Here is a 95619-nt window from a genome sequence, read left to right on the forward strand (position 1 = left end):
CTGGTAGTCCAGGGGCAGCTCGAGGCCGCGCATCGCGGCGACCATGCCGGTGTTGGACGCCTGTGTCACTGCGTACACGCTCTCGCAGCCGGCCTCCACGGCCATCGCCACCAGCCGGCCGAGCAGTTCGGCGCCGATGCCGCGCTGCTGCCAGTCGTCCTCGATCAGCAGCGCGACCTCGGTCTCGTCGCCGTCCCACAGCAGATGCCCGAGGCCGACGATGCGACCGGAGGTGGTCTGCGCGGCCAGCGTCCGGCCGAAACGGGGGCTGAGCAGGTGGTTCAGATAGCGGTCCGCGTCGCCGACCGGGCCGTGGTAGCGCATGCCGAGGGTACGTGGCGAGCACCGCTCGTGCATCGCCTTCGCCGCGGCCAGGTCTCCGGTGTCCGCCCGGCGGACGGTGATGTCGCTGCCCTCGGGCAGCGTCAGCACGTCCTTGCCGCGCGGGATCCGTGGACCGAGCCGGTTGTCGAGGTCCACCAGCGCCCGGGCACGGGCGAACTCGGTGGGTGTGAACGGCAGATACGGCCGCTCCACGGTGAGCACCCCGCCCTCCGGCGCCGGCAGTCGCATCACGGTGTCCTCCAGCACGCCCTCCACCGGCACCGGCTCGGGGCCGCGACCCCCGCCGACCGGTGTCCCGGGCAGCGAGCGGATCGTGCACCGGCCCAGCAACTGGCGCAGCGCCAGTGGCAGTTCGGCGGCGTCCAGCGCGGTGCGCGCGGCCAGCCCGAGCACTCGGGTGGGGGCGTCGACCAGGTCGTGGGCATCGGCCCGCTCGATCCAGGTGGACTCTCCGCCGGCCTGCGAGACCGCCCGGGTGATCCCGGCCGCCTCCAGCGTGCCCGGTGCCCGCAGCAGGAACTCGTCCACCGTGCCGTCGGCGAGCGGGTGTGTCTGGAGGCTCAGGATGTCGATGCGCCGCTCGGCCAGTGCCGTGCACAGCGACGCCAGCGAGCCCGGCTCGTCCTTCACCGTGGTCCGCATCCGCCACAGCGCACCGGTGTCGGCCACGGCGTCCGTGTCGTCGCCCGGCTGCCTGGACGGCCCGGCCGACCGCGTCTCGGCGGTCGGCCGGGCGCCGGTATCGCCGGCCGGCGGTGCGTGTCCGTGGCGCCGTGCCCACCAGGTGTGGAAACCTGCCGTGGCGGCCAGCACGAGCGCCGAGATCACCAGCAGGGCCGGGCCGTCGGGGCCGTGCCCGACGAGGTTAGCCACCCCGTCGGCCACAGCCACGGCCGTGAACAGCGCGGCGAGCTCGACGAGGTCCCGCCGCCAGTGGTGCACGGGGCGTCCGTGCTTCGTCCGGGTCACATCAGACATCTCTGGAGTCATGCAGCCACTGTGAAGGAAAGGTGTTGCGTGATCACGAACTGATTGTGACCGATGGGTAAAGCATGCTCCGTCCGTTTTGTTGCATATTCTACGGCCTGTCGGCTCCGTGCCTCTCGGCCCCAGATCGTGGCGTTGTCGTCGTCCAGTGCTCGCGTCATACGAAAACCGTAGAGGCGACCACTGACAATCGGTCCGACCTGCGAAAACGCCGGTACCGCAGCGGAGTTGACCGTGCCGCGCTCCGTGGGATGACGCCGGCGCGCGGCACGGATGAAGGGTACGGGACCGGCGGGCCGGCCGGTGTCTACTGGCCGACCCGGCCCGGCTGGAGCGTCTGCGTGAACAGCACGGTGCCGTCGTACTCGCGCAGCCGGACCGTCAGCTCACCGCTGTCGCCGTCGATGTCGACCTCGCCGAAGAACTGGTAGCCCTGGGCCGGCGACACGTTGGAGGCGGTGGGCGCCTTGACGAACACCCGGTCCGGGCCGAACGTGCCGTCCAGCGCGTTGGCCGGGAAGGCGCCGGCGTTGAGCGGGCCGGAGACGAACTCCCAGAAAGGCTCGAAGTCCTTGAACGCGGCCCGGGACGGGTCGTAGTGCTGGGCCGAGGTGTGGTGCACGTCGGCCGTCAGCCACACCGTGCCGGTGATCCGCCGGTGCTTGATGAACCGCAGCAGCTCGGCGAACTGAAGCTCGCGGCCGAGCGGAGCGCCGGGGTCGCCCTGTGCGACGGCCTCGAAGTTCGGCTTGCCCTCGACCGGGTCGGGCACGACCAGCCCCAGTGGCATGTCGTTGGCGATCACCTTCCACACCGCGCGGGACTTGGCGAGCTCCCGCTTGAGCCACTCCAGCTGCTCGCGGCCGAGGATGCCCACCGGGTCCGTGGTCTGGTTGTCCGGGGAGTTCGCGCTGCGGTAGGTGCGCATGTCGAGCACGAACACGTCGAGCAGCGGACCGTGGTGGACGACTCGGTAGATCCGGCCGTCCGGGCGCTCGCTGACGGTCGAGATCGGGAAGTACTCGGAGAACGCCTGCCGGGACCGCAGCGCCAGGTCGTCGAGCTTCGTGCCCGCCGGGTAGGGGGTGCCGCTGCCGATGACCTCGCCCGGGTACCAGTTGTTGCGGACCTCGTGGTCGTCCCACTGGATGATGTTGGGCACCTGGGCGTTGAACCGGCGCAGCGCCGAGTCCAGCAGGTTGTAGCGGAAGTTGCCCCGGTAGTCGTCCAGGGTGGTCGCGACGTGCGACTTCTCCTCGGTGGTGACGTTCCGGTAGACGCTGCCGTCGGGCAGGGTCGCGGTCGCCGCGATGGGGCCGTCGGCGTAGATGTTGTCGCCGCTGCACAGGAAGAAGTCGGGGTCGACCTTCGCCATCGCGTCGAAGATGCGGTAACCGCCGATGGACTCGTTGATGCCCCAGCCCTGTCCGGCCAGGTCGCCGGACCAGACGAACCGCACGCCCTGGCGGCGCCGGGCGGGCGCGGTACGGAAGGTGCCGGTGACCGGCTCGCCCGTGCGGCGCGGGTCGTCCGGGTCGGCGAGCAGCACCCGGTAGTGGATCTGCTCGCCGGGCGGCAGGCCGTGCAGCCGGGTGGTGCCGGTGAAGTCCGTGCCGGAGCCCAGCAGCGGACCGTGCCATCTGCGCGGGTTGCGGAACGACTCGGTGGCCGAGGTCTCCACGATCATCCGGGCCGCCAGGTCCGAACGCACCCACACCAGACCGGAGTCGGTGGTGACATCGCCCGCCTGCACGCCCCAGCTCGCCTGGGGGCGCCCGGAGCGGGCGAACGCCGGGGCTGCGCCGAGGCCGACGGGCAGGGTGAGGGCCGCCGACGCGACCAGGGAGCCGCGCAGAACGCTGCGGCGGCCGGGGAGCGGACGGTCTGACATGGCTGCGCCTCCAGGAGCGGGATCCGGCCAGTGTGCAGAGCCACACCTACTGGGACGCTGCGGCATGCGCGGAAACCCGAAGTGAACAACGAGCCCTGGGTGCAGTCGCCGATGCGGCGGCGACCGAACGGACCGTCCGCGGCAAGCACCTGCGCTCCGGGACGGATCGACGCGGGCGGGCCACGGTCCGTCCCACAGTGCGGGCGCCTCACGTGCGGCCATGGCCGGCCCCGCACCGAGGGTGCCCCCACCGACGGCCGGAACCGGCCCCCTTCAGCGAGCCCGGTTCCGCCTGCCGCCAGGCATCGCCGCCGGCCGCCCGTTCAGCGGCTGCCGTCCAGAATGACCCGCGCGACCAGGGCCGGGTCGTCGTTCATCGGGCAGTGGCCGCAGCCGGGCAGCCGTACCAGCCGGGCGTGCGGGATCAGCTGCTTGGCACGCACGCCCTGACGGCGTACGAGGAGCCGGTCCTGGGTGCCCCAGGCCACCGTGACCGGCAGACCCGGCAGGTCGTCGGTGAACCGGACGGTGCTGCCCGCCCGCAGCGTCGCGTCGAACCCGGTGGCGCCCACCAGTGCGAGCGTCTCGGCGACGACGGCTTGCGGGTCGCGGCGCGCGGGTCGCGCGTAGATGGTGCTCGTCAGCGCGGTACGGCCGGCCGCGGTGCGCGACAGTCGCTCCACCAGCGGCAGCGGGAGCCGCTGGGCGATGCCCCGCATGGCGAGCAGCACCGCGAAGGCGTACCGGCGCTCGGCCTCCGTCCAGAACCCGGCCGGAGAGAGGGCCGTGACGGACCGTACGCGCTTCTCCCGGCCGAGTTCCAGGGCGAGCAGGCCGCCCAGCGAGTTGCCCGCGATGTGGGGCCGGTCCAGCTCCAGTGCCTCGAACAGGGCGCCGAGCACGGAGTTGGTGGTGGGCAGGTCGTAGGCGAGGCCGTCCGGCAGGGCCGGGGACGTGCCGAAGCCCGGCAGGTCGACGGCGATCACGTCGCGCTCGGTGGCGAGGATGTCCACCACCGGGTCCCAGGCCTGCCGGTGATGGCCGATCCCGTGCAGCAGCACCAGCGGCTCGCCGTGTCCTACGCGCGCGTAGGACACGGTCACGTCCTTCTGGCCGTGCGGAGTGGGGACCTTGAAGGCGACGGTGGCGGACATGGGGTGCTCCTCGGCTGGGTGCTGACGGACGCCGTAGACAGTTTGTCAGCAATTACTACCGGCCGGTAGCCCCTGGTGGGAGTACGCCCTGCGCTGCGGCGGTGGTCAATCCGCCCGGCACACCTCGATGTTGAAGTCCGCCGTCCCCAACTGCCGCATCATGGTGAGCCACAGCGTCAGATACATCTCCGTCGCCCGCGCGGCCCGGATCCCGCCCAGGTCCAGCACCCGCTCGGCCGGCCATCCGAACTCCCCGAGCAACGCCGTCACCTGCTCCTTGGCCCTGGCGTCCTCACCGCACACGAACAGGTGGTGCGCACCAGGCACCCGGCCCGGATCCACCATCACCTGGCAGTTGACGGTGTTCAGCGTCTTCACCACGCGCGCGTGCGGAAAGGCCCGCTGGATCTGCTCGCCCACGCTGTCCGACTCCACCGGATCCAGCCGCGGTTGGCCGTCCTCGAAGGCCAGCGGATTGGAGACGTCCACCAGGACCTTGCCGTCGAGGTGTTCGGCGCCGGCCGCCCGCAGGGCGTCGAGCGCCACCCGGCCGCCCACCGCGTTGATGACCACCTCGGCCGAGGCGGCCGCCTCCGCGAAGGTGCCCGCGCGGGCGCGCTCCGCCGAGGCCGTGGCCCACTCCAGCGCCACCGGGTTGTCCTTGACGCGCGATCCCAGGGTCACCTCGTGCCCCAGCTCCACCAGTCTGCCGCCCAGCGTGCGGCCCACCTCGCCCGTGCCGAGCACCGCGTATCGCATCGGCCACCTCCCGTTGCCGGCCGCCGACTTCCGGCGGTCCGCGGTCATTGTGATCCGGACCGGCGCCGGACGGGCCGATTCCGGGTGGACAGCCCCGGCGCGTGTCGGATGGGATGGAGCGGTGACCACCGAGACCGCGACCGATGTCTTCGAAGAGCACCGCCCCCTCCTCATGGGCGTCGCCTATCGCATGCTCGGCCGCGTGGCCGATGCCGAGGACGTGGTCCAGGACGCCTGGCTGCGCTGGTCCCGCGCCGACCGTGCGGAGGTCCGCGAACCGCGCGCCTACCTGGTGCGCATCGCCACCCGACTGGCCATCGACCGGCTGCGCCAGGCGCAGACGCGCGGTGAGGCGTACGTCGGTCCGTGGCTGCCGGAGCCGTACCTCACCGAGTTCGGCGACGCCGCCCCGGACGCGGCGGACCACGCCGTGCTCGCCGACAGCGTCTCGCTCGCCCTGCTGGTCGTCCTGGAGTCGCTGTCGCCGCTGGAGCGGGCCGTCTTCGTACTCCGGGAGGCGTTCGGTTACCCGTACGCCGAGATCGCCGCCCTGCTCGACCGCAGCGAGGCAGCGGTACGGCAACTCGCCGGGCGGGCGCGCCGGCACGTCGACGAACGCCGGCCGCGCTACGACGTCGACCCCGGCCGGCGACGCGAGCTGACCGAACGTTTCCTCGCCGCCGCGGCCGACGGCGACCTGGACGGGCTCGTGTCCCTGCTCGCCCCGGACGTCCGCCTGGTCGGCGACAGCGGCGGCAAGGCCAAGGCGCCGCTGCGGGTCCTGCACACCGCCGACAAGGTCGGCCGCTTCCTCGTCGCCGTCGCGCAGCAGTCCGCGGCGGCCCTGTCCTACCGCTTCCTGGAGGCCAACGGCGGCCCGGCGCTGCTGGTCCTGTCCGACGGCAAGCCCGAGAGCCTGGTCCAGGTGGACGTCGCCGAGGGTCGCGTCGCGGCCGTGTACATCGTCCGCAACCCCGACAAGCTGCGGCACCTCGCCGACTGCTGAGCCACCCACCGCCGAACCGCACGCGGCCCGCGAGCCCCCGTTCCGCGACGGGGGCTTTGCCGCGATGTCACACACACCGCCGTGCACGAACGCCTTGTGAACGCTCCGCGGCAGGTCGGCTGTCCGTTGTGCAGGGGATCGAGGATTGGTCTTGACCAAGGGTGAGGGCCGCCCTATGGTCGCAGAGAAGTGCAACAACCTTTAATAAACAAGGGCGCCAAAACCGCCGGACCACGGCTCTTGCGGAGGACAGGGTGGGGACCACGCAGCTGGAATCGGTACCGGAACCGAAGTACTGGCATCTCAAGACCGTGCTGAGCGAGGCACTGGACTCGGAGTTCTCGGTCGGCGAGATCCTGCCCAACGAGCGCGACCTCGCCGCCCGCTTCGGCGTGGCCCGCGCCACGCTCCGCCAGGCCCTCGAACAGCTCGAGCTGGAAGGCCGGCTGCAGCGCCGCCGCGGTGTCGGTACGACCGTCGCGCCTCCGCGTGTGGGCGTGGCCGTCGGCACCGAGCAGCACGTCTGGCCGGGCGCCGCCTCGGACGCCTGGCAGCCCGTCGACTGTGACCAGGCGGTGCCGCCCGCCGCCGTCGCCATGGCCCTGGAGACGGGTGCGGACGAGCCCGTGCACACCGTGCGCCGCTCCCGGATGTCCCACGGCCAGCGGGTCGCCACCGAGCTCCTCTACGTCCCGACGGCCTCCGTCCCCGACCTCACCGCGATCGACGCCCCGTCCGGTCCGGCACGCGCGCGTGCGGTGCTGCGTGAGCTCCAGCACCTGACGCTCGAGGGCCAGGACCGTGCTGTGGAGCTGGGCTCCGCCCGCGCCGACGACGCCAAGGACCTCGACCGGCTCCCCGGCTCCCCGGTCCTGGTCGTCACCACCCGCTTCGTCGCCGCGGGCCGCACCACCGCCCTGTCCATCGCCACCTACCGCGCCGACACCTGCCGGCTGACCTTCGGCGACTCACCCGAGGTGGAGATACACCACGACCCGGAGCGCCAGGCTTCCTGACCTCCGGGTCCCTCCACCATGCCGGGTGCGGCCAACCCCCTGGGGGCGCGGGGAGCTGCGCGACCAGCCACAAGGGCGCCACAGCAGCAAGACCAGCCGCACCCGGTACCCGCCGCTCACCAACGGGCACCGCTCAGCGCCGCGCCGTCGCCGATCCGTCCACCGCGAACAACTGCTCCTCGACGTGGTCCAGAGCCAAGCGCAGCGCCCCCGTGGCCACGGCCGCCTCGCCCAGCAGGGACAGCGCCACCTGCGGCGGCCGCAGGCAGTAGCGGGCCAGCTCGCGGCGCAGCGGTTCCAGGACGCCGTCGAGACCGGCCGCCCACCCGCCGATCACCACCAGCTCGGGATCCAGCGCCAGCACCAGCGCGGCCACGTCGTGCACCAGCCGCTGGATGAACCGTTCCACGGCCGCCCGCGCGCGCTGGTCGCCCTCGCGGGCCAGCGCGAACACCTCGGCGACCGCCTGTTCGTCCAGCGGGTGCAGCGGCTCGTCGGTGGTGGACAACAGTGTCTCCGGAGTCGCCTCGCGGCCCAGCAGATGGAGTGCGCCGATCTCCCCGGCCGCCCCGCCGTAGCCGCGGTGCAGCCGCCCGCCGATCAGCGAACCCGCGCCCGGGCTCAGCCCGGCCAGCACGAACACCACGTCGTCCGAGTCGGTGGCCGCGCCCTTCCAGTGCTCGGCGACAGCCGCCGCGTTGGCGTCGTTCTCCACCAGCACCGGGCACTCGAAGGAGCGGCTGAGCCGCTCACCCAGGTTCAGGCCCGTCCACTGCGGCAGGGCCGTGCTCAGCCGGACCGTGCCGTCGGCCTCCACGATCCCCGGCGTGCCCACGCCCACGGCCCGCAGCGAGCTGCGCGCCACCCCGGCCCGGCCCAGCAGCTCGGCGACCGCGCCGCGCAGCCTCTCCAGCCGCTCGTCCGCCGGCGCCGTCTCGTCGACCTCCTCGGCCTGCGCGCCCAGCACGCGTCCGTCCAGGTCGGACAGCAGTGCGGCGACCCGGTGCGGCCCGATCTCCAGGCCCAGCAGATGCCCGGCCTCGGCCCGGAACCGGAACCGGCGCGCTGGTCGCCCCTGACGGCGCGCGGTGCCCACCTCGGCCGCCTTCTCTACGACGAGTCCCGCCTCGATGAGCCCTTCCACGACCCCCTCGACGGTCGGCCGGGACAGTCCGGTGACCCGGGTGATCTCGGTGAGCGTCGCGCAGTCCGTGGCACGCAGCGCGTGCAGCACCACCGCGGAATTGATCCTTCGCAGCAGCGAGGGATCGCCGCCGGTCAGCTGCCCCACCGTCCGTCCTCCCAGCTCGCGGGCGTGTTGGGCGGATCGTACTCGGCCCGGCGCGCCCCGGCGAGTGCCGGCTTCCGCACGGCCGGCCCGGCTCACTCCGGCTCGACGAACCCCGACTCGTACGCCGCGATCACCGCCTGGGTGCGGTCGCGCGCGCCGAGCTTGGCCAGCACGGCGCTCACATGCGACTTGACCGTTTCCGTGCCTACGACCAGCCGGGCGGCGATCTCCGCGTTCGACAGCCCGCGCGCCATGAGCCGCAGGACCTCCCCCTCCCGCTCCGTCAGCCGGGCCCGTTCCAGTGCGGCACGTGCCGGCCGGTCGCCGTCGCCGTACCGGGCGGCGAGGCGTCGTACGGAAGCCGGGAACAACAGCGACTCGCCCTCCGCGACCAGCCGTACCGCGTGCACGATCTCGGCCGGACGGGCCCGCTTCAGCAGGAAGCCGTCGGCGCCCGCGCGCAGCGCCTCGTACACGTACTCGTCGTCCTCGAAGGTCGTCACGACGAGGATCTTCGGCGGCTCGGCCACCGTGCGCAGCACCACGCGGGTGGCCTCGATGCCGTCCAGCAACGGCATGCGGACGTCCATGGCGACGACGTCCGGCCGCAGTTGCCGCACCAGCGGGACGACCGCGGCCCCGTCGGCGGCCTCGCCCACCACCTCGATGCCGGGCTGCGCCTCCAGCACGGCCCGCAGACCGGCGCGGACCAGGGGTTCGTCGTCGACGAGGAGTACGGTGACCGGCATCCGTCCAGACTAGATCAACTGATCGGCAGCTCCGCGAGCACCTGCCATTCGCCCTCGTCCGGACCGGTGCGGGCGCTGCCCCCGAGCAGTGCGGCGCGCTCCCGTATGCCCCGCAGGCCGCTGCCGCGGCCCTCGCCTGATAGCGGCCCCGGCAGCGGATTGCGGACCTCCAGGGCGAGCAGATCGCCGGTGACCGCGACCCGGACCCGCACCGGCACGGCTCCGGTGTGCCGCAGCACGTTGGTCAGCGCCTCCTGCAGGATCCGGTATCCCTCGCGGGACACCGGCCCGGGCACGGTCGCGACCGGGCCCGTCACCTCGGCGTCGACCTTCGCGCCGGAGGCCCGCGCCGACTCCAGGAGCCGGCCGGCGTCGGCCAGGGTGGGCCGGGCGCTCACCGGACGATCGCCCTCCCGCAGCACGCCCAGCACCCGCTCCAGGTCCTCCAGGGCTGCCCGGCCGGTCTCCTCGATGGCGTCCAGGGCGCGGTCGGTGAACTCCGGGTCGCCCGCAGACCGAGCCGCGCCGGCCTGCACCACGGCCACTGTCAGTGCGTGCCCGATCGAGTCGTGCAACTCCCGTGCGATACGGGTGCGTTCCAGCAGCTGCTCGGTGCGCTCCTCCAGCGCGGCCAGCCGCTCGGCGGCCGACGGGCCGAGCAGTCGGCGCGCGCAGACCGTGACCAGCTCGCCCAGCCCGACGACCACGCCGTACAGGGCGAGCAGCGGGAGCGGCGTCAGCAGGGCCCACCCGCGGTGCGCCGGCAGCCGGTCCAGCAGCGGCACCCCGGCCGGCGCCCGCCCCCAGGCGCAGCGGGCCAGTTCGAAACCGGTGTCGAGCAGCCACACCGTGGCGAACATGGCCGCCACGCCGAGGACCATACGCAGCTGAAGCCACAGCACCGTGCGCCACCGGTCCCGCCAAGTCGCCGACGGCGCCTCGGAGATGCCCGGCTCCGCCTCGCTGGGCGTGAGCAGCAGCCGTGCCTGCACGCCCTCGCCCCGGCGCACCGCGGGCACCAGACCGAGCGGGACGAGCACCAGCGCGGGCACCCAGGGAGTCGACATGTCGATGAAGAGCCAGACGCTGACCACCAGCATCGGCACCCACAGATGCAACAGGCGTGTGTACGTCGTCCCGCGCGACAGCGGGCGCAGGAAGCGGGGCATCCGGGCCATGACGTCATCGTCGCAGGCGGCACCGACAACGGACCTCCCCCGCTCGGGGGAGAGGCTCCGCACCGGCGGGGGAGGACCCGGAGTCCCGCCGTCGCCAGGCTGGTTGCCATGACCAGCATCGACATACGCGACCTCAGCAAGGAGTACGGCGGACGGCGGGCCGTGGACCGGCTCACCTTCAGCGTGCGCCCCGGCCGCGTCACCGGCTTCCTCGGCCCCAACGGCGCCGGCAAGTCCACCACCATGCGCCTCGTCCTCGGTCTCGACCGGCCCACCTCCGGCACGGCCACGATCGGCGGCCAGGACTACGCCGATCTGCGCGAACCCCTGTGCCGGGTGGGCGCGTTGCTCGACGCCCGGGCCGCGCACGGCTCCCGCACCGCCCGCGACCATCTGCGCGCCCTCGCCGCGAGCAACCGCATCCCGGACCGCCGGGTCGACGCCGTACTGGAGGAATCCGGGCTCGCCCGGGTCGCCCGGCGCCGGGTACGGACGTACTCCCTAGGCATGCGCCAGCGGCTCGGCATCGCGGCCGCCCTCCTCGGGGACCCCGAGGTGATCCTGCTCGACGAACCCGCCAACGGCCTCGACCCCGAAGGCATCGTGTGGATCCGCGCGCTGCTGCGCCGACTCGCCGCGGAGGGCCGTACGGTGCTGGTCTCCAGCCATCTGATGGGCGAGACCGCCGCCTTCGCCGACCACCTCGTGATCCTGGGCCGGGGGCGCCTGCTGGCCGACACTCCGGTCCGGGAGTTCATCCACGCACGCGTGCGGCCGCACGTCCGGATCCGCACCACCGAGCCCGCGGCGCTGGACGACCTGCTCGCCCGCCACGGCCTCGACGCCTCACCCGCTCCGGACGGGGCCCGCACCGTGCGGCACGCGCGTGTGGACGACATCGGGCGGCTCATGGCCGAGGCCGGCCTGCCCGTCCTGGAACTCGCCGCGCACGAGGCCACCCTGGAGGAGGCCTACCTCGATCTGACCGCGGCCGAAGCCGAGTTCACCGCACTGCCCCAGGAGGCCTGACCATGCCGTTCGCATCCGTCCTGCACGCCGAGTGGATCAAGATCCGTACGCTGCGCTCACTCGTCGGCGGCCTGGCCGCGATCCTCCTCGCCACCACCGCGTTCTCGGCGCTCGCGGCCGCGGACGCCGACGGCTCGGACTCGCTGTACTCGGTGTTCTTCGGCGTGAGCCTCGGCCAGATCGCCGCGATCGCCTTCGGCACGACGGCCGTCTCCGCCGAGTTCCGGGGCGGCGCGCTGCGGCTGACGCTGGCGGCGGTGCCCGACCGCCGGCGGTGGTTCGCCGCCAAGGCCACCGCGATCGCCCTGCCCGTGGTGGCCGTCGGCCTCCTCACCGGGCTGGTCACCCTGCTCGTCGGCAAGTCGGTCCTCGGCACCTCCGGCCCGGCCTGGAGCGAGGGCTTGCGCGGCGCCGTCGGCTGCGGACTGCACATGACGCTGATGGCGCTGTTCGCCGCCGGGCTGACTGCCGTACTGCGCAGCGGTGTCGCGACCCTGTCCGTGCTGATCCCGTTCCTGCTGGTCGTGTCCTTCGTCGTCGGCGACCTGTCCGCCGGCGTCGCCGACTTCCTGCCCGACCGGGCCGGCCAAGTCGCCCTGCACAGCGCCTGGGACGGCACCCTCGGCCCATGGAGCGGGCTCGCGGTGACCGCGCTGTGGTCGGCGGCCGCCCTGCTCGCGGGCGCGTGGACGCTGGAACGCAGGGACGCCTGACAGCCCGCCAATTGTCAGTGGTGCCCGCTTTACTGGATCACATGGACATCGCGAACCACCTCGCTGTGATCGACCGGCTGTGCGCCCGGGAGTTCCCGGCGGAGCACGGCCGGACGGACGTCGGCACGGGCGGGCCCGGATATCTGATAGCCGAGTTACAGACCAGCCGCGATTTCTACGAGGACGGCGGCGCAGAACGGGAGATGACGGAGGAGCAGTACGAGGCGGACCGGGACGCCCTCGGGGAGCGGCTCGCCGAGCGCTGGGGGCCGACGGACGTGTTCAGCCTGTCCAGCGCCTTGGAGCGGGCCGTACAGGGGGAGGACGTCGCCGAGCCGTGGGCCACGCTCGCCTCGCACGTACCCGATGTGCACCTGTGGCAGGCATCGACGGGCCGCTGGGTCGCCCTGGGCGTGTCCCAGTGGGACGACGAGCTCCCGTTCCAGCTGCTGGCGGTGGTGACGTCCGTGGACCCGCCCTGACGGCCTAGGCCGGCGCAGCCATCCGCAGCCGGGCGAACTCCTCCGCCATGGTCGCCGCCGTCCAGTGCGCGTTCAGCCCGCTGGGATTGGGCAGCACCCACACGCGGCTGTCCCCGATGGTCCGCTTCTGCGGTCCCACCTGCGCCGTGCGCTCGCCGAAGGCGGCCCGGTACGCGGTGACCCCGACCACGGCGAGCCACTGAGGCCTCAGCCGCGTCACCTTCTCGGTCAGCAGCCGCCCGCCCTCGACGTACTCCTCGGCGGTCAGCTCGTCGGCCCGCGCGGTCGCCCGCGCCACGACGTTCGTGATGCCCAGCCCATGCGACAGCAGCTCCTGCTGTTCGGCCGGTGCCAGCAGGCGCGGAGTGAAGCCGGACAGGTGCAGGACCGGCCAGAAGCGGTTCCCGGGGCGGGCGAAGTGGTGACCGGTCGCCGCCGTCATGAGCCCCGGGTTGATGCCACAGAAGAGCACCCGGAGGCCGTCCGTGACGACGTCCGGTACGAGACGGTCGCGGGCGGCCTCCAGTTGCGCCTTGGTGAGGCGGGAGGAGGGGGTCAGAGGATCGCTCCGGGGGTGTATCCGGCCGCCTCCGGGTGCTGCTTGACGATCTCCTCGATCCGGCCGACGACGACACCGACCTGGTCGGCGGCGGCGCCGGTGAAGGACAGCTTGTCGGCCATCAGGGCGGCGAGCTGATCGCGGTCGAGGGGGAGGCGGTCGTCGGCGGCGAGCTTGTCGAGCAGGTCGTTGCGCTCGGCGCCCTGCTCACGCATCGCGAGCGCGGTGGCGACGGCGTTCTCCTTGATCGCCTCGTGCGCGACCTCACGGCCGACCCCGGCGCGCACCGCGCCCATCAGCACCTTGGTGGTGGCCAGGAACGGCAGATAGCGGTCCAGCTCGCGGGCGACGACCGCCGGGAAGGCGCCGAACTCGTCCAGCACGGTCAGGAAGGTCTCCAGCAGGCCGTCCAGCGCGAAGAACGCGTCCGGCAGGGCCACCCGGCGGACCACCGAGCAGGAGACGTCGCCCTCGTTCCACTGGTCGCCCGCCAGCTCGCCGGTCATCGAGGCGTAACCGCGCAGGATGACCATGAGGCCGTTGACGCGCTCGCAGGAGCGGGTGTTCATCTTGTGCGGCATGGCGGAGGAGCCGACCTGGCCCGGCTTGAAACCCTCGGTGACCAGCTCGTGCCCGGCCATCAGCCGGATCGTCTTGGCCAGCGAGGACGGCGCCGCCGCCAGCTGCACCAGCGCGGTGACGACCTCGTAGTCCAGGGAGCGCGGGTATACCTGGCCGACCGAGGTGAACGCCTGCGAGAAGCCCAGGTGCTGCGCGATCCGGTTCTCCAGCTCGGTGAGCTTGGCCGCGTCGCCGCCGAGCAGGTCCAGCATGTCCTGCGCGGTGCCGACCGGTCCCTTGATGCCGCGCAGCGGGTAGCGAGCGAGGAGCTCCTCGACCCTGCCGTACGCCACGAGCAGCTCGTCGGCGGCCGTTGCGAAACGCTTGCCCAGCGTCGTGGCCTGCGCGGCCACGTTGTGCGAGCGGCCGGCCATGACCAGCTCGGCGTACTCGCCGGCCAGCTTGCCCAGGCGCGCCAGCACGGCCACCGTACGGTCGCGCATCAGCTCCAGGGAGAGCCGGATCTGCAGCTGCTCGACGTTCTCGGTGAGGTCGCGGGAGGTCATGCCCTTGTGCACGTGCTCGTGCCCGGCGAGGTCGTTGAACTCCTCGATCCGCGCCTTCACATCGTGCCGGGTGACCTTTTCGCGCTCGGCGATCGACGCCAGGTCGACGGTGTCGAGGACACGCTCGTAGTCGGCGATCGCCTCGTCCGGCACCTCGATGCCGAGGTCCTTCTGGGCGCGCAGCACGGCGAGCCAGAGCTGCCGCTCCAGCTTCACCTTCTGCTCGGGGGACCAGAGCGTGGCGAGCTCGGCGGAGGCGTAGCGTCCGGCGAGGACGTTCGGGATGCGGGGCTTGGCGGGCGCGGCAGAAGTCACGTGACCAGATTCTACTGGCGGTTCGTGCAGGCCAGCGCCACTGCCCCCTTCGGCGGAACCTACGAGAGCCGTGTCACTGGGTGGCGTCCGTCGGCTCGGCCGGCTCCGGCGGCCCATCGGCGTCGGCCAGTTCGGCCAGCACGTTCGCGTGGCACAGCTCCGGCGCGCACCAGCACGCCAGCGTCTTTCCCCGCAGTTCTTCGACCAGCTCCAGCAGCTCCGGCCGCTCCAGCAGATAGGCCCGGTACATCGCCATGACCTCGGCTCGGGTGCCGTCCCGCTTCTTCGTCGGGGTGTCGTACGCGAAAGGGTTGTACAGCGGGTGCCGGGGCAGATCCCAGCCGCCCATGGTCCAGCGGCGGCCGACGTAGACCACATCCGCGGGCGCCTGTTCGAGCCGGGGACCGAGTTCGTGGATCCGGCCCCGGACGTTGATCACCCGCGTGGTCATGACCGCGAGGCTACGCCTGAGCCTCGTACGGCAGCAGTTCCGGGCGCTTCGGCGGGCGGCCGTCCCCGGAGGAGCGGCCGGTGAGGCGCCGGCCTATCCAGGGGAGGAGGTGCTCACGGGCGAACCGTGCGTCCGCCACCCGGCGCGTCACCCAGTTCGGCGGCACCGTGGCCGGCATCGGCACGTGCCACTCGGTGTCCTCCGGCTCGTATCCGAGCCTCTGCCAGACCGCTTCGGCGGCCCGACGGTGCCCCTCCGCCGTCAGATGCAGCCGGTCCACGTCCCACAGCCGGGGGTCGCCCAGCGAAGGCGCACCGTACAGGTCGACCACGACCGCGCCGTGCCTGGCGGCCAGGTCCTCCACGCACGTGAACAGCTCCTCCATGCGCGGCCGGAACCGCTCCAGCACCGGGCCCTGGCGGCCGGGGCTGCGCATCAGCACCAGTTGCTTGCAGGACGGTGCGAGGCGCTCCACGGCCTCGGTCAGCAGGCCCTTCACCCGGCCCATGTCGCACTTGGGCCGCAGGGTGTCGTTGAGCCCGCCGACCAGCGTGATCACATCGGCGTTCATGGCCGCCGCCACGTCGACCTGCTCGTCGACGATCTGCCTGATCAGCTTCCCGCGCACGGCCAGGTTGGCGTACCGGAAGCCAGGCGTGCGGGCGGCCATCCGCGCGGCGAGCAGGTCGGCCCAGCCCCGGTAGGAGCCGTCGGGCAGCAGGTCCGACATGCCCTCGGTGAAGGAGTCACCGACCGCGACCAGGCTGCTGTACGGGGGAGATGCGGGATTCGTGTGCATGGCGTGAGCGATGCTATCCCGGCTCCATACCCGCCGGTCGGTCACCCCGGGAAAGCCCGGCTCACCCCGGAGACACCCGGCCTCACCCCGGAGACACCCGGCCTCACCCCGGAGACACCCGGCCTCACCCGGAAACGCCGGCCCCACCTCAGAAACGCCTGGCCTCATCTCGAGTGGACCAGACCCACCTCGGGTCGGCCTGGCCCACCTCGGGTCGGCCTGGCCCACCTCGGGTCGGCCTGGCCCACCTCGGGTCGGCCTGGCCCCACCTCGGGTCGGCGTGGCCCACCTCGGGTCGGCTTCGCCCACCTCGGGTCGGCCTGGCCCACCTCGGGTCGGCCTGGCCCACCTCGGGTCGGCCTGGCCCACCTCGGGTCGGCCTGGCCCACCTCGCGTCGGACCGGGCCTCACCCGGGTCCGAGCCAGGCCTCACGCCGGGTCGGACGAGACCTCTTCCCGGGGCCGGACCAGCCCATACGCCGGGTGGGACCAGACCCCACTCCAGGTCGGGCGAGCCTCACCCGGTGTCGGACGCAGGTGCCACCCCGGGCCGTGCCCGTCGGGGGACCCCGGCCGGTGAGCCCCACTGGATCCGTCGTCGGATCAGAGCTCGCCCCCGGGTCGGGTCAGCCTCGCCGAGCGTCGGGTCCAGGTCCCACCCCGTATCCGGACCCGACGGGCCCCGGCCGGTCAAGCTGCGCCCGGTCCGCCCGAGGCTCACGCCGGCTGGCCGAAAAGCTCGCGCAGCACGTCCTCCATGGTCACCAGGCCGGCCAGTCGGCCGTCGTCGCCGAGTACCGCCGCGAGGTGCGTGCGGCTGCCGCGCATCGCGGTGAGGACGTCGTCCAGCGGGGTCCGCTCCCGTACGCGCGCGATGGGCCGCATGTCCCGCAGCCGGAACGGCACGTCCCGTGGCGAGGCGTCCAGCGCGTCCTTGACGTGCAGATAGCCCACGATCCGGCGGCCCACGTCGACGACGGGGAACCGGGAGAAGCCCGAGTCGGCCGACAGCCGCTCCAGCTGCTCCGGGGTGACGCCCATGTGCGCGTACACCACCCGCTTCAGCGGCACCACGACATCGCGCACGGGCCGGCTGCCCAGCTCCAGGGCGTCGTGCAGCCGCTCCTGCGCGCGGTCGTCGATGAGCCCCGCCTGGCTGGCGTCCTTGACGATCTCGGCGAGTTCGGTGTCCGTGAAGGTGGCCGCGACCTCGCCCTTCGCCTCGACCCTGAGCAGCTTCAGCAGTCCGTTCGCGAAGGCGTTGACCGTGAAGATCACCGGACGCAGCGTCCGGGACAGCGTGACGAGCGGCGGGCCGAGCAGCAGCGCGCTGCGTACCGGTTCGGCGAGCGCGATGTTCTTCGGGACCATCTCGCCCAGCAGCATGTGCAGATAGGTCGCCAGGGTCAGGGCGATCACGAAGGACACGGCATGGCCCGCGCTCACGGGCACACCGACAGCGTGGAACACCGGCTCCAGCAGATGCGCGATCGCCGGCTCGGCGACGACACCCAGGACCAGCGTGCACAGCGTGATGCCGAGCTGGGCGGCGGCCAGCAGCGCGGAGACGTGCTCCAGACCCCACAGCACGCTCTTCGCGCGCCGGTCGCCCTCCTGGGCCAGCGGTTCGACCTGCGAGCGGCGCACGGAGATCAGCGCGAACTCGGCGCCGACGAAGAAGGCGTTGACGACGAGGGTCGCCAGGCCGATCAGCAGCTGTACGGCGGTCATCGCGCCCCCTCCGCGGTCTCGTGGGCCTGCTCGTCGTCCAGCGGTGCGTGCAGCAGCACCCGCGCCGCGCGGCGGCCCGTGGCGTCCACCACGTCCAGCCGCCAGCTCGCGACCTCGACCGTGTCACCGGTCACCGGTATCCGGCCCAGCAGGGTCGCGACCAGGCCGGCCAGCGTCTCGTACGGTCCTTCGGGCATCCGCAGCCCCACGCGCGCGAGCTGGTCGGTGCGGGCGTAGCCGTCGGCCGAGTACAGGGCGCGGCCCTGTTCGTCCGCGCCGGCGGGGGCGAGGTCGGGCGTCTCGTGCGGGTCGTGCTCGTCCCGCACCTCGCCGACGACCTCCTCGACGATGTCCTCCAGGGTCGCCACGCCTGCGGTGCCGCCGTACTCGTCGATGACGACGGCCATGGTGCGCTTGCCGCCGAGCCGGTCCAGCAGCCGGTCGACGGTCAGGGACTCGGGGACCATCAGCGGCTCGCGCATCACCTGGGAGACGCGGCGGTGGCGGCGCTGCTCGGCCGGCATGGCCAGGACGTCCTTGATGTGGGCGACGCCGACGACCGAGTCCAGGCCGCCCTGGTAGACGGGGAAGCGGGACAGACCGGTGGCCCGGGTCGCGTTCGCCACGTCCTCGCAGGTCGCCTGCGCGTCGAGGGCGACGACCTGGACGCGCGGGGTCATCACGTTCTCCGCCGTCAGGTCGGCCAGGTTCAGCGTCCGCACGAACAGCTCGGCGGTGTCCGGCTCCAGTGCGCCCTCCTTGGCGGAGTGCCGGGCGAGTGCCGCCAGCTCCTGCGGACCGCGTGCCGAAGCCAGCTCCTCGGCGGGTTCGATGCCGAACCGGCGCACGACATGGTTGGCGGTGTTGTTCAGGTGCGTGATGAAGGGGCGGAAGGTCGCGCTGAACCAGCGCTGCGGGTTGCCGACCCGCTTGGCCATGGCCAGCGGCGAGGAGATCGCCCAGTTCTTCGGCACCAGCTCGCCGACGACCATCAGGAACACCGTCGACAGGGCCGTGCCGAGCACCAGGGCGACCGAACTCGCCGTACCGGCGGAGAGGCCCATCGCCCGGAACGGGCCGGCGAGCAGCTTGGCGATGGAGGGCTCGGCGAGCATACCGACGACCAGGTTGGTGACCGTGATGCCGAGCTGGGCGCCGGAGAGCTGGAAGGTCAGGTTCCGTACGGCCTTCAGGGCACCGGCGGCGCCGCGCTCGCCGCGCTCGGCGGCCCGTTCCAGCTCGCCGCGCGACACCGTGGTCAGCGAGAACTCCGCCGCCACGAAGGCGCCGCAGGCCAGTGACAGCAGGATGGCCACCAGGAGGAGGAGCACTTCGGTCATCGGGTCACCCCTGTCCCATGATCGGACAGGGCAGGACGGGGCGCGCGGTGGCGCGGACCGGGGGGCTCGCCCATGGGCGGACGCTCACACCTTTCACAGAGGGCCGAGTACTCCCTCCATGGTAAAGGATGGGCAAAGGGTGCTCGGTGCTCACTCGGTGAGCGGTTTCACCCAGCGCCGCCAGTGCTCCTCGGGGCCGTAACCGGCCGCGCCCCAGGCGTGGTGCGCCGTCTCGTTGCGGACCAGCACCATCGCGTCCGCGCGCCGCCCGCCGAGCCGTGCGAACCGCTCCTCGGCGGCGGCCAGCAGCGCCGAGGCGATGCCCTGCCGGCGCCGCTCCGGGTGCACCGCGAGCCGGTACAGATGGCAGCGCCAGCCGTCGAAGCCCGCGATCACCGTGCCCACCAGCTCGCCGCCCGACTCGGCGAGGATCAGTGCCTCGGGGTCGCGGGCCACCAGCCGCTCCATCCCGTTGCGGTCGTCGCTGATGCTGGTGCCCTCGGCGGCCGTCTTCCAGAAGGCGAGCACCGCGTCGAGGTCGGCGCGGGCTGCCGGGCGCATGCGCAGATCGGTCATGCGGTCATCGGAGCATGCGGCGCGAGTCGCGCACGGGGATTTCCATCATGCGGATTCCTCCCGCAGCCGCTCCATCACCGGCGCGAACGCCTCCATGTACGGCTCCAGCACGGTCAGGTAGGAGAATCCGAACCGCTCACGCTGCGCCCGCACCCGCGCCACGACGTCCTGCAGCGGACCGGCCAGCACGATGGGCAGGGCCAGTGCCGAGTCCAGGGTCAGCTGCGACTGCCGTTCCAGCAGCGGTTTCAGCACGGGTTCCGGGTCGTCGGTGACCGCCACGAGCTGGATGAGCAGGTTCAGCTCGGCCGGTTCCGCCCGGTCCGCCGCCAGGCCCCGGTAACGCGCCACCCGCTCGTCCAGCTCCTCGGCGGTGAGCGGCTCCAGCGTCCCGGCAGCGGATCCCGGCCGGGCTCCGGTGAAGGCCGCGATGTCCGCGTGCTCGGCGGTCAGCCGCAGCATCCGGTCGCCGTTGGCGCCGATCAGCAGCGGCACCCGCGACTGGGCGGTACGGGGCTGGTACTCGTCGGAGCCCAGCAGCCGGTCCAGTTCCTCGACCGTGCGCCTCAGGTGGTCCACCCGCTCGCGCGGTGAGCCGTACGGCAGCCCCGCCGTCTCGTGCTCGGCCGGCACATACCCGGTGCCCAGCCCGAGTTCGAGGCGCCCGCCGGTGAGCGCATCCGTGGTCGCCACCTCGCGGGCCAGCAGGGCCGGGTTGCAGAACCCCGCGTTGAGCACGAACGTGCCGAGCCGGGGCCGCCGCGTCGCCTCGGCCGCCGCGACCAGTGCCGGGAACGGGGCGGGCATCCCGAGGTGATCGGGGACGAGGATCACGTCGTAGCCCAGCTCCTCGGCGCGCCGGCACTTCGCGCGCCACTCGGCGGCGGGCGCCGGCGTGAGCAGATTGACTCCGAAGCGGAACGGACGCGACATCAACTCTCCCCGTGTGCAGGTGCCTTGGGCTACGGTCGCGATTCCATCACTCGTGCGCGATCGCCGCCAGCACGTTCAACCGCGACGCGCGCAGCGCCGGCAGCAGGGCCGCCACCACTCCCACCACCGCCGAGCCGATGACGACGGCGACGATCGTGGTCCAGGGGAACGCCAGCGCCGTCAGCCCGCGCAGGGCCAGCACCTGCTGCATGCACACGCCCCACACGAGTCCCAGCGCCAGCCCGAGGACCGCGCCGAACACCGCGATCACCACCGACTCCAGCCGGATCATCCGGCGCAACTGCCGTCGTCCCAGCCCGATCGCGCGCAGCAGCCCGATCTCCCGGGTGCGCTCCACCACCGACAGGGCGAGGGTGTTGACCACACCGAGCACGGCGATGACGATCGCCAGCCCGAGGAGCGCGTACACCAGGTAGAGCAGGACGGCGATCTGGTCGTGGACGAGCTTCTTGTAGTCGCTCTGGTTGCGCACCTGGACCTGCGGGAACGACCCCAGTGCCCGCTCCAGGCGGGGGCGCAGGTCCTGCGGTGCGGTGCCGGGGGCCGCGTTCACGTAGAGCGCGGCGTCCTGGGCTCGGGGCCCGTACTTCTCCAGGGTGGCGAGACCGAAGTACAGGCCGCCCTGGGCGCCGAAGCCCTCGGCCGTCTCCTGCTTGGTGAGGGCGGCGACGGTCAGCTCGGTGTGCCGGCCGCCGGGGAACTCGACCGGGAGGACGCTGCCGACACGCACGCCGTGGTCCCTGGCGAAGTCGGCGTCCATGGCGAGGTGACCGTCCGCCAGCGCCGCCGCCGAACCGCCCCGCGCGTAGGTGAGGTGCACGACGTCGTCGAGCCGGGGGCCGTACGCGGCGGCCGACGTCGTGATCCGGCCGCCGTTCGGCAGCCCTACGGCGACCTGGGTGAGCCGCTGCTCCACGACGAGCCCGACACCGGGGGTGCGGGCCACGGTGTCCCGCACCTGCCTGGTGAAGGGAGTGAAGTTGGTGTTCTGGACGATGAAGTCGGCGCCGAGCGTCTTGTCGATCTGCCGGTCGAACGACGCGGACATCGACGCGCTCGCCACCGACATCCCGCCGACCAGGGCCAGGCCCACCATGAGCGCGGCGGCGGTGGCGCCCGTACGGCGCGGGTTGCGCAGGGCGTTGCGCTGGCTCATCAGGCCGACCGGGCCGAACAGTGCGGGGAAGGCCGCGCCCAGCACCCGGATCACCGGCCGCACCAGCAGCGGACCGGCGACCACGGTCGCGATCAGGGTCAGGGCCACGCCGACCCCGAGCAGCGAGGCCGCCTGGGCGGTCTTCGTGGCCGTCGCGCACCCGGCCAGAGCGGCCGCGCCGACCACCCCGATCACCGCGCCGACGATCGCCCGCGTCCGCAACGGCTTGCCCACACCGGCGACTTCGGCATCCGCGAGCGCCGCCATCGGCGAGACGGCCGCCGCGCGCCGCGCGGGCAGATAGGCGGCCACGAAGGTGACGCCGACACCGACGACGTACGCCGCGAAGGGCGTACCCCAGCCGATGACCATCTCCGTGGCCTTCAGGTTCATCCCGAAGGCGCTCATCAGCTTGATCAGCCCCAGCGCCAGCCCGATCCCCGCCGCGAGGCCGAGCGTGGAACCGACCAGCCCGAGCAGCAGCGCCTCCGTGAGCACCGAGCGCCGCACCTGCCGCCGGTCCGCGCCGAGCGCCCGCAACAGGCCCAGTTCACGGGTGCGCTGGGCGATCAGCATCGAGAAGGTGTTGACGATGAGGAACACGCCGACGAGGAGGGCGACACCGGCGAAGCCCAGCATCACGTACTTGATCACGTCCAGGAACGTGCCGAGGCTGGCCGCCGCCGACTTGGCCTGCTCGTTCGCGGTCTTCAGGTCGTAGGTGCCGGTGCCGATCGCCCGGCCGACGCGCTGCTTGAGTTCCGTGTCGGACACGCCCTTGGCCGCGTCCACCGCGATGCTGGTGGCCTTCGCGGGGGAACCGAGCAGTTCGCGGCCCGCCACCGCCGGGTCCAGGAACACCAGGGCCGCGCCGGGGTTGGTGGTGGTGAACGTGGCGATGCCGACGACCCGCACCCGGAACGTGCCGGGCTGTGCCTCCACGGTCAGCGTGTCGCCGACCCGTACGTGCTTCTTGCCCGCGGTGTCGGCGTCCAGCAGCGCCTCGCCCGCCCCGTGCGGTGCGTGGCCGGAGGTGAGCTTCACCGGGCTGCGGTGGGTGACGTACCAGGCCAGCGCGATGGTCGGGGCGCCGGTGGTCGGGCCGACGGACCTGTTGCGGTCGTCGACCACGACGGCGTTCTGCACCGACACCTCGGCGCGGGCCGCCGCGACCCCGTCGACCCTCGCCACGCGGTCCCGCAGCGCGGCCGGCAGCGTCTGCACCGAACCGCTCACCCTTGCCGACCTCAGGTCCAGCTGTTTCGGCTGGACCGTCACATCGGCGGCGGTGGAGGCGAACAGCCGGTCGAACGTGCGCGTGACGGTGTCGGAGAAGATCAGACTGCCCGCGACGAACGCCACGGACAGGACCACGGCCAGCGCGGACAGCGCGAGCCGCCCCTTGTGCGCGAGGAAGCTCCTCAGGGTCGCCTTGAGCACCCGCTCAGTCCTCTCGGGCGGTGCCGTCGTCGCCGTCGCCGAGCCGGCCCCGGACCACGTCGAACCGTTTCATGCGTTCCAGTACGGCCTCCGCCGTCGGCCGTTCCATGTCGTCCACGATGCGCCCGTCGGCGAGGAAGAGCACCAGATCGGAGTGGGCGGCGGCGCCGGGGTCATGGGTGACCATGACCACCGTCTGCCCCAGATCGTCCACCGCCTCGCGCAGGAAGCCCAGCACCTCGAGTCCGGCTCGCGAGTCGAGGTTGCCGGTCGGCTCGTCGGCGAAGATCAGCTCCGGCCGGGAGGCCAGCGCCCGCGCGCACGCCACCCGCTGCTGCTGACCGCCGGAGAGCTGGGCGGGCCGGTGCGTGAGCCGGTCGCGCAGGCCGAGCGTGTCGATGACCTGGTCCAGCCACAGCGGGTCGGGTTTCCGGCCCGCGATGTCCATGGGCAGGGTGATGTTCTCGGCGGCCGTCAGCGTCGGAATGAGGTTGAACGACTGGAACATGAACCCGATCCGGTCCCGCCTGAGCCGGGTCAGCTCCCGTTCCCTCAGCCCGGTGATCTCGGTGCCGCCCAGCCACACCTGGCCCGCCGACACCGTGTCGAGCCCCGCCAGACAGTGCATCAGCGTGGACTTCCCGGACCCCGAGGGCCCCATCACGGCGGTGAAACGGCCGCGCGCTATGTCCACGTCCACCGAGTCCAGGGCGATGACGGCCGTCTCGCCGGAGCCGTACGCCTTGGTCAGCCCGCGGGCGCGGGCCGCGACGGCGCCGTCCGGTGCATGCTGCGCTGCAGGTGTGGACAAGACCGCCTCCCGGTCGCCGGAACCGCCCGTCCCGGGCGAGCGTAGGCGACAAGCCGACCCGGCGCACCGGTTCCGCGCGCCCTTGCTTTGCTAGCACGGCGGCGCTAGCGTCGAGGCATGGCGAAGACCCAGCTGAACGTGCGCGTGGACGAGGGCACCGCCCGCGCGGCCCGCGAACGCGCCCTGGCCCGCGGTATCAGCGTCAACCGCTACATCGAAGAGCTGGTCAGACAGGACACCGGCGAGGCCGGCCGTACGTTCGTCGAGGCCGCCGCCGACTTCATGAAGCAGTACGAGTCCGTGTTCGCCGAGGAGTTCACCGAGACCCGCGGGACCGGCAGCGGCGTCGGGGACGGCCGCTGATCCCTTGAACGAGCTCAGCATCGACCTCGCCTGGCTCCTCATGCTCGCAGAACAGAAGACGCCCGGGGACCCCCAGGTCACCGACTGGGGCGCGCTGGTCGCCGCCGTCGCCCGGCACCGCGCCGAGATATTCGGCGTGCCCGTCTACGACAACCCGCACGCCCGTGCCGCCTCCCTGCTCCAGCTGCTGATCCACCTGCCGGCGCTGGAGCGCTCCAACGCGCTGTTCGCCTCGGCGGTCGCCTATGCCTACCTGGTCGCCAGCGGCGAGAAGGTGGCCACCTCGCCCGAGCAGGTGCGGGATCTCGCCCGGCTGGTGAAGGAGGGCGAGGCCGACGTGGACGACATCGCGCGCGAGCTGCGCCGCTGGAGCCTGTGAGGTCGGTCGTGGCGCGGGGACCCGTCACCGTGGCTGCTGCGCGAGGACTGTGATCAGCGTGCGTCCGGCTCGTCCGGCCGCCAGGCGACCCCGAGCGCGCAGTACGAGGACGGAAGTGCCGGGCCGTTCTCCGGCATCAGCACCTGCCGCTGCGGGCCGAGCGTGAACCCGGCCTCGCGCAGCGCGGCCACCGGCTGCCGGGCCAGATGGCAGCCGCCGGTCAGGGTGGGCCACAGGGTCCGGTCCAGGGCGCGCTGGGTCGTCGTCATCAGGCGGCCGCCGCCCTGGCCGTGCTCGAAGAACCGCACCTGACCGCCGGGTTTGAGCACCCGTCGTACCTCGCCCAGCGCGCGCGCCACGTCCCGCACGCTGCACAGCACCAGGGACAGTACGGCCGCGTCGAAGGCCTCGCTCTTGACCGGCAGTGCCTCCGCCGCGCCCGGCACCACGTCGACCGGGACCTGGGCGCGCAGGGCCGACTCCAGCGCCAACTGCCGGAGCAGCGGCTCCGGTTCGATCGCGACGACCTCCGCGACGGCGCCCGGATAGTGCGCGAAGTTCAGTCCGTTGCCCGCGCCGATCTCGATCACCCGCCCGGACAGCCCGGCGAGCAGCCGCTCCCGTATTCCGGCCATGCCCATCCGGGTCTCGGCGCTCACGCTGTACCGGGCGTAGAAGCGGGCGAACAGGGGGTGGTGGACGGGACTCCGCGCCACCTTGTCGGAGCCGGACAACAGCCGCATGGCGAACCTCCCGGAGGGACGGCCTAGGAACAGTGTCCCCCGTATGAGGCCACCGCATCCCCGGCGCGTGTTCCCCTGCGCGGGGACGAGGTCAGGCGGGCTGCCACAGCTCGACCCGATTGCCCTCGGGATCGGTGACCCAGCCGAATCGGCCGACACCCTCCATGTCCTGCGTCTCTTCGGCCACGTCCGCTCCCTTGGCGCGCAATTGCGCGAGCATCGCATCCAGGTCGCGGACCCGGAAGTTGAGCATGGTCTGCTGGGCGCGGGACCCGAAGTAGCCGGTCTCGGACTCGAACGTCGCGAACACCGTCGGCCCGGCTCCCTGACGCCACAGACCGTTCTCGTCGGCGTCCAGGCCCAGGCAGTCGCGATACCAAGCGCTCAGGGCAGCCGGGTCGGCAGCCCGCATGAAGTAGCCACCGATTCCAAGCACACGTTCCATGCCGCCATCTTGCCAGGACGGCGGTCGGGCGGTCGGCCGGCGGCGTGGGACGGACCGGGGTCCGGTGCTGCCCGGCAGAGGTCCCGTACACCGCCCCTGTCTACGGCGTCACCCGTACCCGGAACGCCGCCGCGTCCCATGTGCCGTCCAGGCGGGGGGCCAGCCACTGCGGTGCCGCCCTGCGGAAGTCGGGCGGCGGCAGCGCACCCGCCCCGGAGGGGATCGCGCCGAGCAGGGGGGCCGCCGCGACCTCCGGCAGGTCCGTGACGTTGCAGCGGGTGGCGAGGTCGGGGCGGTCGGGCCAGCTGCCGATCACCACACCGGCCAACTCCAGGTTCCGCCGGCGTAGTTCGAGCGCCGTCAGCTCGGTCGTGTTGAGGGTGCCCAGGCCCGCCTGGGCGACCACCAGCACCGGTGCGCCGAGCAGCGCGGCCGCGTCGGCCAGCGTGCCGCCGGCCGCGTCGAAGCGGACGAGCAGCCCGCCCGCCCCCTCGACCAGCACCAGATCGTGCTCGGCGGCCAGCTTGGCCGCCCGGTCGGCCACCTCGTGCGGGTGGACCGGCGCCATGCCCGCTCGGCGGGCCGCCGTGCCGGGTGCCAATGGCTCGGGATAGCGGGCCAGTTCGGTGGCCGTGACGGGCCCCGCGAGCCGCGCGACCTCGTCGGCGTCCCCGCGCTCGTCCGGCCCTACACCCGTCTGTGCGGCCTTCAGCACGGCCACCGAGCGCCCGGCCGCGAGCGCCGCGGCGGCGACGGCGGCGGTGGTGACGGTCTTGCCGACCTCCGTACCCGTGCCCGTGATCACCAGTACCGGCATGTCATCCCTTCCGCGCCGCGGCGCACACCGCACGCGCGATCCTCGCCACGTCCTCGTCCGAGGAGATGTACGGCGGCATCGTGTAGATCAGGTCGCGGAACGGGCGCAGCCAGACGCCCTCCCGCACGGCGGCCGCGGTCGCCGCGGCCATGTCCACCTCGTGGTCGAGCTGGACGACGCCGATCGCCCCGAGGACGCGGACGTCGCGGACGCCGGGCAACGCGCGAGCCGGCGACAGGCCCTCCCACAGGCCCGCCTCGATCCGTTTGACCTCCGCCCGCCAGTCCTGGCCCAGCAGCAGTTCGATGGACGCGCAGGCCACGGCCGCCGCCAGCGGGTTGCCCATGAACGTCGGCCCGTGCGCGAGCACCGGCACCTCGCCCCGCGAGATGCCGTCGGCGACCCGCGCGGTGCACAGCGTGGCCGCCAGCGTCAGATAGCCGCCGGTCAGCGCCTTGCCCACACACATCACATCCGGGGTGACGCCCGCGTGCTCCGCCGCGAACAGCGCGCCGGTACGGCCGAAGCCGGTCGCGATCTCGTCGAAGACGAGCAGCACGTCGTGCGCGTCGCAGGCCTCGCGCAGCACCCGGAGGTACGCGGGCGAGTGGAAGCGCATCCCGCCCGCGCCCTGCACCACCGGCTCCACGATCACCGCGGCCAGCTCGTCCGCGTGGCGGCCGATCAGTTCGCGCAGACGGTCGGCGTACGACTCCTCGTACTCGGTCGGCGGTGCGTCGGCGAACACCTGGCGCGGCAGCACGCCCGACCACAGCGCGTGCATCCCGCCCTCGGGGTCGCACACCGACATCGGGCTCCAGGTGTCGCCGTGGTAGCCGCCCCGCCAGGTCAGCAGCCGCTGCTTGCCGGGCCGGCCGAGCGAGCGCCAGTACTGCAGGCACATCTTCACCGCGACCTCGACCGACACCGAACCGGAGTCGGCCAGGAAGACGTGCTCCAGGCCCTGTGGCGACATGTCGACAAGGTGCTTCGCGAGCCGTACGGCGGGCTCGTGCGTGAGCCCGCCGAACATCACATGGCTCATCCGCCCGAGCTGGTCGTGCGCCGCCTCGTTGAGGACCGGGTGGTTGTAGCCGTGGATCGCCGACCACCAGGAGGACATGCCGTCCACCAGCTCGGCCGAGCCGTCGGCGAGCCGCAGCCGGACGCCGCTCGCCGACTCCACGACGAGCGGTTCGGCGCGTCCGGGCATCGGGCCGTACGGATGCCACACATGCCGTCGGTCCAGCTCCAGCAGCTCGGGGACGCTCAGACCGGGCAGGCCGGGCAGATCAGGCATTGGGTGCGAGGTCCGTTCCGGCGCCCCGGCGACGCACGGCCACCAGGTCGGTGCGCGGCTCCTGCGTGGCGGGCGCGGCCGCCGTACCGCACAGGTCCCCGCCCTCGTGACCGCACGCGCCCGTGCCCTCGTGCGAGCCGCAGCCCTCGTGCGAGCCGCAGACCGATCCGCAGCCGGCCGCGGCCTCGACCCGGTGCTCCGGCAGCGTCACCTCGCCGGCGCCCTCCACCTCGAACCCGGCGTCCGCGATCATCTCCAGGTCTGCCTTGCCGGCCTGGCCCTCGCTGGTCAGGTAGTCGCCGAGGAAGATGGAGTTGGCGAGGTGCAGCGCGAGGGGCTGCATCGTGCGCAGGTGGACCTCGCGGCCGCCCGCGATCCGGACCTCCACGTCCGGGCACACGAACCGGACCATGGCGAGGATCCGCAGACAGCGCTGCGGGGTGAGGTTCCACTCCTTGGCCAGCGGGGTGCCCTCGAAGGGGATGAGGAAGTTCACCGGCACCGAGTCCGGGTCCAGTTCGCGCAGCGAGAACACCACGTCGACCAGGTCCTCGTCGCTCTCGCCCATGCCCGCGATCAGACCGGAGCAGGCGGACAGGCCGGCCGCGTGCGCCTTCTGCACCGTTTCCACCCGGTCGGCGTACGTGTGCGTGGTCGTGATGTCCGCGTACGTCCCCTCGGACGTGTTGAGGTTGTGGTTGTAGGCGTCCGCGCCCGCCTCGCGCAGCCGCTCGGCCTGGCCGTCGGAGAGCAGGCCGAGGCAGGCGCACACCTCGACTTGCTCGTTCTGCTCCTTGATGGTCCGGATGGTCTCCGAGACCCGGTCCACGTCCCGGTCCGTGGGACCACGCCCGCTGGCCACCAGACAGACCCGCTTGGCGCCGCCCGCGAGGCCCGCGGCGGCCGCCTGGGAGGCCTCGTCGGGCTTGAGCCAGGTGTACTTCAGGATGCCGGCCTTCGAGCCGAGCCGCTGGGAGCAGTAGGAGCAGTCCTCCGGGCACAGGCCCGACTTGAGGTTCACCAGGTAGTTGAGTTTCACCCGTCGCCCGAACCAGTGCCGGCGCACCCTTCCGGCCGCGGCCACCACATCGAGTACGTCTTCGTCGGAGGTGGCCAGAACGGCGAGCGCTTCCTCGCGAGTCGGCAGCTCGCGCCGAAGCCCCTTGTCCACCAGCGTGTTCAGCAGGTCCATGAGGCCTGATCCTGTCCTACGGGACCGCCCCGGGCCAAGGAGAGTTTGCACAACGGAGACGGATCACCGTGTGGGTATTGCCACACCCTGGGCGGCTGCTCCTGCCGCTAGGGTCTGTCCGCTACCTACAAAAGCCCCGGAGGACCCATGGCGTTCGGCTGGATCGAGGACCAGGCGGAGGCGCGGCGCCGCGCCGGACTCGAACGGACGCTGCGTCCGCGCCCCGCCGACTCACCGCTGCTGGACCTGGCGAGCAATGACTACCTGGGCCTCGCCCACCACCCCGAGGTCACCGAGGGGGCCGCCCGGGCCGCCCGGACGTGGGGCGGCGGCTCGACCGGCTCCCGGCTCGTCACGGGCACCACCGAGCTGCACACCGAGCTGGAGCGCGAGCTGGCCGCCTTCTGCGGATTCGAGGCGGCACTGGTCTTCTCCTCCGGTTACGCAGCCAACCTGGCCGCGGTCACCGCGCTCGGCCCGCACGGCTCGCTGATCGTCTCCGACGCCGGCAACCACGCCTCCCTCATCGACGGCTGCCGGCTCGCCCGGGGTGAGCGGCAGGTCGTCGGGCACGCCGATCCCGAGGCGGTGCGCAAGGCTCTGGCCGGCCATCAGGGGCCGGCGATCGTGGTGTCCGACACCGTGTTCTCGGTGGACGGCGACCGGGCGCCGCTGGCCGAGCTGGCCGAGGCGTGCCGGGAGCGCGGCGCGGGACTGGTCGTGGACGACGCGCACGGGCTCGGGGTGTTGGGCGACGGCGGCCGGGGCGCGCCGTACGCGGCCGGTCTCGCGGGCGCCGCGGACGTGGTGGTCACGGCCACCCTGTCCAAGTCGCTGGGCAGTCAGGGCGGGGTGGTGCTCGGCCCGGCGCGGGTGATCGACCATCTGGTCAACGCGGCCCGGACCTTCATCTTCGACACGGGCCTCGCCCCGGCGGCGGCCGGCGCGGCACTCGCCGCACTGCGGCTGCTCGTCCGCGAACCGGAGCGCGCGGCACGTGCCCGTGAGGTGGCCGCGGACCTGCACGCACGGCTGACCGCCGCGGGTCTGGGCGCGGTGCGTCCGGACGCCGCGGTGGTCTCCGTGCGGGCTCCGTCCCCGGAGCAGGCGGTGCGCTGGGCGGCCGACTGCCGTACCGCGGGCCTGGCCGTGGGCTGTTTCCGTCCTCCTTCCGTGCCCGACGGCATCTCACGGCTGCGGCTGACCGCCCGCGCGGACCTGTCCGGGGCCGAGATCGAACGCGCTGTACGTGTGATCGGCGAGACGCGACCATGAGTCGGCGTGACACGGCCGTGCTTCGCGCGTGGTCGTCTTCGGTCAGAGGGTGGTGAGGAATCCGGTCCAGCTCGCGGCGGAGAAGAGCAGCGCGGGTCCGGCCGGGTTCTTGGAGTCGCGCACGGCGAGCAGTCCGGCCCCGGGGCCGGAGCGCGGCCGGGCCGTCTCCACGCAGTTGTTGGCTCCCGTGCTGTAGCTGCTGCGCAGCCAGCGCACGTCGTGCAGGTCGGTACTGGCAGGGACGTTCCGAGGCAGTGCTGACATGGTGCCTCCTTACGCGCCGTCACCTATCCCGGCGATGTAGTCCAACGTGTCCTCGGGTGAAAGGGCGTGCATCCGAAGGGTGTCGAAGGCCTCCGAGTAGGCCATGAGGTCTTCTTTCCGCTCCAGGTAGAGGCTACTCGTCAGCTGGTCAAGAACAACCACGTCCAGATCAGAAGTGCTCGGAAATGAGAAGATAACGAAAGGCCCGGTGAGGCCGACATGCGCTCCGGCGCCGAACGGCAGTACCTGGAGCCGGACTTGGGGCAGCCGGGCCGCCTCCGTCAGTCGCTCCAGCTGCCGGGCCATCACCTCGGGCCCGCCGACCTCGCGCCGCAGCACCGCCTCGTCCAGCACCGCGCTCAGCTCCAGCGGCGGGTGGGCGCGGAGCACGTCCTGCCTGGCCAACCGCACCTCCACCAGCGCGTCCAGGCCCTCCTCGTCCAGGCCCTTCACGGCCGCACGGGTCACCGCGCGGGCGTACTCGGGCGTCTGCAGCAGGCCGGGTACGACGGTGGTCTCCAGGGTGCGCATCGTGCACGCCTGCGACTCCAGGCTGATGAAGTCCCGGTACGTGGGCGGCAGCACCCCGCGATAGGCGTGCCACCAGCAGTGCCGGTCGCCCGTTCCCTCGGAACCCGCCAGCATCAGCAGCAATTCGCGCAGTTGCCCGTCCCGCACCTCGTAGGCGTCGAGAAGTAACCGCACATCGGCCGGCTTCACGCCACTGGCACCGGTCTCGATTCGGCTGACCTTCGACTGGTGCCAGCCGACCAGGCGGGCCGCCTCACCGCTCGTGAGCCCCGCACCGGTACGCAGCGTGCGCAGTTCGGCGCCCAGTTTGCGGCGGCGCACTGCCGGCCCGTTCTGCATGGGCTCCTCCTTACTCCATGCGGGCCGCCCAAATACGGTCTCGCGTCGTAGAGTTCACCGCTTTGGGCGACAGATATATGCATATCCTGGTGGATCGCTCCCCGTGACCGGTCCCGTGGTGGCAGTCTGACGAGCGAGCACCAGTCCGGGACCGTACTCGACCATCCGGCTCCGTGTCGGACTGCGGTCCCGCCGGAAAGGGACGACGTCGCCATGGCAGACCATCTGGAAGCATCCGTCACTCTGCCGAGCGATCCCGCCTCGGTCTCCGCCGCCCGCACGTATGTCGTGGGCACGCTAGTGGAGTGGGGCCTGCCGTCGGACACCGACGTGGCCGACACCGTGCGGCTCATCGTCTCCGAACTCGCCACGAATGCCGTACAGCACACCTTCGGTCAGTCACCCACCTTCACGGTCGACATCGCTTTGGACCGTGACGAACATCTGCGCATCGGCGTCACGGACAGTCATCCGCGCTTTCCGAAGAGACTGCCCGCCGCCGTCCAGCAGGACAACGGCCGCGGCATGGTCATCATCCGCTGGCTCACCGCGGAGTGCGGCGGCACCATGTGCGTCCGCCCCACCCGGGAGGGCGGCAAGACGGTCTCCATCGAACTCCCGTGGATCCTCCCGCCCGAGCCGGTCCCGGCAGCGGGCCCACAGGAACCGTAGCCCTCCGGGCGGGGCCCGGTGGGGTGGGGGGCGCTTTCCGGGCCACCTCGAGTTCTGGTCGGGAGCTTGGGGCGCGGGAGAGCTTGGGGCGACGAAGGGGCGGGTGCGAGGGGTGTCGGTGCGACGAGCCCGTGGGCGGCGAGGGGCGGGACGCCGGGTCGTCCGGGATGCTGGGCCGGGTGGGTCGTCCGGGACGGCGGGCCGGGTGGGTCGTCCGGGACGGCGGGCCGGGTGGGTCGTCCGGAACAAGGTGCTGGCGGCGGGCTGAGGGCGACTGGTCGGGGACGGCGGGCTCTGGGGTGCGGGTTGGCGGCGTCGGGGCGGGGTGATGGGGGCGGCGAGGTCAGGTGCGGGGCGAGGACGTCGCGTCGTCCGGACGACAGGCCGGGGAAGGCGCGCTGTGGAGCCCGGGTTTGCGGGGTGAGGAAGCGTCGGGGAGGTCAGGCGCGGGGACGAGGCCAGTCGGTGGGGGGCGGGGACGGCGTGCTGGGCGGCAACCGCCGCGACTCGGGCCCTTCGGTGTGAGCGAGGTGGCCGTATCCGGGGAGGCGTACCGGTGCCCGGTGTTCCGCGGTTCGCCCGGTGCGGGCGGCTGGAGCGGGCGCGAGGCGGCGCTCGGGCGGCGTTGGTGGCCGGCGTGGGTCCGTCCGCTGCGGGCCGCGGCCGTCGTGGCCGCCGGTACGGCGTGCCGACGGCTGGCCCGGGCGGTGCCCGGGCCTCTGCGGGCCGGACCGGCCAGACGCGGGTCAAGCCACCGAGGGCCGCACGAGCCGGACGCAAGGACCTCTCGCAGGACGCCGTAGCAGACCCCGAGGGTAGGGAGGTCGTGCTCCGGGCCTCCGGGCCGGGCCAGCCGTAGCCGGGCGCGTGCAGAGCGCTCCTACGCGCCCGCGCCGTGGATGGACGTCATTGCCCCTGGACGGCGTACTGGGCGCTCAAGCCCCCGGTGATCGTCCCGCCCGGCCGAAGGCGCCTCGTAGCAGTGCGCGGAAGGCGTCCGCCGCCGGTGTGGATTCGGCGGGGCGGTAGGCCACCGAGATGGTGCGGTGCAGGCGGCCTGCCTCCAGGGGACGGACTCCGACCGGGGTGGATGCCGTGCGGGCCACCATCTCGGGGACGACGGCCACGCCGAGTCCGGCGCTGACGAGGGCGCAGACCACGGCGTATCCGGGAGTCGGGACCAGCAGGGCCGGTGTGGCGCCCGCGTCGGACAGCAGGGCCTCTATGTCCCGGCGGGCCGGATGGTGCGGGGCCATGCTGATCAGCGGCTGGCCGGCCAGCTCCGCCAGGGGCAGCCGGGACGCGGTGCTGCTCAGGGCGTGCCCGGGCGCGGTCACCAGCACCAGTTCGTCCACCAGGATCGGCTCCAGACGCACCGAGGACGGCACGGGGGAGGGCTCGGCCGGGTGGTAGGTGTGGGTCAGGGCCAGGTCCACCTCGCCGGCCGCCACGGCGGTGACGCCGGTCGGCGGGTCGTAGTCCGCGACCGACAGCGTCACGTCCGGATGTGCCCTGCGGAACGCGCTCAGCGCCGGCGGCAGCAGATGCACCCCGGCGGTCGGGAAGGTGCCGAGCCGCAGCGCGCCGCCGGTGAGACCGGTCAGCCGGGCCAGTTCGTGCCGGGCCTGCTCCAACTCGTCCAGCACTCGCCGGGCCCGCGCCACCAGCACCTCGCCCGCCTCGGTCAGCCGGGCCCCGCGATGGTGCCGGACCAGCAGCGCGGTACCCGCCTCCCGCTCCAGCTTGGCCAGCTGCTGGGACAGGGCGGGCGGTGTGTAGCCGAGGCGGTCGGCGGCCCGGGTGATCGAGCCGGCCTCCGCGACGGCCACCAGCGCGGCCAGCCGGGTCGGGTCGTACATGGGTTCAGGATAAGTCGGCCTGAAGCAATGCTTAAGGCTCACCCAAATGAAAGCCGAAATACCTGCTGAAGGCTTCGCCGGGGCAGGCTGGGCGCATGGACGGACAGCTCATCGCCTTCACCGGGATCGCCGCCGGACTGGTCGCCATGCCGGGCGCCGACTTCACCGTGGTCGTACGCAACGCGCTGGTCTCGCGCCGGGCCGGCGCGGTCTGCGCACTCGGCATCGCGGGCGGACTCCTGGTGCACACCACCCTGGCGGTGGCCGGTGTCGCGGCCGTGCTGGTGGCCGTGCCGGCGCTGTTCCGGGCGCTGCAGCTGCTGGGCGGCGCCTATGTGCTGCAGCTCGGGGTGCGCACGCTGTGGTCGCTGCGGGAGGCCGTCCAGGCGCCCGAGGAGAAGGCGCCCGAGCCGGCGCACCCGCTCCGGCAGGGCTTTGTCACCAACGTCCTCAACCCGAAGGCTTCGCTGACCTTCCTCAGCCTGCTGCCGCAGTTCGTGCCCGCCGGGAGCCCCGCACTGCCCCGGACACTGCTGCTCGCGCTCATCGTGTGCGCGCTGGCGCTGGCGTGGTTCCAGGCGGTCGCGCTGCTGGTCGACCGGCTGGGCAGATGGCTGCGCCGGCCCCGGGCCGCCCGTGGGCTCCAGGCGGGCACCGGGGTGGCCCTGACGGTGCTGGGAGCGGCCCTGCTGCTGGAGCCGCTCCTGCCCTGACGGCGGGTCAGCCGACGTGCCACAGCAGGCCGGTCGACCGAACCCGCCACAGCACATCGGTCAACCGAACCCGCCACAGCAGGCCGGTCAACCCAACCCGCCACAGCACATCGGTCAGTCGACCCGCCCCAGCGGACCGGTCAACCGAACCTGCCACGGCAGACCGGTCGGCCGACGGCGCCGTAGCAGGACCGGTCGTGCGGGCCGGTTCGGCCGACCCCGCCGTGGCAGACAGGATCAGCCGACCCGGCCGTACCAGACGCTGTTGGTCCAGATCTTCTGGAGCCGCACCACGTCCCCGGTCCTCGGCGCGTGCCAGATCTTCCCGTGCCCGGCGTAGATGCCGACGTGGTAGACGTAGGAACCCGAGTGGAAGAACACCAGGTCACCGGCCTTGCGTTGGCCGGAGGAAATGTGGTGCGTCTTGTTGTACTGCTGGGCGGCGGTACGCGGCAGGGTCTTGCCCGCCTTCTTGAACGAGTAGAGCGTCAGCCCCGAGCAGTCGAACCTGCGCGGCCCGGTGGCCCCGTACTGGTACGGGGACCCCTTCTTGGAGGCCGCGACCTGCAGTGCTTTTGTCGCGAGAGCCGCGGCCGAGGCATCGGTGGCGAGACCGGGGACCGCGATCGAGCCGCCGACGGCGGCGAGGGTGAGGGCCGAGGCCGTGCCGGCCCGGGCCATGAGCGACGGGACACGATTTGGCGCAGTCATGCGCAACCCTTCGTCAGCCGCCTGTGAAGGATGACCTGTCGGATTCGGGCTGGCGAAGTTGCCCGGCCGCGTTGCCGCGGCTTCACCCCAAGGGTCGCTCGGAACCTCCGGCCGTCTGCGGTGAACAGACGAACATCCGTTCCGGTGACCCGCCTTGCTCGGGTCCTCCACTCCTGCCGATCCACTCCTGTCGACCGGTCGTCCGGGCGGCGGCAGGATTCGGCGTCCGCCCGGACCGCCCCGCCGCGGTGGCGGGGGCTTGTCGTCAGTCAGGGATCTTCACGCACACCGGTCCGAAAATCCCAATACCTGAGGGGATTTGTGGCGTTACTCACCACTCACCCGTTCGGGTGGACAGTGTCGCGATCGAGCCACCGTCAGGTCCCGGACGTAGCCCCGGACCTGGGGCTGAGCGCTTTTCCGTGAACGGCGAACCCGCGTGGAGTGCAAGTCGAAAGGCCCCGAGAACGATCCGGATATACACCGGTCGGCGGTACATCGTTCGGGCCGTTTCAAGTCCGGCCCGAGCGGCGCCTGTCGACATCCGGGTCCCGTACGGCTGGTCCGGCGTCCGGATCAGCCGACGCCGTCGGGCGGGAGCGCGACGCGCGCGGTCCGGCGGTCACCGTCCAGCACCCGCAAGGCCCGTGCCAGCGTGTCCCCGTGCAGCTCCGTCTCGCCCCGCTGCTGCATCAACGCGAGGGCGTCACGCAGCTCTGCGGCCTTGCGCACCAGGGCCTGGGCGGCGCGCAGTCCGCGGTAGGTGTCCCCGCCGTGCGCGGGGTTGACGCGGCCCAGCAGGTCGGCGGCCTCCAGGTAACGGTCGATCAGATCTCCCTCGGCGCCAGTCAGTGCGGGCAGCGGCGGCAGGTCCGGCAGCATCGGCGGCTCACCTCGCATCCGGTGCGCCGGGGGTGCTCCGCCGGCCGGGCACGACGGCGTCCACCAGGCCGTAGGCCACCGCCGCGGGGGCGTCCAGGACCAAGTCCCGCTCCAGGTCGCGGTGTACCTGCTCGGCGGTGCGCCCGGTGTGCCGTACCAGCATCTCCTCCGTCAGCGCGCGGGTCCGGGCGAACTCCTCGGCCTGGATGAGCAGGTCGCTGGGCTGGCCCTGCACCGGCTCGGACAGCTGGGGCTGGGAGAGCACCATGCGCGCGCCGGGCAGGGTGAACCGCTTGCCCGGCGTGCCGGCCGCGAGCAGCAGCGCGGCGTGGGAGGCGGCCTGGCCCAGGCAGTAGGTCGCCACGTCGCAACTGACGTACCGCATCGTGTCGTAGATCGCCGTCAGCGCGCTGAACGCGCCGCCGGGGGAGTTGACGTACAGCGTGATGTCCCGCTCCGGGGCGGCGTGTTCGAGATACATGAACTGCGCCATCACGTCGTTCGCGGCCGCGTCGTCCAGCGGGGTGCCGAGGAAGACGATCCGGTCCTCGAAGAGCTTGCCGTAGGGGTCGAGCGTGCGGACACCGCCGCCGGTGCGCTCGGTGAACTCGGGCAGGACATGACGGGCGAACGCTCGGGACATGGGGCACCCCTTCTCATCGCACGGCCTCCGACGGGCTCGGCTTCTGTAAAAAATGTACAGGACGTACGTGACGTTATGATGGGGGCATGGCCTACGAGATTCCGGTGACGCAAGCCAGGGCTGAGCTCGCCGACCTGATCAACCGCGTCGTGTACGGCGGCGAGCGCGTCGTCGTGACACGGCACGGCAGGCCGCTGGTCGCGCTGGTCTCGGCCGCCGACCTGGAGCGGCTGGACGCACTCGAGGAGCCGGCCGAGGAGCAGGTCATCAGTTCGGTCTCGGGTGTCCGTGAGGCCGGTTCCGCCGCGCGTGAACAGCGGCGGTTCGGGATCGCCGCCGAGCATCGCGGTCCCGGCGCGTCCTGAGCCGCGCCGCGTATCACTGGTCCCATCGCGCGGTCATCGGTGGATCAAGGTCTGGTTAACGTCGCTGAAACTCCAGCGTTCTAGCCTGCCGATCCACGCCATCAGGGGTTCTCCTGCCCGGACCGAGGACGATCCGGGGATTTGTCTGTGCGTTACACCTATCCCCGTCGTGATGGCTGCGGCAACCGGACCCCGCACGGTCCGGAGCAAGGACTGTGAGGTGGGACGTGCAACTGACCCCGCACGAGCAAGAGAGGCTGCTGATCCACGTGGCGGCCGACGTGGCCGAGAAGCGCAGGGCGCGCGGGCTCAGGCTCAACCACCCGGAAGCGGTCGCCCTCATCACGTCGCACATCCTCGAGGGCGCGCGTGACGGCCGTACGGTCGCCGAACTCATGTCCTCCGGTCGCAAGCTCCTCACCAGGGACGACGTCATGGACGGGGTCCCCGAGATGATCCACGACGTCCAGGCCGAGGCCACCTTCCCGGATGGCACCAAGCTCGTCACCGTCCACGACCCGATCATCTGAGGGGCCGCGATGATTCCCGGAGAGATCCTGTTCGCGGACGACCCCCTCCTCGTCAACGAGGGCCGCGAGGTCACCCGCCTCACCGTCCTCAACGCCGCCGACCGGCCGGTCCAGGTCGGCTCCCACTACCACTTCGCCGAGGCCAACCCCGGCCTGGAGTTCGACCGCGCCGCGGCCCGCGGCAAGCGGCTGAACGTCGCCGCCGGCACCGCCGTGCGCTTCGAGCCCGGCATCCCGGTCGACGTCGAGCTCGTGCCCCTCGCCGGTGCCCGGATCGTGCCGGGGCTGCGCGGGGAGACCGGAGGTGCCCTCGATGCCTGAGATCTCCCGCGGCGCCTACGCCGACCTGTTCGGGCCGACCACCGGTGACCGCATCCGGCTCGCCGACACCGACCTGCTGATCGAGATCGAGGAGGACCGCTCCGGCGGACCCGGTGCGTCCGGCGACGAGGCGGTGTTCGGCGGCGGCAAGGTCATCCGCGAGTCCATGGGCCAGTCCCGCGCCACCCGGGCCGAGGGCACCCCCGACACGGTGATCACCGGTGCCGTCGTCGTCGACCACTGGGGCGTCGTCAAGGCCGACATCGGCATCCGCGACGGCCGGATCGCCGCCATCGGCAAGGCCGGCAACCCGGACACCATGGACGGTGTCCACCCCGACCTGGTCATCGGACCCGAGACCGAGATCATCGCGGGCAACGGGCGGATCCTCACCGCCGGCGCCATCGACGCGCACGTCCACTTCATCTGTCCCCAGATCGCCGACGAGGCGCTGGCCTCCGGCATCACCACCCTGGTCGGGGGCGGCACCGGCCCTGCCGAGGGCTCCAAGGCGACCACCGTCACGCCCGGCCCCTGGCACCTCGCCCGGATGTTCGAGGCGATGGAGGCCTACCCGGTCAACGTCGGCTTCCTCGGCAAGGGCAACACCGTCTCGCACGAGGCGATGCTCTCCCAGATCCGTGGCGGCGCGGCCGGCCTGAAGCTGCACGAGGACTGGGGCTCCACCCCGGCCGTCATCGACGCCGCGCTCACCGTCGCCGACCGCACGGGTATCCAGGTCGCCATCCACACCGACACCCTGAACGAGGCCGGTTTCGTCGGCGACACCCTCGCCGCGATCGCGGGCCGGGGCCTCCACTCGTACCACACCGAGGGCGCCGGCGGCGGGCACGCGCCGGACATCATGACCGTGGTCTCGCAGCCCAACGTGCTGCCCAGCTCCACCAATCCGACCCGGCCCTACACCGTCAACACCGCCGAGGAACACCTCGACATGCTGATGGTGTGCCACCACCTCAACTCCGCCGTCCCCGAGGACCTGGCGTTCGCCGAGTCCAGGATCCGGCCGTCCACCATCGGCGCGGAGGACGTCCTGCACGACCTCGGCGCGATCTCGATCATCTCCTCGGACTCCCAGGCCATGGGCCGCGTCGGCGAGGTCATCCTGCGCACCTGGCAGACCGCCCATGTGATGAAGCGCAGGCGCGGGGCACTGCCCGGTGACGGACGCGCGGACAACCACCGCGTGCGTCGCTATGTCGCCAAGTACACGATCAACCCCGCGCTCGCCCAGGGCCTCGCCGCCGAGATCGGCTCGGTCGAGACCGGCAAGCTCGCCGACCTGGTGCTGTGGGAGCCCGCGTTCTTCGGGGTGAAGCCGCAGCTCGTGCTCAAGGGCGGGCAGATCGCCTACGCGCAGATGGGCGACGCCAACGCCTCCATCCCCACCCCGCAGCCGATCCTGCCCCGCCCGATGTACGGCGCGATCGGCCGTGCCCCGGCCGCCAACTCGGTCAACTTCGTGGCCCCGTCGGCGATCGAGGACGGGCTGCCGGAGCGGCTCGGGCTCGGCAAGCGGTTCGCGGCGATCACGTCCACGCGCGCGGTGACCAAGGCCGACATGCGTGAGAACGACGCCCGGCCCGACGTCAGGATCGACCCCGACAGCTTCGCCGTGCACATCGACGGCGAGCTGGTGGAGGCGAGCCCGGCAGCCGAACTGCCCATGGCCCAGCGCTACTTCCTCTTCTGATGGGGGCGTGATGTCACGGGCAGCGCTTCTCGTCCTGGCCGACGGCCGCTTCCCCGCCGGAGGCCACGCGCACTCCGGCGGGGCGGAGGCCGCCGTCAAGGCGGGCCGGATCACCTCCGCCGCGAACCTGGAGGACTTCTGCCGGGGCCGGCTGCACACCGCCGGGCTGGTCGCGGGCGCGCTGGCCGCCGCCGCCGTACTCGGCGTGGACCCGGGGGACTTGGACGCGGCGGCGGACGCCCGTACGCCGTCGCCCGCACTGCGGACCGCCGCGCGCAGGCTGGGGCGGCAGCTGATGCGGGCGGCCAGGGCCACCTGGCCCTGCGACGAACTCGAGGCACTGGCCCGCCAGTTCCCGAAGGGCGCGCACCAGCCGGTGGTCCTCGGTCTGGCCGCGCGGGCCGCCGGGCTGGGGCCGGACGACGCGGCGTACTGCGCGGCGTACGAGAGCGTGAGCGGGCCGGCGACGGCCACGGTACGGCTCCTGAGCCTCGACCCGTTCGACGCGACCGGTGTGCTGGCCCGGCTCGCGCCGGAGCTGGACCGCGTCGCGGTGACGGCGGTGGAGGCGGCGCGGAGGGTGCCCGACGAGGGTGTCGATGCGCTGCCCGCCGCGTCGGGGCCCTTGCTGGAGGTCGGTGCGCAATGGCATGCGGCCTGGCCCGTACGGCTGTTCGCGTCGTAGCCGTCGCCCCCGCCGCCCCTGCACTTCCCGTCCTCCAAGGGGCTCCGCCCCCTGGACCCCCGATCGGCCTGAACGGCCTCGCCCTCGAACGCCGGACAGGCTGATCGACGCCGGACCCGGCTGAAAACGGAGCCACTGCCATGCACCTCGACCACACCCACTCCGGCCCCGCCGCCCTCAGCGCGGACGCGCACCGTCCCGACGGCTCGCGCCGCGCCCTGCGCATCGGGCTCGGCGGCCCGGTCGGATCCGGGAAGACGGCCACCGTCGCCGCGCTGTGCCGGGCCCTGCGCGACGAGCTGTCGCTGGCCGTCGTCACCAACGACATCTACACCCGTGAGGACGCCGAGTTCCTGCTCCGGGAGGCCGTGCTGCCGCCCGAGCGGATCACGGCCGTGGAGACGGGCGCCTGCCCGCACACCGCCATCCGCGACGACATCTCCGCCAACCTCGAAGCCGTGGAGGACCTGGAGGAGGCGGTCGGCCCGCTGGACCTGATCCTCGTCGAGTCCGGCGGCGACAACCTCACCGCGACCTTCTCCAAGGGGCTCGTGGACGCGCAGATCTTCGTGATCGACGTGGCCGGCGGCGACGACATCCCGCGCAAGGGCGGCCCCGGTGTCACCACCGCCGACCTGCTCGTCGTCAACAAGACCGATCTCGCCCCGTACGTCGGCTCCGATCTCGCCCGGATGGCCGCCGACGCCAAGGCCCAGCGGGCCGAACTCCCCGTGGTCTTCCAGTCGTTGCGCGGCGAGCGGGGGGTCGCCGACGTGGCGGCCTGGGTGCGCGAGCGGCTCGCCGCGTGGACGGCATGACGGCCACCGGGGTCCGGGCAGACGCGCGGATCGTGGCCCGCGCCGACGGCCGCGGCGGCACCGCGCTGCCCGTACTGGACAGCGACGGCCCGCTGGCCCTGCGCCGCACCCGGGCCGCCGGCTGCGAGGCGAGGGTCATGGTCGTCGGCGCGATGAGCGGCCCGCTCGGCGGCGACCGGTTCTCGCTCACGGCGAGCGTGACGGAGGGCGCCCGGCTGCACGTCGGCTCCGCCGCCGCCACCCTCGCCCTGCCCGGGCAGGCCAAGGACGAAGCCCGTTACGACGTACGGCTCGACGTGGCCGACGACGCCGAACTGCACTGGCTCCCCGAGCAGTTGATCTCGGCCCGCGGCAGCGACCTGCATGTCACGACCCGCGCCGAACTCGCCGCCGGAGCCCGGCTCGTGCTGCGCGAGGAGCAGGTGCTCGGGCGGGCGGGGGAGGAGCCCGGGCGGCTCACCAGCCGCCTGACCGTGCGGATGGCGGGCCGTGCGGTGCTGGACCAGGAACTGACCTGCGGGCCCGGGGCGCCGGGGGGCTGGGACGGACCGGCGGGGCTGGCGGGGCACCGTGCGGTAGGTCAACTGGTCGTCGTACGACCCGAGTTCGCCCAGCATCCGGTCGAGCCCCAGCTGCTGGACGAGTGCGCCGCCCTGATGCCGCTGGCCGGTCCGGCGGCACTGGTCAGCGCCGTGGCACCGGACGCACTACGGCTGCGAAGACTCCTGGACGAGTCACTGGCAAGGCTCGACGGGCGAACGTGACCATCCGTTTATCGGATTGGTAAAGATGACAGGCACCCCCTGTTCTCAGACGGCTCACAGCCGAGAGGATCCCCGAACTGACCACTCGCAGTGATCCTGATGTAGGGGGAGGGGCCCACTTGAGGGACAACAGTCCGAAGAGCCGCCTGCTGGCGCTCGGTTCGGCCGGAGCACTCGTCACCGCCACCCTGATCGCCGGTGCCGTCACGGCGCCCGCGGCCAGCGCCGCCGGCCGGACCGGCCAGGACCGGGAGGCCCAGGGCGCCGCCATCGCCGCCGCCCGCGCCGCCAAGGCCGGCATCGACTGGCAGGACTGCCCGGCCGACTGGGGGCTGGAGAAGCCCATCCAGTGCGGCTGGGTCAGCGTGCCGCTGAACTACGCCCACCCGTACGGCAAGCAGATCAAGCTCGCCGTGGACCGTATCGGCAACACGGGCACCAAGGAGGAGCGCCAGGGCGCCCTCGTCTACAACCCGGGCGGCCCCGGCGGCTCCGGCCTGCGCTTCCCGCGCCGGGTCACCACCAAGAACGCCATCTGGGCGAACGTCGCCAAGGCCTACGACTTCGTCGGCTTCGACCCGCGCGGCGTCGGCCACTCCGCGCCCATCTCCTGCGAGGACCCGCAGGAGTTCGTGAAGGCGCCGAAGATGGACCCGGTGCCGGACACCGAGGCGGACAAGACGGCCCAGCGCAAGCTGGCCCGTGAATACGCGGACGGCTGCCTGGAGCGTACCGGCCAGGCCATGCTCCAGCAGATGACCACGCCGAACACCGCCCGCGACCTGGACGTCATCCGCGCCGCCCTGGGTGAGAAGAAGCTCAACTACCTCGGTGTCTCCTACGGCACCTACCTCGGCGCCGTCTACGGCACTCTCTTCCCGGGCCACCTGCGCCGCATGATCGTGGACAGCGTGGTCAACCCCGCCCGCGAGAACATCTGGTACCAGGCGAACCTGGGCCAGGACATCGCCTTCGAGGGCCGCTGGAAGGACTGGGAGGACTGGGTCGCCGCGAACGACGCCGCCTTCCACCTCGGCACCACCCGCGCCGCCGTCCAGGCCAAGTGGCTCGAACTGCGCGCCACCGCCAAGAAGAACCCCATCGGCGGGGTCGTCGGCCCGGCCGAGCTGATCTCCTTCTTCCAGAGCGCGCCGTACTACGACTCCTCGTGGGTGCCGGTCGCCACGGTGTTCGGCAAGTACTTCGCCGGTGACACCAAGGCGCTGGTCGACGCCGCCGCGCCCGACCTGTCGAACACGGCCGGCAACATCTCCGCCGAGAACGGCAACGCCGTCTACACGGCCGTCGAGTGCACCGACGCCAAGTGGCCCACCAGCTGGAAGAAGTGGGACCGGGACAACACCCGGCTCAACGCGGACTACCCGTTCATGACCTGGGCCAACGCCTGGATGAACCTGCCCTGCGCCACCTGGCCGGTCAAGCAGCGGACCCCGGTCGACGTGATGACCCACAAGGGCCTGCCGCAGGTGCTGATCGTGCAGTCGACCCGGGACGCGGCCACCCCGTACGAGGGCGCCGTCGAACTGCACTCGCGGTTCCAGGGCTCCCGGCTGATTACCGAGAAGGACGCGGGCTCGCACGGTGTGACCGGCCTGGTCAACCCCTGCATCAACCAGCGCGTCGACGCCTACCTGCTCGACGGCAAGCTGGACGGCGCGGACGTGACCTGCGGCCCGCACGCCACGCCCAAGCCGTGACCGGGATCGTACGGTGACGAGGGGCGGCCGGGCTCTCCGGCCGCCCCTCGCTCATGGCCGCGGGGGCGGATCCGTGGAGACGGTGAAAGACCCCGCCTCTGCGATGGACCGATGACGTCGATCAAGCAGTTCCAGGTCACCTTCGACTGCGCAGACCCTCAGCGCGTCGCTCGGCGTTCGCCATGCAGGACGTCGAGGGCAACGAGTTCTGTCTCGACTGATCCGGAACCACCTTTCGGTGTCCACGAGCAGGGACCGGTGCGGGGCGGAGGCCGACCCGCGTCAACGACATCGACGACGACCAGCTGAGGCGCTCCGTGCGGGACGGTGCTCCGCGAAACGCCGCCTGCGCGCCGGCCTGCTCGTCCGTCGGGACTCGATCCGCGCCTTCGCTCATACCGCGAACCGGGCGTCCTCGGCCGGGTAGTCGAACAGGTCCGGATACGCCCGGGCGAGGAGCGGGAAGCCCTCCCGCCAGTCCCGCCCGGCGAGCGCGTCCGTCAGCCACTCCACCGTCTCCGGCAGGCTCTCGGCGTAGGAGACCACCGGACGGTAGTCCAACTCCCGCTGGGCGGCGGACATGTCGAAGACGACCGGCAGTGCAACCGACCAAGGCGTCCTCCCCACGGAACCGTCGGGAGGACCGTCCAACAGCGCCGTCTTCGTCTCCACGCCCATCACCGCGTCGATCGCCGTCCCGATCCCGGCCACCGTCGGCGCCTCGCCGTCACAGGCGTTGAGTACCCGGGCACCGGGCCGGGCCGCCGCCAGCCGGACGAGCTCGGCGATGTTCCGGGCGCTCGACGGATGGAACCGGCTCTCGCCCCGGTACGACAGCACGCGCCTGCGTCTGCCGTCGAGATTCCGCTTGACGAAGTACAGCTCACGGGCCAGCGGACTGTACGGCCCGTGCACCGCGCCCGGCCGCAGCACGGTCACCGGCAACCGGTCGGCGGCCGCGAGGAGTTCGTGTTCCAGCGCGGCCTTGCGGGTGCCGTACGACGCCTCGCCCGGGGCCACCGTCGGCTGGGTCTCGGGGACCGGCACCGGATAGGCCGGAAAGCCCTCCGGCTCGTGCTGCGTGTCGAAGTTCCGGCCCTCGCCGTCGTCGTACACGGACACGCTGGAGATCACCACCGCCGAGCCGACACGGCCCGCGAGGGCCGTCAACTGCCGTGCGTGCGCGGCATCGTACGCGACCATGTCGACCACCAGATCGCAGCCGTCGCCGACCACCGCGGCCAGGGCCGCGTCGTCGGAGCGGTCCAGCCGGACCGTGCATACCTCCTCGCCCCACGCCCGGTCCCGGCCGCCGCCCCGCGAGGCCGCCGTCACCTCCCAGCCGTCCCGTACCAGCGCCGCCACCGCCGGACGGCCGATCTGCCCGCTCGCCCCGATCACCACAGCCCTCTTCATACGGCGAGCCTAGGCACGCCGGCGGCCCGGGCGGCGGCCCTTCTGCCGTCGGCAGAGGCGGCTCAGCCGAGCGGCGCCCGCGGGAACCTGCGCTCCCTGGTGCCCGTCTCGGCGGCCTGCCGCTCCTTGACGACGGCCGCGTACTCGTCGACGTACTCCTGCTCGGACAGCGTCAGGATGGAGTACATGATCTCGTCCGTGACGGCCCGCAGGATCGCCTTCTCCTGCTCCATACCGGCATAGCGGGAGAAGTCGAGCGGCTTGCCGAAGCGGATGGTCACCGGGCGGATGTTCGGGATGACCTTCCCCGGCGGCTGGGCCTCGAACGTGCCGATCATCGCGCACGGCACGACCGGCACCCCGGCCTTCAGCGCCATCACCGCGACGCCGACCTTGCCCTTGTACAGCCTGCCGTCGTGCGAACGGGTGCCCTCCGGATAGATCCCCAAAAGCTCGCCGCGGCGCAGCACCTTCAGACCCTCGCGGATCGCAGCCTGCCCCGCATCCTTGCCCGAGCGGTCCACCGGGATCTGCCCGGCGCTGCGGAAGAAGAACGCGGTGAGCCGGCCCTTGAGCCCCGGGCCGGTGAAGTACTCCGCCTTGGCGAGGAAGGTGATCCGGCGCCTGAGCATCGCCGGCATCAGGAAGTGGTCGGAGAAGGACAGATGGTTCCCGGCGACGATCGCGGGGCCGGAGTCCGGCACGTTCTCCAGCCCCTCGATCCGGGGCCGGAAGAACAGTCTCAGCAGGGGACCCAGCAGCACGTACTTGAGCAGGTAGTAGAACAACGGCTCGCCCCTTACCTCGTCCAGCCCACGCCGCGTGCGCCTGTCGTCATCTGTAACCGCAACCGGCCATGCCCATGCCGTTCGTCGAGCCAGTCGCCGGTGATGCGGGCGGGCACAGCCTGACGGTAGTGCGGGCAGGCGGCGATGTCCTCGTAGGCGCAGCCGAGCGCGCACTCGAGCAGATCGAGCGAGGCCTGGGCCGCTGCGATCCGCCGGCACAACGCCTCCCCCTCGCCCTCCAGTACGGCCCGTCCGGCCGCCGGATCCGCCGCCGCGGTGAGCGAGCGGATGACGTCCAGCGGCCAGTCGGCCTCCTTGGCCTGCAGGATCACGGCGACGCGGGTGACGTCCGCGGGGCCGTACCGCCGCCGTTCCGCCGCGTCGTGGGCGGGGGTGAGGAGGCCCGTGGCCTCCCAGTGCCGCACCGCTTGCGGGGCCGGGCCGAATCGCTCCGCCAGTGCGCCGATGCTCAGGGGCGGCGAACCGCCGGTTGACCTCATGCCGACATTAAGTCGCACGCCGGCCGGCATGACCAGGCCGGAAGAGCAACAGCCGTGCTCCGGCGCGGAATTCGCCGCCGTACCCGACGCCATGGCGGGGCACCCCGCCGCCGAGCGGCTGCGCCGCCACTCGTACGCCTTGCTGCGTCCGCGCCCCGGCGCGCCGGTCGTGGACGTCGGCTGCGGCACCGGAGGGGCCGTGGCGGAGCCGGCCGAGCGGGGCGCTCGGGCGGGGCGCTCGGGCGGTCGGGATCGACCCCGCCGAGCCGATGCCCACGAGCGCCCGCCGACGGGGCCGGATGCGGATCTGCGGCAGGCGGACGCCTACGCGCTGCCGCCGGCCGACGGTTCGATGCTCGCCCGGCGGGCGGGCAAGGTGTTCCACGAACTGGCCGAGCCGGCCCGGGCGTTGGGGGAGGCACGGCGGGTGCTCCGCGCGGCCGGATCGTGCTCCTCGGCCAGGACTGGGACACCGTCGTCATCGACTCCGACGACCCCGAGCTGACCCGGACCCTTGTCCAGGCCCGCGCCGGCCGGGGCACCGCGCCCCGGTCCGCACGCCACTACGCCGCCGACGACACGGCGCTGGTCATCGTGCGGCTGTGCCCCACGGTGCGGCGGGGGCATCAGGGACGGTCCGGCGCCGTGGCCGAGCCCACGCACAACGGCAGGGCCACGAAGAGCCGGTCGGAGGCGGCACGGGTGCGTTGTCCGGCGAGCCGTGACTGCGCGCGGTCCGGGGTCACCGGGCTCTCCCCGACGCCTCGGTGCCCTCCACCAGGCCGGCCGGGCAGGGTTGCGGCCGAGCGCGTCGGCCAAGCCGGCGTCCAGGAAGAGGGAGCGCTTCCCCGGGAGACAGCAGCGGCCCACCCGATGGGGGGGTGTGCACGTGCCGTGTGGGTCAGGCCGGCTGGTCCGTCGTGGACTGCTCGGCCCAGATGATCTTCCCGCCGGGGGCGAAGCGGGTTCCCCACCGCTGGCTGAACTGGGAGACCAGCAGCAGTCCGCGGCCGCCCTCGTCCGTGGCGCGCGGATGGCGCAGATGGGGCGCGGTGGCGCTGCCGTCGGAGACCTCGCAGATCACTGCGGCCCGCTCCCTGATCAGCCGGAGCCGGAAGGGGCCGTCCGCGTGCCGGATGGCGTTCGTGACCAGCTCGCTCACGACCAGTTCCGTGGTGAACGCCAACTCCTCCAGCCCCCACTCGCTCAGCTGCCGGGTGGCCTCCTTGCGGGCGTCGGCGACCACGGCCGGGTCGGCGGGCAGATCCCAGTCGGCGACCCGGCCGGCGCCGAGCAGCCTGGTGCGGGCCATCAGCAGGGCCACGTCGTCGTGCGGCCGGGCGGGAACCAGCGTGTCGACCAGGGTCCGGCAGCGGGCGTCGAGGGTGGGGGCGCGCTGTTCCAGGGCGCGGCGCAGCCGGTCGCGGTTCACGGCGACGGCCCCGGCACCGTCTCCGTCGTCACCGTGGACCAGCAGCCCGTCGGTGTGCAGGGCCAGCGTGCTGCCCTCGGCCAGCGTCAGTTCGACCGCCTCGAAGGGCGGACCGCCCGCGCCGAGCGGCGGCCCCTGCGGCAGGTCGACGAAGCTGACGGCGCCGTCGGGCAGGACGACGGCGGGCGCGGGATGGCCGGCGGCGGCCATCGTGCACAACCCGTTGACGGGGTCGTAGATCACGTACACGCAGCCCGCCCCCACCGCCTGGATACCGGCGGCCTCCGGGTCCTCGGACCGGACGCCTTCTTCCCGGGCCATCCGCCCCACCAGGTCGTCGAGGTGCGCGAGGACCTCCTCGGGCGGCAGGTCGAGCGCCGCGAGGGTGCGCACGGCGGTGCGCAGCCGCCCCATGGCCGCCGCGGCGTCGATCCCGTGCCCCGGCACCTCGCCCACGACCAGGGCCACGCGCGCACCGGACAGCGGGATGACGTCGTACCAGTCGCCGCCGAGGCCGGTCAGCTCGTCGGCTGGCCGGTAGCAGGCGGCCACCTCCACCGCGTCCTGCTCGGGCAGCCGGTGCGGCAGCAGGTTGCGCTGCAGGACCAGGGCCGCGTTCCGCTCCCGGGTGTAGCGGCGGGCGTTGTCCACGCAGACCGCCGCCCGTGACACCAGGTCCTCGGCGAGACTCATGTCGTCCTCGTCGAACGGCTCCGGTCGGCGGCGCCGGAAGAACGTGGTGACGCCCAGCGTGATGCCCCGGGCGCGGATGGGCACGATCATCACGCTGTGCACACCGAGTTCCAGGAAGGTCGCGACCCGGCCGCCCGGGATGTCGGTCGCCCACTCCTTGGCCAGCGGGTCCAGCCGTTCCTCACGCCAGGACCGGCCCGTGGTCAGACTGCGGATCGGGGGCGATCCGGCGAGGTAGGTGGCCACCGCTCCGATCTCGACGACGGCCTCCGGGACCCCGGGGTTCACCGACTGGTGCCCGGCCCGCCGCAGCGGCACCTGGTCCGTGTCGCTCGGCGGCTCGGGCTCCGCACCCCGCAGCACGGAATCCAGCAGGTCGACGCTGACGAAGTCGGCGAAGTCCTGCACGGCCACGTCGGCCAGTTCCTGCGCCGTCCGCACGATGTCCAGGGTGCGGCCGATCTGTTCGCCGGCCCGGTCGAGCAGGGCCAGTCGCTGCCGGGCTCGGTGCCGGTCGGTGATGTCGACGACCGTGTAGTACACGCCCATCGGGTGGCCCCGGTCGTCGTCGAGGCGGGTGAACGACATCATGTGCGCCGTCTCCCGGTGCGGCGCGGACCGCACCTGGCCCACATGCTCGTAACCGACCACCGGCCGGCCGGTCTCCAGCACGTGCCGCATCTGCGCCTCGATGTCGGCGGAGTCGATGCCCGGCTGGATCTCCGCGAGCCGCCGGCCCAGCCGCTCGCCCGGGGAGCCGCCGCCGTACCGCTCCAGGGCCTCGTTCGACCACACGCACCGCAGATCGGTGTCCACGATGGCCATCCCGACGGCGGCATAGGTCACCATCTGCTCCAGCACCCCACGGCTCATGTCCCAGCCGCGTGCCCCCGCCACGTCGGAGACGAGAACCAGCCAGTGCGGGGCCCCGCCGGGTTCCACCGCCGGAGTGATCCGCACCATCACCCGCTTCGGCTGCCCGCCCTTGCACCGTGCGGTCAGCAGCCCCGCCCAGCCGCCGTCCCTGCGGCAGCGCTCGGCCAGTTCGGGCACTCGCGCGGCGTCCGCGGCGGACAGCAGGCCGGTCACCCTGGTGCCCACCACCTCGGCAGCCGAGTAGGCCAGCAGGCGCTGGGCGCCCCGCGTCCAGCTCGTCACCACGCCCTGTGCGTCGAGCAGCAGGGGTGCGGCGTCGGCCACGTCGAACCGCTGCCGGGTGACGTCCTGCTCCTCGTGAGTGCCCACGGCCGACCTCTCTGTAGCTGAGAGTGGTCTACCCCCTCTTGGCTCAATCTTCACCCTTCGGGCAGACGAGCGGTGGTCGGGGGGCGGCCCGCGGCCACCCCCCGACCCACGTCAAGAACCCAGCACCTTCTCCAGTGCCGCCAACGCGGAGCGCAGCTCCTCCGCCGTGATCGTCAGCGGCGGTGCCAGCCGGATGGTGGAACCGTGGGTGTCCTTCACCAGGATCCCCTCCCGCATCAGCCGCTCGCTGATCTCGCGGCCGGTGCCGATCGCCGGGTCGATGTCGATGCCCGCCCACAGGCCACGGGAGCGAAAGCCCACCACGCCCCGGCCGGCCAGCTCCGTCAGCCCGTCCCGCAGGAGCACGCCCAGCTCGGCGGCCCGGCGCTGGAACTCACCGGTCTGCAGCAGCTCGATCACGGCCGTGCCGACCGCCGCCGCGAGCGGGTTGCCGCCGAACGTGGAGCCGTGCTCGCCCGGGTGCAGCACCCCCAGCACCTCGCGCCGGGCCACCACCGCCGACACCGGCACGATCCCGCCCCCCAGCGCCTTGCCGAGCAGGAGCACGTCCGGTACGACGTCCTCGTGCTCGACGGCGAAGGTGCGGCCGGTGCGGCCGAGGCCCGACTGGATCTCGTCGGCGATGAACAGACAGCCCTTGCGGCGGGTCAGCTCGCGCACCCCGGCGAGATAGCCGTGGTCCGGGATGACGACACCCGCCTCGCCCTGGATGGGCTCGATCAGCACGGCCGCCGTGGTCTCGTCGACGGCCTCCTCCAGTGCGGCCAGGTCGTTGTACGGCACGATCCGGAAGCCGGGCGTGAAGGGGCCGAAGCCCGCCCGGGCCGTGTCGTCCGTGGAGAAGCTGACGATGGTCGTCGTACGGCCGTGGAAGTTCTCCGCCGCGACCACGATCGTCGCCCGGTCGGCGGGCACGCCCTTCACGTCGTACGCCCACTTGCGGGCCACCTTGATGCCGCTCTCCACCGCCTCCGCGCCGGTGTTCATCGGCAGCACCATGTCCAGGCCGGTCAGCTCCGCGAGCCGCTCGGCGAACCCGGCGAGCCGGTCGTTGTGGAAGGCGCGGGAGGTCAGCGTCAGCTGGTCGAGCTGGCGGTGCGCGGCCTCGATCAGCGCGGGGTGGCGATGGCCGAAGTTCAGGGCCGAGTAGCCGGCGAGCATGTCCAGGTAGCGGCGGCCCTCGACGTCCTCCACCCAGGTGCCCTCGGCGCGGGCGACCACCACCGGCAGCGGGTGGTAGTTGTGCGCCAGGACCGGCTCCTCCGCACGGATCAGGTCGTCGGACGTACGGGTGCGCGGGGGTGCGGTCATGAGCGGATCTCCTGGGTGCAGCACTTGATGCCGCCGCCGGCCTTGTGGAACTCGGACAGGTCGACGGGGACGGGGGCGTATCCGTGGTCGGCGAGCCGCTCGGCGAGCGCCTCGGCCTGGGGGGCGATGAAGACGTTCTGTCCGTCGGAGACGGAGTTCAGGCCGAACGCCATCGCGTCGTCGCGGGTGGCCAGCACCGCGTCCGGGTACAGCCGGCGCAGCACCTCGCGGCTGCCGGCCGAGAACGCCTCGGGGTAGTAGCAGATGTTGTCGTCGTCGAGGACGAACAGCGCCGTGTCCAGGTGGTAGAAGTACGGATCCACCAGGGTCAGGCCGATCACCGGATGACCGAGGAACTCCTGTGCCTCCCGGTGCGCCTCACGGGTGGTGCGGAACCCGGTGCCGGCGAGCACGTACCGGCCCGTCCACACCAGGTCGCCCTCGCCCTCGGTCACCGACTCGGGGCGGTGGACGTCGTAGCCGGCCGTCTTGAACCAGGTGTCGTAGTGCAGCGACTCCGGGCGCCGCTCCGGCGCGTGGAACAGGGAACCGAAGACCCGGCCGCCGACCACGACCGCCGCGTTGGCGGCGAAGACCATGTCGGGCAGGCCGGGGACCGGCTCGACCGACTCGACGGTGTGCCCGTGGTCGCGGTAGGCGCGGATCAGCGTCTGCCACTGCTCCCGGGCGAGGTCCACGTCGACCGGCTTGTCGGGCTGCATCCAGGGATTGATCGCGTACTGCACGGCGAAGTGTCTGGGTTCGCAGACGAGGAAGCGCCGAGGACGCTGGGCACGGCTTTCGGACACAGAGGGTTTCCTCCGCTTTGCTATGTGTCACTTGGGGATGCACACCACGGTAGAAAGGGAGGCAGACGGCCGACAAGAAACAAGAGCTGCGTGGATGCGCAGCATCGCTGCGTTCTTCAGGGCGTACACGCAGGACTCCTGCGCATGGCTCGACTCATTCCGGTGCGGCGTGGGTCGCGCCGGCTTCCGGGCTTTCCGGGAGGAGGTGGGACAGCACCATCACGCTGATCGTCTTCCGGATGAACGGCTCGACCCGGATCCGCTCGAGCACCTCCTCGAAGTGCTCGACGTCCCGCGCCCGCACGTGCAGCAGTGCGTCGGCGCCGCCGGTGACCGTCATGGCCGCCGTGATCTCCGGATGGTTGCGCACCACCTCCGCCAGCCGTCGGGGCGGAGCCGCCCCCTCGCAGTAGACCTCGACGTAGGCCTCGGTGCGCCAGCCGAGCGCGGCGGGCTTGACCGTCGCCGTGAACCCGGTGATCACCCCGGTCTCCCGGAGCCGGTCCACGCGCCGCTTGACCGCGGTCGCGGACAACCCGATGTCCGCGCCGATCTCGGCGAAGCTGGTCCGGGCGTTCGCCATCAGGGCGGTGATGATCTTGCGGTCGAGGTCGTCGAACGAGGTGGTCCTGCTGTTCATGCGGGAACTGTAGTCAGCCCCGGGGCGGCCGGCCTCACGACTGGGTGACGACCATGGCGAGCGTCAGCAGCCCCAGCACCACCCATCCGAACCACAGCCAGCCGTTGCTGCCGAGCGCGACCGTGTAGGCGGTCACGACGACCAGCCCGCCGACCGTGAGAGCCCCCATCGCCTTGGTGGAACCGTTCGTGGAACCGGGCATCGCGACACCCTCCTCTTGGTCCGTCCATGACCATGGTGCCCCGGTTCTCGGCCGGACGGGACGGCTCCGCACCAGCTCTCGCGTGCGGCTCAGCTCTCGCGTGCGTTGAGCGAGGCCAGATAGGCGTTGTACGCCTCCAGCTCCTTGTCGCCGTCCCGGTCCGCGGCCCGGTCCTTGCGCCTGGCCTGTCGCTGCTCGGAGCCGTACCACTGGAACAGCAGCGCGATCAGCACCAGCACGGACGGGATCTCGCTGAACGCCCAGGCGATCCCGCCGGCCGCGTTCTGGTCGGACAGCGCGTCGATGCCGAGGGAGGCCGAAGGGTGCTTGAAGGTGTCCACCATCGGCTCCGTGGCCATCATCAGCGCGATACCGAAGAACGCGTGGAACGGCATGCCCGCGAACAGCTCCAGCATCCGCATCACGTACCCCGGGCGGTACGGACCCGGGTCGACGCCCATGATCGGCCAGAAGAACACCATGCCCACGGCGAAGAAGTGCACCATCATCGCGATGTGCCCGGCCCTCGACCCCATCAGGAAGTCGAACAACGGGGTGAAGTACAGGACATACAGGCTCGCGATGAACATCGGGATCGTGAACGCCGGGTGCGTGACGATCCGCATGTAGCGGCTGTGCAGCAGCGCCAGCAGCAGCTCGCGCGGGCCCTTGCGGCCCCGGCCGGCGGTCGGCAGCGCCCGCAGCGCCAGCGTGACCGGGGCGCCGAGCAGGATCAGGATCGGCGACAGCATGCTGATCACCATGTGCTGCACCATGTGCACGCTGAACATCACCATGCCGTAGTCGTTCAGCTTGGTGCACATCACCAGGGCGACGGTCAGCACACCGACGACGTACGACACCGTGCGGCCCGCGGACCAGGCGTCCCCCCGCCGCCGCAGCCGTACGACACCCCAGCCGTACAGGGCGAGCCCGGCCAGGCAGGCCACGAGGAAGAACGGATCCGCCGACCACTGGAGCCCCCGCCCCAGCGTGAACGGCGGCAGATCCATCATCATGCCGTGTCCGCTGTGATCCATCCGGCGGCTCCTGATTCGTGGGGGTTGTGCGAGTTGTCCGCCCCAAGAGTAGAACCGCCCCCGGTCACTGCCGTGACCGGGGGCGGGTTGTTCTCGGGCGAACTACAGGACGCACTCCGCCTCGTCGTACCGCTCCACCGGGACGGTCTTGAGGGTCTCGACCGCCTCCGCCAGCGACACCATCACGATGTCGGTCCCGCGCAGAGCCGTCATCCGCCCGAACTCACCCCGGTGCACGGCCTCCACCGCGTGCCAGCCGAAACGGGTCGCCAGCACCCGGTCGTACGCCGTCGGCGTGCCGCCCCGCTGCACATGACCCAGGATCACCGGACGCGCCTCCTTGCCGAGCCGCTGCTCCAGTTCGACCGACAGCTGCCGGGCGATCCCGGCGAAGCGCTCGTGGCCGTAGATGTCCTTGCCGCCCTCGTCGAAGTCCATGGTGTCGGCCTTCGGCTTGGCGCCCTCGGCCGCGACCACGATGGCGAACCGCTTGCCCGCCTCGAACCGCTCACCGACCCGCTGCGTCAACTCCTCGATGTCGAAGGGCCGTTCCGGGACGACGATGGCGTGGGCGCCGGCCGCCATGCCGGAGTGCAGCGCGATCCAGCCGGTGTGCCGGCCCATGACCTCCACGATCAGCACCCGCTGGTGGGACTCGGCGGTGGTCTTCAGCCGGTCCAGGGCCTCCGTCGCGACGGTGACGGCCGTGTCGAAACCGAAGGTGACGTCCGTGACAGCGATGTCGTTGTCGATGGTCTTGGGCACGCCCACGATCGGCAGCCCGTTGTCCGACAGCAGCCGGGCCGCCTTCAGCGTGCCCTCACCGCCGATCGGGATGATCGCGTCCAGGCCGAGTTCCGCGACATGGCCCTTGGCCCGCTCGACACCGTCCCGCAGATGCTCCGGGCGGACCCGGGAGGAGCCGAGGATGGTGCCGCCGCGCGCCAGGATGCCGCCCACGGCGTCGAGGTCGAGCTTGAGATAGTCGCACTCCAGGAGGCCCTTCCAGCCGTCCCGGAAACCGATGACCTCGTCGCCGTGGTCGGCGACGGCACGGTGCACGACGGACCGGATGACGGCGTTCAGGCCGGGGCAGTCGCCGCCGGACGTGAGGACACCAATGCGCATAGCCCGAAATACCTTCTCAACGTGGGCCGGGAAACCGGACCACGTTGTCCGGCGGATTCACGGCCACCCTACCGGCGTGAGGGGGTGGCTCCGTAGCGGGCGTCCGCCTGCTGGACGGGCCCGCACATGTGAGCGGACGGCCCGTCAGGCGGGCCCGCCACGAGGCTGCCCGCACCACGCCGGAACGTCGCCGAAGTCGCGCCCGGGCGGGCTGCTGCGCAGCGGTACCTACGCAGGCTGCTGCGCAGCCGCGATGCGCTCGTTGCGGAGTGCCTCGTACCAGCGGTCGTCGATCGGCGGCAGTGCGTTGACGTCGAGGGCCAGCTTCAGCAGCAGGTCGGCGATCTGCGGGTTGCGGGCGAGGACCGGGCCGTGCATGTACGTGCCGAAGACGGTCCCGTTGTACGCACCCTCCGTGCCGTCCCCGGTGCCGTTGCCCTTGCCGATCTTCACCTGCGCGAAGGGGCGGGCGGTGGGGCCGAGGTGGGTGACACCCTGGTGGTTCTCGAAGCCGGTCAGCTGCGGCAGGCCCAGCTGCGGGTCGATGTCGCCGAGCACGTCACCGACGCACCGCTCGCCCTCGCCGCGCACCGACACCACGTCGAGCAGGCCGAGGCCGGGCTCGCGCTGGCCGAGGTCGTTGATGAACTCGTGGCCGAGGATCTGGTAGCCGGCGCAGACGGAGAACACGATCGCGCCGTTCTGCACCGCACGGGACAGGTGCCCGTCACGGCGCAGCCGCTCGGCCGCCAGCCGCTGCGGACGGTCCTCGCCGCCGCCGATCAGGTAGATGTCGCCGGAGGTCGGGATCGGCTGGTCGCTGCGCACGTCCAGCCGGGCCACGTCCAGGCCGCGCTGCCGCGCCCGCCGCTCCACGACGAGCGCGTTGCCCTGGTCGCCGTACGTGCTCAGCAGGTCCGGGTAGATCCACACCAGCCGCAGTTGGTTGTCGCTCATGAGGTGATCGCCCTTCGAGGATCAGAAGATCAGTTGCCGACGCGGCGGCGCAGGTCCTGGAACGCGGTGTAGTTCGCGATGACCTCGATCCGGCCCGGCGGGCACATCTGCACGGCCTGGTCGAGGTCGTCGCAGACCTGGAAGTGCTGGTTCGCGACCTCCAGACGCACGGCGAGGTCCAGCTTCCGGTCGCCGATCACGAAGATCGGGTGGCCGGTCAGCCGGGTGTAGTCCACGTCCCAGAGCCAGGAGGTGTCGGTGCCGTCGGCGCCGCGGGCGTTCACGGACAGGATCACCGGGGCGGGCGGCGGGTCGATCAGGGAGAACGTCTCCAGCCAGCCGGCCGGGTTCTTGGCCAGCAGCAGCCGCAGATCGCGGTTCTGGAACTGCACGACGTCATAACGTCCTGCGACGGCCTGCACCTGGTACATCCGCTCCAGGGCAACCTGCGGCGGCACCCCGAAGACGGCGGCGACCGCCGCGGAGGAGGCGGCGTTCGCCTTGTTGGCGCGGCCGGGAAGCTGCAGATGAATGGGCCAGGCGGACCCGTGCGGATCCAGCACGTGATCCCCGGACAGCGCCCAGGTCGGCGTGGGCCGGCGGAACCCGCACTCACCGCAGAACCAGTCCTCGCCGGGGCGCTGCATCACGCCACCGCAGGACGGGCAGGACCAGGCGTCGTCCTTCCACATCTGTCCGGCCGCGACCCAGATCACGTTCGGGGACGAGGAGGCGGCCCACACCACCAGCGGGTCGTCGCAGTTGGCGACGACGACGGCCTTGGAGCCGGCCAGGCCCTCGCGCCAGTTCTCGGCGAGCATCCGGGTCTCGGCGGCACGGTCGAGCTGGTCCCGGGAGAGGTTGAGCAGGGCGATGCACTTCGGGTCGGTGTCCCGGGCCACACCGGCCAGGTACTTCTCGTCGACCTCGATGACACCGAACTTCGCGTCCGAGCCGCCCGCCAGCGCGGAGGTGATACCGGCCGGCATGTTGGCGCCCAGCGCGTTCGACACGACCGGGCCCGCGGCGCGCAGCGCCTCGGCGATCAGCCGGGTGGTCGTCGTCTTGCCGTTGGTGGCGGACACCAGGACGACGTCCAGGTTCTGCGCGAGCCGTGCGAGCAGGTCGGGGTCGAGTTTCAGCGCGACCCGGCCACCGATCACCGACCCGCTGCCGCGCCCCGCGGCGCGCGATGCCGCAGCGACCGCCTTGCCCGCGGTCACGGCCAGCTTGGCCCGCGGCGTGAGCGGGTCCGAGTTGCCTGCCATCAGTTCTCGATCCTCCTTGCGTACGCGCCGCGCCTGGGGCCCTCCGGCAGCGTGGTGTGACCTCAGCCTATCGAGATCCGTTCGCACACCCGAATCCCGGCCCACGCCTTGAGCGGCGGGCATGGGCTGAACGAACCGTACCCTTGCCGCCATGCGACACGGTTCCATTCCGGGCGCCCACGGGCGAGTCCGGCCTCTCACCCTGCTCGGCGACGTGGCTTTGCGCGAACAATGCCGGGAAGTAACCGAATTCGGCCCCGAACTGGCGGCCCTCGTGGAGGACCTGTTCGCCACGATGTACGCGGCGCAGGGGGTCGGCCTGGCGGCGAATCAGGTGGGGGTGCCGCTGCGGGTGTTCGTGTACGACTGCCCGGACGACGACGATGTCCGGCATCTTGGACATGTGGTGAACCCGCGTCTGGTGGAGGCGGACGGGGTGGTGATCCGGGGCCCGGAGGGTTGCCTGTCCCTGCCGGGCCTGGAGGCGGGCACCGAGCGCTACGACCATGCGGTGATCGAGGGCTGCACGGTGACGGGGGAGCCGGTGACCGTGCACGGCACGGGGTTCTTCGCACGGTGCTTGCAGCATGAGTACGACCACGTGGAGGGCCGGGTCTATGCGGATCACCTGACGGGTTGGCGCAAGCGCAGACTGGCGAGGCGGATCAAGCGAGCCTCATGGAACCGGGGGGCCGGTCCGGCTTGAAGGGGTGCGGGGCTGTACCGATATGCGGCTTTGCCGCGTGGCCGCGACAAGCCCCCACCGGCCCGCACCCGACAAGCGACCCTCAGAACCCCGGACCGCCCATTTTGTCCCCCGCGGCAGCAAGCCGTCCCCAGAGCAGATCAGCCAGGGACCGCACCAACTCGGCCCGGGAACAAGGCCGTTCCCCCAGCCACCAGTCACCCGCCGCATGCATCATCCCGACGATCCCGTGCCCCCACACCCGGGCCAGCTGCTGGCTCTCCGGACCGAGATCCACCCGCTCCTCGATGACCTGGGCCAACTCCTCGCCCATCCTGCGGAGCAACGGCGCCGAATGCTTGCCGACGTCGAAGCCCTGCTCCGCACCCGCGCTCCCCTCCGCCGGGTGCATCAGGAAGCGGTACACCTGGGGCCGCGCCTCGATCGCGGCGAGATACGTGTCCAGCGTCGACTCGACCCGCTCCCGCCGGTCCGCGGGAGCGTCCAGCGCGGCCCGCAGCGAATCGAGCAGCGCGTCCGTGTGCCGCTTGGCCAGAGCCGCGTACAGGCCCCCCTTGTCGCCGAAGTGGCGGTAGAGGATCGGTTTGGTGATGCCCGCCTCGGCCGCGATCGCGTTCATCGACGCCTGCGGGCCGTCGCGCAGCACCACCCGGTCGGCGGCCTCCAGCAGCTCGCGCCGTCGGCGGTCGGCGGACCGCTGCTGATCGGTCCGCTGTGTGGTGTCCATGTGCTCTCCCCACCCGTGCTGATTCGGTGACGCCTGCGCAAACTAACACTGACCGCGCCCCTGACATCGAACGGGATGCCGAGACGTCATCAGCGGTTGACTTTTCCTACCCGTCGGTAACACACTCGGGTTACCGCTAGTAACATCGCATCGCCGCCGCTGGAGGGGACATGGCCGAGTTCACCATGGAGCTGAACGACGAACAGAAGGAAGTCCGGGACTGGCTCCATGGCTTCGCCGCCGACGTGATCCGCCCCGCGGCCGCCGAGTGGGACGAGCGCGAGGAGACTCCCTGGCCGGTCATCCAGGAGGCCGCGAAGGTCGGCATCTACTCCCTCGACTTCTATGCGCAGCAGTACTTCGACCCCACCGGCCTCGGCATCCCGATGGCCATGGAGGAGCTGTTCTGGGGCGACGCGGGCATCGCCCTGTCCATTGTGGGCACCGGACTCGCCGCCGTGGGCGTTCTCGCCAACGGAACCGAGGAACAGATCGGAACCTGGATCCCGCAGATGTACGGCGACGTCCATGACGTCAAGGTGGCCGCGTTCTGCTCCTCCGAGCCCGACGCCGGCTCCGACGTCGCCTCCATGCGCACGCGTGCCGTGTACGACGAGGCCAAGGACGAGTGGGTGATCAACGGCACGAAGACCTGGGCGACCAACGGCGGCATCGCCAACGTCCACGTCGTCGTCGCCAGCGTCGACCCGGAGCTGGGCTCGAAGGGGCACGCCTCCTTCATCGTCCCGCCGGGGACGCCGGGCCTGGCCCAGGGCCAGAAGTTCAAGAAGCACGGCATCCGCGCCTCGCACACCGCCGAGGTCGTCCTCGACAACGTCCGCGTCCCCGGGTCCTGCCTCCTCGGCGGCAAGGAGAAGCTGGACGAGCGGCTGGCCCGGGCGCGGGAGAAGGCCGCGAAGGGCGGCGTGGGGGTCCCCCCGGCCGGAGGCTGGGGAAGCGTCAAGAACGCGGCGATGGCCACGTTCGAGGCGTCCCGCCCGGCGGTCGGCGCCATGGCGGTCGGCACCGCCCGGGCCGCGTACGAGGTCGCCCTCGACTACGCCATGACCCGCGAGCAGTTCGGCCGGCCGATCATCGACAACCAGGGCGTGGCCTTCCAGCTGGCGGACATGCGGACGCAGGTCGACGCCGCCCGCCTGCTGGTCTGGCGTGCGTCCTGGATGGCGGTCAACGGCAGGCCGTTCACCGCCGCCGAGGGCTCCATGTCCAAGCTGTTCGCCAGCGAGACGGCGAAGAAGGTCACCGCCCAGGCCATCCAGATCCTCGGCGGCAACGGCTACACCAGGGAGTACCCGGTGGAGCGCATGCACCGGGACAGCGCGATCTACACGATCTTCGAGGGCACGAGCGAGATCCAGCGGCTGGTGATCGCCCGCGCCCTCTCGGGCATGCCCATCCGCTAACGATGCCTGAGCGGCGTCAGCTGCTCGATGTCGTACTTGGCCCGCAGCGCCTCGATCGCCTCCTGGTCCGGCGGGCCCCCGTTCCCCAGGATCTCCAGCAACTCCTCGAAGTAGCGCTCGTGATCCGGGGGCGGAGCGGCCTGGAAGAACATCTTCACCGGGGTGTCCGTCGGATTGGCGAACGCGTGCGGGCACCCCGGTGGTACGACGATCACCGTGCCCGGCGTCGCCCGCACCACCCGGCTGCCCGAACTGGACTCCCATCTCTGCCAGTTGTCGGAAGTGCGGATGCGCGGCTCGAAGGCGAGGACGTCCAGTTCGCCCTCCAGGACGTAGAACAACTCCTCGCTGCGCGTGTGCACATGGGCGCCCACGTCGAAGCCCGGCGGGACCTCCACCTCGAAGGTGGAGGCCATCCGCGAGTGCATGCCGGTGACCTTGAACGTCACCCGCTGGGCCGGTGTGTCGACGACGCGGCCGTGACCCGGCGGTACGTACAGTCCCTCGGTCTCCGTCATCGGTCACTCACCAGGTCACCGGAAGGGCCTCGGGGCCCCGGATCAGCGCACCCTTCTTGAAGGGCACCTTCTCCGGTGCCACGGCCAGCCGCAGGCCCGGAATCCGGTCCAGCAGGGCGTCCACCATGAGTTCCTCCTCCAGCCGGGCCAGCATGTTGCCGGGGCAGAAGTGCGGGCCGAAGCCGAACGAGACGTGCGGGTTCGGGCTGCGGGAGAAGTCGATGGTCTCCGGGTCGGGGAAGACCTCCGGGTCGCGGTTGGCGGCCAGGTAGGAGTTGTACACCGCGTCGCCCGCGCGGATCCGCACCCCCCGGATCTCCACGTCCTCCAAGGCGATCCGGGACAGGCCGACCGCGTTGCGGTGCGGGATCCAGCGCAGGAGCTCGTCGATCGCCCTGGGGCGGATCTCCGGTTCCGCGCGCAGCCGCTCCACCAGGTCGGGGCGGGTCAGCAGCAGATAGAACATCTGCCCGCTGTTGTTGGTGACCGCCTCGCCGCCGATCTGGAGGAGACCGGCCAGTCCGACGGCCTCCTCCAGGGTGACCTCGCCCCGGCCCACCGCGGCGCCGAGCAGCGAGGTGACGTCCTCGGCCGTGCTGTTCTCGCGCAGCCCGATCAGGTCGGAGAAGTAGGCGGCCATCTCACGTTTGGCCTTCTCGCTGATCTCCTTGCCGTTGGAGGAGGACAGGATGAGCTGGGTCCAGGTGTGCATGGTGTGCCGGTCGGCGGCCGGGACGCCCATCAGCTCGCAGATCACCGCGATCGGGAACGGGCTGAGGATCGCCGCGGTGAGATCGGCGGGCGGGCCGTCCTGGAGGAGTTCGTCGACCAGCTCCTCCAGCATGGCGCGCGCCTTCTCCCGCACCCGCTCCACGCCCTTGGCGGTGAACGCGGCCGCCACCGAGCGGCGCAGCCGGGTGTGGTCGGGCGGGTCGAGGAAGCCGACCGCGCCGGGGTCCGGGATGAAGTGCGGGGCCAGCCGGGTGACCGGCTTCTTCATGACCTCCTCGCGGCTGAAGCGGGGGTCGTTGGTCACCATGCGCACGTCGTCCATCCGGGTGACCAGCCAGGCCCAGCCCTCGCCGTTGGGCAGTTGGATGCGGGTGACCGGTCCTTCGCGCATGAGTTCTCTCAGCACCGGGTCGAAGTCCGTCCCGGTCAGGTCGAGCGCCGGCCAGTGCCGGATCGGGGGCAGGGTCTCGGTGAGCGTCTCTTCGGTCATGCCGTACTCGAACCGTCTCTCGGTGTTCAGCTGTGCCAGCGGCCCAGCGCCATTTCCGCGGTGATGCCGGGGCCGAACCCGGCGAGGAGTCCGCGCGCCCGGTGCTGGGCGCCGCCCTCGTCGAACAGCCGGCGCAGCGCGTCCAGCACGACGCCGGAGGCGATGTTGCCGTACTCGGTGAGGGTGGCCCGGCTGAACCGGAAGGCGTGCGGGTCGACCTGGAGGAACTTGCTGAGGTCGTCGAGGATGCGCGGCCCGCCGGCGTGGACGATGTAGAAGTCCAGGTCGGACGCGTCCCAGCCGTGCATGCCCGCGAGGTCCTGCAGCGCCGGGGCCAGCGGCTCCATGGTGGCCGGCACCCGCTTGTCGAGCAGGAAGTGGAACCCCGTCGCCCGGACGTCGTACATGATCCACTCCTCGGTCTTCGGGATCAGGTACGAGCCGTTGCGTTCCAGCTCGACGCCGGTGCCGCCCTTGCCGCGGACCACGGCGGCGGCTATGCCGTCACCGAACAGGCCGTTGGAGAGCAGCGAGCCCACGCCCAGGTCGGTGGGCTGGTAGCACAGCGAGCAGAACTCGCAGGCCACGATGAGTGCGTTGGCGTCGGGGTAGGCCGTGCAGAAGTCGTGCGCGCGGTTGATCGCCGCGCCGCCGGCCGCGCAGCCCAACTGGGCGATGGGAAGCTGTCGGGTGGTCGGGTCGAAGTCCATCTCGTTGATCAGCCACGCCGTGAGCGAGGGCATCATGAAGCCCGTGCACGAGACGTAGACGATCACGTCGATGTCGCTGGTGAGGAGTTCCGCGTCGTCGAGCGCCCGCTGGATCACCGCGGGGACCCGGGACTTGGCCTCGGCCTCGTAGAGCTTGTTGCGCTCCTCGAAGCCGGGGTGCTTCAGGGTCTCCTCGATGGGCTGCACGATGTGCCGTGTCCTGACGCCCGTGTTCTCTATCAGCCGCAGCGCGAGCGGCAGTTGGGGGTGGTCCTCGTGGCGGGAGCGCGCCAGCTCCAGCGTCTCCTCCATTGTGATCACGTGTTCGGGAACCGACACCGAGGGTCTGCACAAAGTCGCCATGAGCCGTGCCTGCTTTCGCCTTCCGGAGGGCTTGCGCCCCGCCGGTCAGAGGGTCGTTCACCTCAGGAGGTGGTTCACCCACGATCACTCGACCCGGCGACGATCTCGCGCCGGACTACTCCAGACCGGGGACACCGGCGTCAGGGCCGGGTAGGAATCCGCGTGTCCACGGGAGGGAGAACACCATGACCGCAACGGCCAGGGATCTGCTGGAGACGACCACCAGGGCACTCGCCCCCGACCCGGTCGCCAACCCCTTCGTCCCCCGGGTGGAACGCGGTGAGGCACCTCCTGGGGCCCTCGCCCGTCTGGCCCTGGAACAGCAGTGGGTGATCCCCGCCGACCGCCGCTCCTTCGAACACCTGGCCGGGCACGCCGACCCCGCCTCGGCGGCCTACTTCACCACGCTCGCGACCGGCGAGGAGCTGGCGGCAGCCCATCTGGAGGGCTTCGCCCGGGCCTGCGGGGTGACCGAGGAGCGCGCCCGCACCTACGTCCCCCTGGCGGGTTGCCAGGCCTACCCCGCCTACGTCTCCTGGCTGGCCCTCAACGCCTCCCCGGCCGACGTCGTCGTCGCCCTCACCGCGAACTTCTCCGCCTGGGGCGACTACTGCGCCCGCATCGCGCGGGGCCTGCGCACGCACTACGGCTTCGGGGACGCCGCCTGCGCCTTCTTCGACTTCTTCGCCCAACCGGCCCCGGACCTGGACGAACAGGCGACGGCAGCGGTACAGGCGGCCCTGGACACGGGCGCCTTGACCGCGGACCGCGCACACACCTACGGGAGCCTGCTTCAGATGTACGAGGGGATGTTCTGGCTGACGGTGGGGCAGGCGACCTGACCTAGGGGGCCCCGCTGCTGTGTGCGATGCAGGCCACATCGATGCGATCCGCGAGCTTGGCCAGCTCAATGGTCAAAGCAGCGACCGTATCCTCGTCCAGCCCCTGTTCCCCGGCCTCGACAAGCCGCAGCCATCGCCCGCCCACGGTCCGCAGCAACTTACTCACGTCGGCCGCAGCCACCTGCAAGGTACCGCAGTCGTCGACGATCAGAGGCAGGGTCACTTCGCGGTTCACAAAAGGGGATGGTAGCCGCGCACCGCTCACGCACCCTGCCAAACCGTGGTGATGTTGCAGAACTCCCGGATTCCGTGCCCGGACAGCTCACGCCCGTATCCGGACCGCTTGACCCCGCCGAACGGGAACGCCGGATGGGAGGCGGTCATGCCGTTGACGTACACGGATCCGGCCTCCAGGTCGCGGGCGAACCGCTCGATCTCGCCCTCCTCGCGCGTCCAGACGTTCGAACTGAGCCCGAACAGCGAGTCGTTGGCGATCAGGATCGCCTCGTCCAGGTCGCCGGCCCGGTACAGCGTGGCCACCGGCCCGAACGCCTCCTCCCGGTGGATGCGCATCTCGCGGGTGACGCCGGCGAGCACGGTGGGCGGGTAGAACCAGCCCGGACCGTCGGGGCGCTCGCCGCCGCACAGCACCTCGGCCCCGGTGCGCCTGGCGTCGTCGACGAGTTCCTCCAGATCGGCCCGGCCGCGCTCGCTGGCGAGCGGCCCGATGTCCGTCTCCTCCTCCAGGGGGTCGCCGGTCCTGAGCGCCTTCATACCCGCGACGAACTTCCCGGCGAAGGCGTCGTAGACGTCGGTGTGCACGATGAACCGCTTGGCGGCGATGCACGACTGCCCGGTGTTCTGCGCCCGCGCGGTGACCGCGATCGCGGCCGCCCGGTCCAGGTCGGCGGAGGGCATCACGATGTACGGGTCGCTGCCGCCCAGCTCCAGCACCGTCTTCTTGATCATCTCGCCGGCGGTGGAGGCGACCGCCCGGCCCGCCGGCTCGCTGCCGGTCAGGGTGGCCGCCTTGATCCGTTCGTCGCGCAGGATGTCGTCCACCGCCGCCGAGCCGATCAGCAGCGTCTGGAAGCAGCCCTCCGTGAAGCCCGCCCGGTGGAAGAGGTCCTCCAGGTACAGGGCCGTCTGGGGGACGTTGGAGGCGTGCTTGAGCAGGCCCACGTTGCCGGCCATCAGCGCGGGCGCGGCGAACCGGATCACCTGCCACAGCGGGAAGTTCCACGGCATCACCGCGAGCACGGGCCCCAGCGGCCGGTACCGCACCCGGACCCGGGACGCGCCGGAGTCCTTCACGTCCGGCTCGGCGGGCTCCTCGTCGGCCAGCAGCCCCTCGGCGCGTTCGGCGTACCAGCGCATCGCCTTGGCGCACTTCGCGACCTCCGCGCGGGCCTGCTTGATCGGCTTGCCCATTTCCGTGGTCATCATCCTGGCGGCCTCCTGCTGATCCTCGTCCAGCAGGGCGGCGGCCTTGTTCAGCAAGCGGGCGCGGTCGGCGAACGTGGTCGTCCGGTAGGTGCGGAACGTGGCCTCGGCGAGCTGGAGCCGGCGTTCCAGCTCCTCCTCGCCCATGGGCTCGTACGTCTTGAGCGTCTCGCCGTTCGCCGGGTTCACCGTCGCGATGGGCATGGCTGACCTCCCTGGGAGCGGGCTTGTTTAGACCTTCGCGCGCGGTACGGCCGTGCGCAACGCGTGCTACCCCCTTCAGCCCGAGTGCTCCGCCAGCCGGTCGAGAAACTCGGTCTGCGCCGCGATGATCAGCGCACGGGCCCGGTCCAGGCCGAGCCACTCCACGCGGTCCAGCTCCGGGAACTCCCGCATACGGCCGGACCGCGGCGGCCACTCCATGGAGAAGGTGCCGGGGCTGAATCCGCTCAGGTCAGGGTCCGCCTCGACGGCCCACGCCGTGACGATCTTGCCGTTCTTCTGCGCCACCTCACCCAGCGGTACGGCCTTCCCGTCGGGCGGCGCCAGCCCCAGTTCCTCCTGGAACTCGCGCCGGGCGGCCTCCCAGGCGGGCTCTTCGGGGTCGTACTCGCCCTTGGGGACGGTCCACGCCCCGGCGTCCTTCTTCGCCCAGAGCGGACCTCCCATATGGCCGAGCAATACCTCCAGGCCCTCATCGGTGTGCCGGAACAACAGCAGTCCCGCGCTGCGCTTCGTCGCACGCACCGTCATGGCCTGACCTCCGGGTGGGCCGCCAGCAGGGCCTCCACGGTATCGGCATCCCCGGGGTGTTTGTCCTCGCGGTAGCGGACCACGCGGGCGAAGCGCAGGGTGACGCCGGCCTGGTAGCGGGTGGAGCGCTGGAGGCCGTCGTAGGCGATCTCCACGACGAGTTCGGGGCGGACCCGGACCACCCAGCCGTCGTCCTCCACGGCCAGCTCCTGCAGCCGCTCGGTCTGCCAGGCGAGCATCGCGTCGGTCATGCCCTTGAAGGTCTTGCCGAGCATGGCGAAGCCGCCGTCCGGGGTGCGGGCGCCGAGGTGGAGGTTGGAGAGCCTGCCCGTACGGCGGCCGTGACCCCACTCGGCGGCCAGCACGACCAGGTCGAGGGTGTGGACGGGCTTGACCTTCAGCCACGCGGCGCCGCGCCGGCCCGCGCTGTACGGCGCGTCCAGCGCCTTGACCACCACGCCCTCGTGGCCACGGGCCAGGGTCTCGGCGAGGAACCGTTCCGCCTCCGCGATGTCCCCCGGTCCGGAGGCGACCTTCCGGCGCACCCGCATCGGCTCCGGCACCAGCCGCGCCAGCCGCGCGTGCCGCTCGGCGAAGGGCAGGTCCAGCAGATCGGTGCCGTCGACCGACAGGACGTCGAAGAAGACGGGGGAGACCGGGGTCTCCCCGGCGGCCTTCGCGACGTCCGTACGGGAGCCGACCCGGCCCGAGGTCTCCTGGAAGGACCGGGGCCGGCCGGCCGCGTCGAAGGAGATCACCTCGCCGTCCAGGATGAACCGCTCGCCCCGCAACTGACGTGCCGCGGCGGTCACTTCGGGCAGCCGTCCGGTGATGTCGTCCAGGGTGCGGGTGTGCACCCGGACGGTGTCGCCGTCCCGGTGGACCTGCACCCGGATGCCGTCCAGCTTCTCCTCCACCGCGCAGGCGCCCAGCTTCTCCACCGCCTCGGCGACCGAGGACGCGCTGTGCGCCAGCATCGGCAGCACCGGGCGGCCCACGGTGAGCCGGAACCTCTCGAGCGCCCCGGGTCCCTCGCCGAGCAGGGCCTGGGCGACCGTCTGCAGCGACCCGGCGAGCATCACCGCCCGGCGTACGGCGGCCGGGTCGGCGCCGGTCGCCCGGGCGAGCCCCTCCACCGCGACCGCGTCCAGCGCGCCCTGCCGTACCTCGCCGGTGAGCAGAGCGCGCAGAAAGAGCTGTTCCTCCCCGGTGGCCGAGCCCATCAGCTCGCCCACCAGCCGGACCCGCTCCGCCTGCGAGCCCGGCCCGGACACTTTGCCCAGGTCGCCGAGCAGGGCGTCGACCTCCCGGACCGTGAGCGTGGGCTCGTCGGCCGGGGGTACCGGGCGGCTCAGCACCTTCCAGCCGACGCCCAGCCGGCCCTGCGGCAGCCGCCCGGCCAGGTACGGGATGACGATCGGCACGTCGTCCGCCTCCGCCTCCCGGAACAGCTCCGCGAGCAGCGCCGTCTTGCGGGACCGGGCCGCCGTTGCGGCGACCTCCCGGGACACCTGGGCCAGCCGGGTCAGCAGCATGGCATCAGAGTGCACCCGGGGCCCCGGGCCTACACCCGGACGGCAGCGTCGAGATCGGCGAACAGCAGGTCCCCGTTGATCGCCGCACCCGCCCGGTAGCCGCGGCTGGCCGCGTTGATCACCTGCTCGGCGAAGCCGCCGGCGTTGCCCGCCGCCCACAGCCCGGGCACGGTCGTCAGGCCCCGCTCGTCGACCACCGGGTAGGCGCCGAACGGGGTCTGCTGCAGCTCGGCTCCCAGCTTCAGCAACAGCTCGTTGTTCGGTACGGCGCGCGGGGCGGCGTACAGCACGGCGCGGTCGTGGACCGTGCCTCTCCCGGAGGGGGTACCCCCGGCGAGCCGGACCCCGGTGAGCCGGTCGTCGGCGACGACGAGTTCCGCGACCTTCCCGGGCACGACCGTGACCCCGGCGGCGGACAGCCGGCGCAGGTCGGCGTCCGTCAGTTCCGACTCGCTCACCTCGTGCAGGAAGAACCGCACGTCCTTCGACCACTGGGTGACCATGAGTGCCTGGTGCACGCTCAGCGCGGAGGTCGCGAGCACCCCGGTCGGCAGGTCGCGGGCCTCCCAGCCGTGGCAGTACGGGCAGTGGATCACATCCCGGCCGAACCGCTCGGCCAGGCCGGGGACATCCGGGAGCTCGTCCTTCAGGCCCGTGGCGATCACCAGCTGCCGGGCCTGGACGGTCCCTCCGCCCGCGAGTACCACGGTGAACTCCTCGTCCTCGTCCTTGTCCGCGTCCACGACCCGGTCCCGGACCAGCTCCACTCCGTACCGGGCGATCTCCTCGCGCCCGACGGCCAGGAACTCGGCCGGGGACATGCCGTCGCGGGACAGATAGCCCTGCATGTGCGCGGACGGCGCGTTGCGCGGCTCGCCCGCGTCGACGACCAGGGTGCGGCGCCGGGCGCGGCCGAGGACCAGCGCGGCGGAGAGCCCGGCGGCTCCGCCCCCCACGACCACTACTTCGTACCTGCCGTTCTCGGTGTTCTGGGTCATGACGCGACGGTCGCCCGAGGCCTGCGGGATTGACAAACATATTTGCCGTTCCTGCAATAGAGGGCATGAGCACGGACGACGTACTGGCCGAAGTGGGCCCCCGGCTGCGCCGCATCCGCAAGGACCGGGAGGTGACCCTTGCGGCGCTGTCCGAGGCCACCGGCATCTCCGTCAGCACGCTCTCCCGGCTGGAGTCCGGTCTGCGCAAGCCCAGCCTGGAACTGCTGCTGCCGATCGCCCAGGCCCATCAGGTGCCGCTGGACGAGCTGGTCGGGGCGCCGCCGGTGGGGGACCCCCGGGTGCGGTCCGAGCCGATCGTGCGGCACGGGCGCACCCACTGGCCGCTGACCCGCCAGCCCGGCGGCCTGCAGGCCTTCAAGGTGCTGGAACCGAAGCGCGAGCTCGAACCGGAGCCGCGCACCCACGAGGGCTACGAGTGGCTGTATGTGCTGTCCGGACGACTGCGGCTGGTCCTCGGCGAGCACGACGTGGTGCTGACGGCGGGGGAGGCCGCCGAGTTCGACACCCGCGTGCCGCACTGGTTCGGTTCGACGGGGGAGGGGCCGGTGGAGTTCCTCAGCCTGTTCGGGCCGCAGGGGGAGCGGATGCACGTGCGGGCGCGTCCGACGTCCCGGAAGTGACCGACACGACGCGCACCGGGGTGCGGCCGACTGTTCCCTGATCGGCAAGCGACCGCTTAGTATGCGATCGGACCCGGTCAGACGAAGCAGTCCCGTGGAGGCCCCGCATGCAGGCATGGCAAGTGCACGAGAACGGCGAGCCGAGCGAGGTGATGCGCCTGGCGGAGGTGGAGCGGCCCGTGCCCGGAGAGGGCCAGGTGCTGCTGCGCGTGCGCGCCGCCAACATCAACTTCCCGGACGCGCTGCTGTGCCGGGGCCAGTACCAGGTGCGCCCGCCGCTGCCGTTCACGCCCGGTGTGGAGATCTGCGGCGAGACCGAGGACGGCCGCCGGGTGATCGCCAACCCCGCGCTGCCGTACGGCGGTTTCGCCGAGTACGCCCTCGCCGACGCCCGCACCCTGCTGCCGGCGCCCGAGGCGCTGGACGACGCCGAGGCCGCCGCCCTGCACATCGGCTACCAGACCGGCTGGTTCGGCCTGCACCGCCGGGCCCACCTGGAGGCGGGGGAGACCCTGCTCGTGCACGCCGCCGCCGGCGGTGTCGGCAGCGCCGCCGTCCAGCTCGGCAAGGCGGCCGGGGCCAAGGTGATCGGTGTCGTCGGCGGCGCGGACAAGGCCGCCGTGGCCCGCGAGCTGGGCTGTGACGTGGTGGTCGACCGCCGCTCCGAGGACGTGATCACGGCCGTGAAGGAGGCCACCGGCGGCCGGGGCGCGGACGTGATCTACGACCCCGTGGGCGGCGAGGCCTACGCCCAGTCCGCCAAGCTCGTCGCCTTCGAGGGCCGGATCGTCGTGGTCGGCTTCGCGAGCGGCACCATCCCCAGCCCGGCCCTCAACCACGCGCTGGTGAAGAACTACGCGATCCTCGGCCTGCACTGGGGCCTGTACGCGACCAAGAACCCCAAGCTCATCCTGCGCTGCCACGAGGAACTGACCGAACTGGCCGCCCGGGGCGCGATCAGGCCGCTGGTCAGCGAGCGGGTGCCGCTGGGCGAGGCCGCCGCGGCCGTGCAGAAGGTGGCGGACGGCCGGTCCACCGGCCGGATCGCCGTGGTGATGGAGGAATCAGCATGACCGAAGCCGAAGAACTGCGCCGCCGCACACGGGAGTTGCTGGCCGCGCATCCCCCCGCGGACACCGACCGCCTCGAGTTCCTGCGCGCCCGCTTCGACGCCGGCCTCGCCTGGGTGCACTACCCCGAGGGCCTCGGCGGACTGGGCGCACCCCGCCACCTCCAGGCCGTCGTGGACGCCGAGCTGGAGGCCGCCGGCGCCCCCGACAACGACGCGCGCCGCAACGGCATCGGGCTCGGCATGGCCGCGCCGACCATCCTGAAGTACGGCACGGAGGAGCAGAAGCAGCGCTATCTGCGGCCGCTGTGGACGGGGGAGGAGGTCTGGTGCCAGCTGTTCAGCGAGCCCGGCGCCGGATCCGACCTGGCCGCGCTCGGCACCCGGGCCGTGCGGGAAGGCGACACCTGGGTCGTCAACGGCCAGAAGGTGTGGACGTCCGGCGCGCACAACGCCCGCTGGGCCATCCTCATCGCCCGCACGGACCCCAGCGTGCCCAAGCACGCCGGCATCACCTACTTCCTCTGCGACATGACCGACCCCGGTGTCGAGGTCCGGCCATTGCGCCAGATCACCGGCGAGGCGGAGTTCAACGAGGTCTTCCTCACCGACGTCCGCCTCCCCGACTCCTGCCGCCTCGGCGAGGTCGGTAACGGCTGGCGGGTCGCCCAGACCACGCTCAACAACGAACGCGTGGCCATCGGCGGCATGCGGCTGCCCCGCGAGGGCGGCATGATCGGCCCGGTCGCCAAGACCTGGCGCGAACGTCCCGGGCTGCGCACCCACGAACTGCACCAGCGCCTGCTGAAGCTGTGGGTCGAGGCCGAGGTCTCGCGCCTCACCGCCGAACGCCTGCGCCAGCAGCTCGTCGCCGGCCAGCCCGGCTACGAGGGCTCCGGCATGAAGCTCGCCTTCGCCCGCCTCAACCAGGAGATCAGCGGCCTGGAGGTCGAACTCCGGGGCGACGAGGGCCTGTTGTACGACGACTGGACCATGCGCCGCCCCGAGCTGGTCGACTTCACCGGCCGTGACGCCGGCTACCGCTATCTGCGCTCCAAGGGCAACAGCATCGAGGGCGGGACCAGCGAGGTCCTGCTGAACATCGTCGCCGAGCGGATCCTCGGCCTGCCCGCCGAGCCGCGCACCGACAAGGACGTCGCATGGAAGGACCTGGCCCGATGACAAAAGCGCCGGACCTGCTGTACTCGGAGGAGGAAGAGGCGCTGCGCGCCGCCGTCCGCGACCTCCTGACGGACCACTGCGCACCGGCGCACGTCATCGCCCGCGTCGAGTCGGACACCCCGCACGACCTCGCCCTGTGGAAGTCCCTCGCCGAGGGCATGGGCCTGGCCGGGCTCCTGGTGCCCGAGGAGCAGGGCGGCCAGGGCGCCTCCGCCCGCGAAGTCGCCGTCGTCCTGGAGGAGTTGGGGCGGGCGGTCGCACCGGTGCCGTATCTCACCAGCGCGGTGGTGGCCACCGAGGCCCTGCTGGCGTGCGGTGACGAGGAACTACTGGAGCAACTGGCCTCGGGGCGCACCATCGGCGCCCTCGCGGTCGGCCTGCACGCGGCTCCGGGCGCCGCGTTCAAGGCCGTACGACTCGACAACGGCGTCCTGCACGGGGAGCTGACCGGGGTTGCCGACGCGACCGTGGCCGACGTCCTGCTCGTCCCGGCCGACGACGGCGGCCTGTACGCCGTGACCGCGGACGCCGCGACCGTCACCCCGCAGACCGCCCTCGACCTGACCCGGCCGCTGGCGACGGTACGGCTGGACGGCGCTCCCGGCCGCCGCGTCGGCGAGGCCGAACCCGCCGTACGACGTGCCCTGCGCGCCGCCGCCGGACTGCTCGCCTCCGAGCAACTCGGTATCGCCGACTGGACGTTGACCGAGACGGTTGGCTATCTGAAGGAGCGCAAGCAGTTCAACCGGCCGGTCGGCGGATTCCAGGCGCTCAAGCACCGGCTCGCCCAGCTGTGGCTGGAGGTCGTCAACCTGCGGGCGGCCGCCCGGGCCGCGGCCGACGCGCTGGCCTCCGGCGAGGACGCGGACGTCTCGGTCGCCGTCGCCCAGGCGTACGCGGCGCCGGTCGCCGTCCACGCCACGGAGGAGGCCCTGCAGCTGCACGGCGGCATCGGGATGACCTGGGAACACCCGATCCACCTGTATCTGAAGCGGGCCAAGGCGGACTCGATCGCCTACGGCACGGCCGGCGCCCACCGGGAGGCTCTGGCCGAACTGGTCGACCTCCAGGCACCCTGACGCGACCCGTGTGAAGCCCGCCCCGCCTGGGGCGGGCTTTTCCGTGTGCGTTGCTCCGCAGAAGTGAACAACGCGCCAACTCCCCGCCAGACAAGGCCTCTTCGGTGGTGAGGCCACGCATACTCCCTTCGGTCCCATCCGGCACCTCAAGGGAGGCAGAGCATGGCCCTCACCACCCGTCGCAGAGCCCTCACCACCCTCGGCGCGGCCCTCGCCGGCGCGGTCGCGCTGCCCGCGTCGCAGGCCAGGGCGGGCACCGCACGGCGCGGTCCGCATCCGCTGTGGAACGCGCACGCCCACAACGACTACGAGCACCCCCGGCCGCTGTTCGACGCGCTCGACCACCGCTTCAACAGCGTCGAGGCCGACATCTTCCTCGTCGGCGACCAGCTCCTCATCGGGCACGACAGCTCCGAGCTGGACCCGTCCCGCACCCTGGAATCCCTCTACCTCGACCCGCTCGCCGCCCGGGTCCGGGCCGACCACGGCTCGGTGTACCGAGGTTGGCACAGGCCGCTGCAGCTCCTGATCGACATCAAGACCGAGGGCTCCTCGACGTACCTCGAACTCGACCGCCATCTGCGCCGCTACCCGCACCTGTTCACCCGGTACGCCCACGGCCGCGTGCACCCCGGACCGGTCACCGCCGTCATCTCCGGCGACCGCGCCGCCCGCATCCCCATGGAGGCACAGGAAGAGCGGCGCGCCTTCTACGACGGCCGGCTCACCGACCTCGGCACCGCCGCCCCCGCCACCTTCATCTCGCTGATCAGCGACAACTGGACACAGAACTTCACCTGGTCGGGCGAGGGTGCGTTCCCCGACGCCGAGCGACAGAAGCTGCGCAGCATCACCGCCGCCGCGCACGCGCGCGGGCAGCAGGTGCGGTTCTGGGCCACCCCGGACGCCGCGGGCCCGGCCCGCGACGCCCTGTGGACGGAACTGCTCGCCGCCGGTGTCGACTACCTGAACACCGACGACCTGGCCGGCCTGGAGAACTTCCTCGACACCCACCCCACCGCGTAACACCACACGTTTGGGGGACACGTCAGCCGCCCGGACGAACCCTCCGCTACGCCACACTTGCGGCCGGAACGCCACTCAAGGGGCGTGGCGGAGGAGGTTCCTGGTGGTCATTCCCGTCTCTGCGGTCCTGCTGCTCCTGATCCTGGCCGTGATCTTCATTCGCAACTGCTCGCTGAAGATCTCCCACGCCGTGGTCTGCTTGCTGCTCGGCTTCTTCCTGGCCGGCACGAGCATGGCGCCCACCATCCACAGCGGGCTCATGACGACCGCCGACCTGGTGAGCAGCCTGCGGCCCTGAGATCAGCCGGCGGAGAACACCCCGATGCCGTTCGCGACAGGGCGCTCGGCACCACCGCTCGGATGGTTGCGGACCGTCACGGCGCTCGCCCCGTCGTCGCGGGTGACCAGCTCCGTCGAGCCGCCGCCGTCGAGGTTGAACGCGTCGGACGCGCCCAGCGAGCGCATGGCGTCGGCCTCCTCCGCGACCGTCATACCGGTCCGGTACTCGGTGGCCCCGTCCAGCGCCAGGATCAGCAGCTGCTGTCCGTCGCCCCTGAAGCCCACGACCGTGCGCACCGCCGAGGCGGAGTCGTCCAGGCCGGACAGCGCCTCGCCGTCCCTGAGGACCGGGAAGCCGCCGATCGCGAAGGCGTACGGCACCCCGGACGAGGCCGCCACCAGGGAGTGCGTCACGGTCACCGCGTCCCCGACGGACAGCTTGCGCAGCCGCTGCGCACCCTCCTCCCGGCCCACCAGGACGGTGGTGCCCGCCGGAATCGAGCCACTGCCCGGGGTGTCGGAGGCGGACACCACCCGGCCGCCCTCCACCCTCACCTCGTAGGTGTCGGTACTGCACGGCGCCGACCGCTGGGTGTCGGTGCCGCAGACGGCACGCATCCGGGACGCGCTGCCCCACAGTGCGGTGAAGGCGCCGACGGAGTTCTCCGGGAGCGCGTACTGGTTGAGTCCCCGCAACTGGTAGGAACCCTCCGGCGTGTTCACGTTGCCGACGAGGGAGAGGCGGTCCAGCCGGGCCCGTCGGTCGGTGCCCACGCCGAAGACGTCCTGGGTGCTCGTGCCCGGCGGCAGCGCGGGGCCGAACCGCTGGCCCTGCGGCACCGCCGCCTTGAGCACCTGCCCGTCCGCGATCGCCGGTCCGACGCTCGCGCCGGTGGCCTCCACGCCCGGATGCTGGGTCTCGGTGATGTTGAAGAAGTCACCGTTGACACCCGCGACCGCCCCGGCCGAGTCCGCCATCCGGGAGACGGTGGCACGGGCCGCCACCGCGCCCGGGTACAGCATGTCCACGCGGACGTGCGGATTGGCCAGGTCGACCGTGAGCAGATGGGCGTGTGCCGGGCCCGCGGCCGCGTCGACGTCGAACTGCCGGTAGGTGACACCCGGCGCGATACGTCTGTCGGCCGGTACGGCGCCGGCCGGTGCCGCCCCCGTCAGGGCCGCACCGGCCAGCACACCCAACGCCGTGACAACCGTGAGAACCGCTCTGCCTGCTGCCGAACGCCTGCGACGTCTGATCACCGTGCCCCCTGATGCCTCGTCAGCTGTCCCTGCCGTACGTGCTGTCGTAACGGGTTCCAAGGGGCAGTGGAGCAGAGGGCGGCGACGGTCGGGCCGACTAGGCGTCGACTACGCGAGAACGAGTGAGAAAACGCACCCCCTCGGGTGCCTCCAGCGAGAAGCCGCTGCCCCGTCCGGGGACCACGTCCACGATCAGCCGGGTGTGGCTCCAGGTCTGGTACTGGCCCCGGGACATCCAGAAGGTGACGGGCTCGGCCACGCCGTCCACCGCGAGCTCCGCCAACAGCACGTCCGAGTCGCCGGTGCGGAACTCGCCGTCCGGGTAGCACATGGGCGCGCTGCCGTCGCAGCAGCCGCCCGACTGGTGGAACATCAGCGGGCCGTGGTCGGCGTGCAGCCGCCGCACCAGGTCCGCGGCCTCGGGGGTGAGTTCGACGCGCGGGGTTTCCTCATCCATGGGGTCACCGTCCTGAAGAGCCGGGGGCGCGGGGCGTCGGACCCGGCCCAGTCTCACGGATCGTCACCGCCCCGTCCAGAAGGCCTCGCAGTGCCGCGGCCGGCGTTCAGAGATGGCTGAGCACGTTCACCACCCGGCCGCCAGGATCCCGCACGAAGAACCGCCGTACTCCCCACTCCTCGTCCGTGAGGGGATGCACGATCTCCGCGCCGCGGTCCAGCATCGCCGCGTAGACCGCGTCCACGTCATCGACCCCGATGCTCAGCTCCGGGACGACCGGCGCTCTGCGGCAGCGCGGTCGACCGGACGTCGGGCACGACACGGCGTACCTGCATCTCGCGGCTCCGAAGGGTGGTGGGCTGCGGTGGACGGCGACCAGAGCAGTGGGCCGTGACCCTGAGAGGATGGGCTCATGTGCGCCTTCTTCGACCGGTCCGAGCCGCGCCTCGTGCTCGAGGGCGAACATCCGCTGTGGGACGAGGCGCTGGCGGCCGTCAACCGGGACCTGGCGGCGACCCTGCCCGATCAGCGTCCCCTGCGTCTGATCGCATACCCGGAGTGCGAGGACCTGGACGAGGTCTACGTGGCGCTGTCCAACGGCGAGGCGCACGGCAGCTCCCTGACACCCGTGCGGTCCGCCGTCGAAGCCCTGATGGCCGTCGCCGACGCCGCCCAGGACACGGTGACGGAGCGTCTGTGGCGGGCGTGGCCGGTCTGCACCGTCCATGACCTCGGCATGCACCCGCGGGACGTCGACGGCCGGCCGTCCTGGTGGTGCGCCGGTGGCGCGCGTCGGGGCGACCCGGCTCACATCCGTGCCGCGATAGGGGAGTTGGACGCGGTTCAGCGCACCCCCCGCCCCAACCGCAAGCGCCGCAAGTCCCGCTGATGTGCCCCGTGCGGGGCCGCCGTACCCGGCCTGCGATCATCCTCGGATGCGAGACATCGACGAGCTGGTACGGGTGGCCGATCCGGCCTGGCCGGAACTCCAGCAGGTGTTCGCCACGAGCGCCGTACCGCTACGGGTCCTGCCCGCCGACCCCGACGAGGGCCGCCGCTGTCTGCTGCAGCTCCAGGTCACCGCGCGCTCGGTGCTGGGGGCGCTGACCCTGCACTGCGGCGGGCTCGTCCTGGACGACGGATGGGTACGGGTGTACGGCGCGGGGTCGGCCGCGAGCGGGCTGCCGAGCCTCGGCGCGGTCAACGCCTTCCCCGCGCAGCCCGACCCCGGCTGGTACCCGGCGGACGGGCTCGTGGTCGGCCACGACGTGCTCGGCGGGGTGTTCTGCCTCAACGGCCACGACCCGGCCCGTGCCGGCCGCCCCGGCGCGCCCGGACAGATGACGTACTTCGCGCCCGACACCCTGGAGTGGGAGGCGCTGGACATGGGCCACTCCGCCTGGGTGTGGTGGCTGCTGTCCGGCCGGCTGGAGACGTTCTACGACGGTCTGCGCTGGCCGGGCTGGCGTGGGGAGGCGGCGGCCCTCGACCTCGGGCAGGGCGTCACCGTCTTCCCGTTCCTGTGGACCGAGGAGGCGCACCGGGATCTCGCCGCGACCCGTCGGCGGGCGGTGGCGATGCGGGAGGTCCTCGGAGTCGCCGCCGACTCCGCGCGGCGGCTCGGTCCGGCCGACCCCGGCTTCCTCGGCGAGGTGTGAGCCCGCGGGCCGTGTCTCACCCGGTGACGTGGATCCGGCGCATCAGCAGCGCGTACACCGCCGAGGACACGATCAGACCCGCCGGCAGGGCCAGGTCGACACCGCCCAGGGCGGCGGCCACGGGTCCGGTGTAGGCGGTGTCGACGCACACCGCGGAGGCGGCCACGCCCGCCCCGAGGGCCAGCGCCCCGGCCCGGTTGAACCCGCCCGTGTACCAGAAGGGACCGTTGCGGGACTCGTCGCCGAGGGCGAGGCCGTCGTAGCGGTTGCGGCGCAGCAGGATGTCGGTGGCGTAGACGGCCGTGCTCGGGCCGAGCAGGACCACGGTCAGTTGCAGCACGTTGCCGACGGTGTCGAGGAAGTCCGAGACGAGCAGCGCGTACAGGGTCAGGGCGACGGAGACGGTGCCGTCGACGAGGACGCTGCGGGAACGCCGGATGCGGAGGCCGACGGCCTGGAGGGCGAGACCGGCGCTGTAGGCGGTCAGCGCGTTGAGCGCGACGGTGCCGAGGACCAGCGCGAGCAGGAACAGCGGGCGGAACCAGCCGGGCAGCAGCCGCTGCAGCGAGGACTCCGGGTCGTTCATGTCGACGGCGGTCGCGGCGAACGCGCCGATGCCGCAGACCAGGACGCTGGACAGGAAGCCGCCGAACGCCGTCCAGCCGGCCACCGCCCTGGCGGACGCGGTGCTCGGCAGATAGCGGGAGAAGTCCGCGCTGGTGGTGTACGACAGCGGCCCCGAGGCGATGAGGGCGACACCGGCCAGCAGGGTCGCCCACAGGGCGGTGCCGGTCAGCGGCCGGTCCGGGACGTAGCCGAAGTCGGTGTGCCGCACCACCACGAAGCCGGCCACGCCGAAGACGGCGGTCAGGGCGAGGGTGATCGGCACATAGAGCCGGATGATCGCGGCGTGCCCCCAGACGCTGATGGCGAGGGTGATCGCCGCGATCAGCACCACGACGACGGCCTTCACCGCGGCGTTCACGGGCAGACCGGTCCGGGCGACCAGCGAGAAGGCCGCGGTCGCCGCGGCGGCCAGGTTCAGCGCGAAGTAGCAGACGGAGATCATCCAGCCGGTGACCGCGTTGTTGACCCGATTGCCGAGGACGCCGTACATGGCCCGGGTGATGACCTCGCTGGGTGCACCCGCCGCCGGTCCGGGGATCGCGAGCAGGCCGGTGAGCAGCCAGAACAGGTTGCCGACGACGATCACCGCCAGCGCCTGCCACAGGCTCAGGCCCATCAGCACCAGCGCGCCGCCGACGACCAGGCTGAGGTAGTTCACGTTGGCGGCGGCCCACACCGAGAACAGCTCGCGGGGACGCCCGCGCCGCTCGGAGTCGGGGATGTGGTCGATGCCGTGCGCCTCGATGCCGCCGGTCCGCTCGGGAGCCCCGGACATGTCGGTGTTCTTCCCGTCCGAGGCCGTGTGGTGCGTGTGTGCGTCGGGGATCGGGTCGGGGAGCGTGGACGCCATGAGGCCCTCCGGGAGCGGTGGGATCGGCGCGGGCGCTTATTGGGCGCCCGACCAGTTGCTTATTGGTCGGACACTCAATAGCATCCCTCGTATGTCGTCAAGCATTCAGCGCAAACGGATTCGCAAGGACCCGGCCGCCCGGCGGGCGGAGATCGTCGACGCGGCCGCCGCCATCGCCCTCAGCGAGGGCCTGGAATGCATCACCCTGCGCCGCATCGGCGAGGAACTCGCGGTGCGCCCGGGACTGATCAGCCACTACTTCCCCTCGGCCGAGGACCTCGTCGCCGAGGCGTTCGGCAGCGCCGCGACCGCCGAACTCGACCGTCTGCTCCCCGCCGAGCGCCCCGCGGGCAGCCCCACCGGGCACCTCGCCCGCTTCCTCGCCCGCACCTCCGGAGAGGCGTACGACGCCGTCAGCCGGCTGTGGATCAACGCCCGCCATCTCAGCCGCTACCGGCCGGTCCTGCGCGACCGGGTCGCCGAGCAGGAGGCCGCCTGGCGCGGCCGGCTCGAAGCCCTGATCCGGGACGGGGCCGCCGCCGGCGAGTTCCGCACGGACGACCCGCTCGCGGCGACGATCCACATCCTCGTCGTCCTCGACGGCCTCGGCGCCCACGCCAACACCGTGACCCCCCAGCGGCCGGCGGCGGTGCTGCGCATGCCCATGACGACCGCGGAACGGGAACTGGGGCTGCCGGCCGGTGCCCTGGACCACACCGCCTGACCCGTCCCTTCGCAGAAAAGGAGCCCCCGTGCCCGCCGATCTCGTCCTGCTCTCCGCCCGGCTGCTCGACCCCGGCACCGGCGCGCTCCTTCCGCACACCGCGCTCGCCGCGCAGGACGGGCGGATCGGGTTCCTCGGCGACGACCGGGAGGCCCGCGCCCTCGCCGGGCCCGGCACCACGGTCGTGGACCTGCGCGGAGGGCTGGTGACCGCCGGCCTCACCGACGGGCATCTGCACCCGGTGTCCGGCGCCGAACGCACCATGGGCGTGGACCTGTCCGGCTGCCGAGACCTGGACGCCGTACGGACCGCGCTGGCCGCGGCGGTACGGCGGCTGCGCCCCGGCGCCTGGCTGCGCGGCTGGGGCCTGGACCCCAACGCCTTCGGCACCGCCCCGGTCGAGGGCGCGTCCCTCGGACCCGCCCTCGACGCCGTACCCGCCCTCATCGACCTGTTCGACGCCCACTCGGCGCTCGCCAGCCAGCGCGCGCTGCACCTCGCCGGCGTCGACGGCCCGCGCCGGTTCGAGCAGGGCTCCGAGATCGTCTGCGACGCCGACGGCCGGCCCACCGGCCTGCTCCTGGAGGACGCCGCCTGTGAACTCGTCGAGGCCGTCGCCCCCCGGCCCACCGAGGCCGAGGTGCGGGCCCGGACCGCCGAGGTGCTGCGCGCCATGGCCGCCTCCGGCCTCACCGGCGGCCACGCCATGGACGCGAACGGCGACAGCCTCGCCGTCTACACCGCGCTGGAGACCGAGAACGCCCTGCCGCTGCGGCTGCGGATCGCCCCCTGGTGCCGGCCCGAGACGGACGACGACGCCGTGGCCGACCTCATCCGGCTCCAGGGCACCGGCGGTGCGCTGTGGCGGGTGGCGGGCGTGAAGCTCTTCATGGACGGCACCATCGACAACGGCACCGCCTGGCTGGAGACCCCCGACTGCCACGGCGAGTCGGCGCACGCCCACTGGCCCGACCCGCAGCGCTACACCGACGTCGTCGCCGTCCTCCACCGGGCCGGTGTGCCCACGGCCACCCACGCGATCGGCGACGCGGCGGTGCGCCATGTGCTCGACTCGGTGGAGAAGGCGCAGGCGGAGAGTCCGGGCGTCGTACGCCATCGCGTCGAACACATCGAGACGGTCCCGGACGACACCGTACGGCGGTTCGGGCCGCTCGGTGTCGCCGCCTCCATGCAGCCCACGCACTGCTGCGAGTTCACCCGCGCCGACCACACCGACAACTGGTCGCGGCGGCTCGGCGCGGAGCGTGCCGGGCGTGCCTTCCGGTGCCGTGACCTGTGGGAGGCCGGTGCCCGGGTCGTGCTCGGCTCCGACTGGCCCATCGCGCCGTACCCGCCGCTGCAGGTGATGGCCGGCGCCCGGCACCGCCGCCCCGCCGACCTCTCCCTGCCACCGCACGGCCCCGGCCAGGCCCTGACCGCCCTGCAGGCACTCCAGGCCATGACCGTCAGTCCTGCTTGGGCCGCCGGGGAGGAGGACCGGGCCGGTCGGATCGCCGTCGGCCACCGCGCCGACCTGACGGTGCTGGCCGACGATCCGCTGAAGGTGGCCGACACCGACCTGGCGGAACTGCCGGTGCTGCTCACGGTGGTCGGGGGCCGGGTCACGCACCGGGGGATGGGGGGCTGAGCGCCCCGGAGGGCGCGGGGCAGGATCTCCTGTGCGGCTACCGCCGCGTGGGCGCGACCAGCCACAACGCTGCGGCCCACGAAACACGGCACAGCGCTGAGCTGTCAGCGGCGGGCACGCCCTTCGCGGCGGGCGCGGCGGGCCTCGAACAGGAGGGGCAGCATCGACAGGACGACGACCACGGCGACCAGCGGCAGCAGATAGTCGTCGATGTGCGGGACCGACGTACCGAGGCTGTAACCGGCGAGGACGAGCAGCTGCGACCACAGCACCCCGCCCACGGTCTGCCAGAGCGTGAAGCTCCGCACGGGCACCCCGAGCACGCCGGCCACGGGGTGCAGCACCGTCCGCAGCAGCGGCACGAACCGGCCGATGACCAGCGCCTTCCCGTGGCCGTACCGGGCCAGCAGCTCCTCGGCGCGGACGGCCGCCGCCTTCACCCGCCGACTGGAGGTGCGGGCCAGCAGCGCCCGTCCGCCGTGCCGGCCGACCAGATACCCGACCTGCCCGCCGGCCACCGCCCCGACCGCCGCGCACAGGAGCACCTGCCACAACTCCAGCCGGGGTTCCTGGTGCGCACCGCCGGCGCACAGCACACCGGCCGGGAACAGCAGGGTGTCACCGGGCAGGAAGAAGCCGACGACGAGGAGACCGGACTCCGCGAAGATCACCACCAGGACGCCGATCGCACCGAAGGCGGCCAGCACCGAGGCGCTGTTCAACGGATTGACGGCTGTCACCTGGCCGCCTCCTGGCCTGCTCGCAGGGCTACTCGCTCACCAGCATCGCCCGACCGCTGCGAAAACGCCCGCTCCGTAGCCGTACCCGTGCCCGTGACCCGCTCCGTTCCCCTGCGGGCTGCGACGGGCTGCGACGGGCTGCGACGGGCTGCGACGGGCTGCGACGGGCTGCGACGGGCTGCGACGGGCTGCGACGGGCTGCGACGGGCTGGGAGGTGCGCACCGGTCTCCTGCGAGTGCCGTAACGAACCAAGGGCGCCTGCCGGGCATCGACTGGCGGGCGCCCTGGCGGGCGCCCTTCTTCCCGTCAGGGGCGCCTCTCACCCTTCGCCCCGAAGGTCTGGGCCCGGCTGTCAGAGGAAGCCGGCGAGCCCGTCGAGGAAGCGGGTCACGTCGTCGATGGTGTTGTAGGGGGCCAGGCCCGCGCGCAGGGCGGGGCCCTCGAGCTTGAGCGCGGTGAAGGGTTCGTAGGCGTAGAACGACCCGGCCGGTGCCACCACGTCGCGCGCGGCCAGATGTGCCTGGGCCTCGCGGGCGTCGCGGCCTTCGACGGACATCAGGAGCGTCGGGGTGCGGTCGGCGGCCTTCGAGTGCACGGTGATGGCGTCGCCCAGGGACTCCAGACCCTCCTGCAGCCGTGCCCGCAGCGTCAGTTCGTGCTCGTGCACGGACTCGAAGGAGCGGGTGAGGCGCTCCCTGCGCGAGGCCGCCGTGCCCGGGTCCAGCTCGGCGAGGAAGTCGACGGCGGCGGCGGCGCCCGCCAGGATCTCGTACGGCAGCGTGCCGAACTCGAAGCGTTCGGGCACCGTGTCGGGGGACGGCAGGAGCTTGTCCGGGCGCAGGGTTTCGAGGAACTCGGGTGCCGCCGCGAGCACCCCGCAGTGCGGTCCGAGGAACTTGTACGGCGAGCAGACGAACACGTCGGCCCCGAGAGCGGGCACGTCCACGAGGTGGTGCGCCGCGTAGTGCACGCCGTCCACGTACACCAAGGCGCCGACTTCATGGGCGCGGTCGGCGATCCGGCGGACGGGCGGCTTGGTGCCCAGCACGTTCGAGGCTGCCGTGACCGCGACCAGCCGGGTCCGGGGCGTCAGTGCCTGCTCGTACGAGTCGAGGTCGAGCTCCGTGGTCTCCGGGGCGATCTCGATCCAGCGGACCGTCACTCCGGCGCGCGCGGCGGCCTGGACCCAGGGGCGGACGTTGGCGTCGTGGTCGAGGCGGCTGAGGACGATCTCGTCGCCCGCGTTCCAGGTCATGGCCAGGTGGCGGGAGAAGTCGTACGTCAGCTGCGTGGCGCTGCGGCCGTGGACGATGCCGTTCGCGGGCACGTTCAGCAGATCGGCGTAGGCGGCGCGGAAGTCCGCGACGGCGCGCTCGGCGTTGAGCTCCGACGGGCTGACGGTTCCCCGGTTGGACAGGGGGCTGGTCAGCGTCGCGGCGATGGCGTCGGCAACGGGGCGGGGGGTCTGCGTTCCGCCCGGACCGTCGAAGAAGGCGAGCCCGGTGGCGAGAGAGGGGAAGTTGGCCCGCAGGGCCGTGAGGTCGATGGCCATCGTCTCTGCTTTCTGTCGGGCGGAGTGCCTGGCGTCGCGGTGCCTCTACTCTGACGTCGACCCCGAGACACGTAAAGCGATGGATCCCGAAGAGAAAGTTCATGAACCATGAAGTCTCAGCCGGATCTGAAGCTCCTGGCCACCTTCCTGGCCGTCGTACGCCGCGGCTCGATGGCCGAGGCCGCGACCGAGCTCGGTTACGTGCCCTCGGCGGTGTCCCAGCACATCGCCGCGCTCGAACGCGACATGGGCGTCGAACTGATCAACCGGCGCCCCGGCAGCCGGCTGATCCTCACCGCGGCCGGCCGCTCCCTCGCCCGGGCGACCGAGACGCTCTTCGACGCGACCGCGCGCTTCCAGGACGCCGCCCACGGCATCGCGAACCGTGAGATCGCCGAGCTGCGCGTCGGGACCTACCCCAGCGCCATGACCTACCTCCTCCCTCAGGTCCTGTCCACGCTCAGGGCTCGCCGCCCGGGTCCCCGGATCCGTCTCGTCGTCGTGGAGACGGACGAGGGGGTGCCGAGAGTGAAGTCGGGGGACATCGACCTGCTCGTCGCCTACCGCTACCTGTCCGAGGATCCGCCGGCCCCGTCCGAGGCGTTGACGATCACCCTCCTGGGGCGTGAACCGCTCGTCCTGGTCACGGGTGCCGAGCCGGGGCGCCGACGCCCGGTGGAGCTGGCCGAATGCCTGGAACGGGAATGGGTCTCGGGTCACGCCCACAACCCCGACCGGCGTCTGCTGCACCGCTGGGCCGGAGAGCTCGGGATCGCGCCGCACGTGACGTTGGAGACCGAGGACCTGCACAGCATGCTTGCCGTGATCCGGGCGGGCCTCGCGGTGGGCCTGATCCCGGCCACGCTCCTCGGAGCAGGACACGACGCCGCAGTCGAGAGGGTGGTCCTGCCATCCGGGGTCGCGCCGCTCCACCGGGAGATCCTCGCCGTCAGCAGACCCGGTGCCCGCTCCCCGCTCCCCGCTCATCGACGAACTGGTCGCGCTCCTGACCGGTGCCGTGGACAGCGCGCAGTCGTCAGGGGCGAGCACAGTCCGCTGATCACATGGGCGACGCGTCGCTCCCGCCCGGGTTGCCGGGCCGCTGTCCGTCGTCGCATGCGCCTCCGCCAACTCCTCGGCGAGGCGGTCGGCAATGAAGTCGTACCAGGTGCGGCGCTCTCCTCGGCCCTTCGGGGGATGCTGACCGTACTCGGCGGGACGAAGAACCCCTGCGCCAGGCCCGCAGCCCGACCTGTTCCCCACGCTGCCCCGCAGTGCCCCGGACCCGGTCACCGTGACCTCTGACGGCAAGGACTGGATGGTCCTGTCGCTGCGCGTCGGCGCCGCGAAGGAGGGCACCACGCCGAATCTGTGGCTGCTGTCACCGGACACCGCCGAGGACGAGCTGTCACTGGTCCGCCGACGTGTGCTGACCGGGGCGCTACTGGCGGCGCCACTGGCCGGGGTCACCGCCTGGGCCGTCGCCGCCCGGGCGGTTCTTCCGCTGCGGCGGCTGCAGCGGCGTACCAGCGGTCTCGACCCCCGGACGAACTCCACGCGTCTGGAACACACCCCGTCCCGTGTCGCCGAGGTCGACGACCTGGCGTACACGGTGCAGACCGTGCTCGCCCGCTACGACGAACAGGTCGCGCGCACCGGGGAAGCACTGGCCACCGCTCGCGCGTTCGCCGCGACCGCCTCCCACGAGCTGCGTACCCCCCTGATGAGCATGCGCACCAACCTCGACATCCTCACCGACCATCCCGACCTCGACCCCGAGGATCGGGCGGAGGTGCTCGGGGACCTCGGGCGCGAGCACGCCCGGCTGCTCGGGCTGCTGGTGATGCTGAAGGCACTCGCGCAGGGTGATCTGATCGAGGCGGACGCCTTCACGTCGCTGGATCTCGCGGAGCTCGTGGACGCGGCGGTCTCCGACCTGCGGCGCACGCACCCCGACGCCGACGTTTCCGTGCATGCCGCCGTGGGGGTGCGGGTGCACGGCTGGGAGCAGGGCCTGCGCTCGGCGGTGGACAACCTGCTTGTCAATGGCTGGACCCACGCCCGTGCCGAGGACGGCGTCGCCCGCATCGAAGTGGCCCTGCACTCGTCCAGCGATCTGCACGAGCCGGCCGCGGTGCTCACCGTGGACGACCACGGACCCGGCATCCCTCCCGAACGCCGCGAGGAAATCTTCCAGCGCTTCCGCCGGGGCCCGGACAGCCCCGGCTCCGGTCTCGGCCTGACCTTGGTCGCCCAGCAGGTCGCCCTGCACCGAGGCCGGATCACCGTGCAGGACCGTTCCGACCGCCGCCCGGGCACACGCTTCGAGGTGCGACTGTCGGCCACCACCGTCCGGGACGTGGAGCACACGCTGCCACTACTGCACCGGGACTGGCTGACCAGCACTGCCGGCGATCCTCCGGATCCCGTTCGGACGGCCCCTGATACGGCTTCGCCCGGCGGCCCGCGACGATGAGGCCGTTGAAAACATCACTGCCATGGGCACGCGGAGTTCGGTCTCCTGCCGGCAGCTCACTGCGATGGTTCCGGGGGTCGACCATCAAGAGCCGCGGCTGCTCCGAGTGAATCGCGTGCAAGGCGCCTGACCGGCAAAAGGACTGGGCAGGCGCCTTTTCCTGGCCTCTAGAAGAAGCCGAGCCTCTTCGGCGAGTACGACACCAGGAGGTTCTTCGTCTCACGGTGGTACAGAGGCACCGCACCGCTGACCAGCGCAAATAGCGCCGTCGAGACTTTGATGGGATCGCTGGCCCGGGAATGGTCCGGATCTTGATCGATGCGGCTCTTTGGGCCGGCCGACACCGCTGTCTGCGCCGAAGTCCGGAGACCTGCGGAGGGCGGCACTCCGCTCGCCGTGACGCGAGGAGTAGTGGCACTCTGGCCCTGAGTCGTGATGGTCCCGCCTGGCACAGGTTGTAAGAAGCGTCTTGTGCGGTCCAAGGGGTCTAGCTCGGGCCCGTTTCCGCGGCTCAGGTCCTTGTGGTCCAGGTACGTCGACGCTGTTGGTGAGGCGCTTGTGATAGCAGGTGAGAGGTGAGAAACCCTCGTCGGTCGGCTCCGGCGGGGGTTTCTGCGTTCGGGGGTGGGCCTGATGCGTAGTGTCCGACGCGCTCTTGCCGTGTTCCGGCTCGCCGTGCTCGAGGTCTTTGCGTGACTGCGATTGGTCTGGTTCGCCGGTGACATGACGTCATGTCCTGTGGGCAACCACTGAAGCAGCGCAGGCACGCAACACGCGGAGGCACGGCGACATCAGTGGGCGTGATGCAGGGTGCGCGCGGCCCCGCCGAGTAGTTGTCGGCGGTTCGGCGCCGTGCGTCCATGTGCGGTTGCGGTCGCACATGTGCAGCACTGCTGGGTAACGGCTCGGGCCACCCACCGGTTGTCGCCGGGCAGCCCCGCGACGACAACCGGGCCGGCGGGTCGTACCGGCCTCGTGCGGCCTCGCGGCTCATTGCCGAACCGTTGGCCCCTACGGGACGTGGTTCGCGCGTCCGGCCCGCCACCAGCCGGGTGCCACATCCTTCGGTGTTCCAACCCGCGGACGACAATTCACCTGCCGTCGATTTCGGAATCGTTCACCAGCCGAGCGCGTCGTCGTCCGCCCGCGCATCCCAGCTTGGCGCGACCGGGCGCGCGTCGTGGCAGGTGAAGCCGAGTCGGGTCAGCGCCCGGCGCATCTCCGCCACCGTGAAGTCACGGCGGTTCTGCCTGGTGATCACTTCCCCGACCTGCATCACGGGGTAGACGCGGCGGTCGATGGTGACAGACACGCCGGTGACGGGTTCGGGCGGGACGCCGGTCATGGACTGTTCGACCTCGATCTTGGTTAGGTCGAAGGGGTACCGGGCGATGACACAGCGCATGGCTGCCTCCACGAAGTGGGGGAGAATGCCGGGGACGGTGACCGGGTGACGGCGGTCGGGCGGGGTCGGTACGACGGTCAGGGCGTGAGAGCGAGCACGCCCAGGGCGTAGCCGTGTTCGTCGATCACGGGGGACACGTCCAGCGTCCGGATCCGCATGGCGGCCTCCGCCTCACCGAGTATCGATGTGGACGAGGTGAACGGCCCGCGGTCGAGTGCGATGTCCCGCAGCCGCGTCCGGTCGCTGTACCACGAGCCGCCGCGGTGTGCGGCGAGCTGGGCCCGTGTGACCAGTCCCGCGCACCGACCGTCCTCGTCCCGGAGGAGCAGATGCGGGACACGCGCACCGATGAGGACGGACAGGGCCACGTCGACCGCCATGTGGTCGTCGACCTGCGGCCCGGGAGCATGCATGGCGTCGCGGGCGGTCAGACCGGTGCCGTCGGTGCTGTCGAGCTGCTGTGTTCGGGGCGGAAACGTCGTCAAGGGCTTCTCCTCTTCGTTGGGGCGGGCAGGACGGGCGACGGCTCGTCCCGACCGCAGGGAGCGCTTCCCCGGGCTTGAGCTATGGGTTGTTCCTCGGTGCAGGCCGACGGCCCCGGGCGGCGGCCGGGCCGCTTCCGCCACGGCCGGCCCCCTGGCCGCTCCTCCCACGGCCGGCGGCCCGGCTCCTGTGATGCCAGCCGACGGCTCCCTTGCCCTCGGGTCGTCCTTCGACCGGTGCGGCGAGGACGACGGGCACGCCGGAGGGGGTCCGGGCGCCGGTGATGCGGTGCAGCTCGGCCTCGCCAGGGCGGATCCGTGCGGTGCGCGGAGCGATTCCGGCGTCACCCATCAGACGGTCCACCGCTCGCCGCTGGTGCGGCAGCACGAGGGTGACGACGGTGCCGGACTCGCCGGCGCGTGCGGTACGGCCGCCGCGGTGGAGGTAGTCCTTGTGGTCGCCGGGAGGGTCTACGTTCACGACGAGGTCGAGGCCCGTGACGTGGATTCCGCGGGCAGCGACGTTGGTGGCCACCAGGACCGTGACGTGGCCGTCCTTGAACTGAGCGAGCGTCCGGTTGCGCTGTGACTGGGACTTGCCGCCGTGCAGGGCCGAGGCTCGTACCCCGACGGACAGCAGGTGCTTGGTGAGCCGGTCCACTGCGTGCTTGGTGTCCAGGAACATCAGCACGCGTCCGTCGCGGGCGGCGATCTCGGTCGCGGCGGTGTCCTTGTCCGCGTCGCGCACGTGCAGCAGGTGGTGCTCCATTGTGGTGACGGCTCCCGCGGACGGGTCGACCGAGTGCACCACGGGGTCGTGGAGGTAGCGGCGTACCAGGAGGTCGATGTTGCGGTCCAGCGTGGCCGAGAACAGCAACCGCTGGCCGCTCGCGGGGACTTGGTCGAGCAGCGCGGTCACCTGCGGCATGAAACCCATGTCGGCCATCTGGTCGGCCTCGTCCAGCACGGTGACGGCGACCTGGTCCAGCCGGCAGGCCCGCCGCTCTATGAGGTCCTTGAGGCGGCCGGGCGTCGCGACGACGACCTCGGCGCCGTCGCGCAGCGCACTTGCCTGGCGGCCTATCGACATGCCGCCCACCACGGTGGCGAGTCGCAGCCGTAGGGCGCGGGCGTAGGGGGTGAGCGCGTCGGTGACCTGCTGGGCCAGTTCCCGGGTGGGGACGAGGACGAGGGCGAGCGGCTGCCGGGGCTGGGCCCGCTGTCCGTCCAGACGGGCCAGTACCGGCAGGCCGAAGGCGAGCGTCTTGCCCGAGCCCGTACGGCCCCGGCCTAGGACGTGCCGGCCGGCCAGTGCGTTCGGCAGTGTGGCCGCCTGGATCGGGAAGGGCACGGCCACGCCCTCGGCGCCGAGCGCGGCCAACAGCCGTGCGGGCATGTCCAGTTCGGTGAACGTCTCGACCGCCGGCAGCGGCTCGGTGAGGGTGACCGGCAGGGCGAACTCCTGTCGGCGCGGGGCGGAGCGTGCGCCCTGGCCAGTATTTCGTCCGGTACCTGGACGGGGACCCTGGCGGCCCGTCCCCTGCGTACGGAAGCGGCTGCCGGAAGCGGTGCCGGTGTGACGGGGGGTGCGGTTCATGAAAGAACCTTCCTCGATGCGGCGTATCGAGGAATTCCGTCCAGCGGCGATAACCGCACGAGGATTCGCAAGAATGAGCCGAAGAAAAAAGAGCCGGGCCTCGTGGCGCTGGAGCGGGGACGGCCGGCGGTCCGGAAAATCCGGAAAACGGGAAAATCAATGAGCTGGGGCCCGTACCCCAAGAGCACGGGCCCCAGCCACATGATGCGCGAACCACTGGCTCGCGACGATTCGCGTCTGCGTCAGGCGGGAACGATGTTCTCAGCCTGCGGGCCCTTCTGGCCCTGCGTGACGTCGAAGCTAACCTTCTGGCCTTCCTGAAGCTCGCGGAAGCCTCCGTTGCTGATGATGTTCGAGTAGTGGGCGAACACGTCAGCGCCGCCGCCGTCCTGCTCGATGAAGCCGAAGCCCTTTTCCGCGTTGAACCACTTCACGGTGCCAGATGCCATATTGAATCTCCCTTGGGGGGCAGTGCCAGACTCCGCACTTTGCGGAGCCGAGTCGCCGCGATGATCACCCCTCCGGAAAGATCCCGGAAAGCTCTGCAAAGAAAAAATCTCTGGCAACCAAAACTGCAACTGCTCTCACGTTAACACAGGCCGGATGGAGACGGTCATGCGTTTTCGGGAGCGTCCGGTAATTATTCTCCCGTGTCGGGGTGTATTTCTGTAGTGACGGGACTAGGTAGTCTGCGCCGTGCTCGTCCAGCTTCCGGCGTATTTCCCGGTTCAGACGCAGGGCGTCGTCGAGCTGGTCCTCAAGGGAGACGATGCGGAACGCGGTGCGGTCACGCGGGTCGTCGGGGCGGATCCGCTGCGCCGGGGTCGGCCGTTCGCCCCTCCCAGGCGTCCTGCGCGCTGGCGTACGCGGGGAAACGGTTGAGGAGACCGGTGCAGCGGAAGACCAGGTCCGTCGTGTGGTTGCCGTAGACGATGCGCAGCCAGCCGCTCCGGCCGCGGCAGTCGTACCAGGCATCGCACAGTGGCGTCAGGATGCTGCAGTCGGTGAAGGTTGCCTCGCTCAGGTCCACGATGAGGAGGAGCCGTCCGGGCCGGGCCGCGCGGGCTTCGGCCAGGGCGCGGGCCAGGGGCGCTACCGTCTGCCTGTTCAGTTCGCCGTGTGCGCGGACGATGCGGCATTCCTCGAAGAGTGCGGGCGCTCCACCTTGCGTGGTCAACGGCTCGCGCAGGGATGGGGGCAAGGCGGGATGGCCGTGCCGGCCGTAGGCGCCCCAGGGCCGACGTGCCTCATTCCGTCTCCCCTGTCGTGCCCCCGGGGCGATCGGTCTCGGCGAGGGCCAGCATGCGCGCGGCGGTCAGCGGGTTCTCGGGGTCGGCCGCGGCGGCCAGCAGCCGGGCGGCGGTTCCGGCCGGCTCATGCGGCGGGACGACCAGGAGCACCCAGCGTCCCACGGAGCCGCAGTCCAGGGAGATGACGTGCGTCTCGCCTCCGGGGCCGGCCGGCTCGACGGCGATCACCCGGCCGGGCGCCATGACGGTGCGCGGGGTGTCGGGCCAGTCGGCGGGGTCCATGGTGACCCGTACCGTCGTGTCCGGGTCCGGCTCCAACGAGCTGACGAGCGAGGGAAGTTCGAGCTCCAGCGCATCGCAGTGCGGCCACCAGGCCCCGTCCAGTGGGCCGTGGCTGACGTCCGGGTTGAGGGCCAGGCGAGGCGTGGGCATGCGGTACGTGTGCGCGTCGGCCGAGGACGCGCCTTCGGCCGGTGTTCCGCCGGGTTCCATCGTGCGGTCCCGTTTTGGGAGCCGTCGGACGACTGCCCGTTTCGTCACTCGCCGGGAACGGCACCGCCGGTCGCGCTGCGCGAAAAGCTCTCGGTGCGGTCAGGTTACCTCTGGACGAGGAGAAGAGGGCGGGTCAGTCGTCGGCTGTGCCTCCTCTGGCTTCACCCGGTCCTCCTGTTCCTCCTCTTCCTCCTCCAGTTCCTCCATCAGACGGATGCCCTGGTGCGTCAGCGAGACGGTGGCGGGGGTGTGGTGTGATGTCCAGTCCACGCTGATCAGGCCCTCGTCGGTCAGATAGGCGCAGGCGGCGGAGAGGTCCTCGTCGGGCAGGGCCAGCTCGGCGCGCAGTGCCGATCCATTGACCTCGGGGCGGTTGCGCTCGACGGCACCGTACAGGGATCGCAGGACCGCCTTCCGGTTGTTCTTGCGTTCGCGGAGTTTCGTCATGACTGTCGTTCTCCGGTTTGACGGCCGCGCGGGGACGGAGGCGACGGCGGATCCTCGGGCCGCTCGGATCCGGGTCACACCTCGTCGGCGTGTGTCTGTGTCTGCTCTGTCGAGGTGCTGGTCGTGAGCCAGGACTGTGCGGGGTCCGCCGCTTGAGCGGTGTCGAGGGTGATGTGGAGCCGGGTCCCTCCTGCGCGGTCCGCGGGATAGCTGCGCTGCTCGGTCGAGGCGAAGCAGCGCCGGAGTACTTCGGCGACGCGCCGGGCGACCTCTGGCGTCGCGGCCACGATGCGGACCTCGGCGTGGCCTTCGGAGGGAAAGGGCGCGTGCTTCATACGGACCTCCTGCCAGGTGAGGGTGCAACCACGACTGAGGTCGCTGCCCGACGCCCGTCGACGGTGCGGGCTGCGCCGCGTCACCAGGGCCACCCCCTTTTTGAAGGGTATGCCGGGCAAGGGGGCGTGCGTGCCACGGCCGACCCCTCGTGGAAGACCGGTGCTCCCCCGGAACGGGCTGTCGCAGTCGTCGGCCGCCGCCGCGCCACCGTGGCGGGCCCGGCCGGGAGTACGGTGGAGACACCGAGGGCATGCCGCGCACCGGGCTCCAACACCGGTGCCGCTCTCGGTGATCGGCGACGCCGGGTGGGCCCCTGGTCCGCGCCCGGGGCAGGGTTCGACCCATGAGCGCGCACATGCTCCTCCCGACGACCTCGAACCTCCCCGCGCCCCGGCCGGCACCGGGCAGGTCGCACACGCGCAGGCCGGGCCGACCGATGCGGGAGCGGGGTTCCTCGCCCCACGAGGGAGAACGTCTCCGCCCGTTGACGCGCGGCCAGGTCGAGGACCGCCTGCAGGAGCTGGGTGACCTGTACGCGGAGGTCTCCGGCGGTGGCCCCTGGGCGTGGAACGAGGCGCGTGCCACCTTTCTGCGACACCTCGCGGCCGACGCACGACGACCGGGGTTCTCGCTGCTGATCGCGGAGACCACGGTCCTGACTGGATGCGCCTACGGCTTTCCCGTGGGCGGCGCCGGCCCGTGGTGGGCGGGCTTCGACGGAGACGTTCGGGAGAGCCTGGTCCGCCGCGTCGCCCCCAGGCGGCTCTTCGTCGTCTCCGGGATCGTCGTCCCGTCCCGTGTGCGCCGGGAGAACCAGGGGCGTGCCTGGAACCTCGCCCGGCGCCTGCAGCGGCGACTGCTCGCCGACCACGGCGCCGCGCTCGGAGTCACGTTGGTGGAAGCCCGGGACGACGGGATCGTCGAGACGTTGAGGTCGTGGGGGTGGCGGAGCGCCGGAGACGAAACCCACACGGCCGGACCGCCCGGTTCGTGCCGCGTGCTGGTGCTGACTGCGGGGACGTGAGGAGCGCCGTCATCGATCACGGCCCGCCCAGGTCAGCGCACGGGCAGGCGCAGGGCGAGGAGGGCGATGTCGTCGGTGCTGCCGGGTGGCATCCGGGCGGACAGTTGGTCGCACAGGGTGTGCAGCGGTTCGTGCGCGAGGGTGAAGGCATGGCGGCGCAGTCGGCCGAGCCCGCTGTCCAGGTCGCTGCCCGGAGCCTCGATCAGGCCGTCGGTGTACAGCAGGAGCGTGGACCCCGGCGGCGGGGCGCGAGCGGCACTCGGACGATGACTGCCGACGCCCAGGTGGGTGCCGAGAATCAGTCCCTGCCCGGCATCGAGATACTGCGCGTTCCCGTCGGGGGTCAGCAGCAGGGGAGGCGGGTGCCCGGCACTGGTCCAGCGAAGCGTCCAGGGGCCGGTGTCCGGGCCTTCCGGTTTCGCATTCCTTCGGAATGACGCGGTGTGCCGGTTCGCAGGGCACCGGCTTCGCCTGCATGGCGCGCTCCGTGTGTGTCGTCGTCTCTGCCCTGGCGAGGGGATCGCCTGCGCCGGCGGCCTCTCCCTCACCCGATGCCGACGATCTGGAAGAGGCGTGTGACGGAGGCACTGGGTGCTGCCAGTCGTAGCCGGCCCCCGGTGCTTAGCGCGGTTCGGTGGGTGGTGAGGAGAGCGTTGACGCCGCTGGAGTCCATGATCGTGACGCCGTCGAGGTCCAGCACCGTCCGGTACGAGGCGGCGCCGTGAGCAGCTGCGGCATCGAGAAGCTGAGGGGCACTGTCCCGGTCGATTTCGCCGCAGACCTCGCCACGCTGAGGCCCTCGAAGCAGGCGCGCGTGATCGACAATCGGTTGCCTTCTGGCGGCCCGTCGATGCCTTCCACGCTCTCCTCAACAACCGTCACCGACGTCGGCATCCTTGCCCTTCCGGACGGAAAGCCGCCTGCGCGTGGTGCTGGTAATGCACCGCGATGGAGATGACGATCGCCTTGGCCGATGGCGGAGCCAGCATCGCCGAAGCCCGCCACCGAGCCGCCGCTTTCCCCACCCGCGGCCACCCGGCTGGGGTCTCTGAGCGGATCGTGGGCCTGACTCAACTGGTGATCAGCGAGCTGGTCACCGATCAAGTACGTGCCCGGCCCCGTCCTTGTGCAGCTGTGTTTGGTCGGCGGGGAGGTAAGGGGCACGATCTGGGACACTGATCCCCTGCTGCTGGCAGCCTGGCGAGCAGACCCGCAACGGGTGGGTCGGCACTGTCTGGAGATCGTGAGGCCATCGCACAGGAACTCACCGTCGATCGGGAAGCGGTCGGCAAACGCATCACGGCCCGGATCCTCCTGGATGTCTGAGCCCGTCCTCGGCGCCAGCCGAAGGACACTCTGAACGTGGCTCGTGCGCGGCCACGTCTCGCAGGATCTCCAGCCGGAGAGCGGTCCTGATCTGGGCCTCGGCGCGGGGTTGTGGCGGTGGACGTATGCGGCTTGGGACGCCGTTCAGCGTGGGCGAGCACCGGGCCGGTCTCACCGAGGACTGCTGTACGTGAAGCGGGGACCGCCATTCGAGTGAGCACTCTTCCTGCTGTACCTGCGGTAGAAGCAGACGCACACTCCATGAAGAAAAACTGCCATGGCGACAGTAGACACTCAGTCGTCGCAGGGTTAGTGTTGTCTTCGTACCCAGGAGTCGAAGTGGGCACAGCAGGCACGAACTGCTGTGCAGGTAGACCAGAAGGACACGGCCCCAGCGGGGCTGTGAGCAGCACCCGCGGTATCCGCGTAATCGAAAGGTAAGGAGCAGAACGCCATCAGGATCGCCCGGGCGAGTAAGCAGTTCGCCCGGGTACCGCAAGGCCCCGGATTGGAAGGTGGTCCCCGGTCACGCATCCGCGATCCCCGCAATCCCGCCCTTCCAGGCGGCACCTGCGGACAGAGAAGTCCGGCGCAGTGCGCCGGTAGATGGTGTTGAAAGCTCGGGGCCCGGGTGCCGTACTGGCACCCGGGCCCCCCGATGCGTCCCCGAAAGAAGAGGTCTGTGCCGCCTGCCGGTTCCCCTCCCGTCGACCCTCTCGACGATGACGACTACCCCGCCTACACCATGGGCCGGGCCGCCGAGATGCTCGGCGCCACCCCTGCCTTCCTCCGTGCCCTCGGTGAACACCGCCTGATCACCCCGCTGCGCTCCGACGGCGGCCATCGCCGCTACTCCCGTTACCAGCTGCGGATCGCCGCCCGCGCCCGCGAACTCGTCGACCAGGGCACCGCCATAGAGGCTGCCTGCCGCATCGTCATCCTCGAAGACCAGCTCGAAGAGGCGCAGCGCATCAACGAGCAACTGCGCGCCGAGGGCGGCAAGCCTCAGCCGAAGACATCAACCTGATCAGAACGCCCGAACCCGAGGCAATCGACGAGCCGCCGACGAACGAGGCCGCTGAGGGACCTCACCGGCGTTCCGCAGCTCAGGCGGGCTCAACGCGTCAACCGGACTCCACGGAAGAGAGAACCGCGAGCGGGCGTGATGCATGTAGTGGGTGACGAGGGGCGAACCCGGGGAAGAAGGAGCAGCAACGGATAGCAGGTTGCCATGGGTGGCCGGGATCTGGAACTGGGGCAGCTGCTGGCCGCCGCTGAGGCGGCACCGCCCGGGAAGTCCGTCGCCGGCGGGGCCGCGGCCGGATCCGGGGACCGTGCTGCCGGGCTGGGGCTCAGGCGTCGATGATGACGGGGATGATGAGGGGCTTGCGGCGGTGG

98 protein-coding genes, 3 pseudogenes and 1 riboswitch (1 of these 102 only partly in view) are annotated in these 95619 nt (G+C 71.9%); of the genes and pseudogenes, 36 read left to right on the forward strand and 65 right to left on the reverse strand.

Annotation, left to right across the window (positions count from 1 at the left end):
• The 4 genes from ACWGJ5_RS26450 to ACWGJ5_RS26465 all read right to left on the reverse strand — a co-directional run.
• A protein-coding gene (locus tag ACWGJ5_RS26450; protein WP_453312158.1) for a GNAT family N-acetyltransferase crosses the window boundary here: on the reverse strand, nucleotides 1–1335 show its 5' portion. Its footprint begins 114 nt before the window's first position; 1335 of the gene's 1449 nt are visible here — the first part of the coding sequence; it begins with the start codon at nucleotides 1333–1335; its stop codon lies off the left edge, out of view.
• A gap of 304 nt (nucleotides 1336–1639) precedes the next feature.
• Complete coding sequence (locus ACWGJ5_RS26455; protein ID WP_453312159.1) at nucleotides 1640–3223, reverse strand: alkaline phosphatase D family protein; 1584 nt, start codon at nucleotides 3221–3223, stop codon at nucleotides 1640–1642.
• Between the two features lie 323 nt (nucleotides 3224–3546).
• Entirely contained in the window at nucleotides 3547–4377 is an 831-nt protein-coding gene (locus ACWGJ5_RS26460) for an alpha/beta fold hydrolase (RefSeq protein ID WP_453312160.1), read from the reverse strand.
• A 105-nt stretch (nucleotides 4378–4482) separates the two neighbouring features.
• Nucleotides 4483–5136 (reverse strand): NADPH-dependent F420 reductase, encoded by a 654-nt coding sequence (locus ACWGJ5_RS26465; protein WP_453312161.1) that lies wholly within the window; start codon nucleotides 5134–5136, stop codon nucleotides 4483–4485.
• 121 nt (nucleotides 5137–5257) lie between these two features.
• Between ACWGJ5_RS26465 and ACWGJ5_RS26470 the strand changes: the two genes are divergently transcribed.
• Nucleotides 5258–6142, forward strand: coding sequence for an RNA polymerase sigma-70 factor (locus ACWGJ5_RS26470; protein WP_453312162.1), 885 nt, complete (start codon nucleotides 5258–5260; stop codon nucleotides 6140–6142).
• A 254-nt stretch (nucleotides 6143–6396) separates the two neighbouring features.
• Complete coding sequence (locus ACWGJ5_RS26475) at nucleotides 6397–7158, forward strand: GntR family transcriptional regulator (RefSeq protein WP_453312163.1); 762 nt, start codon at nucleotides 6397–6399, stop codon at nucleotides 7156–7158.
• Nucleotides 7159–7291: 133 nt separating this feature from the next.
• Here ACWGJ5_RS26475 and ACWGJ5_RS26480 read toward each other — a convergent pair whose 3' ends face one another.
• From ACWGJ5_RS26480 to ACWGJ5_RS26490, 3 genes are all read right to left on the reverse strand, one after another.
• The gene (locus ACWGJ5_RS26480) at nucleotides 7292–8449 is read right to left on the reverse strand and encodes an ROK family transcriptional regulator (RefSeq protein ID WP_453312164.1); all 1158 of its coding nucleotides are present in this window, start codon (nucleotides 8447–8449) and stop codon (nucleotides 7292–7294) included.
• Nucleotides 8450–8541: 92 nt separating this feature from the next.
• Complete coding sequence (locus tag ACWGJ5_RS26485) at nucleotides 8542–9198, reverse strand: response regulator (RefSeq protein ID WP_453312165.1); 657 nt, start codon at nucleotides 9196–9198, stop codon at nucleotides 8542–8544.
• Between the two features lie 14 nt (nucleotides 9199–9212).
• Nucleotides 9213–10367, reverse strand: coding sequence for a sensor histidine kinase (locus ACWGJ5_RS26490; RefSeq protein ID WP_453312244.1), 1155 nt, complete (start codon nucleotides 10365–10367; stop codon nucleotides 9213–9215).
• A gap of 117 nt (nucleotides 10368–10484) precedes the next feature.
• On the opposite strand from ACWGJ5_RS26490, the gene ACWGJ5_RS26495 reads away from it, so the two are divergent.
• Genes ACWGJ5_RS26495 through ACWGJ5_RS26505 form a run of 3 tightly spaced genes read left to right on the forward strand, consistent with a single transcriptional unit; the run spans nucleotide 10485 to nucleotide 12600 of the window.
• Complete coding sequence (locus ACWGJ5_RS26495) at nucleotides 10485–11405, forward strand: ATP-binding cassette domain-containing protein (protein ID WP_453312166.1); 921 nt, start codon at nucleotides 10485–10487, stop codon at nucleotides 11403–11405.
• Nucleotides 11406–11407: 2 nt separating this feature from the next.
• Entirely contained in the window at nucleotides 11408–12118 is a 711-nt protein-coding gene (locus tag ACWGJ5_RS26500) for an ABC transporter permease (RefSeq protein WP_453312167.1), read from the forward strand.
• Nucleotides 12119–12159: 41 nt separating this feature from the next.
• Nucleotides 12160–12600 (forward strand): hypothetical protein, encoded by a 441-nt coding sequence (locus ACWGJ5_RS26505; RefSeq protein WP_453312168.1) that lies wholly within the window; start codon nucleotides 12160–12162, stop codon nucleotides 12598–12600.
• 4 nt (nucleotides 12601–12604) lie between these two features.
• On the opposite strand, the gene mug is transcribed toward ACWGJ5_RS26505, so the two are convergent.
• From mug to ACWGJ5_RS26555, 10 genes are all read right to left on the reverse strand, one after another.
• A complete protein-coding gene (gene mug / locus ACWGJ5_RS26510; RefSeq protein ID WP_453312169.1) occupies nucleotides 12605–13042 on the reverse strand; it encodes a G/U mismatch-specific DNA glycosylase in 438 nt (145 codons plus the stop codon).
• A gap of 113 nt (nucleotides 13043–13155) precedes the next feature.
• Nucleotides 13156–14601: an adenylosuccinate lyase gene (purB, locus tag ACWGJ5_RS26515; protein ID WP_453312170.1), complete on the reverse strand. Its 1446-nt coding sequence runs from the start codon at nucleotides 14599–14601 to the stop codon at nucleotides 13156–13158.
• Nucleotides 14602–14674: 73 nt separating this feature from the next.
• On the reverse strand, nucleotides 14675–15052 hold the full coding sequence (locus tag ACWGJ5_RS26520) for a DUF4326 domain-containing protein (RefSeq protein WP_453312171.1): 378 nt from the start codon (nucleotides 15050–15052) through the stop codon (nucleotides 14675–14677).
• Between the two features lie 10 nt (nucleotides 15053–15062).
• On the reverse strand, nucleotides 15063–15851 hold the full coding sequence (locus ACWGJ5_RS26525) for an SGNH/GDSL hydrolase family protein (protein WP_453312172.1): 789 nt from the start codon (nucleotides 15849–15851) through the stop codon (nucleotides 15063–15065).
• A gap of 717 nt (nucleotides 15852–16568) precedes the next feature.
• A complete protein-coding gene (locus tag ACWGJ5_RS26530) occupies nucleotides 16569–17582 on the reverse strand; it encodes a hemolysin family protein (RefSeq protein WP_453312173.1) in 1014 nt (337 codons plus the stop codon).
• Nucleotides 17579–18922, reverse strand: coding sequence for a hemolysin family protein (locus tag ACWGJ5_RS26535; RefSeq protein ID WP_453312174.1), 1344 nt, complete (start codon nucleotides 18920–18922; stop codon nucleotides 17579–17581). Before ACWGJ5_RS26535 ends, ACWGJ5_RS26530 begins: the two co-directional genes overlap by 4 nt.
• 150 nt (nucleotides 18923–19072) lie before the next feature.
• Nucleotides 19073–19498, reverse strand: a complete 426-nt coding sequence (locus tag ACWGJ5_RS26540; protein WP_453312175.1) for a GNAT family N-acetyltransferase — start codon at nucleotides 19496–19498, stop codon at nucleotides 19073–19075.
• A gap of 45 nt (nucleotides 19499–19543) precedes the next feature.
• On the reverse strand, nucleotides 19544–20431 hold the full coding sequence (locus ACWGJ5_RS26545; RefSeq protein WP_453312176.1) for an LLM class F420-dependent oxidoreductase: 888 nt from the start codon (nucleotides 20429–20431) through the stop codon (nucleotides 19544–19546).
• A gap of 46 nt (nucleotides 20432–20477) precedes the next feature.
• Entirely contained in the window at nucleotides 20478–23048 is a 2571-nt protein-coding gene (locus ACWGJ5_RS26550; RefSeq protein ID WP_453312177.1) for an ABC transporter permease, read from the reverse strand.
• A 4-nt stretch (nucleotides 23049–23052) separates the two neighbouring features.
• Nucleotides 23053–23859 (reverse strand): ABC transporter ATP-binding protein, encoded by an 807-nt coding sequence (locus ACWGJ5_RS26555; RefSeq protein ID WP_453312178.1) that lies wholly within the window; start codon nucleotides 23857–23859, stop codon nucleotides 23053–23055.
• A 117-nt stretch (nucleotides 23860–23976) separates the two neighbouring features.
• On the opposite strand from ACWGJ5_RS26555, the gene ACWGJ5_RS26560 reads away from it, so the two are divergent.
• Both ACWGJ5_RS26560 and ACWGJ5_RS26565 read left to right on the forward strand, forming a co-directional pair.
• Nucleotides 23977–24222, forward strand: coding sequence for a toxin-antitoxin system HicB family antitoxin (locus ACWGJ5_RS26560; protein ID WP_228617085.1), 246 nt, complete (start codon nucleotides 23977–23979; stop codon nucleotides 24220–24222).
• 4 nt (nucleotides 24223–24226) lie between these two features.
• A complete protein-coding gene (locus ACWGJ5_RS26565; RefSeq protein WP_228617087.1) occupies nucleotides 24227–24601 on the forward strand; it encodes a fic family toxin-antitoxin system, toxin component in 375 nt (124 codons plus the stop codon).
• A gap of 53 nt (nucleotides 24602–24654) precedes the next feature.
• Here the strand turns inward: ACWGJ5_RS26565 and ACWGJ5_RS26570 are convergent, their stop codons facing one another.
• The 5 genes from ACWGJ5_RS26570 to bioB form a co-directional block, all read right to left on the reverse strand.
• Nucleotides 24655–25344 carry a class I SAM-dependent methyltransferase gene (locus ACWGJ5_RS26570; RefSeq protein ID WP_453312179.1) on the reverse strand — a complete coding sequence of 230 codons (690 nt, stop codon included), beginning with the start codon at nucleotides 25342–25344 and terminating at the stop codon, nucleotides 24655–24657.
• A gap of 91 nt (nucleotides 25345–25435) precedes the next feature.
• Entirely contained in the window at nucleotides 25436–25789 is a 354-nt protein-coding gene (locus tag ACWGJ5_RS26575) for a VOC family protein (RefSeq protein WP_453312180.1), read from the reverse strand.
• A gap of 100 nt (nucleotides 25790–25889) precedes the next feature.
• On the reverse strand, nucleotides 25890–26606 hold the full coding sequence (bioD, locus tag ACWGJ5_RS26580; protein ID WP_453312181.1) for a dethiobiotin synthase: 717 nt from the start codon (nucleotides 26604–26606) through the stop codon (nucleotides 25890–25892).
• 1 nt (nucleotide 26607) lies between these two features.
• Nucleotides 26608–27906, reverse strand: coding sequence for an adenosylmethionine--8-amino-7-oxononanoate transaminase (locus ACWGJ5_RS26585; protein WP_453312182.1), 1299 nt, complete (start codon nucleotides 27904–27906; stop codon nucleotides 26608–26610).
• Nucleotides 27899–29098, reverse strand: coding sequence for a biotin synthase BioB (gene bioB, locus ACWGJ5_RS26590; protein WP_453312183.1), 1200 nt, complete (start codon nucleotides 29096–29098; stop codon nucleotides 27899–27901). Before bioB ends, ACWGJ5_RS26585 begins: the two co-directional genes overlap by 8 nt.
• 147 nt (nucleotides 29099–29245) lie before the next feature.
• On the opposite strand from bioB, the gene ACWGJ5_RS26595 reads away from it, so the two are divergent.
• Nucleotides 29246–30373 (forward strand): 8-amino-7-oxononanoate synthase, encoded by a 1128-nt coding sequence (locus tag ACWGJ5_RS26595; protein WP_453312184.1) that lies wholly within the window; start codon nucleotides 29246–29248, stop codon nucleotides 30371–30373.
• A gap of 42 nt (nucleotides 30374–30415) precedes the next feature.
• Here the strand turns inward: ACWGJ5_RS26595 and ACWGJ5_RS26600 are convergent, their stop codons facing one another.
• Both ACWGJ5_RS26600 and ACWGJ5_RS26605 read right to left on the reverse strand, forming a co-directional pair.
• Nucleotides 30416–30637: a DUF397 domain-containing protein gene (locus ACWGJ5_RS26600; RefSeq protein WP_453312185.1), complete on the reverse strand. Its 222-nt coding sequence runs from the start codon at nucleotides 30635–30637 to the stop codon at nucleotides 30416–30418.
• A gap of 9 nt (nucleotides 30638–30646) precedes the next feature.
• Entirely contained in the window at nucleotides 30647–31507 is an 861-nt protein-coding gene (locus ACWGJ5_RS26605) for a helix-turn-helix domain-containing protein (RefSeq protein ID WP_453312186.1), read from the reverse strand.
• Between the two features lie 213 nt (nucleotides 31508–31720).
• Between ACWGJ5_RS26605 and ACWGJ5_RS26610 the strand changes: the two genes are divergently transcribed.
• Nucleotides 31721–32179: an ATP-binding protein gene (locus ACWGJ5_RS26610; RefSeq protein ID WP_453312187.1), complete on the forward strand. Its 459-nt coding sequence runs from the start codon at nucleotides 31721–31723 to the stop codon at nucleotides 32177–32179.
• 935 nt (nucleotides 32180–33114) lie between these two features.
• On the opposite strand, the gene ACWGJ5_RS26615 is transcribed toward ACWGJ5_RS26610, so the two are convergent.
• Nucleotides 33115–34038 (reverse strand): LysR family transcriptional regulator, encoded by a 924-nt coding sequence (locus ACWGJ5_RS26615; RefSeq protein ID WP_453312188.1) that lies wholly within the window; start codon nucleotides 34036–34038, stop codon nucleotides 33115–33117.
• A gap of 95 nt (nucleotides 34039–34133) precedes the next feature.
• Here ACWGJ5_RS26615 and ACWGJ5_RS26620 point away from each other — a divergent pair, with 95 nt between their 5' ends.
• A complete protein-coding gene (locus tag ACWGJ5_RS26620; protein ID WP_453312189.1) occupies nucleotides 34134–34751 on the forward strand; it encodes a LysE family translocator in 618 nt (205 codons plus the stop codon).
• 237 nt (nucleotides 34752–34988) lie between these two features.
• Here ACWGJ5_RS26620 and ACWGJ5_RS26625 read toward each other — a convergent pair whose 3' ends face one another.
• The 3 genes from ACWGJ5_RS26625 to ACWGJ5_RS26635 form a co-directional block, all read right to left on the reverse strand.
• Nucleotides 34989–35462 carry a C40 family peptidase gene (locus ACWGJ5_RS26625; RefSeq protein WP_453312190.1) on the reverse strand — a complete coding sequence of 158 codons (474 nt, stop codon included), beginning with the start codon at nucleotides 35460–35462 and terminating at the stop codon, nucleotides 34989–34991.
• Nucleotides 35463–35465: 3 nt separating this feature from the next.
• Nucleotides 35466–35603: riboswitch (cyclic di-AMP (ydaO/yuaA leader) on the reverse strand.
• 435 nt (nucleotides 35604–36038) lie between these two features.
• Nucleotides 36039–36344, reverse strand: coding sequence for a hypothetical protein (locus ACWGJ5_RS26630; RefSeq protein WP_453312191.1), 306 nt, complete (start codon nucleotides 36342–36344; stop codon nucleotides 36039–36041).
• Nucleotides 36345–36351: 7 nt separating this feature from the next.
• A complete protein-coding gene (locus ACWGJ5_RS26635; protein ID WP_453312192.1) occupies nucleotides 36352–36987 on the reverse strand; it encodes an ATP-dependent Clp protease proteolytic subunit in 636 nt (211 codons plus the stop codon).
• Nucleotides 36988–37073: 86 nt separating this feature from the next.
• Between ACWGJ5_RS26635 and ACWGJ5_RS26640 the strand changes: the two genes are divergently transcribed.
• From ACWGJ5_RS26640 to ACWGJ5_RS26675, 8 genes are all read left to right on the forward strand, one after another.
• Nucleotides 37074–37352, forward strand: a complete 279-nt coding sequence (locus ACWGJ5_RS26640) for a type II toxin-antitoxin system Phd/YefM family antitoxin (protein ID WP_453312193.1) — start codon at nucleotides 37074–37076, stop codon at nucleotides 37350–37352.
• Nucleotides 37353–37579: 227 nt separating this feature from the next.
• Nucleotides 37580–37882 (forward strand): urease subunit gamma, encoded by a 303-nt coding sequence (locus ACWGJ5_RS26645; RefSeq protein WP_453312194.1) that lies wholly within the window; start codon nucleotides 37580–37582, stop codon nucleotides 37880–37882.
• A 9-nt stretch (nucleotides 37883–37891) separates the two neighbouring features.
• On the forward strand, nucleotides 37892–38203 hold the full coding sequence (locus ACWGJ5_RS26650) for an urease subunit beta (protein WP_453312195.1): 312 nt from the start codon (nucleotides 37892–37894) through the stop codon (nucleotides 38201–38203).
• The gene (locus ACWGJ5_RS26655; RefSeq protein ID WP_453312196.1) at nucleotides 38196–39917 is read left to right on the forward strand and encodes an urease subunit alpha; all 1722 of its coding nucleotides are present in this window, start codon (nucleotides 38196–38198) and stop codon (nucleotides 39915–39917) included. The genes ACWGJ5_RS26650 and ACWGJ5_RS26655 overlap by 8 nt, the downstream gene beginning before the upstream one ends.
• A gap of 10 nt (nucleotides 39918–39927) precedes the next feature.
• The gene (locus tag ACWGJ5_RS26660) at nucleotides 39928–40602 is read left to right on the forward strand and encodes an urease accessory protein UreF (protein WP_453312245.1); all 675 of its coding nucleotides are present in this window, start codon (nucleotides 39928–39930) and stop codon (nucleotides 40600–40602) included.
• Nucleotides 40603–40742: 140 nt separating this feature from the next.
• Nucleotides 40743–41420, forward strand: a complete 678-nt coding sequence (gene ureG, locus ACWGJ5_RS26665; protein ID WP_453312197.1) for an urease accessory protein UreG — start codon at nucleotides 40743–40745, stop codon at nucleotides 41418–41420.
• Nucleotides 41417–42184: an urease accessory protein UreD gene (locus ACWGJ5_RS26670; RefSeq protein WP_453312198.1), complete on the forward strand. Its 768-nt coding sequence runs from the start codon at nucleotides 41417–41419 to the stop codon at nucleotides 42182–42184. The genes ureG and ACWGJ5_RS26670 overlap by 4 nt, the downstream gene beginning before the upstream one ends.
• A gap of 119 nt (nucleotides 42185–42303) precedes the next feature.
• Nucleotides 42304–43902 carry an alpha/beta hydrolase gene (locus tag ACWGJ5_RS26675; protein WP_453312199.1) on the forward strand — a complete coding sequence of 533 codons (1599 nt, stop codon included), beginning with the start codon at nucleotides 42304–42306 and terminating at the stop codon, nucleotides 43900–43902.
• Nucleotides 43903–44295: 393 nt separating this feature from the next.
• Here the strand turns inward: ACWGJ5_RS26675 and ACWGJ5_RS26680 are convergent, their stop codons facing one another.
• From ACWGJ5_RS26680 to ACWGJ5_RS26690, 3 genes are all read right to left on the reverse strand, one after another.
• Nucleotides 44296–45318 carry an NAD-dependent epimerase/dehydratase family protein gene (locus tag ACWGJ5_RS26680; protein WP_453312200.1) on the reverse strand — a complete coding sequence of 341 codons (1023 nt, stop codon included), beginning with the start codon at nucleotides 45316–45318 and terminating at the stop codon, nucleotides 44296–44298.
• Nucleotides 45319–45380: 62 nt separating this feature from the next.
• Nucleotides 45381–46106 (reverse strand): lysophospholipid acyltransferase family protein, encoded by a 726-nt coding sequence (locus tag ACWGJ5_RS26685; protein WP_453312201.1) that lies wholly within the window; start codon nucleotides 46104–46106, stop codon nucleotides 45381–45383.
• Between the two features lie 11 nt (nucleotides 46107–46117).
• Nucleotides 46118–46606 carry a MerR family transcriptional regulator gene (locus ACWGJ5_RS26690; RefSeq protein WP_453312202.1) on the reverse strand — a complete coding sequence of 163 codons (489 nt, stop codon included), beginning with the start codon at nucleotides 46604–46606 and terminating at the stop codon, nucleotides 46118–46120.
• A gap of 28 nt (nucleotides 46607–46634) precedes the next feature.
• Between ACWGJ5_RS26690 and ACWGJ5_RS26695 the strand changes: the two genes are divergently transcribed.
• Nucleotides 46635–47111, forward strand: coding sequence for a methyltransferase domain-containing protein (locus ACWGJ5_RS26695; RefSeq protein WP_453312203.1), 477 nt, complete (start codon nucleotides 46635–46637; stop codon nucleotides 47109–47111).
• Between the two features lie 396 nt (nucleotides 47112–47507).
• Here ACWGJ5_RS26695 and ACWGJ5_RS26700 read toward each other — a convergent pair whose 3' ends face one another.
• The 9 genes from ACWGJ5_RS26700 to ACWGJ5_RS26740 form a co-directional block, all read right to left on the reverse strand.
• Entirely contained in the window at nucleotides 47508–49976 is a 2469-nt protein-coding gene (locus ACWGJ5_RS26700; RefSeq protein WP_453312204.1) for a SpoIIE family protein phosphatase, read from the reverse strand.
• Between the two features lie 111 nt (nucleotides 49977–50087).
• On the reverse strand, nucleotides 50088–51308 hold the full coding sequence (gene rocD, locus ACWGJ5_RS26705) for an ornithine--oxo-acid transaminase (RefSeq protein WP_453312205.1): 1221 nt from the start codon (nucleotides 51306–51308) through the stop codon (nucleotides 50088–50090).
• Nucleotides 51305–52117: a dimethylargininase gene (ddaH, locus tag ACWGJ5_RS26710; RefSeq protein WP_453312206.1), complete on the reverse strand. Its 813-nt coding sequence runs from the start codon at nucleotides 52115–52117 to the stop codon at nucleotides 51305–51307. The genes rocD and ddaH overlap by 4 nt, the downstream gene beginning before the upstream one ends.
• A 154-nt stretch (nucleotides 52118–52271) precedes the next feature.
• Nucleotides 52272–52757, reverse strand: coding sequence for an Lrp/AsnC family transcriptional regulator (locus ACWGJ5_RS26715; protein WP_228617141.1), 486 nt, complete (start codon nucleotides 52755–52757; stop codon nucleotides 52272–52274).
• 34 nt (nucleotides 52758–52791) lie between these two features.
• The gene (locus ACWGJ5_RS26720) at nucleotides 52792–52959 is read right to left on the reverse strand and encodes a hypothetical protein (RefSeq protein WP_107093214.1); all 168 of its coding nucleotides are present in this window, start codon (nucleotides 52957–52959) and stop codon (nucleotides 52792–52794) included.
• 89 nt (nucleotides 52960–53048) lie between these two features.
• Nucleotides 53049–53999 carry a cytochrome c oxidase assembly protein gene (locus tag ACWGJ5_RS26725; protein WP_453312207.1) on the reverse strand — a complete coding sequence of 317 codons (951 nt, stop codon included), beginning with the start codon at nucleotides 53997–53999 and terminating at the stop codon, nucleotides 53049–53051.
• 102 nt (nucleotides 54000–54101) lie between these two features.
• The gene (locus tag ACWGJ5_RS26730) at nucleotides 54102–55127 is read right to left on the reverse strand and encodes a 6-phosphofructokinase (protein WP_453312208.1); all 1026 of its coding nucleotides are present in this window, start codon (nucleotides 55125–55127) and stop codon (nucleotides 54102–54104) included.
• Between the two features lie 228 nt (nucleotides 55128–55355).
• On the reverse strand, nucleotides 55356–56084 hold the full coding sequence (locus ACWGJ5_RS26735; protein ID WP_228617146.1) for a type 1 glutamine amidotransferase: 729 nt from the start codon (nucleotides 56082–56084) through the stop codon (nucleotides 55356–55358).
• 29 nt (nucleotides 56085–56113) lie between these two features.
• Nucleotides 56114–57352, reverse strand: coding sequence for a MurT ligase domain-containing protein (locus ACWGJ5_RS26740; RefSeq protein WP_228617148.1), 1239 nt, complete (start codon nucleotides 57350–57352; stop codon nucleotides 56114–56116).
• Between the two features lie 151 nt (nucleotides 57353–57503).
• Between ACWGJ5_RS26740 and def the strand changes: the two genes are divergently transcribed.
• A complete protein-coding gene (def, locus tag ACWGJ5_RS26745) occupies nucleotides 57504–58058 on the forward strand; it encodes a peptide deformylase (RefSeq protein WP_453312209.1) in 555 nt (184 codons plus the stop codon).
• Between the two features lie 82 nt (nucleotides 58059–58140).
• Here the strand turns inward: def and ACWGJ5_RS26750 are convergent, their stop codons facing one another.
• Nucleotides 58141–58785 (reverse strand): TetR family transcriptional regulator, encoded by a 645-nt coding sequence (locus ACWGJ5_RS26750; RefSeq protein WP_453312210.1) that lies wholly within the window; start codon nucleotides 58783–58785, stop codon nucleotides 58141–58143.
• A 170-nt stretch (nucleotides 58786–58955) separates the two neighbouring features.
• Between ACWGJ5_RS26750 and ACWGJ5_RS26755 the strand changes: the two genes are divergently transcribed.
• On the forward strand, nucleotides 58956–60209 hold the full coding sequence (locus ACWGJ5_RS26755) for an acyl-CoA dehydrogenase family protein (RefSeq protein WP_453312211.1): 1254 nt from the start codon (nucleotides 58956–58958) through the stop codon (nucleotides 60207–60209).
• On the opposite strand, the gene ACWGJ5_RS26760 is transcribed toward ACWGJ5_RS26755, so the two are convergent.
• The 3 genes and pseudogenes from ACWGJ5_RS26760 to ACWGJ5_RS26770 form a co-directional block, all read right to left on the reverse strand.
• On the reverse strand, nucleotides 60206–60727 hold the full coding sequence (locus ACWGJ5_RS26760) for a cupin domain-containing protein (RefSeq protein WP_453312212.1): 522 nt from the start codon (nucleotides 60725–60727) through the stop codon (nucleotides 60206–60208). The two genes, ACWGJ5_RS26755 and ACWGJ5_RS26760, sit on opposite strands and share 4 nt — an antisense overlap.
• A 7-nt stretch (nucleotides 60728–60734) precedes the next feature.
• Nucleotides 60735–61949: a cytochrome P450 gene (locus tag ACWGJ5_RS26765; RefSeq protein WP_453312213.1), complete on the reverse strand. Its 1215-nt coding sequence runs from the start codon at nucleotides 61947–61949 to the stop codon at nucleotides 60735–60737.
• A 26-nt stretch (nucleotides 61950–61975) separates the two neighbouring features.
• Nucleotides 61976–63031, reverse strand: a pseudogene (locus ACWGJ5_RS26770) (type III polyketide synthase); the annotation flags it as partial.
• Between the two features lie 176 nt (nucleotides 63032–63207).
• Between ACWGJ5_RS26770 and ACWGJ5_RS26775 the strand changes: the two are divergent.
• Nucleotides 63208–63864: a thiaminase II/PqqC family protein gene (locus tag ACWGJ5_RS26775; RefSeq protein WP_453312214.1), complete on the forward strand. Its 657-nt coding sequence runs from the start codon at nucleotides 63208–63210 to the stop codon at nucleotides 63862–63864.
• A gap of 1 nt (nucleotide 63865) precedes the next feature.
• Here the strand turns inward: ACWGJ5_RS26775 and ACWGJ5_RS26780 are convergent, their stop codons facing one another.
• The 5 genes from ACWGJ5_RS26780 to ACWGJ5_RS26800 all read right to left on the reverse strand — a co-directional run bounded on the left by ACWGJ5_RS26780 (nucleotide 63866) and on the right by ACWGJ5_RS26800 (nucleotide 68593).
• Nucleotides 63866–64099: a DUF6213 family protein gene (locus ACWGJ5_RS26780; RefSeq protein WP_351607780.1), complete on the reverse strand. Its 234-nt coding sequence runs from the start codon at nucleotides 64097–64099 to the stop codon at nucleotides 63866–63868.
• 26 nt (nucleotides 64100–64125) lie between these two features.
• Nucleotides 64126–65511, reverse strand: a complete 1386-nt coding sequence (locus tag ACWGJ5_RS26785; protein ID WP_453312215.1) for an NADP-dependent succinic semialdehyde dehydrogenase — start codon at nucleotides 65509–65511, stop codon at nucleotides 64126–64128.
• A gap of 75 nt (nucleotides 65512–65586) precedes the next feature.
• The gene (locus ACWGJ5_RS26790; protein WP_453312216.1) at nucleotides 65587–66060 is read right to left on the reverse strand and encodes an NUDIX domain-containing protein; all 474 of its coding nucleotides are present in this window, start codon (nucleotides 66058–66060) and stop codon (nucleotides 65587–65589) included.
• Complete coding sequence (locus tag ACWGJ5_RS26795) at nucleotides 66057–67595, reverse strand: ATP-dependent DNA ligase (protein WP_453312217.1); 1539 nt, start codon at nucleotides 67593–67595, stop codon at nucleotides 66057–66059. The genes ACWGJ5_RS26790 and ACWGJ5_RS26795 overlap by 4 nt, the downstream gene beginning before the upstream one ends.
• A gap of 29 nt (nucleotides 67596–67624) precedes the next feature.
• On the reverse strand, nucleotides 67625–68593 hold the full coding sequence (locus tag ACWGJ5_RS26800) for an NAD(P)/FAD-dependent oxidoreductase (RefSeq protein WP_453312218.1): 969 nt from the start codon (nucleotides 68591–68593) through the stop codon (nucleotides 67625–67627).
• A gap of 65 nt (nucleotides 68594–68658) precedes the next feature.
• Here ACWGJ5_RS26800 and ACWGJ5_RS26805 point away from each other — a divergent pair, with 65 nt between their 5' ends.
• The 6 genes from ACWGJ5_RS26805 (at nucleotide 68659) to ACWGJ5_RS26830 (ending at nucleotide 73888) form a co-directional block, all read left to right on the forward strand.
• Nucleotides 68659–69234 (forward strand): helix-turn-helix domain-containing protein, encoded by a 576-nt coding sequence (locus ACWGJ5_RS26805; RefSeq protein WP_453312219.1) that lies wholly within the window; start codon nucleotides 68659–68661, stop codon nucleotides 69232–69234.
• A gap of 107 nt (nucleotides 69235–69341) precedes the next feature.
• Nucleotides 69342–70307 (forward strand): NADPH:quinone oxidoreductase family protein, encoded by a 966-nt coding sequence (locus ACWGJ5_RS26810; RefSeq protein ID WP_453312220.1) that lies wholly within the window; start codon nucleotides 69342–69344, stop codon nucleotides 70305–70307.
• Entirely contained in the window at nucleotides 70304–71485 is a 1182-nt protein-coding gene (locus ACWGJ5_RS26815; RefSeq protein WP_453312221.1) for an acyl-CoA dehydrogenase family protein, read from the forward strand. Before ACWGJ5_RS26810 ends, ACWGJ5_RS26815 begins: the two co-directional genes overlap by 4 nt.
• A complete protein-coding gene (locus ACWGJ5_RS26820; protein ID WP_453312222.1) occupies nucleotides 71482–72564 on the forward strand; it encodes an acyl-CoA dehydrogenase family protein in 1083 nt (360 codons plus the stop codon). Before ACWGJ5_RS26815 ends, ACWGJ5_RS26820 begins: the two co-directional genes overlap by 4 nt.
• Before the next feature lie 162 nt (nucleotides 72565–72726).
• Complete coding sequence (locus tag ACWGJ5_RS26825; protein WP_453312223.1) at nucleotides 72727–73590, forward strand: phosphatidylinositol-specific phospholipase C/glycerophosphodiester phosphodiesterase family protein; 864 nt, start codon at nucleotides 72727–72729, stop codon at nucleotides 73588–73590.
• Nucleotides 73591–73693: 103 nt separating this feature from the next.
• On the forward strand, nucleotides 73694–73888 hold the full coding sequence (locus ACWGJ5_RS26830) for a hypothetical protein (RefSeq protein ID WP_228617178.1): 195 nt from the start codon (nucleotides 73694–73696) through the stop codon (nucleotides 73886–73888).
• Between the two features lie 2 nt (nucleotides 73889–73890).
• On the opposite strand, the gene ACWGJ5_RS26835 is transcribed toward ACWGJ5_RS26830, so the two are convergent.
• The 3 genes and pseudogenes from ACWGJ5_RS26835 to ACWGJ5_RS26845 form a co-directional block, all read right to left on the reverse strand.
• Nucleotides 73891–75063 (reverse strand): phosphodiester glycosidase family protein, encoded by a 1173-nt coding sequence (locus tag ACWGJ5_RS26835; RefSeq protein ID WP_453312246.1) that lies wholly within the window; start codon nucleotides 75061–75063, stop codon nucleotides 73891–73893.
• A gap of 163 nt (nucleotides 75064–75226) precedes the next feature.
• Nucleotides 75227–75586 carry a DUF779 domain-containing protein gene (locus ACWGJ5_RS26840; protein ID WP_453312224.1) on the reverse strand — a complete coding sequence of 120 codons (360 nt, stop codon included), beginning with the start codon at nucleotides 75584–75586 and terminating at the stop codon, nucleotides 75227–75229.
• 106 nt (nucleotides 75587–75692) lie between these two features.
• Nucleotides 75693–75875, reverse strand: a pseudogene (locus ACWGJ5_RS26845) (VOC family protein); the annotation flags it as partial.
• Nucleotides 75876–75998: 123 nt separating this feature from the next.
• On the opposite strand from ACWGJ5_RS26845, the gene ACWGJ5_RS26850 reads away from it, so the two are divergent.
• Together ACWGJ5_RS26850 and ACWGJ5_RS26855 are read left to right on the forward strand one after the other, a co-directional pair.
• Nucleotides 75999–76475: a hypothetical protein gene (locus tag ACWGJ5_RS26850; RefSeq protein WP_453312225.1), complete on the forward strand. Its 477-nt coding sequence runs from the start codon at nucleotides 75999–76001 to the stop codon at nucleotides 76473–76475.
• Nucleotides 76476–76521: 46 nt separating this feature from the next.
• Nucleotides 76522–77244, forward strand: a complete 723-nt coding sequence (locus ACWGJ5_RS26855; protein WP_453312226.1) for a DUF2625 family protein — start codon at nucleotides 76522–76524, stop codon at nucleotides 77242–77244.
• A 16-nt stretch (nucleotides 77245–77260) separates the two neighbouring features.
• On the opposite strand, the gene ACWGJ5_RS26860 is transcribed toward ACWGJ5_RS26855, so the two are convergent.
• The gene (locus tag ACWGJ5_RS26860; RefSeq protein WP_453312227.1) at nucleotides 77261–78721 is read right to left on the reverse strand and encodes a purine-cytosine permease family protein; all 1461 of its coding nucleotides are present in this window, start codon (nucleotides 78719–78721) and stop codon (nucleotides 77261–77263) included.
• A 91-nt stretch (nucleotides 78722–78812) separates the two neighbouring features.
• On the opposite strand from ACWGJ5_RS26860, the gene ACWGJ5_RS26865 reads away from it, so the two are divergent.
• Entirely contained in the window at nucleotides 78813–79445 is a 633-nt protein-coding gene (locus ACWGJ5_RS26865; protein WP_453312228.1) for a TetR/AcrR family transcriptional regulator, read from the forward strand.
• 28 nt (nucleotides 79446–79473) lie between these two features.
• Nucleotides 79474–81093 carry an amidohydrolase gene (locus ACWGJ5_RS26870; protein WP_453312229.1) on the forward strand — a complete coding sequence of 540 codons (1620 nt, stop codon included), beginning with the start codon at nucleotides 79474–79476 and terminating at the stop codon, nucleotides 81091–81093.
• A gap of 104 nt (nucleotides 81094–81197) precedes the next feature.
• Here the strand turns inward: ACWGJ5_RS26870 and ACWGJ5_RS26875 are convergent, their stop codons facing one another.
• Together ACWGJ5_RS26875 and ACWGJ5_RS26880 are read right to left on the reverse strand one after the other, a co-directional pair.
• Nucleotides 81198–81833 (reverse strand): DedA family protein, encoded by a 636-nt coding sequence (locus tag ACWGJ5_RS26875; protein WP_453312230.1) that lies wholly within the window; start codon nucleotides 81831–81833, stop codon nucleotides 81198–81200.
• A 353-nt stretch (nucleotides 81834–82186) separates the two neighbouring features.
• Nucleotides 82187–83386, reverse strand: coding sequence for a cysteine desulfurase-like protein (locus ACWGJ5_RS26880; RefSeq protein WP_453312231.1), 1200 nt, complete (start codon nucleotides 83384–83386; stop codon nucleotides 82187–82189).
• Nucleotides 83387–83494: 108 nt separating this feature from the next.
• Between ACWGJ5_RS26880 and ACWGJ5_RS26885 the strand changes: the two genes are divergently transcribed.
• Together ACWGJ5_RS26885 and ACWGJ5_RS26890 are read left to right on the forward strand one after the other, a co-directional pair.
• Nucleotides 83495–84691: a LysR family transcriptional regulator gene (locus ACWGJ5_RS26885; protein ID WP_453312232.1), complete on the forward strand. Its 1197-nt coding sequence runs from the start codon at nucleotides 83495–83497 to the stop codon at nucleotides 84689–84691.
• Nucleotides 84681–85862 (forward strand): sensor histidine kinase, encoded by a 1182-nt coding sequence (locus ACWGJ5_RS26890; RefSeq protein ID WP_453312233.1) that lies wholly within the window; start codon nucleotides 84681–84683, stop codon nucleotides 85860–85862. Before ACWGJ5_RS26885 ends, ACWGJ5_RS26890 begins: the two co-directional genes overlap by 11 nt.
• A gap of 1117 nt (nucleotides 85863–86979) precedes the next feature.
• On the opposite strand, the gene ACWGJ5_RS26895 is transcribed toward ACWGJ5_RS26890, so the two are convergent.
• The 8 genes from ACWGJ5_RS26895 to ACWGJ5_RS26930 form a co-directional block, all read right to left on the reverse strand.
• Complete coding sequence (locus tag ACWGJ5_RS26895; RefSeq protein ID WP_376408505.1) at nucleotides 86980–87267, reverse strand: SCO5918 family protein; 288 nt, start codon at nucleotides 87265–87267, stop codon at nucleotides 86980–86982.
• Nucleotides 87268–87344: 77 nt separating this feature from the next.
• Nucleotides 87345–87680, reverse strand: a complete 336-nt coding sequence (locus tag ACWGJ5_RS26900; protein WP_453312247.1) for a CBS domain-containing protein — start codon at nucleotides 87678–87680, stop codon at nucleotides 87345–87347.
• A 151-nt stretch (nucleotides 87681–87831) separates the two neighbouring features.
• The gene (locus ACWGJ5_RS26905) at nucleotides 87832–89346 is read right to left on the reverse strand and encodes a DEAD/DEAH box helicase (protein WP_453312234.1); all 1515 of its coding nucleotides are present in this window, start codon (nucleotides 89344–89346) and stop codon (nucleotides 87832–87834) included.
• A 242-nt stretch (nucleotides 89347–89588) separates the two neighbouring features.
• Complete coding sequence (locus ACWGJ5_RS26910) at nucleotides 89589–89795, reverse strand: cold-shock protein (protein WP_067116135.1); 207 nt, start codon at nucleotides 89793–89795, stop codon at nucleotides 89589–89591.
• A gap of 338 nt (nucleotides 89796–90133) precedes the next feature.
• Nucleotides 90134–90547 (reverse strand): STAS domain-containing protein, encoded by a 414-nt coding sequence (locus tag ACWGJ5_RS26915; protein ID WP_453312235.1) that lies wholly within the window; start codon nucleotides 90545–90547, stop codon nucleotides 90134–90136.
• Between the two features lie 46 nt (nucleotides 90548–90593).
• Complete coding sequence (locus ACWGJ5_RS26920; RefSeq protein WP_453312236.1) at nucleotides 90594–91028, reverse strand: DUF5994 family protein; 435 nt, start codon at nucleotides 91026–91028, stop codon at nucleotides 90594–90596.
• A gap of 159 nt (nucleotides 91029–91187) precedes the next feature.
• Complete coding sequence (locus ACWGJ5_RS26925) at nucleotides 91188–91535, reverse strand: hypothetical protein (protein WP_453312237.1); 348 nt, start codon at nucleotides 91533–91535, stop codon at nucleotides 91188–91190.
• Between the two features lie 74 nt (nucleotides 91536–91609).
• Nucleotides 91610–91870 carry a hypothetical protein gene (locus ACWGJ5_RS26930; protein WP_453312238.1) on the reverse strand — a complete coding sequence of 87 codons (261 nt, stop codon included), beginning with the start codon at nucleotides 91868–91870 and terminating at the stop codon, nucleotides 91610–91612.
• Nucleotides 91871–92355: 485 nt separating this feature from the next.
• Here ACWGJ5_RS26930 and ACWGJ5_RS26935 point away from each other — a divergent pair, with 485 nt between their 5' ends.
• Nucleotides 92356–92895 (forward strand): hypothetical protein, encoded by a 540-nt coding sequence (locus ACWGJ5_RS26935; RefSeq protein WP_453312239.1) that lies wholly within the window; start codon nucleotides 92356–92358, stop codon nucleotides 92893–92895.
• 32 nt (nucleotides 92896–92927) lie between these two features.
• On the opposite strand, the pseudogene ACWGJ5_RS26940 reads toward ACWGJ5_RS26935, so the two are convergent.
• Both ACWGJ5_RS26940 and ACWGJ5_RS26945 read right to left on the reverse strand, forming a co-directional pair.
• Nucleotides 92928–93317, reverse strand: a pseudogene (locus tag ACWGJ5_RS26940) (PP2C family protein-serine/threonine phosphatase); the annotation flags it as partial.
• Between the two features lie 122 nt (nucleotides 93318–93439).
• The gene (locus ACWGJ5_RS26945) at nucleotides 93440–93721 is read right to left on the reverse strand and encodes an STAS domain-containing protein (RefSeq protein ID WP_453312248.1); all 282 of its coding nucleotides are present in this window, start codon (nucleotides 93719–93721) and stop codon (nucleotides 93440–93442) included.
• A gap of 1158 nt (nucleotides 93722–94879) precedes the next feature.
• Here ACWGJ5_RS26945 and ACWGJ5_RS26950 point away from each other — a divergent pair.
• The gene (locus ACWGJ5_RS26950) at nucleotides 94880–95248 is read left to right on the forward strand and encodes a MerR family transcriptional regulator (protein ID WP_453312240.1); all 369 of its coding nucleotides are present in this window, start codon (nucleotides 94880–94882) and stop codon (nucleotides 95246–95248) included.
• Nucleotides 95249–95619 lie beyond the last annotated feature (371 nt).

This window comes from Streptomyces sp. NPDC054783 (assembly GCF_053611725.1).

Coding starts and splice junctions, on each gene's coding strand:
- ACWGJ5_RS26460 (WP_453312160.1), bottom strand. CDS start 4,377: ATGTCCGCCACCGTCGCCTTCAAGGTCCCCACTCCGCACGGCCAGAAG.
- ACWGJ5_RS26720 (WP_107093214.1), bottom strand. CDS start 52,959: ATGCCCGGTTCCACGAACGGTTCCACCAAGGCGATGGGGGCTCTCACG.
- ACWGJ5_RS26560 (WP_228617085.1), top strand. CDS start 23,977: ATGGCGAAGACCCAGCTGAACGTGCGCGTGGACGAGGGCACCGCCCGC.
- ACWGJ5_RS26760 (WP_453312212.1), bottom strand. CDS start 60,727: ATGACGGAGACCGAGGGACTGTACGTACCGCCGGGTCACGGCCGCGTC.
- ACWGJ5_RS26920 (WP_453312236.1), bottom strand. CDS start 91,028: ATGCCCACGCCTCGCCTGGCCCTCAACCCGGACGTCAGCCACGGCCCA.
- rocD (WP_453312205.1), bottom strand. CDS start 51,308: ATGACCGCACCCCCGCGCACCCGTACGTCCGACGACCTGATCCGTGCG.
- ACWGJ5_RS26650 (WP_453312195.1), top strand. CDS start 37,892: ATGATTCCCGGAGAGATCCTGTTCGCGGACGACCCCCTCCTCGTCAAC.
- ACWGJ5_RS26765 (WP_453312213.1), bottom strand. CDS start 61,949: ATGACCGAAGAGACGCTCACCGAGACCCTGCCCCCGATCCGGCACTGG.
- ACWGJ5_RS26680 (WP_453312200.1), bottom strand. CDS start 45,318: ATGAAGAGGGCTGTGGTGATCGGGGCGAGCGGGCAGATCGGCCGTCCG.
- ACWGJ5_RS26860 (WP_453312227.1), bottom strand. CDS start 78,721: ATGGCGTCCACGCTCCCCGACCCGATCCCCGACGCACACACGCACCAC.
- ACWGJ5_RS26785 (WP_453312215.1), bottom strand. CDS start 65,511: ATGCCCATCGCGACGGTGAACCCGGCGAACGGCGAGACGCTCAAGACG.
- ACWGJ5_RS26635 (WP_453312192.1), bottom strand. CDS start 36,987: ATGTCCCGAGCGTTCGCCCGTCATGTCCTGCCCGAGTTCACCGAGCGC.
- ACWGJ5_RS26485 (WP_453312165.1), bottom strand. CDS start 9,198: ATGCCGGTCACCGTACTCCTCGTCGACGACGAACCCCTGGTCCGCGCC.
- ACWGJ5_RS26455 (WP_453312159.1), bottom strand. CDS start 3,223: ATGTCAGACCGTCCGCTCCCCGGCCGCCGCAGCGTTCTGCGCGGCTCC.
- ACWGJ5_RS26630 (WP_453312191.1), bottom strand. CDS start 36,344: ATGCTGCCGGACCTGCCGCCGCTGCCCGCACTGACTGGCGCCGAGGGA.
- ACWGJ5_RS26600 (WP_453312185.1), bottom strand. CDS start 30,637: ATGTCAGCACTGCCTCGGAACGTCCCTGCCAGTACCGACCTGCACGAC.
- ACWGJ5_RS26755 (WP_453312211.1), top strand. CDS start 58,956: ATGGCCGAGTTCACCATGGAGCTGAACGACGAACAGAAGGAAGTCCGG.
- ACWGJ5_RS26950 (WP_453312240.1), top strand. CDS start 94,880: ATGCGTCCCCGAAAGAAGAGGTCTGTGCCGCCTGCCGGTTCCCCTCCC.
- ACWGJ5_RS26660 (WP_453312245.1), top strand. CDS start 39,928: ATGTCACGGGCAGCGCTTCTCGTCCTGGCCGACGGCCGCTTCCCCGCC.
- ACWGJ5_RS26825 (WP_453312223.1), top strand. CDS start 72,727: ATGGCCCTCACCACCCGTCGCAGAGCCCTCACCACCCTCGGCGCGGCC.
- ACWGJ5_RS26495 (WP_453312166.1), top strand. CDS start 10,485: ATGACCAGCATCGACATACGCGACCTCAGCAAGGAGTACGGCGGACGG.
- ACWGJ5_RS26585 (WP_453312182.1), bottom strand. CDS start 27,906: ATGCCTGATCTGCCCGGCCTGCCCGGTCTGAGCGTCCCCGAGCTGCTG.
- ACWGJ5_RS26620 (WP_453312189.1), top strand. CDS start 34,134: ATGGACGGACAGCTCATCGCCTTCACCGGGATCGCCGCCGGACTGGTC.
- ACWGJ5_RS26805 (WP_453312219.1), top strand. CDS start 68,659: ATGAGCACGGACGACGTACTGGCCGAAGTGGGCCCCCGGCTGCGCCGC.
- ACWGJ5_RS26810 (WP_453312220.1), top strand. CDS start 69,342: ATGCAGGCATGGCAAGTGCACGAGAACGGCGAGCCGAGCGAGGTGATG.
- ACWGJ5_RS26545 (WP_453312176.1), bottom strand. CDS start 20,431: ATGTCGCGTCCGTTCCGCTTCGGAGTCAATCTGCTCACGCCGGCGCCC.
- ACWGJ5_RS26640 (WP_453312193.1), top strand. CDS start 37,074: ATGGCCTACGAGATTCCGGTGACGCAAGCCAGGGCTGAGCTCGCCGAC.
- ACWGJ5_RS26885 (WP_453312232.1), top strand. CDS start 83,495: ATGAAGTCTCAGCCGGATCTGAAGCTCCTGGCCACCTTCCTGGCCGTC.
- bioD (WP_453312181.1), bottom strand. CDS start 26,606: ATGCCGGTACTGGTGATCACGGGCACGGGTACGGAGGTCGGCAAGACC.
- ACWGJ5_RS26625 (WP_453312190.1), bottom strand. CDS start 35,462: ATGACTGCGCCAAATCGTGTCCCGTCGCTCATGGCCCGGGCCGGCACG.
- ACWGJ5_RS26715 (WP_228617141.1), bottom strand. CDS start 52,757: ATGAACAGCAGGACCACCTCGTTCGACGACCTCGACCGCAAGATCATC.
- ACWGJ5_RS26925 (WP_453312237.1), bottom strand. CDS start 91,535: ATGACGAAACTCCGCGAACGCAAGAACAACCGGAAGGCGGTCCTGCGA.
- ACWGJ5_RS26750 (WP_453312210.1), bottom strand. CDS start 58,785: ATGGACACCACACAGCGGACCGATCAGCAGCGGTCCGCCGACCGCCGA.
- mug (WP_453312169.1), bottom strand. CDS start 13,042: ATGACGGCGGCGACCGGTCACCACTTCGCCCGCCCCGGGAACCGCTTC.
- ACWGJ5_RS26855 (WP_453312226.1), top strand. CDS start 76,522: ATGCGAGACATCGACGAGCTGGTACGGGTGGCCGATCCGGCCTGGCCG.
- ACWGJ5_RS26465 (WP_453312161.1), bottom strand. CDS start 5,136: ATGCGATACGCGGTGCTCGGCACGGGCGAGGTGGGCCGCACGCTGGGC.
- ACWGJ5_RS26910 (WP_067116135.1), bottom strand. CDS start 89,795: ATGGCATCTGGCACCGTGAAGTGGTTCAACGCGGAAAAGGGCTTCGGC.
- ACWGJ5_RS26820 (WP_453312222.1), top strand. CDS start 71,482: ATGACAAAAGCGCCGGACCTGCTGTACTCGGAGGAGGAAGAGGCGCTG.
- ACWGJ5_RS26740 (WP_228617148.1), bottom strand. CDS start 57,352: ATGGCAGGCAACTCGGACCCGCTCACGCCGCGGGCCAAGCTGGCCGTG.
- ACWGJ5_RS26525 (WP_453312172.1), bottom strand. CDS start 15,851: ATGCACACGAATCCCGCATCTCCCCCGTACAGCAGCCTGGTCGCGGTC.
- ACWGJ5_RS26605 (WP_453312186.1), bottom strand. CDS start 31,507: ATGCAGAACGGGCCGGCAGTGCGCCGCCGCAAACTGGGCGCCGAACTG.
- ACWGJ5_RS26790 (WP_453312216.1), bottom strand. CDS start 66,060: ATGACGGTGCGTGCGACGAAGCGCAGCGCGGGACTGCTGTTGTTCCGG.
- ACWGJ5_RS26575 (WP_453312180.1), bottom strand. CDS start 25,789: ATGGAACGTGTGCTTGGAATCGGTGGCTACTTCATGCGGGCTGCCGAC.
- ACWGJ5_RS26695 (WP_453312203.1), top strand. CDS start 46,635: ATGACCAGGCCGGAAGAGCAACAGCCGTGCTCCGGCGCGGAATTCGCC.
- ACWGJ5_RS26725 (WP_453312207.1), bottom strand. CDS start 53,999: ATGGATCACAGCGGACACGGCATGATGATGGATCTGCCGCCGTTCACG.
- ACWGJ5_RS26690 (WP_453312202.1), bottom strand. CDS start 46,606: ATGAGGTCAACCGGCGGTTCGCCGCCCCTGAGCATCGGCGCACTGGCG.
- ACWGJ5_RS26895 (WP_376408505.1), bottom strand. CDS start 87,267: ATGCGCTGTGTCATCGCCCGGTACCCCTTCGACCTAACCAAGATCGAG.
- ACWGJ5_RS26775 (WP_453312214.1), top strand. CDS start 63,208: ATGACCGCAACGGCCAGGGATCTGCTGGAGACGACCACCAGGGCACTC.
- ACWGJ5_RS26900 (WP_453312247.1), bottom strand. CDS start 87,680: ATGCATGCTCCCGGGCCGCAGGTCGACGACCACATGGCGGTCGACGTG.
- ACWGJ5_RS26570 (WP_453312179.1), bottom strand. CDS start 25,344: ATGCGGCTGTTGTCCGGCTCCGACAAGGTGGCGCGGAGTCCCGTCCAC.
- ACWGJ5_RS26800 (WP_453312218.1), bottom strand. CDS start 68,593: ATGACCCAGAACACCGAGAACGGCAGGTACGAAGTAGTGGTCGTGGGG.
- ACWGJ5_RS26500 (WP_453312167.1), top strand. CDS start 11,408: ATGCCGTTCGCATCCGTCCTGCACGCCGAGTGGATCAAGATCCGTACG.
- ACWGJ5_RS26615 (WP_453312188.1), bottom strand. CDS start 34,038: ATGTACGACCCGACCCGGCTGGCCGCGCTGGTGGCCGTCGCGGAGGCC.
- ACWGJ5_RS26735 (WP_228617146.1), bottom strand. CDS start 56,084: ATGAGCGACAACCAACTGCGGCTGGTGTGGATCTACCCGGACCTGCTG.
- ACWGJ5_RS26535 (WP_453312174.1), bottom strand. CDS start 18,922: ATGACCGAAGTGCTCCTCCTCCTGGTGGCCATCCTGCTGTCACTGGCC.
- ureG (WP_453312197.1), top strand. CDS start 40,743: ATGCACCTCGACCACACCCACTCCGGCCCCGCCGCCCTCAGCGCGGAC.
- ACWGJ5_RS26595 (WP_453312184.1), top strand. CDS start 29,246: ATGGCGTTCGGCTGGATCGAGGACCAGGCGGAGGCGCGGCGCCGCGCC.
- ACWGJ5_RS26795 (WP_453312217.1), bottom strand. CDS start 67,595: ATGCTGCTGACCCGGCTGGCCCAGGTGTCCCGGGAGGTCGCCGCAACG.
- ACWGJ5_RS26905 (WP_453312234.1), bottom strand. CDS start 89,346: ATGAACCGCACCCCCCGTCACACCGGCACCGCTTCCGGCAGCCGCTTC.
- ACWGJ5_RS26880 (WP_453312231.1), bottom strand. CDS start 83,386: ATGGCCATCGACCTCACGGCCCTGCGGGCCAACTTCCCCTCTCTCGCC.
- ACWGJ5_RS26655 (WP_453312196.1), top strand. CDS start 38,196: ATGCCTGAGATCTCCCGCGGCGCCTACGCCGACCTGTTCGGGCCGACC.
- ACWGJ5_RS26490 (WP_453312244.1), bottom strand. CDS start 10,367: ATGCCCCGCTTCCTGCGCCCGCTGTCGCGCGGGACGACGTACACACGC.
- ACWGJ5_RS26505 (WP_453312168.1), top strand. CDS start 12,160: ATGGACATCGCGAACCACCTCGCTGTGATCGACCGGCTGTGCGCCCGG.
- ACWGJ5_RS26520 (WP_453312171.1), bottom strand. CDS start 15,052: ATGACCACGCGGGTGATCAACGTCCGGGGCCGGATCCACGAACTCGGT.
- def (WP_453312209.1), top strand. CDS start 57,504: ATGCGACACGGTTCCATTCCGGGCGCCCACGGGCGAGTCCGGCCTCTC.
- ACWGJ5_RS26850 (WP_453312225.1), top strand. CDS start 75,999: ATGTGCGCCTTCTTCGACCGGTCCGAGCCGCGCCTCGTGCTCGAGGGC.
- bioB (WP_453312183.1), bottom strand. CDS start 29,098: ATGGACCTGCTGAACACGCTGGTGGACAAGGGGCTTCGGCGCGAGCTG.
- ACWGJ5_RS26815 (WP_453312221.1), top strand. CDS start 70,304: ATGACCGAAGCCGAAGAACTGCGCCGCCGCACACGGGAGTTGCTGGCC.
- ACWGJ5_RS26540 (WP_453312175.1), bottom strand. CDS start 19,498: ATGACCGATCTGCGCATGCGCCCGGCAGCCCGCGCCGACCTCGACGCG.
- ACWGJ5_RS26840 (WP_453312224.1), bottom strand. CDS start 75,586: ATGGATGAGGAAACCCCGCGCGTCGAACTCACCCCCGAGGCCGCGGAC.
- ACWGJ5_RS26730 (WP_453312208.1), bottom strand. CDS start 55,127: ATGCGCATTGGTGTCCTCACGTCCGGCGGCGACTGCCCCGGCCTGAAC.
- ACWGJ5_RS26865 (WP_453312228.1), top strand. CDS start 78,813: ATGTCGTCAAGCATTCAGCGCAAACGGATTCGCAAGGACCCGGCCGCC.
- ACWGJ5_RS26670 (WP_453312198.1), top strand. CDS start 41,417: ATGACGGCCACCGGGGTCCGGGCAGACGCGCGGATCGTGGCCCGCGCC.
- ACWGJ5_RS26530 (WP_453312173.1), bottom strand. CDS start 17,582: ATGACCGCCGTACAGCTGCTGATCGGCCTGGCGACCCTCGTCGTCAAC.
- ACWGJ5_RS26610 (WP_453312187.1), top strand. CDS start 31,721: ATGGCAGACCATCTGGAAGCATCCGTCACTCTGCCGAGCGATCCCGCC.
- ACWGJ5_RS26930 (WP_453312238.1), bottom strand. CDS start 91,870: ATGAAGCACGCGCCCTTTCCCTCCGAAGGCCACGCCGAGGTCCGCATC.